Annotated in this window: 99 protein-coding genes and 4 pseudogenes (2 of these 103 running past the window's edge); 55 read left to right on the top strand and 48 right to left on the bottom strand. The window is 52.0% G+C overall.

The window, feature by feature from the left end:
• The 4 genes in view from GUC46_RS12050 to GUC46_RS12035 are tightly spaced (at most 37 nt apart) and all read left to right on the top strand, a layout consistent with a single transcriptional unit that may run on beyond the window.
• Window positions 1-1,744: the 3' portion of a fimbria/pilus outer membrane usher protein gene (locus GUC46_RS12050; RefSeq protein ID WP_160180221.1), read on the top strand. The gene continues 755 nt to the left of window position 1, outside the view; the window shows 1,744 of its 2,499 coding nt (coding positions 756-2,499); its start codon lies off the left edge, out of view; its stop codon occupies window positions 1,742-1,744.
• A gap of 37 nt (window positions 1,745-1,781) precedes the next feature.
• A complete protein-coding gene (locus GUC46_RS12045; RefSeq protein WP_123924703.1) occupies window positions 1,782-2,864 on the top strand; it encodes a fimbrial protein in 1,083 nt (360 codons plus the stop codon).
• Between the two features lie 7 nt (window positions 2,865-2,871).
• The gene (locus tag GUC46_RS12040) at window positions 2,872-3,594 is read left to right on the top strand and encodes an EAL domain-containing protein (RefSeq protein WP_057101501.1); all 723 of its coding nucleotides are present in this window, start codon (window positions 2,872-2,874) and stop codon (window positions 3,592-3,594) included.
• Window positions 3,595-3,612: 18 nt separating this feature from the next.
• Window positions 3,613-4,176, top strand: coding sequence for a hypothetical protein (locus GUC46_RS12035; RefSeq protein ID WP_088902261.1), 564 nt, complete (start codon window positions 3,613-3,615; stop codon window positions 4,174-4,176).
• A gap of 14 nt (window positions 4,177-4,190) precedes the next feature.
• Here GUC46_RS12035 and GUC46_RS12030 read toward each other — a convergent pair whose 3' ends face one another.
• Window positions 4,191-5,078 (bottom strand): AraC family transcriptional regulator, encoded by an 888-nt coding sequence (locus GUC46_RS12030; protein ID WP_003843648.1) that lies wholly within the window; start codon window positions 5,076-5,078, stop codon window positions 4,191-4,193.
• A gap of 322 nt (window positions 5,079-5,400) precedes the next feature.
• Here GUC46_RS12030 and GUC46_RS12025 point away from each other — a divergent pair, with 322 nt between their 5' ends.
• Entirely contained in the window at window positions 5,401-6,315 is a 915-nt protein-coding gene (locus GUC46_RS12025) for a bestrophin family protein (protein WP_016150234.1), read from the top strand.
• Here the strand turns inward: GUC46_RS12025 and GUC46_RS12020 are convergent.
• Both GUC46_RS12020 and tam read right to left on the bottom strand, forming a co-directional pair.
• Window positions 6,312-6,689 (bottom strand): GFA family protein, encoded by a 378-nt coding sequence (locus GUC46_RS12020; RefSeq protein WP_003836296.1) that lies wholly within the window; start codon window positions 6,687-6,689, stop codon window positions 6,312-6,314. The genes GUC46_RS12025 and GUC46_RS12020 overlap by 4 nt on opposite strands.
• A gap of 132 nt (window positions 6,690-6,821) precedes the next feature.
• Complete coding sequence (gene tam, locus GUC46_RS12015; RefSeq protein WP_003836295.1) at window positions 6,822-7,580, bottom strand: trans-aconitate 2-methyltransferase; 759 nt, start codon at window positions 7,578-7,580, stop codon at window positions 6,822-6,824.
• 110 nt (window positions 7,581-7,690) lie between these two features.
• On the opposite strand from tam, the gene GUC46_RS12010 reads away from it, so the two are divergent.
• A complete protein-coding gene (locus GUC46_RS12010; protein ID WP_130714992.1) occupies window positions 7,691-8,224 on the top strand; it encodes a GNAT family N-acetyltransferase in 534 nt (177 codons plus the stop codon).
• Window positions 8,225-8,494: 270 nt separating this feature from the next.
• On the opposite strand, the gene GUC46_RS12005 is transcribed toward GUC46_RS12010, so the two are convergent.
• From GUC46_RS12005 to GUC46_RS11975, 7 genes are read right to left on the bottom strand one after another with little or no spacing between them, the layout of a single operon-like run.
• Entirely contained in the window at window positions 8,495-8,965 is a 471-nt protein-coding gene (locus GUC46_RS12005; protein WP_226807659.1) for a hypothetical protein, read from the bottom strand.
• Window positions 8,952-9,716 carry a winged helix-turn-helix domain-containing protein gene (locus tag GUC46_RS12000; protein WP_046670675.1) on the bottom strand — a complete coding sequence of 255 codons (765 nt, stop codon included), beginning with the start codon at window positions 9,714-9,716 and terminating at the stop codon, window positions 8,952-8,954. The genes GUC46_RS12005 and GUC46_RS12000 overlap by 14 nt, the downstream gene beginning before the upstream one ends.
• Window positions 9,717-9,771: 55 nt before the next feature.
• Window positions 9,772-10,428: a molecular chaperone gene (locus GUC46_RS11995; RefSeq protein WP_160180219.1), complete on the bottom strand. Its 657-nt coding sequence runs from the start codon at window positions 10,426-10,428 to the stop codon at window positions 9,772-9,774.
• 7 nt (window positions 10,429-10,435) lie between these two features.
• Window positions 10,436-11,779, bottom strand: a complete 1,344-nt coding sequence (locus GUC46_RS11990; protein ID WP_160180218.1) for a fimbrial protein — start codon at window positions 11,777-11,779, stop codon at window positions 10,436-10,438.
• Window positions 11,776-14,253 (bottom strand): fimbria/pilus outer membrane usher protein, encoded by a 2,478-nt coding sequence (locus GUC46_RS11985; RefSeq protein WP_130714651.1) that lies wholly within the window; start codon window positions 14,251-14,253, stop codon window positions 11,776-11,778. Before GUC46_RS11985 ends, GUC46_RS11990 begins: the two co-directional genes overlap by 4 nt.
• Window positions 14,240-14,953 (bottom strand): molecular chaperone, encoded by a 714-nt coding sequence (locus GUC46_RS11980; protein ID WP_226807690.1) that lies wholly within the window; start codon window positions 14,951-14,953, stop codon window positions 14,240-14,242. The genes GUC46_RS11985 and GUC46_RS11980 overlap by 14 nt, the downstream gene beginning before the upstream one ends.
• Before the next feature lie 14 nt (window positions 14,954-14,967).
• Entirely contained in the window at window positions 14,968-15,522 is a 555-nt protein-coding gene (locus GUC46_RS11975) for a fimbrial protein (protein WP_044710750.1), read from the bottom strand.
• Window positions 15,523-16,525: 1,003 nt separating this feature from the next.
• Between GUC46_RS11975 and GUC46_RS11970 the strand changes: the two genes are divergently transcribed.
• From GUC46_RS11970 to GUC46_RS11950, 5 genes are all read left to right on the top strand, one after another.
• Window positions 16,526-21,856 (top strand): peroxidase family protein, encoded by a 5,331-nt coding sequence (locus tag GUC46_RS11970; RefSeq protein WP_058842653.1) that lies wholly within the window; start codon window positions 16,526-16,528, stop codon window positions 21,854-21,856.
• A gap of 10 nt (window positions 21,857-21,866) precedes the next feature.
• Window positions 21,867-23,606 (top strand): type I secretion system permease/ATPase, encoded by a 1,740-nt coding sequence (locus GUC46_RS11965; protein ID WP_044710752.1) that lies wholly within the window; start codon window positions 21,867-21,869, stop codon window positions 23,604-23,606.
• The gene (locus tag GUC46_RS11960; RefSeq protein WP_171820668.1) at window positions 23,606-24,934 is read left to right on the top strand and encodes an HlyD family type I secretion periplasmic adaptor subunit; all 1,329 of its coding nucleotides are present in this window, start codon (window positions 23,606-23,608) and stop codon (window positions 24,932-24,934) included. The genes GUC46_RS11965 and GUC46_RS11960 overlap by 1 nt, the downstream gene beginning before the upstream one ends.
• A gap of 134 nt (window positions 24,935-25,068) precedes the next feature.
• Window positions 25,069-25,356: a VF530 family DNA-binding protein gene (locus tag GUC46_RS11955; RefSeq protein WP_003019974.1), complete on the top strand. Its 288-nt coding sequence runs from the start codon at window positions 25,069-25,071 to the stop codon at window positions 25,354-25,356.
• Window positions 25,357-25,368: 12 nt separating this feature from the next.
• Window positions 25,369-26,736, top strand: coding sequence for a glycoside hydrolase family 10 protein (locus tag GUC46_RS11950; RefSeq protein ID WP_058842654.1), 1,368 nt, complete (start codon window positions 25,369-25,371; stop codon window positions 26,734-26,736).
• Here GUC46_RS11950 and GUC46_RS11945 read toward each other — a convergent pair.
• From GUC46_RS11945 to hdeB, 5 genes are all read right to left on the bottom strand, one after another.
• Window positions 26,733-27,251, bottom strand: a complete 519-nt coding sequence (locus GUC46_RS11945) for a hypothetical protein (protein ID WP_003836260.1) — start codon at window positions 27,249-27,251, stop codon at window positions 26,733-26,735. The two genes, GUC46_RS11950 and GUC46_RS11945, sit on opposite strands and share 4 nt — an antisense overlap.
• 54 nt (window positions 27,252-27,305) lie before the next feature.
• Window positions 27,306-28,577 (bottom strand): type II toxin-antitoxin system HipA family toxin, encoded by a 1,272-nt coding sequence (locus GUC46_RS11940; protein WP_044710759.1) that lies wholly within the window; start codon window positions 28,575-28,577, stop codon window positions 27,306-27,308.
• A complete protein-coding gene (locus GUC46_RS11935) occupies window positions 28,570-28,884 on the bottom strand; it encodes a helix-turn-helix domain-containing protein (RefSeq protein WP_044710761.1) in 315 nt (104 codons plus the stop codon). The genes GUC46_RS11940 and GUC46_RS11935 overlap by 8 nt, the downstream gene beginning before the upstream one ends.
• 176 nt (window positions 28,885-29,060) lie before the next feature.
• Window positions 29,061-31,007 (bottom strand): methyl-accepting chemotaxis protein, encoded by a 1,947-nt coding sequence (locus GUC46_RS11930; protein ID WP_044710762.1) that lies wholly within the window; start codon window positions 31,005-31,007, stop codon window positions 29,061-29,063.
• Between the two features lie 155 nt (window positions 31,008-31,162).
• Window positions 31,163-31,492, bottom strand: coding sequence for an acid-activated periplasmic chaperone HdeB (gene hdeB / locus GUC46_RS11925; protein WP_003019999.1), 330 nt, complete (start codon window positions 31,490-31,492; stop codon window positions 31,163-31,165).
• 401 nt (window positions 31,493-31,893) lie between these two features.
• On the opposite strand from hdeB, the gene GUC46_RS11920 reads away from it, so the two are divergent.
• From GUC46_RS11920 to GUC46_RS11890, 7 genes are read left to right on the top strand one after another with little or no spacing between them, the layout of a single operon-like run.
• Complete coding sequence (locus GUC46_RS11920; protein WP_003020002.1) at window positions 31,894-32,760, top strand: MurR/RpiR family transcriptional regulator; 867 nt, start codon at window positions 31,894-31,896, stop codon at window positions 32,758-32,760.
• A gap of 14 nt (window positions 32,761-32,774) precedes the next feature.
• Entirely contained in the window at window positions 32,775-33,362 is a 588-nt protein-coding gene (ddpX, locus tag GUC46_RS11915) for a D-alanyl-D-alanine dipeptidase (protein ID WP_044710765.1), read from the top strand.
• A 15-nt stretch (window positions 33,363-33,377) separates the two neighbouring features.
• Window positions 33,378-34,940: an ABC transporter substrate-binding protein gene (locus GUC46_RS11910; RefSeq protein ID WP_003843680.1), complete on the top strand. Its 1,563-nt coding sequence runs from the start codon at window positions 33,378-33,380 to the stop codon at window positions 34,938-34,940.
• Between the two features lie 44 nt (window positions 34,941-34,984).
• Window positions 34,985-36,007, top strand: coding sequence for an ABC transporter permease (locus GUC46_RS11905; protein WP_032935738.1), 1,023 nt, complete (start codon window positions 34,985-34,987; stop codon window positions 36,005-36,007).
• On the top strand, window positions 36,004-36,900 hold the full coding sequence (gene ddpC, locus GUC46_RS11900; RefSeq protein WP_003020010.1) for a D,D-dipeptide ABC transporter permease: 897 nt from the start codon (window positions 36,004-36,006) through the stop codon (window positions 36,898-36,900). Before GUC46_RS11905 ends, ddpC begins: the two co-directional genes overlap by 4 nt.
• Complete coding sequence (locus GUC46_RS11895; RefSeq protein WP_160180217.1) at window positions 36,897-37,883, top strand: ABC transporter ATP-binding protein; 987 nt, start codon at window positions 36,897-36,899, stop codon at window positions 37,881-37,883. Before ddpC ends, GUC46_RS11895 begins: the two co-directional genes overlap by 4 nt.
• A complete protein-coding gene (locus tag GUC46_RS11890) occupies window positions 37,876-38,811 on the top strand; it encodes an ABC transporter ATP-binding protein (protein WP_060854916.1) in 936 nt (311 codons plus the stop codon). Before GUC46_RS11895 ends, GUC46_RS11890 begins: the two co-directional genes overlap by 8 nt.
• 18 nt (window positions 38,812-38,829) lie before the next feature.
• On the opposite strand, the gene GUC46_RS11885 is transcribed toward GUC46_RS11890, so the two are convergent.
• Window positions 38,830-39,720, bottom strand: a complete 891-nt coding sequence (locus GUC46_RS11885; protein WP_115489509.1) for a LysR family transcriptional regulator — start codon at window positions 39,718-39,720, stop codon at window positions 38,830-38,832.
• A 142-nt stretch (window positions 39,721-39,862) separates the two neighbouring features.
• Between GUC46_RS11885 and GUC46_RS11880 the strand changes: the two genes are divergently transcribed.
• The 6 genes from GUC46_RS11880 to GUC46_RS11855 are packed head-to-tail and all read left to right on the top strand — an operon-like array spanning window position 39,863 to window position 45,572.
• Window positions 39,863-40,570 (top strand): CoA transferase subunit A, encoded by a 708-nt coding sequence (locus tag GUC46_RS11880; protein WP_003020020.1) that lies wholly within the window; start codon window positions 39,863-39,865, stop codon window positions 40,568-40,570.
• 2 nt (window positions 40,571-40,572) lie between these two features.
• Window positions 40,573-41,229, top strand: coding sequence for a CoA transferase subunit B (locus GUC46_RS11875; protein WP_003020022.1), 657 nt, complete (start codon window positions 40,573-40,575; stop codon window positions 41,227-41,229).
• A 10-nt stretch (window positions 41,230-41,239) separates the two neighbouring features.
• Entirely contained in the window at window positions 41,240-42,445 is a 1,206-nt protein-coding gene (locus GUC46_RS11870; RefSeq protein ID WP_003843686.1) for an acetyl-CoA C-acetyltransferase, read from the top strand.
• Window positions 42,435-43,358: a 3-hydroxyacyl-CoA dehydrogenase family protein gene (locus GUC46_RS11865; RefSeq protein ID WP_016150252.1), complete on the top strand. Its 924-nt coding sequence runs from the start codon at window positions 42,435-42,437 to the stop codon at window positions 43,356-43,358. The genes GUC46_RS11870 and GUC46_RS11865 overlap by 11 nt, the downstream gene beginning before the upstream one ends.
• A 37-nt stretch (window positions 43,359-43,395) precedes the next feature.
• A complete protein-coding gene (locus GUC46_RS11860) occupies window positions 43,396-44,790 on the top strand; it encodes a GntP family permease (RefSeq protein ID WP_196491835.1) in 1,395 nt (464 codons plus the stop codon).
• A gap of 11 nt (window positions 44,791-44,801) precedes the next feature.
• On the top strand, window positions 44,802-45,572 hold the full coding sequence (locus GUC46_RS11855; RefSeq protein ID WP_003843689.1) for a 3-hydroxybutyrate dehydrogenase: 771 nt from the start codon (window positions 44,802-44,804) through the stop codon (window positions 45,570-45,572).
• A gap of 47 nt (window positions 45,573-45,619) precedes the next feature.
• Here the strand turns inward: GUC46_RS11855 and osmC are convergent, their stop codons facing one another.
• Complete coding sequence (gene osmC, locus GUC46_RS11850) at window positions 45,620-46,051, bottom strand: peroxiredoxin OsmC (RefSeq protein WP_003020036.1); 432 nt, start codon at window positions 46,049-46,051, stop codon at window positions 45,620-45,622.
• Between the two features lie 227 nt (window positions 46,052-46,278).
• Between osmC and sra the strand changes: the two genes are divergently transcribed.
• The 3 genes from sra (at window position 46,279) to GUC46_RS11835 (ending at window position 50,320) form a co-directional block, all read left to right on the top strand.
• On the top strand, window positions 46,279-46,419 hold the full coding sequence (gene sra, locus GUC46_RS11845; RefSeq protein ID WP_003020039.1) for a stationary-phase-induced ribosome-associated protein: 141 nt from the start codon (window positions 46,279-46,281) through the stop codon (window positions 46,417-46,419).
• A 179-nt stretch (window positions 46,420-46,598) separates the two neighbouring features.
• On the top strand, window positions 46,599-48,296 hold the full coding sequence (maeA, locus tag GUC46_RS11840; RefSeq protein WP_003836239.1) for a malate dehydrogenase: 1,698 nt from the start codon (window positions 46,599-46,601) through the stop codon (window positions 48,294-48,296).
• A gap of 308 nt (window positions 48,297-48,604) precedes the next feature.
• On the top strand, window positions 48,605-50,320 hold the full coding sequence (locus tag GUC46_RS11835; RefSeq protein ID WP_160180216.1) for an ABC-F family ATP-binding cassette domain-containing protein: 1,716 nt from the start codon (window positions 48,605-48,607) through the stop codon (window positions 50,318-50,320).
• 81 nt (window positions 50,321-50,401) lie between these two features.
• Here GUC46_RS11835 and GUC46_RS11830 read toward each other — a convergent pair.
• The 4 genes and pseudogenes from GUC46_RS11830 to fdnG form a co-directional block, all read right to left on the bottom strand.
• Window positions 50,402-51,002: pseudogene (locus GUC46_RS11830) on the bottom strand (inorganic diphosphatase); the annotation flags it as partial.
• Between the two features lie 129 nt (window positions 51,003-51,131).
• Window positions 51,132-51,788: a formate dehydrogenase-N subunit gamma gene (gene fdnI, locus GUC46_RS11825; protein ID WP_003020054.1), complete on the bottom strand. Its 657-nt coding sequence runs from the start codon at window positions 51,786-51,788 to the stop codon at window positions 51,132-51,134.
• Window positions 51,781-52,665: a formate dehydrogenase N subunit beta gene (gene fdnH / locus GUC46_RS11820; RefSeq protein ID WP_003833024.1), complete on the bottom strand. Its 885-nt coding sequence runs from the start codon at window positions 52,663-52,665 to the stop codon at window positions 51,781-51,783. Before fdnH ends, fdnI begins: the two co-directional genes overlap by 8 nt.
• 13 nt (window positions 52,666-52,678) lie before the next feature.
• Window positions 52,679-55,726, bottom strand: a complete 3,048-nt coding sequence (fdnG, locus tag GUC46_RS11815; protein WP_096890184.1) for a formate dehydrogenase-N subunit alpha — start codon at window positions 55,724-55,726, stop codon at window positions 52,679-52,681.
• A 287-nt stretch (window positions 55,727-56,013) separates the two neighbouring features.
• Here fdnG and yddG point away from each other — a divergent pair, with 287 nt between their 5' ends.
• The 3 genes from yddG to GUC46_RS11800 all read left to right on the top strand — a co-directional run bounded on the left by yddG (window position 56,014) and on the right by GUC46_RS11800 (window position 58,962).
• Window positions 56,014-56,895: an aromatic amino acid efflux DMT transporter YddG gene (gene yddG, locus GUC46_RS11810; protein WP_160180215.1), complete on the top strand. Its 882-nt coding sequence runs from the start codon at window positions 56,014-56,016 to the stop codon at window positions 56,893-56,895.
• Window positions 56,896-57,355: 460 nt separating this feature from the next.
• The gene (ompD, locus tag GUC46_RS11805; RefSeq protein ID WP_160180214.1) at window positions 57,356-58,438 is read left to right on the top strand and encodes a porin OmpD; all 1,083 of its coding nucleotides are present in this window, start codon (window positions 57,356-57,358) and stop codon (window positions 58,436-58,438) included.
• 143 nt (window positions 58,439-58,581) lie between these two features.
• Window positions 58,582-58,962, top strand: coding sequence for a GFA family protein (locus GUC46_RS11800; protein ID WP_085951544.1), 381 nt, complete (start codon window positions 58,582-58,584; stop codon window positions 58,960-58,962).
• 3 nt (window positions 58,963-58,965) lie between these two features.
• On the opposite strand, the gene GUC46_RS11795 is transcribed toward GUC46_RS11800, so the two are convergent.
• Entirely contained in the window at window positions 58,966-60,450 is a 1,485-nt protein-coding gene (locus GUC46_RS11795) for an MFS transporter (RefSeq protein WP_003836218.1), read from the bottom strand.
• Between the two features lie 116 nt (window positions 60,451-60,566).
• Here GUC46_RS11795 and GUC46_RS11790 point away from each other — a divergent pair, with 116 nt between their 5' ends.
• The 7 genes from GUC46_RS11790 to GUC46_RS11760 all read left to right on the top strand — a co-directional run bounded on the left by GUC46_RS11790 (window position 60,567) and on the right by GUC46_RS11760 (window position 70,437).
• On the top strand, window positions 60,567-61,145 hold the full coding sequence (locus GUC46_RS11790) for a TetR family transcriptional regulator (RefSeq protein WP_003020094.1): 579 nt from the start codon (window positions 60,567-60,569) through the stop codon (window positions 61,143-61,145).
• Window positions 61,146-61,356: 211 nt separating this feature from the next.
• Entirely contained in the window at window positions 61,357-62,742 is a 1,386-nt protein-coding gene (locus tag GUC46_RS11785; protein WP_003020098.1) for a NarK family nitrate/nitrite MFS transporter, read from the top strand.
• A 49-nt stretch (window positions 62,743-62,791) separates the two neighbouring features.
• The gene (locus tag GUC46_RS11780) at window positions 62,792-66,532 is read left to right on the top strand and encodes a nitrate reductase subunit alpha (protein ID WP_096890187.1); all 3,741 of its coding nucleotides are present in this window, start codon (window positions 62,792-62,794) and stop codon (window positions 66,530-66,532) included.
• Window positions 66,529-68,073 carry a nitrate reductase subunit beta gene (gene narH, locus GUC46_RS11775; RefSeq protein WP_003020103.1) on the top strand — a complete coding sequence of 515 codons (1,545 nt, stop codon included), beginning with the start codon at window positions 66,529-66,531 and terminating at the stop codon, window positions 68,071-68,073. The genes GUC46_RS11780 and narH overlap by 4 nt, the downstream gene beginning before the upstream one ends.
• On the top strand, window positions 68,073-68,768 hold the full coding sequence (gene narW / locus GUC46_RS11770; RefSeq protein WP_003843701.1) for a nitrate reductase molybdenum cofactor assembly chaperone: 696 nt from the start codon (window positions 68,073-68,075) through the stop codon (window positions 68,766-68,768). The genes narH and narW overlap by 1 nt, the downstream gene beginning before the upstream one ends.
• Window positions 68,765-69,445, top strand: coding sequence for a respiratory nitrate reductase subunit gamma (gene narI / locus GUC46_RS11765; RefSeq protein WP_003020109.1), 681 nt, complete (start codon window positions 68,765-68,767; stop codon window positions 69,443-69,445). The genes narW and narI overlap by 4 nt, the downstream gene beginning before the upstream one ends.
• A 98-nt stretch (window positions 69,446-69,543) precedes the next feature.
• Window positions 69,544-70,437: a PhzF family isomerase gene (locus GUC46_RS11760; RefSeq protein ID WP_003836206.1), complete on the top strand. Its 894-nt coding sequence runs from the start codon at window positions 69,544-69,546 to the stop codon at window positions 70,435-70,437.
• Window positions 70,438-70,495: 58 nt separating this feature from the next.
• Here the strand turns inward: GUC46_RS11760 and nhoA are convergent, their stop codons facing one another.
• Window positions 70,496-71,341, bottom strand: a complete 846-nt coding sequence (nhoA, locus tag GUC46_RS11755) for an N-hydroxyarylamine O-acetyltransferase (RefSeq protein WP_160180213.1) — start codon at window positions 71,339-71,341, stop codon at window positions 70,496-70,498.
• 157 nt (window positions 71,342-71,498) lie between these two features.
• On the opposite strand from nhoA, the gene GUC46_RS11750 reads away from it, so the two are divergent.
• Window positions 71,499-72,071, top strand: coding sequence for a flavin reductase family protein (locus GUC46_RS11750; protein ID WP_003020117.1), 573 nt, complete (start codon window positions 71,499-71,501; stop codon window positions 72,069-72,071).
• 28 nt (window positions 72,072-72,099) lie between these two features.
• Here GUC46_RS11750 and pptA read toward each other — a convergent pair whose 3' ends face one another.
• Both pptA and GUC46_RS23925 read right to left on the bottom strand, forming a co-directional pair.
• Window positions 72,100-72,327: a tautomerase PptA gene (pptA, locus tag GUC46_RS11745; RefSeq protein ID WP_003020119.1), complete on the bottom strand. Its 228-nt coding sequence runs from the start codon at window positions 72,325-72,327 to the stop codon at window positions 72,100-72,102.
• Window positions 72,328-72,543: 216 nt separating this feature from the next.
• Window positions 72,544-72,627: pseudogene (locus GUC46_RS23925) on the bottom strand (hypothetical protein); the annotation flags it as partial.
• On the opposite strand from GUC46_RS23925, the pseudogene GUC46_RS11735 reads away from it, so the two are divergent.
• Window positions 72,626-72,748: pseudogene (locus GUC46_RS11735) on the top strand (glucarate transporter); the annotation flags it as partial. The pseudogenes GUC46_RS23925 and GUC46_RS11735 overlap by 2 nt on opposite strands.
• A gap of 69 nt (window positions 72,749-72,817) precedes the next feature.
• On the opposite strand, the gene GUC46_RS11730 reads toward GUC46_RS11735, so the two are convergent.
• Window positions 72,818-73,435, bottom strand: a complete 618-nt coding sequence (locus tag GUC46_RS11730) for a glutathione S-transferase family protein (RefSeq protein WP_130714644.1) — start codon at window positions 73,433-73,435, stop codon at window positions 72,818-72,820.
• A 112-nt stretch (window positions 73,436-73,547) separates the two neighbouring features.
• Between GUC46_RS11730 and GUC46_RS11725 the strand changes: the two genes are divergently transcribed.
• Both GUC46_RS11725 and GUC46_RS11720 read left to right on the top strand, forming a co-directional pair.
• Window positions 73,548-74,468 (top strand): LysR family transcriptional regulator, encoded by a 921-nt coding sequence (locus GUC46_RS11725; protein ID WP_160180211.1) that lies wholly within the window; start codon window positions 73,548-73,550, stop codon window positions 74,466-74,468.
• Window positions 74,469-74,566: 98 nt separating this feature from the next.
• A complete protein-coding gene (locus GUC46_RS11720) occupies window positions 74,567-75,556 on the top strand; it encodes a zinc-dependent alcohol dehydrogenase family protein (RefSeq protein ID WP_160180210.1) in 990 nt (329 codons plus the stop codon).
• 36 nt (window positions 75,557-75,592) lie between these two features.
• Here GUC46_RS11720 and GUC46_RS11715 read toward each other — a convergent pair whose 3' ends face one another.
• The 6 genes and pseudogenes from GUC46_RS11715 to GUC46_RS11685 form a co-directional block, all read right to left on the bottom strand.
• Window positions 75,593-76,366 (bottom strand): amino acid ABC transporter ATP-binding protein, encoded by a 774-nt coding sequence (locus GUC46_RS11715; RefSeq protein ID WP_003836184.1) that lies wholly within the window; start codon window positions 76,364-76,366, stop codon window positions 75,593-75,595.
• Window positions 76,350-77,276: an amino acid ABC transporter permease gene (locus tag GUC46_RS11710; protein WP_160180209.1), complete on the bottom strand. Its 927-nt coding sequence runs from the start codon at window positions 77,274-77,276 to the stop codon at window positions 76,350-76,352. Before GUC46_RS11710 ends, GUC46_RS11715 begins: the two co-directional genes overlap by 17 nt.
• A 9-nt stretch (window positions 77,277-77,285) precedes the next feature.
• Window positions 77,286-77,795, bottom strand: coding sequence for a GNAT family N-acetyltransferase (locus GUC46_RS11705; protein WP_003843710.1), 510 nt, complete (start codon window positions 77,793-77,795; stop codon window positions 77,286-77,288).
• Window positions 77,796-77,805: 10 nt separating this feature from the next.
• Window positions 77,806-80,064: pseudogene (locus GUC46_RS24060) on the bottom strand (NtaA/DmoA family FMN-dependent monooxygenase).
• Window positions 80,065-80,089: 25 nt separating this feature from the next.
• A complete protein-coding gene (locus GUC46_RS11690; protein ID WP_160180208.1) occupies window positions 80,090-81,211 on the bottom strand; it encodes an amidohydrolase in 1,122 nt (373 codons plus the stop codon).
• The gene (locus tag GUC46_RS11685) at window positions 81,211-82,209 is read right to left on the bottom strand and encodes an MsnO8 family LLM class oxidoreductase (RefSeq protein ID WP_136345652.1); all 999 of its coding nucleotides are present in this window, start codon (window positions 82,207-82,209) and stop codon (window positions 81,211-81,213) included. Before GUC46_RS11685 ends, GUC46_RS11690 begins: the two co-directional genes overlap by 1 nt.
• 507 nt (window positions 82,210-82,716) lie before the next feature.
• Between GUC46_RS11685 and GUC46_RS11680 the strand changes: the two genes are divergently transcribed.
• Together GUC46_RS11680 and ansP are read left to right on the top strand one after the other, a co-directional pair.
• Entirely contained in the window at window positions 82,717-84,258 is a 1,542-nt protein-coding gene (locus GUC46_RS11680; RefSeq protein WP_003843714.1) for a PAS domain-containing methyl-accepting chemotaxis protein, read from the top strand.
• 279 nt (window positions 84,259-84,537) lie between these two features.
• The gene (gene ansP / locus GUC46_RS11675; protein WP_003843715.1) at window positions 84,538-85,980 is read left to right on the top strand and encodes an L-asparagine permease; all 1,443 of its coding nucleotides are present in this window, start codon (window positions 84,538-84,540) and stop codon (window positions 85,978-85,980) included.
• Window positions 85,981-86,021: 41 nt separating this feature from the next.
• On the opposite strand, the gene GUC46_RS11670 is transcribed toward ansP, so the two are convergent.
• From GUC46_RS11670 to GUC46_RS11655, 4 genes are all read right to left on the bottom strand, one after another.
• Entirely contained in the window at window positions 86,022-86,243 is a 222-nt protein-coding gene (locus GUC46_RS11670) for a YgdI/YgdR family lipoprotein (protein ID WP_003020157.1), read from the bottom strand.
• Window positions 86,244-86,380: 137 nt separating this feature from the next.
• On the bottom strand, window positions 86,381-87,442 hold the full coding sequence (locus tag GUC46_RS11665) for a YncE family protein (RefSeq protein ID WP_160180207.1): 1,062 nt from the start codon (window positions 87,440-87,442) through the stop codon (window positions 86,381-86,383).
• 264 nt (window positions 87,443-87,706) lie between these two features.
• A complete protein-coding gene (locus GUC46_RS11660) occupies window positions 87,707-88,741 on the bottom strand; it encodes an NADP-dependent oxidoreductase (protein ID WP_160180206.1) in 1,035 nt (344 codons plus the stop codon).
• Window positions 88,742-88,799: 58 nt separating this feature from the next.
• The gene (locus GUC46_RS11655; protein WP_003020168.1) at window positions 88,800-89,375 is read right to left on the bottom strand and encodes an XRE family transcriptional regulator; all 576 of its coding nucleotides are present in this window, start codon (window positions 89,373-89,375) and stop codon (window positions 88,800-88,802) included.
• 37 nt (window positions 89,376-89,412) lie between these two features.
• Here GUC46_RS11655 and mddA point away from each other — a divergent pair, with 37 nt between their 5' ends.
• Together mddA and GUC46_RS11645 are read left to right on the top strand one after the other, a co-directional pair.
• A complete protein-coding gene (gene mddA, locus GUC46_RS11650; RefSeq protein WP_049000777.1) occupies window positions 89,413-89,931 on the top strand; it encodes an L-methionine sulfoximine/L-methionine sulfone acetyltransferase in 519 nt (172 codons plus the stop codon).
• Complete coding sequence (locus GUC46_RS11645) at window positions 89,928-90,377, top strand: DMT family transporter (RefSeq protein WP_130714636.1); 450 nt, start codon at window positions 89,928-89,930, stop codon at window positions 90,375-90,377. The genes mddA and GUC46_RS11645 overlap by 4 nt, the downstream gene beginning before the upstream one ends.
• A 60-nt stretch (window positions 90,378-90,437) precedes the next feature.
• On the opposite strand, the gene GUC46_RS11640 is transcribed toward GUC46_RS11645, so the two are convergent.
• Window positions 90,438-90,671, bottom strand: coding sequence for a YdcY family protein (locus GUC46_RS11640; protein WP_003020183.1), 234 nt, complete (start codon window positions 90,669-90,671; stop codon window positions 90,438-90,440).
• A gap of 17 nt (window positions 90,672-90,688) precedes the next feature.
• Window positions 90,689-92,287, bottom strand: a complete 1,599-nt coding sequence (locus tag GUC46_RS11635; protein ID WP_049000770.1) for an ABC transporter substrate-binding protein — start codon at window positions 92,285-92,287, stop codon at window positions 90,689-90,691.
• Window positions 92,288-92,569: 282 nt separating this feature from the next.
• Here GUC46_RS11635 and GUC46_RS11630 point away from each other — a divergent pair, with 282 nt between their 5' ends.
• From GUC46_RS11630 to GUC46_RS11620, 3 genes are read left to right on the top strand one after another with little or no spacing between them, the layout of a single operon-like run.
• On the top strand, window positions 92,570-93,877 hold the full coding sequence (locus tag GUC46_RS11630; RefSeq protein ID WP_044710808.1) for an SrfA family protein: 1,308 nt from the start codon (window positions 92,570-92,572) through the stop codon (window positions 93,875-93,877).
• A 4-nt stretch (window positions 93,878-93,881) separates the two neighbouring features.
• Window positions 93,882-96,863 (top strand): virulence factor SrfB, encoded by a 2,982-nt coding sequence (locus GUC46_RS11625; RefSeq protein WP_160180204.1) that lies wholly within the window; start codon window positions 93,882-93,884, stop codon window positions 96,861-96,863.
• The gene (locus GUC46_RS11620; RefSeq protein WP_130714635.1) at window positions 96,860-99,022 is read left to right on the top strand and encodes a virulence factor SrfC family protein; all 2,163 of its coding nucleotides are present in this window, start codon (window positions 96,860-96,862) and stop codon (window positions 99,020-99,022) included. The genes GUC46_RS11625 and GUC46_RS11620 overlap by 4 nt, the downstream gene beginning before the upstream one ends.
• A gap of 19 nt (window positions 99,023-99,041) precedes the next feature.
• On the opposite strand, the gene GUC46_RS11615 is transcribed toward GUC46_RS11620, so the two are convergent.
• Window positions 99,042-99,215, bottom strand: a complete 174-nt coding sequence (locus GUC46_RS11615; RefSeq protein WP_130714634.1) for a GhoT/OrtT family toxin — start codon at window positions 99,213-99,215, stop codon at window positions 99,042-99,044.
• A gap of 192 nt (window positions 99,216-99,407) precedes the next feature.
• Here GUC46_RS11615 and yncL point away from each other — a divergent pair, with 192 nt between their 5' ends.
• Window positions 99,408-99,503: a stress response membrane protein YncL gene (yncL, locus tag GUC46_RS11610; protein ID WP_071524268.1), complete on the top strand. Its 96-nt coding sequence runs from the start codon at window positions 99,408-99,410 to the stop codon at window positions 99,501-99,503.
• Window positions 99,504-99,623: 120 nt separating this feature from the next.
• Here the strand turns inward: yncL and GUC46_RS11605 are convergent, their stop codons facing one another.
• Entirely contained in the window at window positions 99,624-100,403 is a 780-nt protein-coding gene (locus GUC46_RS11605; protein ID WP_032939116.1) for a helix-turn-helix domain-containing protein, read from the bottom strand.
• Between the two features lie 101 nt (window positions 100,404-100,504).
• Here GUC46_RS11605 and GUC46_RS11600 point away from each other — a divergent pair, with 101 nt between their 5' ends.
• Complete coding sequence (locus GUC46_RS11600; protein WP_160180202.1) at window positions 100,505-101,632, top strand: multidrug effflux MFS transporter; 1,128 nt, start codon at window positions 100,505-100,507, stop codon at window positions 101,630-101,632.
• 193 nt (window positions 101,633-101,825) lie between these two features.
• Here the strand turns inward: GUC46_RS11600 and patD are convergent, their stop codons facing one another.
• The 6 genes from patD to GUC46_RS11570 all read right to left on the bottom strand — a co-directional run bounded on the left by patD (window position 101,826) and on the right by GUC46_RS11570 (window position 108,932).
• A complete protein-coding gene (patD, locus tag GUC46_RS11595; RefSeq protein WP_138828553.1) occupies window positions 101,826-103,253 on the bottom strand; it encodes an aminobutyraldehyde dehydrogenase in 1,428 nt (475 codons plus the stop codon).
• A gap of 21 nt (window positions 103,254-103,274) precedes the next feature.
• Window positions 103,275-104,081, bottom strand: coding sequence for an ABC transporter permease (locus GUC46_RS11590; RefSeq protein WP_003020204.1), 807 nt, complete (start codon window positions 104,079-104,081; stop codon window positions 103,275-103,277).
• A complete protein-coding gene (locus GUC46_RS11585; protein ID WP_003843727.1) occupies window positions 104,071-105,015 on the bottom strand; it encodes an ABC transporter permease in 945 nt (314 codons plus the stop codon). The genes GUC46_RS11590 and GUC46_RS11585 overlap by 11 nt, the downstream gene beginning before the upstream one ends.
• Window positions 105,016-106,032 carry an ABC transporter ATP-binding protein gene (locus GUC46_RS11580; protein ID WP_003020210.1) on the bottom strand — a complete coding sequence of 339 codons (1,017 nt, stop codon included), beginning with the start codon at window positions 106,030-106,032 and terminating at the stop codon, window positions 105,016-105,018.
• 16 nt (window positions 106,033-106,048) lie between these two features.
• Window positions 106,049-107,194 (bottom strand): putative ABC transporter substrate-binding protein YdcS, encoded by a 1,146-nt coding sequence (ydcS, locus tag GUC46_RS11575; protein WP_003020212.1) that lies wholly within the window; start codon window positions 107,192-107,194, stop codon window positions 106,049-106,051.
• A gap of 328 nt (window positions 107,195-107,522) precedes the next feature.
• On the bottom strand, window positions 107,523-108,932 hold the full coding sequence (locus GUC46_RS11570; protein ID WP_003836140.1) for a PLP-dependent aminotransferase family protein: 1,410 nt from the start codon (window positions 108,930-108,932) through the stop codon (window positions 107,523-107,525).
• A 408-nt stretch (window positions 108,933-109,340) separates the two neighbouring features.
• Between GUC46_RS11570 and GUC46_RS11565 the strand changes: the two genes are divergently transcribed.
• The 4 genes from GUC46_RS11565 (at window position 109,341) to GUC46_RS11550 (ending at window position 112,299) form a co-directional block, all read left to right on the top strand.
• Complete coding sequence (locus GUC46_RS11565) at window positions 109,341-110,744, top strand: cytochrome ubiquinol oxidase subunit I (protein ID WP_003020224.1); 1,404 nt, start codon at window positions 109,341-109,343, stop codon at window positions 110,742-110,744.
• Entirely contained in the window at window positions 110,744-111,754 is a 1,011-nt protein-coding gene (gene cydB / locus GUC46_RS11560; protein WP_003020227.1) for a cytochrome d ubiquinol oxidase subunit II, read from the top strand. The genes GUC46_RS11565 and cydB overlap by 1 nt, the downstream gene beginning before the upstream one ends.
• Complete coding sequence (locus tag GUC46_RS11555) at window positions 111,754-111,879, top strand: DUF2474 domain-containing protein (protein ID WP_003020230.1); 126 nt, start codon at window positions 111,754-111,756, stop codon at window positions 111,877-111,879. Before cydB ends, GUC46_RS11555 begins: the two co-directional genes overlap by 1 nt.
• 189 nt (window positions 111,880-112,068) lie before the next feature.
• Window positions 112,069-112,299, top strand: a complete 231-nt coding sequence (locus GUC46_RS11550; RefSeq protein ID WP_003020233.1) for a DUF2554 family protein — start codon at window positions 112,069-112,071, stop codon at window positions 112,297-112,299.
• Window positions 112,300-112,302: 3 nt separating this feature from the next.
• Here GUC46_RS11550 and GUC46_RS11545 read toward each other — a convergent pair whose 3' ends face one another.
• Both GUC46_RS11545 and GUC46_RS11540 read right to left on the bottom strand, forming a co-directional pair.
• Window positions 112,303-114,264 (bottom strand): U32 family peptidase, encoded by a 1,962-nt coding sequence (locus GUC46_RS11545; protein ID WP_130714630.1) that lies wholly within the window; start codon window positions 114,262-114,264, stop codon window positions 112,303-112,305.
• A gap of 79 nt (window positions 114,265-114,343) precedes the next feature.
• Window positions 114,344-114,880, bottom strand: coding sequence for a helix-turn-helix domain-containing protein (locus tag GUC46_RS11540; protein ID WP_060854898.1), 537 nt, complete (start codon window positions 114,878-114,880; stop codon window positions 114,344-114,346).
• Window positions 114,881-114,984: 104 nt separating this feature from the next.
• On the opposite strand from GUC46_RS11540, the gene GUC46_RS11535 reads away from it, so the two are divergent.
• Window positions 114,985-115,343: the 5' end (the start) of a benzoate/H(+) symporter BenE family transporter gene (locus tag GUC46_RS11535; protein ID WP_003020244.1), read on the top strand. 808 nt of this gene lie beyond the right edge of the window; only the first 359 of its 1,167 coding nucleotides appear in the window; it begins with the start codon at window positions 114,985-114,987; the stop codon falls past the right edge of the window.

Here is a 115,343-nt window from a genome sequence, read left to right as displayed (position 1 = left end):
CTCAGGACGTCTTTTTGATTCGTTGTCATATACCGGCGTCTCGCTATTCAGCGATGATCAAATGTTGCCTGAATCACAGCGCGGTTATGCACCTGAAATCCGCGGGATCGCCCGCAGCCATGCGCGCGTCACCGTACGGCAGAGCGGGAATGTGATTTATGAAACTACCGTTCCGGCAGGGGCTTTTGTTATTAACGATCTTTATCCTACCGGTTATGGTGGCGACCTCAGCGTGACCGTACGCGAAGCGGATGGTAGTGAAAGCACATTCCTTGTGCCTTACGCCTCGGTAGCAGATTTGTTGCGTCCTGGCGCATCGCGTTATGAAGCGGTGGCAGGGAAATACCGTCAGTCGAATGGGCGTGACGGTCAACCTTTTTATCAGGCGACCTGGCAGCAGGGTATTACTAACTTCTTGACGTTGTATGGTGGAACCCAATTTAGCGATGGCTATCAGGCGTATCAGGCCGGCAGCGCGGTATCGACCCCGCTGGGTGCCGTGGCGCTGGATGTGACCCAGGCTATGACCTCCACGAGCAGAGACAAACTGAGCGGGCAAAGTTATCGCATTACCTACAACAAACTCATTTCTGACACGCAGAGCAATATTGCGCTGGCCGCATATCGTTTCTCCACGCGTGATTATCTGGATTTTGCTCAGGCCATGGAGTACCAGAACTTGCAGAAAGGGGATGCGATTTATGCCGGGTTACTGTACCGGACCAAAAACCGATACAGCCTGACGTTAAGTCAGGGGTTGGCGGAAGGTTGGGGGACATTCTCTGCCACCGGGCTTTCGCAGAATTACTGGAATCGCAATGGGAACGACATGCAATACCAGTTTGGTTACTCAAACCGCTGGAAACGATTGAGTTATACCCTGACCGCTACGCGTAACCGTGCCCCAGAGGGAAACATGGAAACCAGTTGGCTGGTTTCCTTCAGTTTGCCGTTGGGTGAGGAGCGCCCTGTCACGTTTAGTAGTTCGGTTTCCCATGATAACGGTGGCTTGGCTGAGCAAGTTGCGCTGGCCGGAACTGGCGGAGATAAGCAGCAGATGAGCTGGGGCGTTTCGGGAACCCACAGTGAACAAAGTGGCAGTACCGGTAGCGTGAGCGGTCAGTACCTTTCACCATGGACATCCGTCAATGCGTCTGTAGGTGTAGGTCGGGATAACCATACCTTGTCTGGTGGGCTGTCAGGTTCGATGGTGGCGCATCCACACGGAGTAACCTTTACGCCTTATACCAGTGGCACCTGGGTGGTAGTGAATGCCCCAGGTGCTGCAGGTGCGGAAGTGCTGAGTTATCCGGGATTAAAATTGGACCGCTGGGGCAATGCCGTCATGCCTGCCTCAATGCCATATCAGCGAAATTCGGTCAGCCTCGATCCGAAAAATCTGTCTCACCAGGTTGAACTCGAAAATACCACTCAAAATGTGGTGCCGCGCTCAGGTGCTGTAGTGGTGGCGGAATTTGCCACGCATCAAGGCTATGCCCTACTGCTGACGCCAGCGCAACCAGAAGTAAGTTTATCCTTCGGCGCGACGGTAACGGATAGTCAGGGAAATACCGTCGGCATGGTAGGGCAAGGTGGAATGGTCTACGCCCGGGTAAATACAAAAACAGGCCAGCTGTTTGCCACCCATGATCTAACAGGCAAAGCCAGTACCTGCATTATGCCTTTCAGCGTGACGGATGAAGCGAAAGCGATGCAGCAGATAACCTATTCGTGCGGACGCTAAGGCAACAGCCGCTTTGATTTACGATCTTGGAGAATACATGTTCAGTTTGATTCGTTCCAAAATACATCTGCGGATAGTTCAGTTGCTCGTTGCGACGAGCGGGCTGTTATTTGCTGGCCATAGTCTTGCCGTCTGTTCGACTGGAAATCAGCAGTATACCGTTCAGGTTCCTCTCCAGGCTGCAACGTTTAGTGCCGGAGAGGATTTTCCAGTAGGGAGTAATATCCGCGTACAGCAGGTTCGTGGCTATACGGCTGTTCCTGTGACTTGTACTAATTCTGGCGCCTATTCGCGCATGAGTCTTTCAGGAGGCACGCTATACCCCGGTCAAAGCAACATCTATCAGACGGGGATTAATGGATTAGGGGTGCGTTTTCGTAACCCTTACGAGAATAAATATTATCCGTTTAATACTACCTGGATGGGTACTTACAGTCCTGATGGCTGGTTAGTGTTCACTATTGAGCTGGTCAAAATGGGGCCAATTACTGCCGGAACAGTGAATAGCGCACTTTTTCCGCAAGTGAGGATTGATGCTATAGATGCCGACAATAATCCAACTCGAGTGGCATGGCATACGATTACCGGCGGTTTTACGCTGCAAACGCCAACGTGTACGACGCCCAACTTTAATTGGGATCTGGGAACGACTAACACCACGCTCTTACGAAATCAGGGCGACGCCAGTGTGTGGGTGGATACGCCAGTGACTTTGACCGGGTGTTCTACATTCCTGGGTAATAACAGTAATGGAAGCTATACCCAGTACAATATTCAAGCCGGCTTTAATTCAGGGAGTGTGTCTCAGTCTGGCAGTATTGCGCCCAACAAACTTACCATGACGCTGACGCCGAACACCTCCGCTATTGATTCCGTAAATGGAATTGTCGCTCTGGATAATACGGCCACCGCATCAGGATTTGGCGTACAGGTCGCCTCGAAACAATCAGGAACGTACGTTGCGCAGAATCTCGCGGGCAGTATGGTTGTCACGCCGACGGTTGGAGACAGCAGTGGTTCAGTCCGTTTTCCGTTGGGGGCGCGTATCATCCGAACCAGCGATTCGGTGCAGGGCGGGTCGATCAAAACTAGCCTGACTTACACTATTAATTACCAGTAATCGCAGCATGATAAACAGCTATAAGCAACGTTATGTTTGTGAGCCGGTTTATACCATGGCGGGGCGTCTGGTTGCCATGGAAGTGCTGACATCGTTTACGACACCTGAAGGGAATGCGGTCTCATACAACGATGTGACCGATATTCTTACGCCAGAGTATAAATGGCTAAATTTTGTGCGCCAACTGTACGGTGTTAGCTGCTGGCAAAATTGGTTGGTTCGCCACCACATCGTTATCTCACTGAATGTGGATGCTGATACGGCTGTTTGGCTTCTTCGTGACAAGGCCGTACTTTCTATGATCGCTAAAATGCCGTTTATTCGTCTTGAGGTACATGAGCATTTCCCCACCTCAGACAAAGAAAAACGGGGATTACTGCATCATTTACGACCCCATGCCTCAATGTGGCTGGATGATGTTGGCTCCGGAAGCCATAACAATTTTGGTTTGCTGATCAGGGGATATTTTAGTGGGGCGAAGATTGATAAGTCTTTTTTCTGGCAACACCATGTCAGCGATAAGGCATGGCTGGGAAAGGTTATCCGCGATCTGACTCGTTTTGCAGGAAATGTCATTGTGGAGGGAGTAGAACACACCGGCCACACAATGGCTCTGATGACGACCCCGCATTGCTGGCTTCAGGGGCATCTGTTTCAGCGTACCGATATTGATCGCATTCCAGAAGTTCCATTATGGATTAACTCCGTCTTAACCACGCCATCAGGCTAATTTTCACAGGATAAAAAGGTGTATCTCGTCATTACTCAGGATCGTTTTTTATTTTATTCAATTTCCTGTATTTTGGGTCCGGATATGACAGAGCATATCCGTTGTGTAGAAGATATTTGTCTGCAACGTCATCGGCATGCTCATGTGATATTAGATACTTTTAAAAATAATGTCATTTATACGCCACTGGCCGAGCGGATTGCGCTGATTGAACCTGAACGCATGTATATTATGTCACCTTTTGGGATTAAAAAATGCTTTACTGGAATGAAGGTGAGGTTTATCCCACGAGCAATTCAGGTACAAGATTTAAGAGAATTGGTTGTTCATGGTAGGTTCTATGAATGGCAACCTAAAATATATTTAACCAGAAGACAACATCATATCATAACAATGACATTATTGCATAAGAGTCAGCGTGTGATTACGGATGACTTGAATATTTCCATAAAAACGCTCTTTAGCCACAAGTATAATATTATGTTATTGCTCAACCTTAAAAAATTTAGTGGGTTATTGAGCCATCCGTTTTCTCTATACCTGCGTTATGAACAGCATGACATGCACGGTATGGCAGAGTAGTTTTGCATTGATAACTAACGTGCTTTCCAAAAATCAGCGGGTGTGCTCGACGTGATTTTTCGAAAGGCTTTATTAAATCCGGATAATGACTCATAGCCTACGCGTGATGTTACTTCTTCAACTTTGTAGCCTCTGCGCAATAAGTTGATGGCGATGTTAATACGCAGTCGGGTTACCAGCTCATTAGGAGTATAACCGCATATATCATCTATCTTTCTGATAAAGGTTGAGCGACTCATATTTACTTTACCGGCCATCATATCAATTGACCAGTCGAGTGTAGGGTTATGCATAATCTGCAATAAAAGATCAGAGAAGGGGGCGTGTTGTGAAATATCCAACAGTTTTATATCGACAAGATGTTCATCAACAATTTGCTCAACAATGTAAACCAATAAAAGATCGGTGAGTCGTGCGAGAGCCAGTTCGCACCCTGACTGTGAGACTGAACACTCCAGCTGTAAAATAGCAACCAGTTGGCTTATTTTCTGGCTGGATGTATCATCTTTTTTGATTATCATGAATTCCGGCAGTAGAGCAAAAAGAATTTCACCCTGTATGGTTTTTGGGTGCAAAAAACCGCACAGAAGGGCGGTATCGCCATCTTTAGGTTCACTGATGGAATACATCGACTTTTTTGGAATATTCTCGGCATTCGCCTCGGGAGAAGAGACCAAATAAAATGGCATATTAAAGAAAAAGAATACAATATCACCTTCGGACAGGTTTACGACAGTGTTACGATCGGTGAAGCGAAGCCAGCATTGCCCTTCAAGCACCAAATGAAAACTGGGCATACCGGTTGGGTATGTTGAGGCTTTCCAGTCGTCGCAGTACCTACCGAGATGAAAAACGGAGGTAGCAACATGCGTCTGATTCGCGAGCCATTCTTTAATGTACATAATTTATTCTCTGATTTTTATGTAATTTATATCCCAATGAATGACTGTAATGACCACTAAGAAACTGAAGATACAATACCCGTCCGGTCATTCAATATAAAGTTAGCATACGTTATCTGTTTCTAATGTGAGGTATTTTCCGAATGGTAATGATAAATCTAATTTAGTTACAACATACAATAAGCACTTTCAAAAAACACCGTTCCGTAACTACGGAGTTGACTAAGTTTTTAGCAGGGAAGAAGCTGGTGTGGTCAGAAGCTTGCAACATTGATCACAATCAAGTTTAATGCGTTGGCTCCCAACCATTTCTAAGATAACCATGATCGTTAGACCTCAACAACACTGGATACGCCTGATATTTGTCTGGCATGGCTCCGTATTATCAAAAATCTTTACCCGGCTGCTTCTTAATTTCCTTCTTTCTATTGTGGTTATTATCATCCTGCCATGGTATACGATGCTGGGTATCAAATTTACCCTGGCACCGTTCAGCATTCTCGGCGTGGCGATAGCTATTTTTCTGGGGTTTCGCAATAACGCCTGCTATTCACGTTACGTTGAGGCCCGACACCTGTGGGGGCAGTTGATGATAACTTCCCGCTCATTACTGCGAGAGGTTAAAACCACCTTACCGGACGACGCTGATCTGAGGTATTTTGTTCATCTGCAAATCGCATTTGCCCACTGTTTACGCATGACTTTACGCCGACAGCCTCAGGCAGAGCCGTTAGCGAAGTACCTGAGCGAGAAAGATATGCAGACGGTATTTGCCTCACAATCACCGGCAAACCGCATCTTGTTGCTGATGGGCGAGTGGTTGGCCGTACGCAGACGTAATGGTCAACTGTCTGACATATTATTTCACAGTTTAAACAATAGGTTAAATGATATGTCTGCAGTACTGGCCGGTTGTGAGCGGATTGCTAATACCCCGGTGCCGTTTGCTTATACCTTGATCCTTCATCGTACTGTGTACCTGTTTTGTATCATGTTGCCATTTGCATTGGTGGTCGATCTGCACTACATGACACCGTTTATTTCAGTGCTTATTTCCTATACTTTTATTTCGCTCGACACGCTTGCAGAAGAGCTTGAAGATCCGTTTGGCACTGAGAACAACGATCTGCCGCTGGATGCGATTTGCAATGCAATCGAAATCGATTTGCTGCAAATGAATGATGAAACAAATGTGCCAGCAAAGCATATGCCGGATAAGCACTATCAACTCACTTAGCGACGTTCGTTTTGCCACCACGCGGGCTGCATATCGGAAAACGAATGAAACTCCGGTGCAAGGTCTTCATCGTTAGGATCGTCAAAAGCACCGGCTAAAAGCGCAATGACCGGGGCGTCATCGATGGCGCCCACGGAACTGCCGCACTGAGGGCAAAAGGCCCGACTGGTCGTTTCTGATGAGCGCCAGGTTTTCGGTTTTCCGGCTTTTCCCGTCCATTCTACATTTTCTGCATCAAACTCAATCCAGACGACGGTAGGGGCGCCCGTATGTTTCCGGCATATATCGCAGGAGCAGGTATGGGAATTATTAGGACTGCTGGCTGTGAAACGGATCGAGCCACACAGACACCCACCAATGTAGACTTTAGACATAACAACTCCCCGTCAGAAACATATTGCAAGACACTAGCAGAAGCCAGACATAGCCACTAGATCCTTATGATAAAAAGGCGAGGGTACGCATGGCTGATAGTTTATTCCTGTGATCTGCCAGATGATAAACGCTTAACTATTGCGTCTGGCAACAATAAATAATCGCGGAAATGCCAGTAAAATTTTGCCGTTCTCCTGCAACGGATATTGTTCCTGGAGCAGTTCATGGTAGCGCGCCAGGTAATGACGTTGCTCGCTTTCGCTCAAATCCTGCAACCAGGGGCGCAGGCCCGTCGAGCTTACCCAGTCGATAATTGCCTGATGCGAATCCATAATGTGATAATACGTTGTACGCCAGATATCTACATCACAACCCGCTTCGGTCAAAATATCATAGTAGGCGTGAACGCCAGGAAGCGGAGCACGGCCACGGTCTGGGTAATCTTGTTCATAAGCCACTTCGCGCATCAATACATGCGTTGGCTCCAGCCAGTTATCTGGCATTTGCACGGCCAGAACGCCATTGTGACTCAGTTGTGAGACCAGGTGCGGGAATAACTCATAGTGATCGGGTACCCACTGTAACGATGCATTGGCATAAAGCAGATCCACGGGGTGCTCTGCCTGAAACGTACTGATATCCGCTTCAATAAAATGGCATTTTGGTAATGTGTTGCGCGCTTCATTCAGCATCGCGGGTGAGGTATCAACCCCAGTTATTTGAGCTGAAGGCCAGCGCTGATGCAGTAATGCTGTACTGTTTCCCGGGCCACAGCCAAGATCGACAACTGAACGAACACTTTCTAACGCCACTCTGCTAAGTAATTCCGCTGCGGGTCTTGAACGTTCAGTTTTATATTGCAAATAAAGCGAAGGGTTCCAGTCGGCCATGTATGAATCTCCAGTATAAGAAGAAAAGGCGGAAAGGGGGTTCATTAGTCCTTGCCGATAAGCAGCTTCTTTTAGAAGATTATATGAAAATGAATGATAAGGGCAGATTTATGCTGGAAACATCGAGACTGATTCTCCGTCAGTGGAAAGCGAAAGACAGAGCGCCATTCGCCGCGTTAAATACCGATTCCGATGTGATGCGTTTTTTTCCGGCTCCATTGCTACGGACGGAAAGCGACAATCTTGCCGCAAGATTCCAGGAAGGCATTACAGAGCGCGGCTGGGGATTTTGGGCCGTTGAACTACAAGAAACACACCAGTTTGTGGGCTGCGTAGGTTTACATCCACAACCTGATAAGTTTCATTTTTCACCCTGTACTGAAATAGGCTGGCGTCTTGCGAAATCATTCTGGCATCAGGGGTTAGCATTGGAAGCTGCCGAAGCCTGCCTGACTTTTGCTTTCGAGGAACTGGCGTTAACTGAGGTGGTTTCTTTTACTTCGGTGCTGAACAAACCGTCTGAGAACCTGATGATACGCCTTGGCATGAGTAAAGCAGAAGAGTTTGTGCATCCCGCGTTGCCGCCAGATCATCGATTAGCACAACATGTTCTGTATCGTCTGATACGCAGCAGCGCCGTTTAACACTATGTTTCAGCTGCACAAGGACGACCAAAAAAAACTCAGGTTCTTTCTTACTCCATCTTAGTGCGCATAATGTATATTATGTTAAATTGAATTTGAACTGTATTAGGCTTCTAACCCCATGGACCTGTTCAGTCTTCGCCCCTTCTGATTTCTCTGTCGAATAACCAATCATGAAGGTCTGAGCAACAAAGTTCGCTCCTGCAGTTGAAATGCTTTGAGCACAAGCACTCTGGATGCAAACGCTATACAGAGTGCAATCTCAACGGTTTAACGCTGACAAAACACCGACGGCGAACGGCTGGTATAGAACTGCCATGTACTGCTATTGAGTCGCAATATGCTGAAATAAAATGGTTCTTTGGGTTTAAGGAAAAAATCTGGCAACGTTCTCGCTAACAATGGATGAATGTTAGTGCCACCGGAACTTGAAGCGACATTTCCGGATTCCATAAAGTAATCATCATCCTTGCGGGTAAAGGTAAACCAGACATTTTGATTTACCGCCAGCTTTTCACCGTTATTATCAGTGAGTTTTCCGCGTAAAATAGCCACCCCATTGCTGCCATTAAAAACGTATCTAACTGAAATATCACCACGAATATCTGGATACTCCATTACTAATTCTCCGGAGCAATCAAAATGTGACCGCTGCCAGTTTTGTAACGTCATCGTGACTGCAATTGTTAACGCTACTGCTAAGATGATGCCAACACACCATTTTATATTACGTCCCCACATGTCTGGACTCCGCGAAATAATAATGGGTCACACAATCATTATCCTGCCAGCGGCTAAATTGCTTTCGACAAGTTAATGCGGAGATCCGCGGGAAATTAGGATACAGCGTGAGATAAACCCAGGGATAACTTTGACAATCCAGCGTATTTGTTTTGATAAACTGCTGGTGCTGATCAAATTTAAGCACATCCTGATTGACGTACCAGTGGCATCCCTCCCCTACGCCTAAAGACACATAGCGACTGAGTTTGGGATCAAACTGTGCCTCCCAGGTCACTATTGCGGCTATAACGCAGCACACAACACCCGCCAGAATCCAGCACAGTGAGCGCATACGCAGTGATTTTGTCACTGTATTTACCGGCGTTACCGATGGCGTGACAGAGAGATCGCTAAGCGGTTCTTCAATCTTCTGTTCCAGCACTTCCAGTTGTGGCTCCAGGCGGATCCCGACTTTCGGTACGGTTACGATAAGTTCTTCATTCAGGCTAAGTTCTTTAAACGCGCGACGCAGCAAGGAAATATTCTGATAGAACGTATTATTGGTGACCTGCGCACCGTTAATATACCAGACATGCTCAAAGAAATAATCACGTTCAACAACCTGCCCCTGTTGTTGAATTAATAATAGTAAACAACGGGTTGCCGGATTGCTTAATGTTATACGTTTGGTCTCATCTGATTTCGCGTAGAGTACGTTCCGCTCTGGCCAGAATACAACGGTACTGTTAAGCAAAAACACGTGTGCCATTATGTTCCCTGAATATGGATTTTTGTCAATTTAGCTAGAGCGAGCACTGCCAGCGTTAATTTACGACAGTTGAAAATCCCCAACGATTTCCTTCATCGTTAATCACAGTAAAGTTTATCTTATTATTCAGCATTTCAGGAGGTGCTGACTTAAAAATTACCTGCCGGGAACGCGGTGAAACCACTATTCCAGTTATGGAATAGTCTCCTGAATCTACATTAGCCAGAGATATGTTCCAGGAACTCTGATTAACAGCGTAAATCCCCCCACTTTCATGGTGAAAACTTAGAAGATTGATGCTTTTTTCAGTCAACACGCCTATGTTTTTCGGTCTCCATAGGACTTTTAGCTGATTTCTTAACGTTAAGCGCACTTTTTCACCAGTTGGGCTATTTTTCAACTCCGCTGGAACCTGGTACACGTTGAGCCAGAATAACGACTCATAATCGTTGGCAAGCCCCGCCCCAGTCGTCATCACCTTTATCTCGCGTTGTTCACCGGGGAGAATTTTTAGCACCGGGGGAAGCACGATAAAAGGCGAGCTGGCCTGAGATGGCCCTTTCTCTGGCGTGCCGTCATCTACCCAACTTTGAACCACCACGGGATAATTACCGTCGTTGACTAACATCACCGAGCGTTGAGTCTCTCCGTGGTTGAAGATGACACGAGTAGTACTGATGTTAACCGCTGCCTGCACGCCAAATGCCAACATCCAGAGGCTACTGAATACGCAATAAAACTTGTACATGTGACTGGTAGCCCCCCGCCGTTAACGTATCTGCACCAAAACTTGCCAGACGAGCTTCGAAGCTTTCGCTGTAGTAATTGATGCCATCCTGGCTGCCATTTTGCTGCGTATTGCTGCCAATGACTGGTATCCAGCCGCCTTCGCTACCGCTGCCGACAGTTGATACCGCCATAAAATTCACCGGATTACCCGCACGGTAAACACGCACGCCAACGCCGCGAGCCCGCCCGGGAGCGCCATATTGCGTATCTAATAGCCAGGTTACGGTTTTACCAGTAATCAAATTAAAACCCCAGGCGCTGTTGACGCTGCTTTCCGGTGCAAGCAGCCCCATTGCGACATTGCTCTTCCCGGTCGCCACACCGGAAACCACCGTTGATTCGCAGGCAAATCCTATCTGGAAGGGCGCTGATGAATACTCCCCCTGCTTGAGCTGGGCCACGGAAATTGGCGGCAGATGCACAACGGGCGTAAAATCGGTAACCTGACACATTGCTGCACGTTTGACGAAGATCCCGTTATTGTACAGGCTAATCACTGACGGCCAGTCATTCGCCCAGCCAGCCCAGTTTCCTCCACGGTGTGGCTGACCTATCTTGATACCCCACGAAGTCGTACCGGGCCCACGAAAAACCACGTAAGCATTTGGATTCACATAACTATTGTAAGTAGCAGACTGCGCCTGGTTGGCGTAGTAGCGTGTATCCAGCGTTTTAATCAACTCGGCACTTATCGTCGAGAAGTTCTTGGCCTTAATCAGGAAGTTGCCATTGGTGTCAAGATCCAGGTTTTCCAGTGGGCGTTGCTGCCAGCTGTCGGTAAAGACGCTGCCTGTCGCATCGTGCGTCAAGCGTAATGCGACGTTTTTCATGATGGTCAGATACGCGCCAGGTACATCCGTTGCTTCATACCAGCCAGCCACGGTGTCATCGCCGTTAGTTGACCAGGCTTCATAGAGTTGCCCGGCTGTGTCCGGTGTACAACGGAAAAATACCTGCTCAGGATCGTAACCGCCGCCTTTATGGGCATAAGTGGTAAAAGGGATCCCGCCGCTGGAGGTCAGGATCGTCCCTGCCGGCTGAAAACTGCTATTACTGGTGATATCGACAGACTTACTCAATCCCGGCAATAGCCCGTTCCAGGCATCGTTGCCGCCGCCGGAGCGCCAGTCATTGGCAATGCCGTCCGTACTTGCACTAAGCCTGTGCGAGCCTTGTGCGCCACTACTTCCTGATTTATATGGATAAATAATGTATTCACAGGCGGCCTGTATCTGACAAGAAAACAGCGCCAGCACCAGAAAAAATAGTCTCATGAACGCCCTTTTGTTACGCAAGCTACCGTTAATGCAATTAACGGTTCTGAACGTTGTTGTTGGTTAAGTTTCCACGGCAACGAACAATCACTGCTTTCCAGCATCAATAGTCCCTCTTCGTCTTCAACGCGGGCATATACCTGGTTCGCCTGGGCAACCATCCCGACTACACGACCTCGACCGTCGGTCACTGCCGCTCCCATCGGTAACGTCACGTCACTCTTCACAGTGATGAGTAACGGATAGCCAGAGAGCGTTGCAAAACGCAGTTTTACTGCGGCCCCCGCCATTGGCGCAATGCGCCGTTGACTCTCCTGAAGCTCTGCGTTGGTGTTCATTCCGCTACCGTCGAGAGTCACGTTGTTAAAGCGATAAGGTGTCAATGAGGGGACCAGCGCATAACCCCCGCTGTTGACGGTTGCACCCTGTCCGCCCCCGACTCTGGCTCCCGCAGCGCCTGGCGCTTCCACCAGGGCAAATGTGTCGCCAACCCACGGGCCGGCAACAATGCCATGGCGATGTACAACAAGCGCCCCGCGTACCCCTGCAGACCATTGCTGATAGTTTTGTGACTGTGAAACGCTGCCGTTTAGCGTGCCGAAAGCCGTATTTTTTTGCAGTGAACCACCCCAGTCGGTCACGCTGTTTGACTCACCTTGCCCCTGTTGCCAGCCAGTGGACAGCGCGTAATTAAGGGTTTCATCCTGATCAAGCGCACCAGACAATGCCAACTGCGCATTGCGCCCAGCCTGTTGAGCCTGACTCGCCGACAGCGCCAGCGTATGCTCACGTTCACCTATACCCAAAGGCATTGAGAGGGTAAGCGTTGCCATGTTTTCTTTTTGCACTTGTGAACGGTCGCCGTTACGCCACCAGGTGTCCTGTCGGCTGAATGACATACCTAACGTCATTCGTCCAAAGGTGGTGTTATACCCAGCCTGCAACTGAGTGCTGCTGCCACGGTCACTGTAGTAATCCATCATTGATCCCGACAGCCATAGGTTTCCGTAGCTGCTCAACGTTTGGTTCACCGTAACGGTAAACTGGTTTTTTTGACGCAGCGTATCCGAGCGCCATTGCGCATTGCTTCCGCTGACGCTTCGCTCACCCAGAACGTCACCGTAGTCACGATACCCTTCTGTGGAATAGCGATAACCCGCCAGCGCGACGTGAGTTCCTATCGGAGTGAACGTTTTGCTCCAGTTGGTTTGCAGCCGCCAGCCACTCATGGTTTGAGAAGCAATCCGGGCCCGCGAACCGGTAACATCGACACCAAAAGCGCCCATCGACGTTGCCAGAACGCCTCCCATCAGGAGTGCCTGATAGTCGTCGCCGATCCGCAAAGCGCCATTAGCGGTCAGGAGATTCGTCATCCCCCGCTCAAGCGTGAAATCGGTAAACAGACCATCGGCCGCGCTGTAATCCCGGGTCTTACCTGCCACCAGACCGTAGCGCCAGACGCCGGGACGCAGTGATAAAGGTACGCTGGCATATGGCACGGTATAGCTACTCTTTTTGTTATCGGCGCCGGTGATTTCAACTTGTAAGTCACCGTCCCAGGCTGTATTCGGCAAATCATCAAGTACAAAAGGGCCTTGTGGTACGCTGGTTTCGTAAAGCGTTCGACCATTCTGCTTGACCACAACGCTTGAAGGTGTAGATGCCGTACCACGAATTTCTGGGGCGTAGCCGCGTCGCGACTGTGGCCACATTCGTTGATCGGTTTCCAGTTTGACACCTGTAAACGCCATACTGCCAAGCAGATTTCCCGAGGTGTAGCTTTCGCCTACCGTCAGTAAACTTTCCAGAGATGCGACAGGGTGTTGAAGCCAGGTTTGCAGCGCATCCCAGCGTTGGCTTTCTCGATCGCCATCGCGCCGCCAGTTGGCAGACGACTGTTGGCGAAATTGCCAACTCCCCATGTTGAAGCCGCTGCTCAGTCCCAGCCAACCATAATCACTTTGCTGACCGTTATTTTTATTGTGATAGGCGTGCAGATTGTAGTTACTGAACAACACGCTCTCGCCGCTTTGCCACTGCGACGGCGGTACATAATCCATGGGGGTACGTTTTAATGCCGCCTGAGGAACGCTGAGATTCAGACGCAATAAGCTCTGGTCAAAATCCCAGCGTCCACCGCTGATCCGAGCTTCAGGGGCGAAGCAATCCTGCGCTTGTTCCGACGCTGCTGTTACGCCCTGTTCATCCCAGAATTTCGCCGGAAGACAGGGTTCGGTACGCCCTGCTGTATTCTGGCGAAACAACACATCATCCCTCCCTACATACCGTCCATTGAGCCAGATATCCACGCTATAACGTCCCGCGACCACCGCATCCGGATCGTTGAGCATTGCCAGGCTTTTTTCGTAACCACTCCCAAGCAACAATGTTTCGTCAAAGGTGTAATTGCTGGCAAAAACAGGCATAGCTGCTGGCAAAAAAAACCACCACCAGCGTGGATTAGTTTCGGACATTGTCCTGTTTCTCCAATGCCACGCGCCCGTTTAATGAGGCTCCCTGATCGTTAATCCAGCGCATTTGCGCGTCGTTCAATTGCGAAATTTTTGCAGGCCACGACATTGTCGCCCACGGTGCGATTGTTTCGCTCTGAATGCGCTGTTTTTTTCCCGCACCGCTGACGTCAAGTGACGAGAGCGCAAGATAGAAACCACTGTTATTGCGTAAATGCAGCTTGCCATTCTGCAGCCAGATCCGGCTGGTGTTCGCCATCTCCAGCGGCGAACCCACCAGCCCTTTGGGTCTTACCAATACTTTTACGCGACTACGTACCAGCACCAGAAGCTGGTTATCGTTTTGCGCATCCTTATTTATGGGCGGGATCTGAATGAAGTTAAACCACCATAGCGATTCCCTGTCCTGTGCAACGGGTTTGCCGATGTAACGCAGCCGCACAGTTTGCCCCGCGTGGGCCGCCATCCGAAAGACCGGTGGAGTGGTGACAAAAGGAGCGGCCGCAGTTTGTGGTACGGATTGTGCATCGCCATCATCAAGCCAAACCTGAACGACACCAGGGACGTCGCCGCGATTAGTTAATTGCACACTGACTTCCCGGCTGTCTGCCGGATAGATTATCCGGTTGCCGGTCATCACTATGCTTGCCTGCACGCAGAAGCACATCATCATTCCAACTAAACCAATAGCCAATCCTTTCATCACGCAGATCTCGCTTACAAATAGGAAATGGCGTATTGCACAGTGCCGACAACTGTCCCGGCGGTTGCTCCACCGTTCGGGCTAAAATACTGCACGGCAAAGTCGTGCTCACCGGAGGTATTTCCGGCCGCAACGGTGATTCCTGCAACTGGAGTTCCAGTACGCAAATCAATCGGTGTAGTGCCCGCGCTATCGGTCAGCAGTTGTAATTCAACATTTTGCGCTGTACCCGTATTAGCCAGGTTTCCACGCTCGGTCATATTATTTGCAACGAAGACGGTTTTAATATCCAACGCATTAGAATCAACAGTACAACCAGTAACGCCGAGGGTGAATGTTGTCAGGCCTGCTGAAGATGCTGCTGCTGCGAGATCGCTTTTCGCAACCGACGGCAGTAATACTACCGGCCGTGCATTTACACCGTTAACCGTGACCTCGCAAGTTTGTTCGGTCACTTCGCCTTTAAAGGTGATGGTATTTGCTGAATCAGCATACGCGATCTGCGCAAACAATAACGCAAGGCCACCAGCTGCAAATATATAACTGGCATGAGGGATATTGGTTTTCATATTGTCTATCCTTAATTAATAGATACACTGGTATCGTAATAAAATAATGCAATAACCCTTCTCCGCTTAGCGTGGAGTATTTATTCAGGGATGCAGCGACATCAGTAATGTCTTATGGCACCGTAGGAGTAACCCTACGATGATTGTTAGTTTAAGAATAATCCCAAAAATTAAAACCTTTGTTTTCTCAAATCATATTAGGTCGGTCTTAAATAAGATCTAAATCTCGATGCTTTCTATGTAAATCATTGTTTATATTAAATTTTATCTACAGGCGTAATTTCCCTAAGAAAAATTTTCTTAACCCGAATTAAACACGATAAAGACCATATTCATCACAGGTTAATGCAGCCATAGCCAACCTTTTGACCGTTTAGTCTTAAAGTTAACCTTCGTTATTACCCGTGTTCGTACTGGTGTTAACATAACTTGCCCGGGTTAATTCAACCTGGCAAAGTAGCACATAATTTTAAGATGAGAGGAATGTTTAACCGAGATAACGTTATATTTTCCTCATAAATTGAAGCTTCAATGCAGTCTACCCAGCGTTGTCTTCGGTGTAAAAATAAATTGCCACCCCCCTAATGTAAAGAAATGAAAATACAATCTTATTCATAGAAAAGTATGAGTGAAGTCGGCAAAGGAAAAACCATAGTTATGATCATCACAGAAATGTAATGTGAGAAAAAAACAACACATCTAACCCTTACTACGCTCAAACTTGCGACGCAGCAGACCTTGAATATGCCTGATAATTCAAGAGAGCAAGTGTGTCTCTTGCACACAAATAGCAAACTTTTAAACCTGCGAACACATTATTTCGCGATATGAATATCCACGAAGATGACGCTAAATACGTCATTGATAATCTGAGCATTTTATTAAATGGAGTTGTACAAGCAATAACAATCAAGCACTAAATACGACTCATTCTCACATGTTTTTTATAAACATGAGAACGAATGATGATAGCTAATACAAGTAAAGATAGGGGTAATGACTTATGGCCTCACAATATGACTTTACTGTCACCCTGCACGATCTTGCTTTTATTCTTAAGCAGATCAAAATATCCGAAGCGGCAACTAACCCAGACGGGAGCGTTAATGCTGAAATGCTTCGGGAATTAGTCTCCAGCCCACTCTTGCCCTATGGACTTCGCACGGTAGATGGCTCATGGAATAACCTTTTACCAGGTCAGGAATTATACGGCTCTGCCGATCAGACAATGCCGAGATTAACCGCATTAAACTGGCAGGATGCGGATCAAATGACCAGTTATATCCAAATTGGTGGCACTGTTATTGATGCCGACCCACGAATAATTAGCAATTTAATTTCAGACCAGACGGCCTCAAACCCGGCCGCGCTGGAGGCTTTTAACGCATTAAAAGATGCGCCCGGCGGCGGGACTGTTACTGGGGATGGCAGCTTATCCATTCCCAATCAGTCTCCCGATATCGGTCTCTCCCCTGCTTTTAACGGCTGGATGACCTTCTTTGGCCAGTTTTTCGACCATGGTCTGGATCTGATTCCGAAAGGAGGCAACGGTATCGTTTTCATTCCGCTCCAGCCCGATGACCCTTTATATGTTGAAGGGTCGTCGACAAACTTTATGCTATTAACCCGGGCAACGGTGGATGAAAATCGAGAGACAGTAAACCTGACGACCCCCTTCATCGACCAAAACCAAACCTACACCTCCCATCCTTCACATCAAATTTTCATCCGCGAATACGTCATTATTGATGGGAAACCTGAGCCTACCGGGAATTTATTGGGTGGTGCGAACGGCGGACTGGCGACCTGGGCCGACGTTAAAAACCAGGCTGAAACCCTGCTTGGCATTAAACTTACCGATCAGGACGTGTTTAATGTTCCCCTGCTGGCAACGGATCGCTACGGTAATTTGATTTTAAGTGAAAACGGAAAGGTACAGATTGTTACCACCGGGGGGCTGGTTGAAGCCAACGGAGGCCTGTTACCCGCGGAGACGTTCCGCACCGGTCATGCGTTTCTGGATGACATCGCTCATACTGCCGCGCCAAAAGCTGGTCTGCTGGCAGATGATGACAACGCCATCGGCGGAGAAGGACCGCAACCGGCAGGAACCTATGATAACGAACTGCTCGATCGCCACTTTATCACCGGTGACGGGCGCGGGAACGAAAATATAGGTTTAACTGCGGTGCACGCCGTTTTTCACAGCGAGCATAACCGCCTGGTTGAGCAGTATAAAACCACTCTGCTGGAAACCGGCGATATCGACCTCATTAACCAGTGGTTGATGCCCAACCACCAAATCACGGAATTACCTGCCGATACCAATACTCTGGTATGGAACGGTGAGTACTTATTCCAGGCAGGCCGCTTCTCCACGGAAATGCAATATCAGCACCTCGTATTCGAGGAGTTTGCCCGTACCGTACAACCTGCCGTCGATCCGTTTGTCTTCTCCAACACGGCGGATATTAACCCGCTGATCTTTGCAGAGTTTGCGCATGTTGTTTACCGTTTTGGGCATTCAATGCTGACAGAAACCGTGGCGCGTACCGACATTGATATGCAAAGCGGTGATATTGACCTGATTTCAGCATTCCTGAATCCGGTAGCATTTAATCAAATCAACGGGGCCACCGTCACGGACGATCAGGCTATCGGCGCAATAGTGCGTGGTATGACGCGTCAGGTGGGTAACGAAATTGATGAATTTATTACCGATGCTCTGCGTAATAATCTCATCGGCCTGCCCCTCGATTTAGGCGCGCTTAATATAGCCCGTGGCCGTGACACCGCAATGCCGACGCTGAACCAGGCCCGCGAGCAGTTTTTTGCTTTAAGCGGCGATAGCCAACTAAAGCCTTATACCAGTTGGGCTGACTTCACTACCTACCTGAAAAATCCCGCTTCAATCATTAACTTTATGGCCGCCTATGGCCAGCACGAACTGATCCTTAACGCTACCAGCCTTGAAGGTAAGCGCGCAGCGGTTAACTTCCTGTTATTTGGTGATGCAAACAATTCCCCGCCTGCGGATGCGATGGATTTCTTTAACAGTACCGGAGCGTGGGCGACCAAAGAGACCGGTCTGAATATGGTCGATTTCTGGATTGGCGGGCTGGCTGAGCGCAAAAATGAATTTGGCGGCATGCTCGGCTCAACCTTCAACTTCGTCTTTGAAACACAAATGGAAATGCTTCAGGACGGTGATCGTTTCTACTATCTGAGCCGCGTTCAGGGGCTGAACTTACTCAATGAACTGGAGGCCAACTCGTTTTCCGCGCTGGTAATGCGTAACAGCGATCTTGGTGATGAGGGTTCCTCCCACCTGCCCGCTAATCTGTTCCAGACACCGGACCATATTTTTGAAGTGAACCGCGTGCTGCAAACGGAAATCGACCCGAAATGGGGTAATCCGCTGAAAGATCTGCTCTCGCCGTTGTTGGTGCGTCGCGACCCAGGGGCGGATGTTGACGGCGATAGTTTTGCCGATGGTGGGTATCTGAAATATACCGGCGATGGGCATGTGGTGCTTGGTGGGACGGCAGGCAACGATACGTTAATCGGCGGTAAAGGGATCGACAGCCTGTGGGGCGATGGCGGTGATGACCGACTGGACGGCGGTGACGAAGCAGATGTGGTCCATGGCGGTGACGGTGATGACATTATTACCGATACCGGAACGCCTGTTGGTGATGCGGACTTCCTGCATGGCGATGCCGGACATGACGTTATCTTTTCCGGTAACGGAAACGATTTGGTCTTTGGTGGCAGCGGCAGCGACTTCGTGGTGGTCGGCGAAGATGCGCAGGAGGTCTTCTCGGGTCAGGATAACGACTTTGCGCTTGGTGGCTCGGGTGGTGATTTCCTGATGGGCAACGAAGGCGATGACTGGCTGGAAGGCGGCGACGGGTTTGACACGCTGGCGGGTGACAACTCTGAGCTGTTCTTCAACAGTACCATTATCGGTCACGATGTCCTCAACGGTCAGGGTAACGACACCGACTACGATGGCGAAGCCGGTGACGACATCATGGTTCAGGGCGCGGGGATCCAGCGCAATAATGGCATGGCCGGTTTCGACTGGGCTATCCATAAAGGCGACCCAAATGGCGCTAACTCTGACCTTGGGATCCCTATTTTCGTCAACCAGCAGGAGTTTATTCTACGCGACCGTTTTGATCTTGTTGAAGGGCTGTCGGGCTGGAAACACGACGATATCCTGACCGGAACAGAACAGCCGATAGGTACTGCGCCTGTTCAGGGCGTTCCCCTCTCTAACAACCTGACCCAGGAAGGTGCGGACCGGATCAACGGTCTACAGGCTATTCTCGGCGTAGAGCGTTCTACAAATCCGGACGCGGTGCTACTGAACCCTGATGATGGTAGCGATATTTTACTCGGTGGTGGTGGTAGCGACCGCATCATGGGTAAAGCTGGTAACGATATCATTGATGGTGATGCGTGGCTCAACGTTCGTATTGCCGTTACGGGTATGCCGGGACTCACCAGCGCCGAAGGTATGGCCGAACTGAAATCGTACATGCTGGCCGGCACGCTGAAACCGAATCAACTGTCGATTGTACGCGAAATTCTGCATGAAGGTAACGGCACGGAAACTGACGTCGCGGTGTACCGTGATGTCAGCAGCAACTATGTCTTTACCCGTATGGCGGACGGTAGCCTGCGCGTCGATCACGCTACGCCGGATGCCGCGCTGAACCTGAATGATGGCATCGATCGTCTGTTGAACATCGAAAAACTGGAGTTTGGCGATGGGAAGCAGCTGTGGGTGACGGGGCAACAAGCGACGGGCGATCTGACCATCAGCAATCCTAATCCTTCGGTGGGTGACCTGCTGCGCGTCAACGTGGCGAACTTGCTGGATGGTAACGGGCTGGCGGCGGATGTGGCCATCACTATGACCTGGCAGGCATTCGTCAACGGCCAATGGCGAGATCAGGCAACAGGCGTTGAGTTCAGAGTGCCTGGCGCTATTCAGGGCGCACCGTTGCGTGTGGTCGCCAGTTTTAACGACCGCATGGGTGACGCTGAAACCCTGGTGTCGGCACAAACTCAGGCAATCCTCCCGCGCAATCAGGCCACGACCGGTGTGCCAGTAATTAACGACCTCACCCCAACTGAAAGCCTGACGCTGACAGCGGTGGTTTCAGGCATTTCTGACGCTGATGGTCTGAGCGGCGGTAATTTCACTTATCAATGGAGAATGAGTTCGCCAACCGGATTCGTCAACATTAACGGTGCGACATCCGCTACCTATACGCCGGGCCAGGCTATGGTCGGCAGAACGTTGCAGGTGGTCGTTACCGTCGTCGACGATGAAGGCAACCCCCCTGTTGTCCTGACGTCGACCACCACCCAGCCTGTAGGCGATCTGATTGTTGGTACCAACGGGGTTAACACCCTCGTCGGTACTGCCTGGAGCGATATCCTGCGCGGTGAAGGCGGTAATGACACCTTACTTGGCGGTGCAGGTGACGATCTGCTCATCGGCGGTGCTGGAAACGACAGCCTCTCTGGTCAGGCGGGACAAGATATTCTGCAAGGTGATGCCGGTAACGACACGCTTGATGGCGGGCTTGGTGCCGACAGTATGACCGGCGGCGCGGGCGATGATACCTACATCGTTGATGATTTCGGTGATGTGGTTATCGAAGGTGTGAATAGCGGTACGGACGTTGTCCGAACCAGCCTCAGCAGCTACGACCTCACCGATAACGTGGAAGAACTGGTATTTACCGGCAGCGGCAGTTTTATCGGTACCGGTAATGCCATTGCAAATACCATCACGGGCGGTTCTGGTAACGACTATCTGTTTGGTATGGGCGGTAACGACCAGTTGTTTGGTGGTATCGGGAATGACTTCCTCGATGGCGGAGATGGCGCTGATAACCTGCAAGGTGGTGTTGGCAACGATGTCATGATTGGCGGTGCGGGCGCGGATACCCTCTCCGGCGGTAGTGGGGACGATATTCTCAATGGTCAGGAAGGTAACGACATTCTGGACGGTGGTACCGGGAGCGACATCTTCGCCTTTGGGGCCAACTTTGGGCAGGACCGAATTACCGGTTTTGACAGTAACCCCAACGGCGGGCAGGACTTCCTTGATCTCGTCTTGTTAGGTATCAACGCGGGTAATTTTGCCAGCAGCGTGTCTATCACCGGAAACAATGGCAACACCATTGTGACTATCGGTACAGACACCATCACATTGGTGGGCGTCAATTCGACCACCGTGAATATTGGTGACTTTTATCTGGAAATGCCCACTACCCTTGCCAGCAACAATGGCAATAGTTCATTGATCGTATAAGGAGAAGACTATGTCGCGCCAGCATACGCCAACAGAACTGAATGATGCATTAAAGGGAACGAAACCCACTTTTCTGATGTTGCTGTTTTTTAGTTGTGTGATTAATATGCTTATGCTGGCGCCGGCAATTTATATGCTACAGGTTTACGATCGTGTGCTGGTCAGTAAAAATACCACCACGCTGTTAATGTTAACCTTATTGATTGTCGGCTTGTACATCGTTATTGCCATGATTGAATCTGCCCGCGCGCAGGTTATGGTCAGGCTTGGCAACAGGCTGGATATAAAGCTAAGTCAGCTGGTCTTTAACGCAGCCTTTAAAAGAAAGATGGTTACCGGTGATAACAACCCGGCGCAATCTTTAGCCGAACTGGATCAGATCCGTCAGTTTCTTTCCGGGAATAGTCTGTTCGCCTTACTGGATATTCCCTGGACGCCGATATATCTGTTCATCGCCTTTTTGGTCCATCCCCTGCTGGGATATCTTTCTCTCGGCGGAATAACGTTATTATTTATTCTGACGCTGGTATCTGAAATCTCTACCAAGCGCCCGATTCAGCAAGCGCACGCCTTAACCATTAACAATGCCAGTAAACTGAATAAACAGCTGCAAAACGCCGATGCCATTGAAGCGATGGGGATGCTTTCGACCCTGAAGTCCAACTGGCAGGAGCAACATAACAAAGTGCTGGCGCTACAAACACAGATTGCCGACAAAACGACCGGGTTAAGCAGTCTCAGCCGCTTTGTGCGGGTATTGCTGCAGTCGATTGCGCTGGGCGCCGGGGCTTTACTGGTGATCGGCGGCCATATTACCCCGGGCTTGATGATTGCCGCCTCGATCATTCTTGGCCGCGTCCTCAACCCGGTAGAACAAGTCATTGGCAGCTGGAAACAGTTCGTGCAGTTTCGTAGCGCGTGGCATCAGCTCTCAACCTTGCTGAAGGAGTATCCGGCGCCGAAAGAGGTACTGACCCTGCCGCGTCCGAATGGCAACATCAGCGTCGAAAGCGTCTTCGCTGCAGCCCCCGGCCAGCCTTCTCCGCTACTGCGTAATATCTCATTCCAGCTGGAGCAAGGTGAAGTGCTGGGAATTATCGGCCCTTCAGCCTCAGGAAAAACCTCGCTGGCAAAGGTTCTGGTTGGTGTCTGGAAACCGTTATCAGGGAAAGTCAGATTAGATGGCGCAGATATATGCCAGTGGGATAAAGCGCTGCTGGGCCCGTCTATTGGCTATCTGCCGCAGGATGTGGAACTGTTTGACGGTACCATCGCACAAAACATTGCCCGCTTCGCGCAGAATGACAGTGAGCTTATCGTCGCCGCCGCATTACTGGCAGGCGTTCATGAGATGATCCTGCGCTTGCCGCAAGGTTATGACACTCTGCTGGGCGCAGGTGGATACCAGCTCTCCGGTGGGCAGCGACAGCGCATCGGGCTGGCGCGCGCCGTGTATAACAATCCTGCGTTTATCGTGCTTGATGAACCGAATGCCAATCTTGACGACGCGGGCGAATTTGCACTCGTTAAAGCCATCAATGCTCTGCGTACCCAGGGACAAACCACAGTCATTATCTCACACCGCCCGACGCTGCTCGGCGTGGTCAATAAGGTTTTGCTGCTTAACGATGGCGTTATACAGGAGTTTGGTACCCGCGATCAGGTTTTTGCCCATTTGCGTCAGGCCAACGTACTGAAACCGGTGGCTACGCCTTCTCCATCCACGACTGAACAGCAACGTGAGGCTTGATGATGAAAAAGAACCCCCACAACACGGCCTCTGCTGGCGTAGATACCAATATCTGGTCGCCGATTATCCGGGGCGTGATCGTCATTGTGCTTGGTGTCGGTAGTTTTATCCTCTGGGCAGTGCAAGCTCCGTTAGATGCGGGCGTGGTCGCCGATGGTACGGTTACCGTATCGAGTAACCGCAAAACCATTCAGCATCTGAGCGGCGGTCGGGTAACCGATATCTTTATCAAAGAAGGCGACTTCGTGAAGAAAAATCAGGTCCTCGTCCGGTTGGATAAAATGCAGCTTGAAATGCGTTTCAGCGCGTTGAATGCCCAGTATATTTCTGCAAAAAGTATCGAAGATCGTCTGTTAGCAGAACGCGATGACCTGGATGTGATCCGCTTTAATACTACGCTGACGCAGCAATTCTCTGGCAATAAACGGCTATCAGAAGTCAGAAATCTGCAGGCTAAACTTTTCGATACTCGTCGCAAAACGATTCAGGATGAACTGTCGATGATTCAGGAGACGCTCGATGGTCTGGTTGGACAGACGGATAATCTCAATAAAATAAAAGGCTATCGCGACCACCAGTTTTCTCTGATTAACCGGGAGTTAGGGGCTATTCGGGCGCTGAGCGAAAAAAACTATTACCCCAAAGCACAATTACTGGTGCTGGAGCGCGAGGCAGCAGAAATATCTGGCAGCGTTTCAGAAGATATTCTTAACATTGCCAAACTGAAATCGCAGCAGAACGAATTAAAAATTAAAGCCTATCAGGTGCGTCATCAATATTTACGTGAAGTTGAGTCTGAACTGACGGAAAACCAAAAAGAAGTGGCAATACTGGAGGATGAATTGGTATCAACGCGTCATGAGCTGGATAACACCGAGATCCGCTCACCGATTAACGGTATTGTGCTGGATGTTAAAGTCAGTACCGTGGGCGGCGTCATTCAGCCTGGAGAACATTTGATGGATATCGTCGCCGCCGGACAACCGATGCAAATTGATGCCAAAATACCCGTACATGCCATTGATAAACTGGTCCCCGGTTTAACTGTTGATGTGCTGTTCCCTGCCCTTAACCATGCGCTGTTACCTTCGGTTCCGGCCCAGGTTCTGACTATCTCTGCGGACCGTTTAATTGATGAAGCCACTCAGCAGCCTTACTACCTTGCGGAAGTACAGGTTTCAGCAGAGGGCGCGCGTTTGCTGGGCGATTACAAAATTAAAGCGGGAATGCCCGCCAGCGTGACGATCAAGACCGGTGAACGAACCCTGATGAGCTACCTGTTTAAACCGTTGATTGCCCGTCTGGAACTGGCTTTTAAAGAGTATTGATCCATCCATTGCCGGTATGACGTACGGCTTGTCGCGCCATACCGCTTTCTGCCGTTGCTGGCAGCTTTGCTTTCTTGTAACCTTCTTCCCGTCTCACTACTGACAAAATCTGGAACCACTGAACTGGACTTCATATGAATGCTCATAATTCTAAAGACCCTTTACATGGCGTGACGCTAGAAATGCAGGTCAATGCCCTGGTTGAACGTTATGGTTGGGCTGAGCTGGCGCAACGCATTAATATCAACTGCTTTAAAAATGAACCGAGCGTTAAATCCAGTTTGAAGTTTCTGCGCCGTACGCCGTGGGCACGGGCAGAAGTAGAAGCACTGTACCTGGACTCTCTACATGACCAGGCCTCAAATAACACTCCCGAACCGGCCTTCGATCCCTGGGCTAACAGCCGCAATAAGAAGAAATAAGAGCAAAATCAGATGGCAGCATCCGGTTTCTTTTCAGGAAATTATCAGAAAAAACTGGCGAAGATTCTCGCCCGTTCTCGAGCCAGACTACCGCTGACCAACATGAAATGGTTTGCTGTACTTGTGGGCAGTATGTTGTTACTTGGCAGCTGTTCTTCACAACCGCCCAGCCCCAAAACCACTCCGCAACCTCCGGTGAGCAAACCTCAGCAGAGCAAGGAGCCAGTGCGTGGGATCTGGCTGGCGACGGTTTCACGTCTTGACTGGCCGCCGATCTCATCTGTAAACATCAGTTCACCTGCTGTACGCATCAGCCTGCAGCAAAAAGCGCTGACGGATAAGCTGGACAACCTGAAACGACTTGGTATTAACACCGTTTTTTTCCAGGTGAAACCTGATGCCACCGCGTTGTGGCAGTCTAAAATCTTGCCATGGTCAGATACCCTGACCGGTAGGATTGGTCAGGATCCGGGTTACGATCCGCTGCAGTTTATGCTCGATGAAGCGCATAAGCGCGGCATGAAAGTTCATGCCTGGCTTAACCCCTATCGCGTGTCTGTAAACACCAAACCTTCGACGGTCACTGAATTAAACAGCACGCTGTCACAAACACCGTCCAGCGTATACGTCCTGCATCGGGACTGGATCCGCACCGCGGGCGAGCGTTTTGTGTTAGACCCCGGTATTCCCGAAGTGCGTGACTGGATAACCAGCATCGTGGCGGAAGTGGTTGAGAATTACCCTGTTGACGGTGTGCAGTTTGATGATTACTTCTATACCGAGTCTCCCGGCTCTGCGCTCAATGACAGCCAGACGTTCAGAAGATACGGCCAGGGATTCGCTTCCAAAGCTGACTGGCGCCGAGATAACACGCAACGGCTGATTGCCCAGGTATCACGGACTATCAAGAAACTCAAGCCTGAGGTTGAATTCGGTGTCAGCCCTGCGGGCGTATGGCGCAACCGTTCGCACGATCCAGCGGGCTCCGACACGCGCGGTGCGGCAGCGTATGATGAGTCTTATGCCGACACCCGCCGTTGGGTGCAACAAGGCTTGCTGGATTACATCGCACCGCAACTCTACTGGCCTTTTGCCCGCGACGCAGCGCGCTACGATGTACTGGCAAAATGGTGGGCAGATGTAGTGAAATCAACCAACACTCGCCTCTACATTGGTGTAGCGCTGTATAAAGTCGGTGAACCATCGAGAAAAGAGCCAGACTGGACGGTCAAAGGCGGTGTGCCGGAACTGAAAAAGCAGCTCGATTTAAACGAGACCGAACCGTACATTAACGGCACGATCCTGTTTCGCGAAGATTACCTTAATCAACCGCAAACGCAGGAAGCTGTGACCTATATTCGCAATCGTTGGGGACGTTAATGGTTGTTCTGAGCGGGAAGCCTGAGCCAGACGCTCACGTAGCGGGTAAATTTCCCCACAAAAATTCCGGCGAACATGCCGCCAGTAATGATAGCCAGGGCGCTCATTGCGGGTTGACGTAAAACGTCGGGGGAAATGGCGTTAAGTACGCCAAGTACGTACTTAACGCCGAATGCCATCAGCATAAATGGCAATGCGGAATAATCTGCCGGACGGTGAATACTCCGTGGTGCGCTACTGCGGCTCAAACGACCGGGGTTAATTAATATGTAGCCAATGATTGCGCCGCTGAGGATACCTATCGCCCACTGAATATACGTAATGAGGGTCGGGTCGCGATAAGTGATTAAATCGTAGATATCCCAGACTAAAAAAATAGCGGGGATCAGCGCCAGCTTTTCCAGCGTGACAGTGGCAGGTGTTCTGGCTTTAATCCCTCGATACAGTAGAAAGGCAAACAGCAGATACACCCAAACTGGCGTGTTTTTCAGCATATTCACGACAAATTCAGCCATAACGTTGCCTCGCTCAGATTTAATTCTTCGCTAAGTGTAGCGGCTGTCTCTGGATCACAGGGACATTAACCTGCGGACATTTTCATTAATCTGTTTCTGTATCGTATTCAGCGTAGTTTGTGTTATCTGATCGGCGTATTTGTCTTTGGCTGTAACGCCTAGCGCTGTTGCATGGTGGCAGATCTTGTCGATTATAGCGTTCACATGCTCAGCTGATAGCTCAGCTTCCTGTATGCCAAGCTGCTGCAGGTGCTTTCTTTCGATATCCAGCGCTTCTCCCAGCACGTCCATTTGGTGATACCCGCCGGGTCCTTCGCACCAGGTCACGTCGTAAGCCGGAGCCAAAGTCCAGTTTCCTGCGGCTGACATTAAATAGGCAAAGTTTTTGGGATGGTCATCACGGTTGTTAAATGCCACGTTGAAAACCACGCGTTCGAACGCTTTCGCTTTTTCTCTGACATCATTGGTACAAATCTGTGTGGCGCGCAGAAAATCCCGGTAATCTAAAGCACCGGGTATCTGGTAATTTGCACCGGTAAATGCCGCCAGGCTCTGCATAGGAATACGGACCGACTGGTCACGGTCGAAACGGCGGGTAGCAAATGCCGCCTGCCCGTCAGGCAGATTAAAATACGCGGTATCAGGCGTAGTGATCCCACATTGCCGCAAACATTCAGCATATACCGCTTCGATGGCACATACCTCAGCATGCTCATGCCTGGCAGGAAATTTAATCAACCAGCTTTCGCTCCCCGGGAGAGGCGCAGTGGTGAACTTTGACGTGACACTGTCACGATAAAGTAACGCTTTTGGCCTGGCCCCTTGCGGTGAACCGCCCATCTGGAGCAGTTTTTGCAAGAATTCCCCGCCTTCGCCGCTCAGGACTTCCTGAACCTCAGATGCCAGTTGTTCGAGAGGAACATCCTCTTTTGAAAGTGTCTCGGCATCTGACTGAACGGGCCGGAACGTCATGGCGCCCATTGCGTTATTGCCGACCCAGGTTAATCTCTCCAGAGGTCCTATGCGCGCTGCGTTGAGTCCACGGCGTTTAAATAAACGATCCATCAACAGCATACCCCAACCATCAGGTAGCGAATCGTACACGGGTCCTGGTAATCCCAACTGATGAGCCGGGAAATCCCTGCGTAAACGAGGACCGTTCAGCGGTAACCTTAACCGGGACAGCTCCAGCCCCTTACGTATAGCGTCTTCACTGTATTCAAAGGCGATCAACGGGCGTCCGGTCAGGGCTGAGGAAGACACCAGTTTTCCCCACAACCATTTTTCACCCCAGCCTTCATAAAAGACATCGACTTGCTCAGGCATCAGTATTTTTCCTTTTCACCCGCTGGCGCGCCGCGCTCTTCTCGTAACGCAAAATATCATCCAGACTGTCGATCCTGGGTTTGAATAAGCCCTCCAGCGCGTCACCATAGCCTAACACCATCGCGACTTTGACCAGATTCTCAAATCCTACATTTTTACCGGCCTCCAGATTCGAAACGGTATTCACACCGACACCTGAACGCGCGGCAACATCTGCCTGCGTCATTTGCTGCGCGAGCCGTTCCTTACGCAATCTGTCGCAAAGTAGTTTGACGATATCGGCTGCTGTATTGAGCATTAAATCCATAATATTGGCTCTTATTGGAATAAAAACGACTTTACACCCAATATTATAGAGTTAAGCGGAGAATGATTCAAAGTTTTGTAAGACACAATAAAGAGGAGTTAAATCAATAAATCGTGCTTAAGCACCATTATACTGGAATTATCCGGGCACAAGATCTGTACCCGGATAGGATGTGGTTAACAGGCAACGGAAGGCTCAGGTAATCTGAAAGAAGAGACCAGCAATGCCAGCTGTTCCGCCTCCTCTTTCAGCGCCTGCGTCCGTGCTGCGGCATCATCAATTAACGAGGCATTCTGCTGAACGGTGCTGTCCATTTCGGTAACTGCGAGCGTAACTTCGGAAACACCTTTACGCTGTTCTTCACCCGCAACGCGTATTTCCCCCATCAACTGGCGTACCTGACGCACATTGCTGACCAGTTCTCCCAGACGTTCGCCGGCAGTGTGAATTTGCTGACTTCCGCTACCAACATGAGAAACGGATTCATCAATCAACGCTTTAATTTCCTGGGCGGCGGTGGCACTGCGCTGAGCCAGCGTGCGCACTTCGGAGGCCACGACGGCAAACCCTCTGCCAGCATCACCCGCTCTGGCGGCTTCAACCGCGGCATTCAGGGCGAGAATATTGGTCTGGAACGCAATGCTGTCGATGACTGCGACAATTTCCACCATTCTGCCGGATGAGGCGCTGACATTATCCATCGTAGAGATAACGCCTTGCATCACATCACCGCAACGGTTGGCCGTTTGCGCTGTGTTATCGGATAGCTCATCCGCCAACTGTGTATTACTGGCGTTTTGATGAACGGTCGCATTTAACTGCTCCATAGCCGCTGAACTCTCTTCCAGCGCAGCGGCCTGCTGCGTTACGCGAGATGAAAGCTCCATATTACTGTCAGCCAGGCTAACGGCGTTATTCGCCACCACTGTGCTACTGCTTCTGACGGTGATCAGGATGGCCGAGATTTTATCGACGAACAGGTTAAACGCCTCGGCGATAGCCGAAATCTCATCTTTGCCGCGAACATCCAGACGACGGGTAAGATCACCTTCTCCCTGCGCGATGTCATCAAGAGCCTGACGAGTATCATCGAGACGTGAGATTAGTCGACGAACCACCAGCCATGATCCCACCAGCAACAGCGTCATGATAGGGATCAATACCTCCAGAACGTCCTGCATCATCACTTTGGCAAGACCGACAATACGTGATTCTGGTGTCACAAGCCCTACGACCCAGCCGGTATCTGGCATCGGGAACAGCATGACCTGTGACGCTGTATTCAGGACGAGATCATTTTCCAGCGTTATGGTCTTCACCCCATCTGTCGGGCGCAAAGATTTCAGACCATTTTGCACCGGGATAAGCCACTGCGCGCTTTGCGCCAGATCGTTAATGGTTTTATGTTTGGCCAGGTCGGCCTGCGGGAAATAGAGAATTTGTCCCTGCTTGTCTACCACAAACGCGTAACCGCCAGTACTGTTGCCCTGCTGCTGCATGAAAGTTGCGACGTTATCCAGACGGATATCGGTGGTAGCGACACCGGCAAACTTGCCCGCCTGCTGATAAGGCACGCTGCATGTCACCATGTTGACGCCTGAACTGGCATCCTGGTAAACATCAGACCATAGGCAGTTGTTTTGTGATTGCCCTTTGGCGTGCTGATACCAGCTTTCATTGTGGTATCCGCTTGATCCTTCGACGTTATAATCGTTGGAATAGACAAGCTTCCCTTCGGCATTACGCGCCCAGAAAAAGCTTCTTTTCTCCACACCTGCGGTGAAGGCGTCTGGTTCTGGCCAGATGCCGCCGCCGGTAATAATCGAGTCTTTACCTTCACCAATCAGATGCGGAACGACGCTTTGATACAGAGATTCATCGTTAGGCAACACTTCAGCCAGTCGCGACAGGCTGACAGTCTCACCTTCAATTCGGGACAATACGGTACTCAACTGACGGGTTAAACCTTGCCCTGTTTCTTCGATCAGGGCGGTGTTGATTTCAACGACGCGCGGCTGACCACGCCAGAGCATAATCACCACGATAACAATAGTCGTTACTGCAAGCAGCAGAATGCCGCCGATGGTTAAACGCGTTGAAATACGAGTAGGATACCAGGCCATACAAACTCCTTCTGCAAAAGGCTAACTTTTATCCAGTATCGGCACAGGCGTTTATATCTTTATAAAGATTTCTTAAGTATTGCAAAAGAAAAAAGTGACAATGTCACAAATAACAAAACCCAGCACTTTGGCTGGGTTTTAATAACGGATTAATTTTATTTAGATAATTCTTTTTTGATTTCGTCTTTTATTTTACTTAATTCGCTCTGCGGATGTTTCTTACAAAGTTCAACGGTCAGAGGAACTGCAGTCGTAACGGTTTCGTTATAGTCTACGTAATCGCCACCTTTGAAGTCTTCGTCTTCATTGAGCACCCAGAAGGCCACCGGAGCCATAGTTTGTGGGTTCAAATCAATAAACTCCTGACAGTTCATGCCTTTCGGAGTCACTTCAGTTTTAGCGTTATCTGTTGCTGCATTGACGCTGACACTGGTTAACAGCGCTGCGACCAGAATACCTGCTGTAGAAAGGGAGAATTTATTCATTGTAGTACTCCATGTATAATATAAATAATATCTACACTTGCGCTTAACACCGTTAATGTAGCTCGTGAAAAATAATACCCTTATAGTCATAAGAATAAAGATTGGTGTTATTGATATGGCTGAAATTTATATTTTCAATTACTGATTCTTATGTCTTAGGGATAAATGTTGCCCACAATGTGATCGTTCCGACGAAATCAGCAGATTCATACCCCGCTTCCTCTGCCGTTGCACCAAAACTGAACTACGCTGCACAAATGTTGATCATTAGTTAACGAATTTGAGCTGAATTTTAACAAAAACAGCCAGCATGCTGCTGTTACTGACATGGCACGCGTCGTGCATTGTTAATTCGCTAACAGAGATACGGAATCTGACAGACAACTAACAGCGAGAAGGTAATGACAGCCAAACCAGAGTTATTTACCCGCATAGAGCAAACCTTTAGCCAGCTGACGCCCAGCGAAAAGCGCGTGGCTGGGTGGCTGTTAGCCCATGCTGTGCAGATCCCATTTGAAACCGCGGATGGCATCGCGAAAGCAACCGGAACCAGCGGCATTACCGTCGGACGTTATCTGCGTAAACTGGGCTTTCGTAACCTGGAGGATGCAAAAGCCAGTCTGCGTGAGCTGCCTGTAGTTCCGTATCAGCCCTGGGGAATGAATGAACGACTGGATTCCTGGCACCAGCAACAAAGCCTGCCAGATCGGGCACACCAGTCGCTGTTACTGGAAATCGACGCCATTACCCACGTCTACCAACTTGCTCAGGGTGAGACGTTTCTACGCATTGCACAGCAGTTGGCGCATGCGGAAGCCGTGTACATCCTCGGGATCCAGTCCACACGCGGGATCGCTAACGCCTTTTTTAGTCACCTGGAATATCTGCGACCTAAAGTCAGCTACTCCGAAGGCCTTTCCGGCAGTTGGGTAGAGTCGCTGAACTCGGGATTCAGCCAGCCTTACGTGGTTATTACCGATATGCGCGCCTACTCCGCTATTTCGCGACAATATTGCCGTGTCGCCACTGAACGCTGCATTCCGCTGGCGCTAATTACCGATGTGTGGTGCCCATGGGCCAGGGATTATTCCATTGATTTGCTTCAGGTAAAAACCGACACCGGACATTTCTGGGACTCACTGGCACCGGTGAGCTGTCTGTTCAACTTATTACTTTCTGCGGTGGTGGCGCAACTGGGTGACGCCCTCGCAGGACGCCTGCAAACTAATCGCCAGTTACAACAACAATTTGGTCAATTCGAACAATAAACAGGAAACGTGCTATGTCAGAACTCCCAGAACTGGTCGATCTGTCGGTGATATTTCCGTCGCTGCATATCGATCTTAAATACGCTACTGCCGACAACATTACCGGCGCACCTATCTACAGGGAAGCGCGTTGCCTGTTGCACACCGAGGCGGTAACCGCGCTGGCAAAAAGCATCAGCATTGCGCAACTGGCGGGCTTGTCGCTGGTGGTGTACGACGCGTATCGCCCCCAGCAGGCGCAGGCGATACTGTGGAATGCCTGTCCCGACCCGCAATATGTTGTCGATGTTGCCATTGGTTCCAATCACAGTCGGGGTACGGCAATTGACGTCACGTTGATGGACGATCGCGGCCATCTCCTTGATATGGGGGCCGGTTTTGATGAAATGCACGACCGTTCCCATGCCTGGCATCCGTCTGTTCCTCCGGCAGCGCAGCGTAACCGCCTGCTGCTCAATGCCATTATGTTTGGTGGTGGTTTTGTCGGTATTAACAGCGAATGGTGGCATTTTGAATTACCTGATGCCGCCCGTTACCCGCTGCTTGACGATCAAATGGATTGTTACACTGTCACGTCTATAACAACACAACATCCCCTTTAATTCTGGAGCCTGGTTATGAAGACTACACCTGCGTTAAACGCTTTTTTCCGCCCCGCTCTGATAGCCGTTGCGTTAGCGGTAGCCCTGCCCGCCGCGCAGGCTGCTGTTCCCAAAGATATGTTAGTGATTGGTAAAGCCGCCGATCCGCAGACGCTCGATCCCGCTGTGACCATAGATAACAATGACTGGACGGTCACCTATCCCTCTTACCAGCGGTTGGTTCAGTACAAAACAGATGGTGGTAAAGGTTCCACGGAAGTTGAAGGCGATTTAGCCAGCGGCTGGAAAGCCTCGGACGACCAGAAAGAGTGGACGTTTACCCTGAAAAACGATGCCAAATTCGCCGACGGAACACCGGTGACGGCTGATGCGGTAAAGCAATCCTTCGAACGTTTGCTCAAGATTGGTCAGGGACCTGCGGAGGCTTTCCCGAAAGATCTGAAGGTTGAGGCCATTGATAACACCACGGTGAAGTTTACCCTCAGCCAGCCGTTTGCTCCGTTTCTGTATACGCTGGCAAATGACGGTGCCTCAATCATTAACCCGGCCATCTTAAAAGAGCATGCCGCAGACGACGCCCGCGGATTCCTGGCGCAGAACACGGCAGGATCTGGTCCCTTCATGCTGAAGAGTTGGCAAAAGGGACAACAACTGGTGCTGGTGCCTAACCCGCATTATGCCGGTACAAAACCGACGTTTAAGCGCGTCTCAGTCAAAATCATTGGTGAAAGCGCCTCCCGTCGCCTGCAACTGTCCCGTGGCGATATCGACATTGCCGATGCGCTTCCTGTTGACCAGCTTGCTGCTTTAAAACAGGAAGGCAAAGTGAACGTGGCGGATTATCCCTCATTGCGCGTGACTTATCTGTATCTCAACAACAGTAAGGCCCCGCTCAATCAGGTGGATTTACGCCGCGCTATCTCGTGGGCCACCGATTATAAAGGCATGGTCAACGGGATCCTGAGCGGCAATGGAAAGCAAATGCGTGGCCCAATCCCCGAAGGCATGTGGGGTTTTGACGATAAGGCCATGCAGTACAGCTTCGATGAAGCCAAAGCCAAAGCAGCGTGGGACAAAGTTGCCACCAAACCTGAAAGCCTGAGCTTCCTGTACTCAGATAATGATCCAAACTGGGAACCTATCGCGCTTGCTACCCAGGCAAGCCTTGGCAAACTGGGCATTAAGGTGAAGCTGGAAAAACTGGCGAACGCCACCATGCGTGACCGCGTGGGCAAAGGCGATTATGACATTGCCATTGGCAACTGGAGTCCGGATTTTGCCGACCCGTACATGTTTATGAACTACTGGTTTGAGTCAGATAAGAAAGGCTTGCCGGGTAACCGTTCGTTCTATGAAAACAGTGAGGTCGATAAGCTGCTACGTAGCGCGCTGGCTACGACCGATCAGGTGGCCAGAACCAATGACTACCAGCAGGCGCAAACCATCGTGATTGATGAAGCGGCCTACGTCTATTTATTCCAGAAAAACTATCAGTTGGCGATGAACAAAGACGTCAAAGGATTTGTATTCAACCCCATGCTGGAACAGGTCTTCAATATCTCCACCATGAGTAAATAAGCCACGTTTACGCGGAGCCGCTCTGGCTCCGCAAGGGGAAGCTAATGACGTTCTGGAGTATTTTGCGCCAGCGATGCTGGGGACTTATTCTGGTGGTTATCGGTGTTTGCGTAATCACCTTTATTATTTCACATCTGATACCTGGCGACCCCGCACGGCTGTTGGCGGGCGACCGCGCCAGCGATGAAATTGTCGAAAATATTCGCCAACAGCTGGGGCTGAATCAACCGCTGTATGTCCAGTTTTTTCGCTATGTCAGCGACATTTTTCACGGCGATTTAGGCACCTCCATTCGCACCGGGCGTCCGGTACTGGATGAACTGCGCATTTTCTTCCCCGCTACCCTTGAGCTGGCTTTCTGCTCTTTGTTGCTGGCGCTGGTGATAGGTATCCCGCTGGGTATTTTATCTGCGGTCTGGCGTAACCGCTGGCTTGATCACCTTGTTCGGCTAATGGCAATTACCGGTATCTCCACGCCAGCATTCTGGCTGGGGCTGGGGGTTATCGTGCTGTTTTACGGTCATCTGCAAATTTTACCCGGCGGTGGACGTTTAGACGACTGGCTGGATCCACCTGCTCACGTCACCGGGTTCTACCTGATTGATGCACTGCTGGAAGGCAACGGCGAAGTCTTTTTCAATGCGCTTCAGCACCTGATTTTGCCGTCGCTGACACTGGCTTTTGTACATCTTGGGATCGTTGCCCGCCAGATTCGTTCCGCCATGCTGGAGCAACTGAGTGAAGATTACATTCGTACCGCCCGCGCCAGCGGGTTACCGGGCTGGTACATCGTGCTGTGCTATGCATTGCCTAACGCTCTCATCCCATCAATCACCGTCCTCGGCCTGGCGCTGGGCGATCTGCTCTACGGTGCGGTATTGACCGAAACGGTCTTTGCCTGGCCAGGCATGGGCGCTTGGGTGGTGACCTCAATTCAGGCACTCGACTTCCCGGCGGTAATGGGATTTGCCGTGGTGGTCTCGTTCGCCTATGTGCTGGTCAACCTGGTGGTGGATTTGCTCTATTTGTGGATAGATCCTCGAATTGGACGTGGAGGTGCTGAATGATGCTCACACAAGAAACGCCGACCGCCCCTCAGACAGCACGCCGCCGCACGGACTGGGCCAAACTGTTCTGGATGATGAAAAGTAGCCCGCTGACGCTGGTTGGCGGGGTCATCATCGTATTGATACTGCTGCTGATGGTGCTGTCGCCGTGGATAACGCCACACGATCCTAATGCCATCAATTTGAGTGCGCGCCTGCTGCCCCCGTCAGCCGCTCACTGGTTTGGTACCGATGAAGTTGGCCGCGATCTGTTCAGCCGCGTTCTGGTAGGAAGTCAGCAGTCGGTCGTTGCGGGTCTGGTGGTGGTGGGTATCGCCGGGGGATTGGGATCACTGCTGGGCTGCTTGTCGGGTGTCATGGGCGGGCGCGCCGACGCGATAATTATGCGGATGATGGACATTATGCTGTCCATTCCTTCGCTGGTGCTGACGATGGCGTTGGCCGCCGCGCTGGGCCCCAGCCTGTTTAACGCCATGCTGGCGATTGCCATCGTCCGTATCCCTTTCTATGTGCGCCTCGCCCGCGGTCAGACGTTAGTGGTGCGCCAGTTTAGCTATGTACAGGCTGCCCGGACCTACGGCGCTTCACGCTGGCATCTGATTAGCTGGCACATTTTACGCAATTCTCTGCCGCCACTCATTGTGCAGGCATCGCTGGATATCGGCAGTGCGATCCTGATGGCTGCCACGCTCGGGTTTATCGGTCTGGGTGCGCAGCAACCCAGCGCTGAGTGGGGCGCGATGGTCGCAATTGGCCGCAATTATGTGCTTGATCAGTGGTGGTATTGCGCTTTTCCCGGCGCGGCCATTCTGATTACCGCCGTGGGCTTCAATCTCTTTGGCGATGGTATTCGCGATCTGCTGGATCCGAAAGCCGGAGGAAAACAGTCATGACACAACCCGTACTGGAAATCGAAGACTTACATTTGAGTTTCCCCGGCTATAAAGCTGAGGTGCATGCACTGAACCATGTATCGTTACATATCAACCGCGGAGAAATCGTTGGTGTGGTGGGTGAATCCGGTTCCGGTAAGTCCGTGACCGCCATGCTCACCATGCGTCTGCTTCCGGAGGGAAGCTATCGTATTCACCAGGGACGCGTTTCACTGCTGGGTGAAGATGTGCTCAACGCCAGTGAGAAACAAATGCGCCAATGGCGCGGCGCACGCGTCGCGATGATCTTTCAGGAGCCCATGACGGCACTGAATCCGACCCGGCGTATCGGCCAGCAAATGGTGGAGGTAATCCGCCATCACCAGGCGTTAAGCCGCACGGATGCCCGTCATAAAGCCGTCGCTCTACTCGAAGAGATGCAAATCCCGGACGCGCCGGAGGTCATGAAACGATTTCCGTTTGAGCTTTCCGGCGGGATGCGCCAACGCGTGATGATTGCGCTGGCCTTTTCGTGCGAGCCAGAGCTTATTATTGCCGATGAACCGACCACCGCGCTGGACGTCACGGTGCAACTGCAGGTGCTGCGTTTGCTGAAGTTAAAAGCACGGGCCAGCGGAACAGCCGTGTTATTTATCAGTCATGATATGGCGGTGGTTTCACAGTTATGCGACCGGTTGTACGTCATGTATGCCGGGAGCGTGATTGAGAGTGGCCCGACGCAAACCGTTATTCAACGTCCGACGCATCCCTATTCCATCGGCTTGCTGAAATGCGCGCCGGAACACGGCGAACCACGCGCATTGTTACCTGCGATCCCCGGCACCGTACCGAACCTAACCTGCTTACCTGCCGGATGCGCATTTCGTGAGCGCTGCTTTGCCGCTGGTCCTCGTTGTGAAGAAACGCCTGCGTTAAGTAGTCAGGGAGGCGTAGATCAACAATCTGCCTGCTGGTATCCACAACTGGAGACAACACATGTCTGATTTTTTTCTGGCGCTGCAGGATGTTCATGTCAACTTTCCTGCGCGTAAAAACTGGCTTGGCAAGGTTACGGAACGGGTGCATGCGCTCAACGGTCTGGATTTACAGATTCGCCAGGGTGAAACGCTGGGGATTGTTGGCGAATCCGGTTGTGGAAAAAGTACGCTGGCGCAACTGCTGATGGGCATGCTGAAACCCAGCCAGGGAAGCTATTCTCGCCGTGGTGATAAACAGCATAACGGTATGCAAATGGTCTTTCAGGACCCTCTTTCATCGCTGGATCCTCGCTTACCGGTGTGGCGCACGATCACTGAGCCGGTATGGATCCAAAAACGAAGTCCGGAACGTGAGCGCCGCATGCTTGCTGAAGATTTAGCCCAACAGGTAGGCATCCGCCCGGAATATCTCGACCGTCTGCCGCATGCGTTTTCCGGTGGACAACGCCAGCGTATTGCCATCGCCCGGGCGCTATCGTCAGAGCCGGATGTTATCGTCCTCGATGAGCCCACTTCAGCACTGGATATCTCTGTGCAGGCGCAAATTCTCAATCTTCTGGTGTCACTTCAGGCGCGCAGAAATCTGACCTACGTATTGATATCGCATAACGTGTCGGTGGTCCGCCATATGAGCGACCGTGTGGCGGTGATGTACCTCGGGCAAATTGTTGAGCTGGGCGATGCTCAACACGTTCTCACTCACCCCGCCCATCCGTACACACGGTTATTGCTGGACTCTGTCCCTAAAACGGGCGCGCCACTGACGGAAGATTTGGTGTTACGTAAAACCGAGCTACCGGGAAACCGAACGTTGCCCCAGGGATGCTTTTTCCGTGACAGATGTCCATTGGCAACCCACGGTTGTGAGAAAAAACAGGCATTACTGAAAAGTGATACCGGATGTGACGTTCGCTGCTGGCGGGCGGTTACATGACCTGAGCCGTTGAGAAAGTCAGGTGCGATACGCCTTTTTCAGTGAATCCACCAGCACCTCGGAAGCAGTAGATAATTTATGATGTGCTGAACGCAAAACCCCGATCCGACGCTGGATCACCGGCGTATCCAGATCGATACAGGTTGCGCCTAACTCTGCCATTTGCGTGCGGCATAGTGCAGGTACGGCGCTACCGCCCAGACCGTTAGCCACCAGACGGCCAACGGTTACTAATTGATGGCTCTCCAGCGCTACTTCCAGCGTATGTCCGCTTTGCACCAGTTGTTCTTCCAGCATCAGCCGCACGGCTGACGGACGTTGCAAGGTGATGAAATCCAGCGTCAGCAGTTCGCGCCATGCAATACGATCCCTGTCTGCCAGCCGACAGGTTGGCGGCACAATCGCGATAAAACGATCCACGCCGAGCGGCGTGAAATGCAGATGTCCCGAATAGTCCGGCTCGAAGGCTATGCCCATCTCGACCCGCCCTTCACTGACCATTTCAATCACGTGTTCATTGATCACATCATGAACCGTTACGTTGATACCAGAATAAGAATCACGAAACGTTTTCAGTACCGATGGCAGGACGTTAGCGGCAAATGAGGGCATGGCGGCGATCGAGATTTTACCACGCTGCAGCGTAAAGCGTTGGCGCATGGCTTCTTCCGTATTCTCCCAGTCCGCCAGCAACTGTCGCCCCATATTCAGCAGCGTTTCTCCCTCCTGCGTCAGAGTCACTTTGCGGGTGGTTCTCAACAGCAACGCCCCGCCCAGCGAATCTTCCAGTCCTTTAATCGCCAGGCTTAATGCGGGTTGCGACATGTTCAGTCTTTCACTGGCATGAGCAAAATTCAGAGTGTGAGCTACCGCTAAAAACGCGCGTAACTGTTTGATGCTCATTCCCATTTCGCATTCCTTTAACTTATTGAATACCTTTAATTAACATTAAATTGATAAAAAAACCCAATGAGTGAGTCACAAATTTAAAATTAACAAATCATTTTTCACCCCCAATGATGTCGGCAAGGACAACTGGGGAGGCAAGTGTATGGCTGGACTGGATAAACGTGTTGCCACTTATCAAGAGGCGCTGGAAGGACTGACCGACAACATGACGCTGCTGGCGGGCGGTTTTGGTTTATGTGGGATCCCTGAAAACCTGATTACCGAAGTACGCCGTCGAGAAGTACAGGGACTTACCGTTGTATCAAACAACTGTGGCGTGGATGGCTTTGGCCTTGGCGTACTGCTGGAAACGCGCCAGGTGCGCAAAGTGGTCGCGTCCTATGTAGGGGAAAACGCCCTGTTTGAGAAGCAGGTGCTTAGCGGCGAACTGGAAGCCATCCTGACGCCACAGGGTACGCTGGCAGAGCAGTTGCGCGCGGGCGGCGCGGGGATCCCGGCATTTTTTACCGCGACTGGATATGGAACCCCCGTAGCGGAAGGGAAAGAGGTTCGCGAGTTTGCCGGACGCCCTTACATCCTTGAACAGGCGATAACCGGTGATTTTGCATTGGTTAAAGGCTGGAAAGCCGACTGGTACGGCAACGTCATCTATCGCCACACCGCACAGAACTTTAATCCGCTGATGGCTGCCGCCGGGCGCATTACCGTCGTGGAAGTCGAAGAGATTGTCCCTCCCGGAGAACTGGACCCTGCAGCGATTCACACTCCCGGAATTTTCGTTAACCGCATTATTCAGGGGCAGTTTGAAAAACGTATTGAACAACGCACCCTGCGCCAGAAAGGAGCCTGACCATGTTAACGCGTGAACAAATGGCGATGCGCGTCGCCCGCGAGCTGCGCGACGGTTATTACGTCAACCTTGGAATCGGCATTCCCACTCTGGTGGCAAATTATATCCCTGATGGCATGGACGTGATGCTGCAATCAGAGAACGGTTTGCTGGGTATGGGGCCGTTTCCCACAGAAGACGAAATTGATGCCGACATGATTAACGCCGGGAAACAGACCGTGACGGCGCGCAAAGGCGCGGCGATTTTCGACTCTGCGCAATCCTTCGCCATGATCCGCGGCGGCCACGTTGATCTGACGGTGCTCGGTGCGTTTGAAGTAGATGTTAACGGCAATATCGCCTCATGGATGATCCCCGGGAAAATGGTGAAAGGCATGGGCGGCGCGATGGACCTGGTTGCCGGAGCCGACAACATCATCGTGGTAATGACCCATGCTTCCAAAAGCGGTGAGTCCAAACTGCTTCCTGCCTGCACCCTGCCGTTGACCGGCGTGGCCTGCATCAAACGCGTGCTGACCGACCTGGCTCTGCTGGAAATTGCCGACGGGGCGTTCATTCTGCGTGAACGCGCCCCGGGTATCAGTGTGGATGAAATCGTCGCCAGAACCGCCGGCAAGCTGATCGTGCCCGAAACTGTCCCCGAAATGCAATTTAACTGAGGAGCTGACCATGCAGGATGTTGTAATTGTCGCGGCAACGCGCACCCCGATTGGCAGTTTTCATGGTGCGCTGGCACCACTTTCCGCCGTGGAGTTAGGTACAGCGGTTGTCCGTTCGCTGCTGGAAAAAACGGCTGTGGCGCCTGAACAAATTGATGAAGTGATTTTAGGTCAGGTGCTCACGACAGGCTGCGGCCAGAATCCGGCCAGACAAACGGCGTTACGCGCAGGACTGCCGTCAACCACACCGGCGTTAACTATTAATCTGGTGTGCGGTTCTGGCCTGAAGGCGGTGCATCAGGCGGTACAGGCAATTCGCTGTGGCGATGCGCAAATCGTGATTGCCGGAGGTCAGGAGAGCATGAGCAATGCGCCCTATTTTCTCGACGGCGCGCGGGCCGGCCTGCGGCTGGGTCATGCCAGTATGAAAGACAGCGTGGTGCATGACGGCCTGTGGGATGCGTTCAACGACTATCACATGGGTATTACTGCCGAAAATCTGGCGGATAAGTTCGTAATCAGTCGTGAGCAGCAGGACTTCTTTGCCCTGCGCTCCCAGCAAAAAGCCGCTGCCGCCATTGAAGCGGGTCGTTTTAGCGCGGAAATCACGCCGGTTAGCGTTCCACAAGGCAAAAAGCCGCCACGTGTGGTGGACCGTGACGAACAGCCTCGCCCGGATACTCAGGCCGACAAGCTGGCGCAACTTAAACCAGCATTTCGGCCAGGAAACGGCACGGTGACCGCCGGAAATGCATCATCCATCAATGATGGTGCCGCCGCGGTGATGTTGATGAGCGCCGGCAAAGCCGCAGAACTCAATTTGCCAGTGCTTGCCCGGGTAACAGGCTACGCGGTTTCTGGTGTCGATCCCGCCATTATGGGCCTTGGGCCGGTAGAAGCGTCACTCCAGTGCCTGAAGCGAGCGGGCTGGACGTTGAATGATGTCGATCTCATTGAGGCCAACGAAGCCTTTGCCGCACAAGCGCTGGCGGTTGGCGAATCCCTGAACTGGGACAGCGACCGGGTGAACGTAAATGGCGGCGCGATTGCGCTGGGCCATCCCATCGGTGCATCTGGTTGCCGAATCCTGGTGACACTGTTGCACGAAATGGCCCGCAGTAACGCGACCAAAGGGCTGGCTACGCTGTGCGTAGGCGGCGGTCAGGGCGTAGCGCTGGCGGTAGAGCGTTTGCAGGAGGTCTCTCATGCAAAGTAAGCCTGTCTGCGTTCTGGGGGCGGGGTTAATGGGGGTCGGTATTGCCACCCACTTCGCCCGTTATGGTCACGATATCTGGCTGTATGACACCGATAGCAGCCGAATTGCAGAAATTAGCGCCGTTGCCAGCGGTATTCTGGATGAGCTGATTACCGCCGAACAGTTTGCCGCAGACGAAAAAGAACAGGTTGTGAGTCGTCTGCACGGTACGACTTCGCTACCGGAGATTGCTGCGTGCGGGTTACTGATTGAAGCGATCCCGGAGCGGCTCGAGCTCAAGCACGCGTTGTATGCGCAACTGGAAGATCTGATCGCGCCTGAGGCCGTCATTGCCAGTAATACCAGCGGCCTGCCGCCGGATGCGCTGGCAGAAAAGCTCGTCCATCCTGAGCGGCTGCTCATCGCCCATTTCTGGCACCCGCCACATTTTATTCCGCTGGTCGAAATTGTCCCCGGCACCGCCACCAAAGCGGAATACCTGCGTGAGCTGCAACAGTTGCTGCTCTCGATGCAACTGGAAGCCGTCGTGCTCGATCGCGCCGCACCAGGGTTTGTCGGCAATCGACTGCAGTTTGCTTTGCTGCGTGAAGCGCTTCATATCGTTAAAAGCGGCATCGCCAGCGCAGAGGTGGTGGATCAGGTCATGCGCGCCTCGCTCGGACGTCGCTATGCGATGGTTGGCCCGCTGGAAGCGGCAGATATGACCGGACTCTCTACGGTGCAGGATATTTGTCGGCATCTGCTCCCGGAACTGGCAACCGGCAGCGAGATGATGTCGTTGGTCGCTGACAAGGTAGCCAACGGTGATACCGGTTTACGCAGCGGTCAGGGATTTTATCGCTGGGATGATTCGCGCAAGGAGTACATCCAGCAACGCAGAGAGCATCAACTGCGTTTTGCCCTGAAACCATAACGTCTCTTTCTGTACCCCAATATAATAATAAGGAGTCATGATGAGTGTATTAATCGCCCTGGCAGCGCTGGGCCTGCTGATGCTTGCAGCCTATCGCGGATACAGCGTCATTCTGTTTGCCCCCATCGCGGCATTAGGTGCTGTATTACTCACTGAACCCAGCGCCGTCGGCCCTGCTTTCACCGGCCTGTTTATGGAAAAAATGGTCGGTTTTGTGAAGCTTTACTTCCCGGTGTTCTTGCTGGGTGCAGTGTTTGGCAAGTTAATCGAGTTATCTGGATTTTCACGTTCCATTGTTGCCGCCGCTATCAACATCCTCGGTCGTCGTCACGCCATCCCGGTGATCGTGCTGGTGTGTGCGCTGTTAACCTACGGCGGGGTTTCGCTGTTCGTCGTGGCGTTTGCGGTGTATCCATTTGCGGCGGAGCTGTTCCGCCAGAGTAATATTCCTAAGCGCCTGATCCCGGCCACCGTTGCGCTGGGCGCATTCTCTTTCACGATGGACGCTCTGCCTGGCACGCCGCAGATCCAGAACATTATTCCGACCAGCTTCTTTGGGACTAACGCCTGGGCTGCGCCGTGGCTGGGGCTGATAGGCTCGCTGTTTATTATTTTCGTCGGTCTGGTTTATCTCGAACGTCAGCGTCGTAAAGCGCAGGCAAAGAATGAAGGCTATGGCACTGAACTGTTAAACGAGCCGGAAACGCCGGATAACATTAATCTGCCGAACCCGATCATCGCGATCTCTCCGCTGATCCTGGTTGGGGTATTTAACCTGCTGTTTACCCGCTGGATCCCACAGTGGTACGGCGCCACGCATCAACTTGAACTTCCGGGGCTTGCCAAACCGATTACCACCGAAGTCGGTAAAATCACCGCTATCTGGGCAGTGGAAGCGGCGCTGATTTCTGGGATCCTGCTGGTGGTGCTCTTCGGCTACCGCAACATTAAAGGTCGCCTGGCGGAAGGCAGCAGAACGGCGGTTGGCGGCGCGATCCTCGCGGCGATGAACACCGCGTCAGAGTACGGTTTTGGCGCAGTGATCGCCGCCCTGCCGGGCTTCCTCGTGCTGTCAAAAGCGCTGGCGGCTATTCCTGACCCGCTGCTCAATGAGGCTATCAGCATTACCACGCTTGCCGGGATCACCGGTTCGGCGTCTGGCGGGATGAGTATTGCCCTTGCCGCCATGTCTGACACTTTCATCGCTGCCGCACATGCCGCCAATATCCCACTTGAAGTCTTCCACCGCGTGGCATCTATGGCCAGCGGCGGTATGGACACCCTACCGCATAACGGCGCGGTCATTACCTTATTGGCTATCACCGGCCTTAGTCATCGTCAGGCGTATGGCGGAATTTTCGCTATTACCATCATTAAAAGTCTGGCCGTACTGTTTGTCATCGGCGTCTTCTACACCACCGGAATTGTTTAAGGAGAATCATCATGAACTTAACGGGAAAAACCGCCCTGGTTACCGGCTCGACCAGTGGTATCGGATTAGGTATCGCACAGGTGCTGGCGCAAGCTGGCGCCACCCTGATCCTCAACGGGTTTGGTGATGTTGATGCTGCCAAAGACGCTGTTGCGCAGTATGGCAAAACGCCAGGCTATCATGGCGCGGATCTGAGCGATGAAGCGCAAATTGCCGACATGATGCGCTATGCAGAGAGCGAATTCGGCGGTGTGGATATTCTTATCAATAACGCCGGGATCCAGCATGTTTCACCGATAGAAACCTTCCCGGTTGATAAATGGAACGCGATTATCGCGATTAACCTCTCCTCCGTTTTTCACACCACGCGTCTGGCGCTTCCCGGTATGCGCGCGCGAAACTGGGGGCGCATCATTAATATCGCTTCTGTTCACGGCCTGGTGGCTTCAAAAGAGAAATCTGCCTACGTAGCAGCGAAGCACGGTGTGGTGGGATTAACCAAGACCATCGCGCTGGAAACCGCGCAGACGGAAATCACCTGCAATGCGCTGTGTCCCGGCTGGGTGCTAACGCCGCTGGTCCAGCAGCAGATCGATAAGCGTATTGCCGAAGGCGCAGAGCCTGAGGCAGCCCGTGACGCCTTGCTGGCTGAAAAGCAGCCGTCGCGCGAATTCGTTACCCCAGAGCAGTTAGGGAATCTCGCGTTATTCTTATGTTCAGACGGTGCGGCGCAAGTGCGTGGCGTAGCGTGGAATATGGATGGCGGTTGGGTAGCGCAATAACATCATCAGGTGCCGGATAAGAACTGGTCACATCCGGCACGACTTTATTAAGACTTCAGTTTGTAATCCAGCGTTATTTCCGCTTTCAGAACCTGAGATACCGGGCATCCGGCTTTTGCTTTCTGGATGATGCCGTCAAACGTGGCGGCGTCTATCCCCGGCACGCTCACCTGGCTATGCAACGCGACTTTAGTGATCGCAAACCCGGCATCTACCTTATCCAGAGAAACATCGGCAGTGGTATCAATGGCATCTGGGGTAAACCCTGCTTCACCCAGCATCAGTGAAAGCGCCATCGAGAAGCAGGCTGCATGGGCCGCGCCAATCAACTCTTCAGGATTGGTACCTTTCTCACCTTCAAATCGTGTATTAAACCCATACGGTTGCTGATTCAACACGCCACTTTCGGTCGACACAGTGCCTTTGCCGCGCTTAATGTCGCCTTCCCAGTGTGCCTGACCTTTCTTATGGATAGTCATTACCGCTCTCCTGTGTTGTCGTCGGAGTTACTAGTATAGGACGCCCGGGGAAAAGTATGTTACATACGGGATAGTTCTCATTTGCCGCTTAAGCATTGACCTTTCAGATAAAATGACCGACCATCCAGAAAGCCGTTATGTTGAACATCGGCTTTATATCAGGTTGTATTTCGTCCGTTCTCATACGGGCTCGCCCTTGAAACCAGTAACAGGATTAAGGAGTTAGAATGAAATCGAACCGTCAGGCCCGTCATATTCTCGGACTGGACCACAAAATCTCAAATCAACGTAAAATCGTGACCGAAGGTGACAAAACCAACGTGGTCAACAATCCTACTGGAAGAAAGCGCCGCGCTGACGGCAAGTAGCCTTTCGCACGTCTGACTGAGTAACGAGATAAACACCATTGCAACCGCAGTGGTGTTTTTGCTTATAAAACCCCTTAACCCATTCACAATGCTTTATACTTCGCCCGTTTCCCTGGCGGACAGGCCACATACGATCATAAAGAGCGCCAGGGACGGTTATTCAAAAAAGAGTGAGTGACATGGAAAACGAAACTAAAAAACTGCGTTCCCTTTACATCCCTTACGCTGGCCCGGTACTGCTGGAATTCCCTTTACTGAATAAAGGGAGCGCCTTCAGTGTGGAAGAACGCCGTAACTTCAACCTGCTGGGGTTACTGCCGGAAGTCGTCGAAACGATTGAAGAACAGGCTGAACGCGCCTGGATCCAATATCAGGGCTTCAAAACCGAAATCGACAAACATATTTACCTGCGCAACATCCAGGACACCAACGAAACCCTGTTTTACCGACTGGTGCATAATCACCTGGATGAGATGATGCCAGTTATCTATACCCCAACGGTCGGCGCAGCCTGTGAGCGTTTCTCTGAGATTTATCGTCGTGCGCGCGGCGTGTTTATCTCTTATCAGAACCGCCACAATATGGACGATATCCTGCAAAACGTGCCTAACCACAATATCAAAGTCATCGTCGTAACCGACGGTGAACGTATTCTGGGCCTTGGTGACCAGGGGATCGGCGGGATGGGTATTCCGATCGGTAAGCTGTCGCTGTATACCGCGTGTGGTGGGATTAGTCCGGCCTACACCCTGCCGGTCGTTCTGGACGTCGGTACCAACAATCAGCAACTGCTGAACGATCCGCTGTATATGGGCTGGCGTAACCCGCGTATCACTGATGATGAATACTACGAATTTGTCGATGAATTTATCCAGGCTGTGAAGCATCGTTGGCCGGACGTACTGCTGCAGTTTGAAGATTTCGCCCAGAAAAACGCTATGCCACTGCTGACCCGTTATCGCGATGAAATTTGCTCATTTAACGACGATATTCAGGGCACCGCGGCGGTTACCGTCGGTACGCTGATTGCGGCTAGCCGCGCGGCCGGTAGCCAACTGAGCGAACAAAACATCGTCTTCCTCGGTGCGGGTTCCGCCGGATGCGGGATCGCCGAGCAGATCATTGCGCAAATCCAGCGAGAAGGTTTAAGCGAAGAAGCGGCGCGTCAACGCGTATTCATGGTCGATCGCTTCGGCCTGTTAACCGACAAAATGCCGAACCTGCTCTCCTTCCAGACCAAACTGGTGCAAAAACGCGAAAATCTGCAGCACTGGGATACACAAGAAGATGTCCTGTCGTTGCTCGATGTGGTCCGCAACGTTAAACCTGACATCCTGATCGGGGTTTCCGGACAGGTTGGTCTGTTTACCGAAGAGATCATCCGCGAAATGCACAAGCATTGTCCGCGTCCGATCGTCATGCCGCTGTCTAACCCGACTTCTCGTGTAGAAGCCACGCCGCAGGATATCATCGCCTGGACCGAAGGTAACGCGCTGGTTGCGACCGGTAGCCCGTTTGCACCGGTAGTGTGGAAAGAGAAAACTTACCCGATCGCCCAGTGTAACAACGCCTATATCTTCCCGGGTATTGGCCTTGGCGTGATTGCTTCTGGCGCGTCGCGCATCACTGATGAAATGCTGATGTCGGCCAGTGAAACGCTGGCACAGTATTCACCGCTGGTGCTCAACGGTGAAGGACTGGTGCTACCGGAACTGAAAGATATTCAGACGGTTTCTCGTGCCATTGCCTTTGCTGTCGGTAAAATGGCCCAGCAGCAAGGTGTGGCGGTGAAAACCTCCGCCGAAGCGCTGCAACAGGCTATTGACGATAATTTCTGGCAGGCGGAATATCGCGACTACCGTCGTACTTCTATCTGACGGTTTGCCCGGCGGCACATTGCTGCCGGGCGTGCAAAGTTTGCGCGAAAGTGTAATTTGCGATTACACTTTCGCTACCGATCAACACTCTGAAAAACAAAAGGAGGATACTTATGCTGTACTGTGAACGTTTTATCGTTTCACATGCTTTTGGCGATCGCCAGTGCTCAAGCGTTATCGGTATCGTGCTGCGATAACTTTGCTTGAGCGAAGCTAACTTCTAAATCCCCTTCTCTCGGGCTTACCGGGTTATCGTCAGCGATGTTTGACGAGGCGTTTTCACGCCTGTAACTCTAGAGTAAGCAACAATGAGCACATTACTAACCGCACAATCCTTACACGTTGATACGGCATTCGGCACGCTATTCGACGATCTTTCCTTTACCCTGAAAAAAGGCGACCGCATCGGGCTTATCGGTTACAACGGCTGCGGAAAAAGCACGTTGTTAAAACTGCTCGATGGCACGATTTCACCCACCAGTGGAGCAATCGCGCAAGCGAATCACTGCCATCTCGCGCGTGTAGAACAACATCTACCTGACGATATACTGCCTCTTACGCTGCAGGAAGCCGTTCTCGCTCAACTTCCTGAGCATGAGCGTGCGGCTCAACAATGGCGGGTTGAAGCGCTGCTTGCCGAAATGGGTTTCACGCCAGAGAATTTATCTCTGACAGCGCAAACGTTGAGCGGTGGCCAGCACACACGCTTGCTATTAGCGCGGGCGCTGATGCGTAATCCTGACCTGCTGCTGCTGGATGAACCGGGTAACCATCTGGATTTGCCAACATTACTGTGGCTGGAGCAGTTCTTACAGAACTGGTCTGGCAGTTTTGTGGTGGTTTCCCACGACACGCAGCTGCTGGACGCGGTGACTCACGGAACCTGGATCTTGCGCGATCGCACCCTGCATGCCTTCGATCTACCCTGTAGCGCGGCGCGTCAGGCGCTGGCAGAAAGAGATGTCAGCGATGCTCTGCGCCACAAGGCTGAGCAAAAAGAGATAGACCGGGTGACTGCCAGCGCCAAACGGCTGGCAACCTGGGGGCGGGTCTACGACAACGAAGATCTCTCCCGCAAGGCCAAGCAGATGGAAAAACAGGTACAGCGCCTGAAAGAGGTGCAAACAGAAGTGACGTCAGGAAGTCAGTGGACACTAACATTGCAGGGTGATGCCCTGCGTGCAGATCGTTTGCTGGAGATGACCAATCTGTCTGTAGTCCCTGCTCCCGGTGCAGATACACTGTTTTCCATTGCCGGTATCCGGTTAAAAAGCGGCGATCGCGTGGCGATTGTCGGGCGTAACGGTTGCGGGAAATCATCGCTATTAAGGCTTATCTGGCAACAGTTTCAGTCACAGCTGGCATCGCCTTCACTGGTGTTACACCCGCGCGTTACCCTGGGTTATTACGACCAGACGCTGCATCAGCTTGCCGATAACGATTCATTGTTTGACGCGCTGGAAGCGTTTGCCCCGCAGCCAGAGATTCGCAAGATGGCGTTGATTAGCGCGGGATTTCCGTGGGTTCGTCATGCGCAGCGAGTCAGCACGTTAAGCGGCGGTGAGCGCTCCCGGTTACTGTTTGTTGGGTTGACGCTTGCGCGCTACAGTCTGCTGATGCTCGATGAACCGACCAACCATCTGGATATGGAAGGCAAAGAGGCGCTGGCAGAAACGCTACAAAGCTATAACGGCGGCGTGTTGCTGGTCAGTCACGACCGGCAGCTTATCAGCCAAAGCTGCAACCGGTTCTGGTTAATCGACAATGGCGAACTCAGTGAATGGCACGATCTGGAGGCGGTCAATGCGCGTATTCGGGAAACGTCCGCGGAGATAACCGTTCCCAAAACGGTGGTCGAAGCGAAAGTTGAAATAAGCTGTGACAGCTATGGATTGCTGGAACAACTCCTCGATCTGGAACAGCGTCTGGCCGACGATCTCGCCCGCAAGCCGAAACATCAAAAACCGCTGTTACAGGCGCAATGGCGTAAAGAGATTGAGCGTCTGAACTCACAACTGAAGTAATCTTTATTGCCGGATGGCGCAAGCTTATCCGGCCTACACCAGCAAAATGCGCGTGTAGGCCTGCCATCCGGCATACCATTTATTGCTGCGGTTTTTTCTCTTTCCAGGCATCCCAGGCCTGTTTGATCTCTTGCTTTGCCGTAGCGGCGTCGTTGAAACCGTTTAATTCGACCTTCTTGCGCCCTTCCGGCAAATCTTTGTACACGCGGAAGAAAGATTCCAGACGTTGAACTTCAATCTTGGGCAGATCGCTCAATTCTTTGATGTTGTCATAAGTGGGGTCAATTTTACTGGCCGGCACGGCGACAATTTTGTCGTCCTTTTCACCGCCGTCGATCATCTTCAGGACGCCTATTGCGCGCAGCTTAATCAACGTCCCCGGGGCCAGCGGCGCACGAGTATAAAAGATAACATCCAGCGGGTCGCCGTCACCGGCTAAAGACTGGGTTAGTGAACCGTAGTTGGCGGGATAGGCAACCGGCATTGACTGGAAGCGATCGGCAACGATAAACCCGGTTTTGGCGTCGGTTTCATATTTAATCATTCCACCTGCCGGGATTTCGGTTACGGCATAAAACTCTTCCGGGTTATTCTCCGGCTGAGGAAATTCGAGGATGTTCTGCGCCTGAGCTGAAGCACAAAGAAACACGCTGATTGCGAGTAGTTTTTTCACCAGATGCATTGTCTTTTAACTCTTCTATTATTGGAAAGACAACACCTTACGTTCAGCATATGACAGAAACATGACGTTTTTTTGGCAAAAAAATGGCGCTACCGATGTAGCGCCATTGCGTAGAGGGAACATCAGGGATTAGTTAACCCCTTCCTCGCTCTCTTTTTTCGCTTCTTGTCTTTCAACTTCGCGATACCAACGTGGGTGATGTTTCTTCGCCCAGCGACGGCTCACCTTCCCTTCAACCATGCCTTTAATCGAACCTTTCACCCAGAATGCCATATACATATGGATGAGGATGGCGTGCATCAGGATAATCCCCGCCGCCGCATGGATCAGCAGGCTATAGCGCACGACCTGCATTGGGAAGAACTGTGCAAAGTATGGACGCCAGATAATAATACCGGTAATCAGCAGCACGAAAATCATGCTCATGATCGACCAGAACATCATTTTCTGCCCGGCGTTGTACTTGCCCACATCCGCCACTTTGTGTTCATTGCCTTTCAGCACTTCCACAATGTTTTTCAGCCACGGAATATCTTTTTTATCCGGGATGTTGTGGTGCACAAAGCGCACAAACATGAACATTAGCGCGACGAAGATCAGTATGCCGAAGAACGGGTGCAAAATGCGTCCCATCTGCGGCGTACCGAAGGTTTGCGTCAGCCATTGCAGAGTCGGGAAGAAGAACGAAATCCCAGACAGCGCCACCAGGAAGAAGCAGATCACCACCGTCCAGTGACAGGCGCGGTCGATAAACTTCGTGCGCACAATCATTTTCGACTTACTCATGATGATCCTCCTCGTCGTCGTCCACTTCCTTATTCGGACCGATACCAATGTAGTGGTAAATCAGCCCGGCGAAGGTGGCGATAAATCCGGCAGCGGCCAGCGGTTTCAGCGCCCCTTTCCACAGATTGATAGAGGTATCGATCTGCGGATCTTTCGGCAGGCCGTGATACAGCTCCGGCTGGTTGGCATGATGCAGAACGTACATAACGTGCGTACCACCCACACCTTCCGGGTTGTAGAGACCGGCGTGTTCGAAACCGCGTGCTTTCAGTTTTGCCACACGCTGTTCGCCCATTTCCAGCATTTCCTGCTTGGTGCCGAAATGTATTGCCCCGGTCGGACAGGTCTTCACGCAGGCAGGTTCCTGCCCGACGCTGACCCGGTCGACACACAGCGTACATTTATACACGCGGTTATCCTCTTTATTGAGGCGCGGAATATTAAATGGACACCCGGCAATACAGTAGCCGCAGCCAATACAGTGTTCTGACTGGAAATCGACAATCCCGTTGGCGTACTGGATGATTGCCCCGGCAGACGGGCATGCCTTCAGGCAGCCCGGATCTTCACAGTGCATACAGCCGTCTTTACGAATCAGCCATTCCAGCTTGCCGTTCTGTTCGGTTTCGGTAAACCGCATCACCGTCCAGGACTTGGCGCTGAGATCGGCGGGGTTGTCATACACCCCGACGCAGTGGCCAACTTCATCGCGGATATCGTTCCACTCTGAGCATGCCACCTGACAGGCCTTACAGCCTATACAGGTGGAAACGTCGATCAGCTTCGCGACCTCGGCTTTGTAATCACGGGCCTGAGGCGGCGGCGTGATGGAGTTTGTTGCGGACCGTTTGATGATGTCCTGCGTTTCCATAGACATATGTTCGCCTCCCTTACGCCTTCTCGATGTTAACTAAAAACGCTTTGTATTCCGGCGTTTGCGAGTTTGCATCACCGACATTCGGCGTCAGGGTGTTGGCGATAAAGCCTTTACGCGCGACTCCTTCAAAGCCCCAGTGGATTGGGATCCCAACCGTTTCAACCTGCTGACCGTTGACGTTCAGGGTACGCAGACGACGGGTCACCACGGCAACTGCGCGAATAAATCCACGTTTACTGCTAACTTTCACGTGATCGCCGTTGTTGATCCCTTTCGCTGCCGCCAGCGTTTCGCTGATTTCCACAAACTGCTCTGGCTGGGCAATCGCATTCAGCAATGCGTGCTTGGTCCAGGTATGGAAATGTTCGGTCAGACGATAGGTCGTCCCGACGTACGGGAAGTCCTGTTTCGTGCCCATACGGAGTTTATCCGCCTCGTACAGACGCGCTGCCGGGTTGGAGATCACATTCGGGTGCAGCGGGTTAGTACCCAGCGGCGTTTCCATCGGCTCGTAGTGTTCCGGGAACGGACCTTCCGCCATCTTATCGATAGCAAACAGACGCCCCAGCCCTTCCGGCTGCATGATAAATGGATTGGTGCCACTGCCCGGTGCCGCGGTATTGAAGTCCGGGATATCGTTACCCGTCCACTTCGTACCGTTCCACTGGATAAGCATGCGTTTTGGATCCCACGGTTTACCCTGTGGATCCGCCGAAGCGCGGTTATACAGCACGCGACGGTTCAGCGGCCATGCCCAGGCCCAGCCCAGCGTATTACCCAGACCTGACGGATCGGCGTTATCGCGATTGGCCATCTGGTTGCCCTGCTCGGTCCAGCTACCGGTATAAATCCAGCAGGATGATGACGTAGAACCATCATCGCGCAGCAACGCAAAGCTGTTGAGCAACTGACCTTTCTTCGCAACCAGTACACCGTTGGCATCATAGAGATCTTCCAGCGCATAGCCGTTGTTCTCTTTCGCCACTTCCTCTGAGTGCGGTTCGTCCGGCTGCTTATAGTTCCAGCTCATTTTCAGAACGGGTTCTACAGCTTTACCGCCTTCAGTGCGATACATGTCTCGCAGACGGTGGTAAATACCGGCCAGAATTTCGCCGTCGTTGCGGGCTTCGCCCGGTGCGTCCTGACCTTTCCAGTGCCACTGCAGCCAACGGCCGGAGTTGGCGATGGAGCCGTCCTCTTCCGCAAAGCAGGTAGAAGGCAAACGGAAGACTTCGGTCTGAATCGACGCAGGATCAACGTCGTTTGACTCGCCGTGGTTCTGCCAGAACGTTGAGGTTTCGGTCACCAGCGGATCGATAACCACCAGATACTTCAGTTTGCTGAGGCTCTGCACCACTTTGTTTTTGTCCGGGAAGGACGCAACAGGGTTAAAGCCCTGACAGATGTAGCCGGTGACTTTACCGCTATCCATCATGTTGAAGTATTTGATGACGTCGTAGGACTGATCCCACTTCGGCAGCCACTCAAAGCCCCAGTCGTTTTCTTTCTGTGCAGCATTGCCGTAGAAAGATTTCATCAAGCTGACGAAGAACTTCGGATAGTTGCCCCAGTAGTTAACCTGATCGGCCAATGTCGCTTTTGGCGTGTTCGCGGCCAGATAGGTTTGCAGATCTGTCTGTTTCTCTGACGGCAGCGTCAGGTAGCCCGGCAGGCTGGTAGAGAGCAGACCTAAATCGGTTAACCCCTGAATGTTGGAGTGACCGCGTAAGGCGTTGACACCGCCACCTGCCATCCCCATGTTGCCGAGCAGCAACTGGATCATCGCCATGGTGCGGATGTTCTGTGCCCCGACGGTATGCTGAGTCCAACCCAACGCATACAGGAACGTGGTGGTGCGATCGGCTGCGCTGGTGGAAGCCAGCACTTCGCAGACTTTCAGGAAGTCTTCTTTCGGCGTACCACAAATGTTTTCCACCACATCCGGCGTGTAGCGGGAAACGTGCTGTTTTAGCAGGTTCCAGACACAGCGAGGATGGCTTAACGTTTCATCGCGTTTCGCGTAGCCGTTTTCATCGAACTGGTAGTTCCAGGACGATTTATCATATTGGCGTTTGTTTGCGTCATAACCGCTGAACAGACCGTCTTCGAAAGCAAAGTCATCCCGCACCAGCAGGCTGGCGTTGGTGTAATGCTTAACGTATTCAGCGTTGATTTTGTTGTTTTCAATCAGGTACAGCAAGACGCCGGACAGGAACGTAATGTCCGTGCCGGAACGAATTGGCGCATAGATATCCGCCACCGAAGCTGTACGTGTAAAACGAGGGTCAACAACAATCAGCGTGGCATCATTGTTGTTTTTTGCTTCCATCGCCCAGCGGAATCCCACCGGATGTGCTTCAGCGGCGTTACCGCCCATCACCATCACGACGTTAGCGTTTTTAATATCAACCCAGTGGTTGGTCATCGCACCGCGACCAAATGTTGGAGCAAGACTTGCTACCGTTGGTCCGTGTCAGACGCGCGCCTGGTTGTCTACTGCCAGCATGCCGAGTGAGCGCACAAATTTTTGCGTCAGCATACCGGTTTCATTACTTGCCGCAGATGCACACAGCATCCCGGTTGAAAGCCAGCGGTTTACCGTTACGCCCTGCTCATTCTTCTCAATAAAGTTGGCGTCACGGTCAGTTTTCATCAGCTTCGCGATACGGGTGAATGCTTCATCCCAGCTGATACGCTGCCATTTGTCGGAACCAGGGGCGCGATATTCCGGGTAACGCAGACGGTTTTCACTGTGCACGTAATCCAGTAATCCAGCGCCCTTAGGACATAATGCCCCGCGGCTCACCGGATGATCCGGATCCCCTTCAATATGGTAAATCGACTCTTTGGCGTTTTTTGCTCCATCTCCCAGGCTATACATTAATAGCCCGCAACCTACGGAACAGTATGTGCAGGTGTTTCGGATCTCTTTGGCGCGTAACAGCTTATAGTTTCGCGCCTGAGCCAGTGCCATTTTGGGTGCAAAACCCAAAGCGGCCACTGTAGTTCCCGCCATACCGCCCGCGCAGATTTTAAAAAATTGTCTGCGGCTGACGTCCATTGCTTTCCTCTTTTTTGCAGGGGTTCGTACAGGAAATCTCTCAAATTGCGCCAGCGCGGCAGTCTGAAAGATGCCATGTACAACTTCGCGACGAAACTATCAGCTATATCCATATTTTTTTTGCGTCAAATCAATAACGAAACGGTTCCGCTACTAAATAGTGCACTTTGTTTAACTCTTGTACCCATAAGGGAGTATGGGAAAGGCAATTAATTAGCGCGCTACGGTATAAAAGTGCTATAAATTTCAGCTTAAATTTTTGCCAGTACCATGGACAGACAATCAGAATGACAAAACAAAAGGCAACGTTAATTGGGCTCATTGCCATCGTGCTCTGGAGCACGATGGTCGGACTCATGCGTGGGGTAAGTGAAGGACTGGGTCCTGCGGGCGGCGCAGCAATGATTTTTTCCTTAAGTGGTCTGTTGCTGATATTTACCGTCGGCTTTCCGAATATCAGAAAAATTCCTGTGCGTTATTTAATCGCTGGTAGCGTGCTTTTTGTTACCTATGAAATATGTTTAGCGCTGGCTCTCGGTTATGCGGCTACTCGTCACCAGGCTATTGAAGTCGGTATGGTCAATTATCTCTGGCCGAGTTTGACGATATTGTTTGCTATTTTATTTAATGGTCAAAAAACAACCTGGCTGGTAATCCCTGGATTAATTATCGCATTGACCGGGGTTTGTTGGGTCTTGGGTGGTGAAAACGGTCTTAACCTTGATGAAATTATCAGCAATGTTGCCAGCAGTCCGCTGAGCTATTTTCTCGCCTTTCTCGGCGCTTTTATCTGGGCAACGTATTGCACGGTGACCAATAAATATGCAAAAGGCTTTAACGGCATCACCGTGTTCGTTTTACTAACAGCCGCAAGTTTGTGGATTTACTATTTTATGACTCCGCAACCAGAAATGATTTTCAGCACTTCGGTGATTATTAAAATGTTCTCAGCGGCATTAACGTTAGGATTTGCCTATGCGGCGTGGAATATTGGCATTTTGCATGGCAACGTGACCATCATGGCCGTAGGATCCTATTTTACCCCTGTGCTCTCTTCTGCACTGGCTGCTGTGTTACTCAGTGCACCGCTTTCGCTATCTTTCTGGCAGGGCGCACTGATGGTCTGCGCGGGTTCGCTACTTTGTTGGCTGGCAACGCGCCGCGCCTGAAAAAAAGCCGGGTTTTATCACAAACAAATAAAACCCGGCTATACTTTAGACAAATTGATGAATAATAATTGTTCATTCCACTTGCGATTTATGTTTGCATTTGTTTAATTAAATGTTAAATATATGGTAATTAGTTAACGCACGAAAATATTATGCGGTTATCTATATCCCTTCATATGCATATATTACACATGCGAAACTAACGCTATTTAAATCATAGTGCTGACAATAGTCCCCTACGTAAATATACCCATTCAGATTTGTCACATATAAAGATTAATACAATCAATCATATTATGTAGATCTGGATCACACAACTTCAAATATTTCGCAATATTATGAAACTTATTATTGAACTTATACCACTGCGTCATTTAAAAATAGTTTGCCATTGACGAACCCCTTCGTTTAGCAATGGTTTAGGAAACACACCAAGAAAAAATTATAAGGATTATTTAGAATGAAACTTAAATTAGTTGCAGTGGCAGTGACTAGCCTGTTGGCGGCAGGTGCGGTAAACGCAGCTGAGGTATATAACAAAGACGCAAACAAACTGGATATCTACGGTAAAGTTCACGCTCAGCACTACTTCTCTGACGACACCAGCAGCGATGGCGACAAAACCTATGCGCGTCTGGGCTTCAAAGGCGAAACTCAGATCAATGACCAGTTGGTTGGTTTCGGTCAGTGGGAATATGAATTCAAAGGCAACCGTTCTGAATCCCAGGGCTCTGAAGCAGACAAAACTCGTCTGGCATTCGCTGGTCTGAAATTCGCTGAATACGGTTCTTTCGACTACGGTCGTAACTACGGCGTGGCCTACGACATCGGCGCATGGACCGACGTTCTGCCAGAGTTCGGTGGCGATACCTGGACCCAGACTGACGTATTCATGACTGGCCGTACTACTGGCGTTGCAACCTACCGTAACACCGACTTCTTCGGTCTGGTTGAAGGTCTGAACTTTGCTGCTCAGTACCAGGGCAAAAATGACCGTGACAACCTGAAAGAAGCTAACGGTGACGGCTTCGGTCTGTCTACCACTTATGAGTATGAAGGCTTTGGCGTAGGTGCTACCTATGCGAAATCTGACCGTACCGACAAACAGTCTGTCGGTAACGGCGGTTTCATGGCTTCCGGTAAAAACGCTGAAGTATGGGCCGCTGGTCTGAAATATGATGCGAACAACATCTACCTGGCAACCACCTACTCTGAAACCCGCAACATGACCACCTATGGTGGCTCCGGTGTTACTGGTATTGCAGATAAAGCACAGAACTTTGAAGTAGTTGCTCAGTACCAGTTCGACTTCGGTCTGCGTCCGTCCGTTGCTTACCTGAAATCCAAAGGTAAAGACATCAACGGTTACGGCGACCAGGATCTGGTTGAATACGTAGACCTGGGTGCTACTTACTACTTCAACAAAAACATGTCCACCTTCGTTGATTACAAAATCAACCTGCTGGATGACAATAACTTCACCAATGCAGCGAAAGTGTCAACTGACAACATCGTGGCTGTTGGTCTGAACTATCAGTTCTAATTTTGTTGTAGTCAGAATACAAAGCCAGTCCTTCAAGGGCTGGCTTTTTCTCTTGATGTAGACTCGGTCATAAGGAGTATGCCGTGCAGACATTCACTGGTCGTTGTCTTTGCGGACAGAGTCATTTTACCGTCGACGTCGAAATGCTGGATGTCTATGCCTGCCATTGTACGCTGTGTCAGAAATGGTCTGGCGGCATCGCCATGTATCTGGAAGCCAGCGCTCACCCGCTGATGTCACCAGAATCGGTAGAACCTTCGCACTTTCCTTCCTCAAATCGTGGTGAACGGTTCTTCTGTTCCGGCTGCGGATGCCCACTGTGGTTTACGTTGACGGACAGCGATCGCTACTTTATTCCGTGGACACTTCTGGAGCTTAATGAGGTAGATCGCCGCCGCCTGATATTAGCAGCAGAAATCTATACGGAAACACAGCCTGCGTTCTGGAGATTGACGGGGCAATACGCTCGACTGAGTGGGAAAGAAGTCGAAGAGATGGATTACCCCTGTCATTTAGCTCACTAGTTATTAACGTTGTACCTTTGCCAGACTGAACCACATTCCTATCGCTAATACGATAAGCATGCTGCCGGCGCTGCTTAAGGCCACGCTATGTGACCAGGTGAACGCTTCTCTGGCAGCCGTCAGCAATGCCTCACTCAGTGACGACGGGAGCGAGTGCGCCAGTTGTACCGCCTCCCCCATTGACGATGAGGCACGTTCCATTTCCTGCGGATTAAGTCCGGCTGGCGGCAGAATCGATGCAGAAAAGCTACGGCTCAACAGCAAACCAAAGATAGCGATCCCAAGTCCGGCTCCCAGTTCATAAGCCATTGTCTCGATGGCACCCGCGGCCGCGGCTTTTTCCGCAGGTGCTGCTGCCATGATAGCCGCTGTTGAAGCCAGAAGCGCACTGGCGGCGCTGAAGCCGAGCAAAGCCATCAAAATCCAGGCTTGTACCTGTTGGCTACTGAAATCCGTCATCGCAAGGCCGTAAAAGCTAACAGCGCTCAGCGCCATGCCCGCCGTTGCCACACAACGTAATCCCAGACGTGAAACCAACATACCGGCAATCGGTCCGCTGAAACCACTTGCCAGCATCACCGGCAGCATGAACAACCCTGCCTGATACGGTGTTAAGCCGTGGACAAACTGTAGCTCCTGAGCCATCAGTAACTCGAAACCCACCAGCGTTATCATCGCGGTCATCGCCATCACGACACCACTTAAAATGATGCGATGCGTGAACAACCGCATATCAATCATCGGGCGGGCTGCCGCAAGCTGGATGCGGACAAACTGCCACAACAGCAAAGCGCCGGTTAACAGCGTCAGAGCGATAGCAACGGTCGCCGTATGCCCTTTCAGCGCGGTTTTGGCGCTGTATACCAGCAGCAGAATGGCGACAATCAGCATTATCGCATGACCAAAATTTAACGATTGATCGCGACGTCCAGCCTGGCGCGGCACTAAGCGTGCGGTTAAGGCCATTACCACCAGGACAATCGGTACATTAATTAAGAATACTGATCCCCAGTAGAAGTGCTCCAGTAGCATCCCGCCAACCAGTGGGCCAAACGCCGCACCGCCGGAACCAACCGCGGCCCAGACGCCGAGCGCCATATTACGATGCCGTTGCTCAGCGAACGTGGCGCGAATCCCCGCAAGCGTTGCCGGCACAATCATCGCCGCGCCAATCGCCAACACGGCCCGGGTGACAATCAGCCAGCTGGCGCTATGAGCAAAAGCGGCCGCCAGTGATGCCAGACCAAACAAGCCTCCACCTAACAGCAGCAGGCGTTTAAAGCCGATGCGATCGCCCAGCGCGCCCATTGGCAATACCATACCGGCCATTACCAGGGAATAAATATCAATGATCCACAGCAGCTCGTTGCCACTGGCGCCCAGCGTCATACTCAGCGTGGGCGCGGCAACGTGCAGCACCGTTGCATCAATCGCAACAGGGATGTAGACCAGCACAATAATCACTAACGTTAACCACTGACGAAACATAAAACTCCCTTCAAAACTGAAACTGGACACACGTCCAGGTTCGGCGATCCTACGGAAATTTGAACGTATGTCCAACTTTTTGTTAGACTGCGTGCTAAACGGATATGGGAGGAACGATGAGCTATCTAAATCGGGATGAACGTCGGGAAGTGATTCTGCAGGCGGCAATGCGCGTCGCGCTTGAGGAAGGATTTACCGCCATGACGGTGCGGCGTATTGCCACGGAAGCTCAGGTGTCAACCGGCCAGGTGCATCATCACTTTACGTCTGCCGGCGAGTTAAAATCCCTCGCTTTTGTGCAACTGATCCGTACTCTTCTGGATGCCGAACTGGTCAGCGCAAACGCCAGCTTCCGTGAACGGCTGCATGCCATGCTGGGCAGCGAAGATGGCGGGTTCGAACCCTATATAAAACTATGGCGTGAAGCGCAGGTTCTGGCGGATAAAGATCCGGAAATCAAAAGCGCTTACCTGCTGACCATGCGGATGTGGCACGAAGAAACCGCCGCTATCATCTCTCAGGGACAGAAAGCCGGTGAGTTTTCTTCACGCCCGGATGCTGCCGATGTGGCCTGGCGTTTAATTGCGTTGGTATGCGGTCTGGATGGCATCTATGTATTAGGCATTGAGGAAATGGCCGATCCTGCATTCGAACGCCACCTGGATCGTATGATTACGTTAGAGTTAGTTAATTGATGTTATAGATGAATTAATAATACATCTTTTATATTTACAATTGGTAACACTTAAGCAACGTGTAATTCCCTCATCACGCCGCGTTATTGCGCTTTTTTATCTATTCTTTCAGTCAATATTCCCAAAACTTTTCAATAGTTTCTAAAAGAACTCGCGCGGCGCTGTATGCGTTTATTTCTTTTTCATGAACGGCATGTGCATGGAGAATAATATGTCAGCATCAAATGAGAAAAATAATCGTTATCTTTTAACTGACTGGAAACCCGAAAATCCTGCCTTTTGGGAAAACAAAGGTAAGCACATTGCCCGAAGAAACCTCTGGATATCAGTGAGTTGCTTGCTGCTTGCGTTTTGCGTCTGGATGTTGTTCAGCGCTGTTGCTGTCAATCTGAATAAAATTGGTTTTAATTTTACCACCGATCAACTGTTTTTATTAACGGCATTACCTTCTCTTTCTGGTGCAATATTGCGTGTTCCCTACTCCTTTATGGTACCTATATTTGGGGGGCGCCGTTGGACCATTTTTAGCACCGTCATTCTGGTTATTCCCTGCGTCTGGCTCGGTTTTGCCGTGCAAAATACCGCTACTCCGTTTGGCGTATTTATTATCATTGCGCTGATGTGTGGGTTTGCTGGCGCTAACTTTGCCTCCAGCATGGGCAATATCAGTTTTTTCTTCCCCAAAGCGAAGCAAGGCAGCGCACTAGGCATTAACGGTGGCCTCGGCAACCTCGGTGTCAGCGTGATGCAGTTGATCGCGCCGCTGGTGATCTTTCTCCCCATTTTTACCTTCCTGGGCGTGCAGGGCGTACCACAAGCTGACGGATCGTTACTGTCACTGGCCAATGCCGCATGGATTTGGGTGCCGCTACTGCTGATAGCGACCGTGGCAGCGGGCATAGGAATGAACGACATTGCCAGTTCGAAGGCCTCAATTGCCTCCCAGCTACCGGTCCTCAAGCGTTTTCATTTGTGGTTATTAAGTCTGCTGTATCTCGCCACCTTCGGTTCATTTATCGGTTTTTCAGCAGGCTTTGCCATGCTGGCGAAAACACAGTTCCCTGACGTGAATATTCTGCAACTGGCGTTCTTCGGGCCCTTTATCGGTGCGCTGGCGCGATCGGCGGGCGGTGTTATCTCTGACAAGTTTGGTGGTGTGCGGGTCACCTTAATTAACTTCATCTTTATGGCACTGTTCAGCGCCCTGCTGTTTCTCACTTTGCCCGGCTCGGGCGAAGGAAGCTTTATCGCGTTTTACCTGGTGTTTATGGGCTTGTTCCTGACCGCGGGTCTGGGCAGCGGTTCGACCTTCCAGATGATTGCGGTGATCTTTCGCAAAATCACCATTTACCGGGTGAAGCTGCACGGTGGTACTGAAGAACAGGCCCAGCGTGAGGCGGTAACCGATACCGCCGCCGCCCTGGGATTTATCTCCGCAATTGGTGCTGTCGGGGGCTTCTTTATCCCGAAAGCGTTTGGTTCATCGCTGGCGCTGACCGGATCTCCGGTAGGTGCCATGAAAATATTCCTTGTGTTCTACATCGTCTGCGTGCTGGTGACCTGGCTGGTTTACGGCCGTAAATCACAAAAAAAATAGTCATCTTTTGGCCTGTGTAGGCAACGTTATTCGAAGCAGGAGTTATGTCATGAGTAAACTGTTAGACCGCTTTCGCTACTTTAAACAAAAGGGCGATACGTTTGCCGAGGGGCATGGGCAAGTAATGCACACCAACCGGGACTGGGAAGACAGCTATCGTCAGCGCTGGCAGTTCGATAAAATTGTGCGTTCTACCCACGGCGTTAACTGTACCGGCTCATGCAGCTGGAAAATCTACGTCAAAAACGGGCTGGTAACCTGGGAAACTCAGCAAACCGACTACCCGCGTACCCGCCCTGACCTGCCAAATCATGAGCCCCGTGGCTGCCCACGCGGCGCAAGTTACTCGTGGTATCTCTACAGCGCTAACCGCCTGAAATATCCACTGGTGCGTAAACGCTTAATCGAATTGTGGCGCGACGCCCTGTCCCGCCAGCCCGATCCGGTGCTGGCCTGGGAATCCATTATGAACGACCCGCAAAAATGCCAGAGCTACAAGCAGGTACGTGGGCGCGGTGGGTTTATCCGTTCCAACTGGAAAGAACTTAATCAACTGATTGCTGCTGCCAACGTCTGGACGGTGAAAACCTACGGCCCGGATCGTGTGGCCGGATTCTCGCCCATCCCCGCAATGTCGATGGTCTCCTATGCCGCAGGTACGCGTTATCTCTCGCTACTGGGCGGAACCTGTCTGAGCTTCTATGACTGGTACTGCGACTTACCGCCAGCGTCACCGATGACCTGGGGCGAGCAGACCGACGTTCCTGAATCCGCCGACTGGTATAACTCCAGCTATATCATCGCCTGGGGCTCTAACGTGCCGCAGACCCGTACCCCGGACGCACACTTTTTTACTGAAGTACGCTACAAAGGCACCAAGACGATTGCCATTACGCCAGACTACTCGGAAGTCGCCAAACTGTGCGACCAGTGGCTGGCACCGAAACAAGGGACAGACAGCGCGCTGGCAATGGCGATGGGCCACGTCATCCTGAAAGAGTTCCATCTCGACAATCCCAGCGATTATTTCCTCAATTACTGTCGTCGCTATACCGATATGCCGATGCTGGTGCTGCTGGATGCCCGCGAAGATGGCAGCTACGTGCCTGGACGCATGATGCGCGCCTCAGACCTTGTTGATGGTCTCGGCGAAAGCAACAATCCAGAGTGGAAAACGGTGGCTTTCAACCGCGAAGGCGAACTGGTTGTCCCGAACGGATCTATCGGTTTTCGCTGGGGCGAGAAAGGCAAATGGAACCTGGAACCCCTGGCGGCTGGTGCTGAAACAGAGCTTTCCCTCTCGCTGCTTGGTCAGCATGATGGCGTGACCGGCGTAGCATTCCCCTATTTTGGCGGCAACGAAAACCCACATTTTCGCAGTGTAAAACAAGAACCGGTGCTGGTCCGTCAACTACCGGTAAAATATCTTACCCTCGCTGACGGTAGCCGTTGCCCGGTGGTGAGCGTCTATGATCTAGTGCTGGCGAATTACGGCCTCGACCGTGGTCTGGATGATGTTCATAGCGCACAAGATTACAGCGAAGTAAAAGCCTACACCCCGGCCTGGGGTGAGCAAATTACCGGCGTGCCACGCCGTCATATCGAACAAATCGCCCGTGAGTTTGCCGATACCGCGCACAAAACGCATGGCCGTTCGATGATCATCCTCGGAGCTGGCGTTAACCACTGGTATCACATGGACATGAACTACCGCGGGATGATTAACATCCTGGTGTTCTGTGGTTGCGTGGGACAAAGCGGCGGCGGCTGGGCGCACTATGTGGGTCAGGAGAAACTGCGTCCGCAAACCGGTTGGTTGCCGCTGGCCTTTGCGCTGGACTGGAACCGCCCACCGCGTCAGATGAACAGCACCTCGTTTTTCTACAACCACTCCAGTCAGTGGCGTTATGAAAAACTCACCGCGCAAGAACTCCTCTCTCCGCTGGCCGATGCGTCGAAGTTTAGCGGACATTTGATTGACTTTAACGTACGTGCTGAACGAATGGGCTGGCTGCCCTCTGCGCCGCAGCTTAACCTTAACCCATTGACCGTCAAAGCGAAGGCAGAACAAGCTGGGTTATCTCCTGCGCAATACACTGCCCAAGCGCTGAAGTCGGGTGATATTCGTTTTGCCTGCGAGCAGCCAGATAGCGGCAAAAACCACCCACGCAACCTCTTCGTCTGGCGCTCTAACCTGCTCGGTTCCTCAGGTAAAGGGCATGAATACATGCTCAAGTATTTACTGGGTACCGAAAGCGGGATCCAGGGGGAAGCGCTCGGTTCAAGTGAGGGTATTAAACCTGAAGAGGTTGAATGGCAGTCCGCGGCGATAGAGGGCAAGCTCGATCTGCTGGTCACGCTCGATTTCCGTATGTCCAGCACCTGTTTGTTCTCCGATATCGTTTTGCCAACCGCTACCTGGTATGAAAAAGACGATATGAACACCTCGGATATGCATCCGTTTATTCACCCGTTGTCCGCGGCGGTCGACCCGGCATGGGAATCGAAGAGTGACTGGGAAATTTATAAAGGCATCGCCAAAGTGTTCTCCGAGGTATGTGTCGGACACCTTGGACAAGAAACGGATGTGGTGTTGCAACCACTGCAACACGACTCTCCGGCAGAGCTGGCGCAGCCGTTTGACATTCTGGACTGGCGCAAAGGCGAATGCGATCTCCTCCCGGGGAAAACGGCACCGAATATCGCCGTTGTGGAACGTGACTACCCCGCCACCTACGAACGTTTTACTTCACTCGGTCCGCTCATGGACAAGCTTGGTAACGGTGGGAAAGGCATTGCGTGGAATACCCAGGCGGAAGTCGATTTCCTCGGCAAGCTGAACTACACCAAACGCGAAGGCCCGGCAAAAGGCCGACCGCTGATTGACACCGCGCTGGATGCCTCTGAGGTGATCCTCGCCCTGGCGCCAGAAACAAACGGTCAGGTAGCGGTGAAAGCCTGGGAAGCGCTGGGGGCGATGACCGGACGCGACCATACGCATCTGGCGTTGAATAAAGAAGACGAGAAGATCCGTTTTCGCGATATCCAGGCACAGCCACGCAAAATCATCTCCAGCCCTACCTGGTCCGGCCTTGAAAGCGAACATGTCTCCTATAACGCAGGCTATACCAACGTCCACGAGTTGATCCCATGGCGTACCCTGTCCGGTCGCCAACAGCTGTACCAGGATCACGCGTGGATGCGAGCGTTCGGTGAAAGCCTGGTGGCGTATCGTCCGCCTATCGATACTCGCAGCGTCAGTGAAATGCGCGAAGTTCCGCCTAACGGCTTCCCGGAAAAAGCCCTCAACTTCCTGACGCCGCACCAGAAATGGGGGATCCACTCTACCTACAGTGAAAACCTGCTGATGCTGACGCTTTCGCGCGGCGGCCCAATTGTCTGGATCAGCGAGACCGATGCCAAAGAGCTGGGCATTGAGGATAACGACTGGATTGAAGCCTTCAACGCCAACGGTGCGCTCACCGCGCGTGCAGTGGTGAGTCAACGCGTGCCGCCGGGAATGACCATGATGTATCACGCTCAGGAGCGAATCATGAATATCCCTGGCTCGGAAGTCACCGGGATGCGTGGCGGGATCCATAACTCGGTCACCCGCGTCTGCCCGAAACCCACGCATATGATTGGCGGCTATGCGCAACTGGCATACAGCTTCAATTATTACGGGACGGTCGGCTCTAACCGCGATGAGTTCATCATGATTAGAAAAATGAAAAACATTAACTGGCTGGATGATGAAGGTCGCGATCAGGTACAGGAGGCGAAAAAATGAAAATACGCTCACAGGTAGGCATGGTTCTTAATCTGGATAAGTGCATCGGCTGCCACACCTGCTCCGTCACCTGTAAAAACGTCTGGACCGGGCGTGAAGGGATGGAATATGCGTGGTTTAACAACGTCGAGACTAAACCGGGGATTGGTTATCCGAAAAACTGGGAAGATCAGGAAGAGTGGCAAGGCGGCTGGGTTCGCGATGTCAACGGCAAGATAAGACCGCGTCTGGGCGGTAAGATGGGCGTGATCACCAAAATTTTCGCCAACCCGGTGATCCCGCAAATCGATGATTACTATGAACCGTTTACCTACGATTATCAGCATCTGCATAGCGCGCCGGAGAGCAAGAATCAGCCCACCGCGCGTCCGCGTTCGCTGATAGATGGTAAACGGATGGACAAGATTATCTGGGGTCCAAACTGGGAAGAACTGCTTGGCGGCGAATTTTCAAAACGTGCCCGCGACCGTAACTTCGAGAAGATGCAAAAGGAGATGTACGGTCAGTTCGAAAACACCTTTATGATGTATTTACCGCGCCTGTGCGAGCACTGTCTGAATCCAAGCTGTGTCGCCACCTGCCCGAGCGGTGCTATCTATAAGCGTGAAGAAGACGGCATTGTGCTGATCGACCAGGACAAATGTCGCGGTTGGCGCTTGTGCATCAGCGGCTGTCCGTACAAAAAAATCTACTTTAACTGGAAGAGCGGTAAGTCAGAGAAGTGCATTTTCTGCTACCCGCGTATTGAGTCCGGCCAGCCGACGGTGTGTTCAGAAACCTGCGTTGGGCGTATCCGTTATCTCGGGGTATTGCTGTACGACGCCGACCGTATCGAGGAAGCAGCGAGCACCGAGCATGAAACCGATCTCTACGAGCGTCAGTGCGATGTGTTCCTCAACCCGAACGATCCGGCGGTGATTGAAGAGGCGCTAAAACAAGGTATTCCACACAACGTCATCGAAGCAGCCCAGCGCTCGCCGGTTTACAAAATGGCGATGGACTGGAAGCTGGCGCTACCGCTGCACCCGGAGTATCGCACCCTGCCGATGGTCTGGTATGTGCCGCCATTGTCACCGATTCAGTCGGTCGCCGACGCGGGCGGACTGCCGCACAATGGCAACATTTTGCCTGCGGTTGAGTCGCTGCGAATTCCGGTTCAGTACCTCGCCAATATGCTCAGTGCGGGTGATACCGGTCCGGTGCTGAGGGCGCTCAAACGGATGATGGCCATGCGCCACTATATGCGTGCGCAAACCGTAGAAGGCGTCACGGACACCCGCGCGATTGAGGAAGTGGGTCTGAGCGTTGAGCAGGTCGAGGAGATGTATCGTTATCTGGCCATCGCCAACTATGAAGACCGCTTTGTGATCCCGACCAGTCACCGCGAAATGGCGCGTGATGCCTTCCCGGAGAAAAACGGCTGCGGATTTACCTTCGGCGACGGTTGTCATGGTTCCGACACCAAATTCAACCTGTTCAACAGCAGCCGTATTGATGCCATCGACATCACCGAAGTGCGCGATAAAGCGGAGGGTGAATAATGCAAATCCTGAAGGTTATCGGCCTGCTGATGGAGTACCCCGACGAGCTGCTATGGGAGTGTAAAGACGACGCGCTGGCGCTTGTGGCCAGCGATGCCCCCATGCTTAGTGATTTTAGCCAGGAGCTGCTCAATGCGCCGTTACTGGATAAACAAGCCGAATGGTGCGAAATCTTTGACCGGGGTCGGGCCACCTCTCTGCTGCTGTTTGAGCATGTGCACGCCGAGTCCCGTGACCGGGGCCAGGCGATGGTTGATTTGTTGGCGCAGTATGAAAAGGTCGGGCTGCAGTTAAACTGTCGCGAACTGCCGGATCACCTGCCTTTATATCTTGAGTACTTAAGCGTGTTACCGGAAGCGGAAGCCAAAGAAGGACTGCAGAACGTCGCACCGATTCTGGCGTTGCTTGGCGGGCGCTTAAAACAGCGCGATACGCCGTGGTATCAACTGTTTGATGCCCTGTTGCAGCTTGCCGGAAGCCCTCTTTCGAGTGACAGTGTCACTAAGCAGGTTGGCACGGAAACGCGCGACGATACCCGACAGGCGCTGGATGCAGTCTGGGAAGAGGAACAGGTGAAGTTTATCGAAGATAATGCCACCGCCTGTGACAGTTCACCGTTACAAAACTATCAACGACGCTTTAGCCAGGACGTGGCACCTCAGTATGTCGACGTCAGCGCGGGAGGCCCGAAATGATACAGTACCTGAACGTCTTTTTTTACGATATCTATCCGTACCTGTGCGGTACGGTGTTTATCCTCGGCAGTTGGCTCCGCTACGACTACGGGCAATACACCTGGCGCGCGTCTTCCAGCCAGATGCTGGACAAACGCGGCATGGTGTTGTGGTCAAACCTGTTCCACATCGGTATTCTGGGGATCTTTTTCGGGCACCTGTTTGGCATGTTAACGCCGCACTGGATGTATGCCTGGTTCCTGCCGATTGCGGTAAAGCAGCAGATGGCGATGATTGCCGGCGGACTTTGTGGCGTGCTCACACTGGTGGGTGGCGCTGGCCTGCTGGTGCGCCGGTTGACTAACCCGCGCATTCGCGCAACCTCCTCGACCGCCGATATTCTGATCCTCTGCGTTCTGCTGATTCAATGTATTCTCGGTTTAACCACTATCCCGTTCTCTGCACAGCACCCTGACGGCAGTGAAATGCTAAAACTGGTCGGTTGGGCGCAGTCGGTGGTGACCTTCCAGGGCGGTGCGTCTGCGCATCTGGATGGCGTGGCGTGGATTTTCCGTGTGCATCTGGTTCTGGGGATGACCATTTTTCTGCTGTTCCCGTTCACCCGACTGGTCCACGTGTGGAGTGCGCCGTTTGAGTACTTTACCCGCCGTTATCAGATAGTGCGTTCGCGTCGCTAATTTCCTCTGCTGCCCGGTAGCGCTAGCGCTTACCGGGCCTGGATCGCTATCCCGCTTTTTGTACGTTATGATGCTTCTCCATCCCAGGGAGAACGCTAATGAAACCACAGGTTTATCACGTCGATGCCTTTACTTCAGTACCCTTTCGCGGCAATTCAGCGGGAGTGGTGTTGCATGCTGACGGATTGAGCGAAGCACAGATGCAACTTATTGCTCGCGAGCTGCGTCATTCGGAAACCGCATTCCTGCTGACCAGTGACGACAGCGATGTTCGCATTCGTTATTTCACGCCGACGGTCGAAGTTCCTATCTGTGGACACGCTACCGTCGCCGCACATTATGTGCGCGCCAAGGTGCTGGGTCTGGGCAACAGCACCGTCTGGCAAACCTCGCTCGCCGGTCGTCATCGGGTCGATATTGAAGCGAGTGACAATGACTATCGCATTAGCCTTGAACAAGGCGTACCTGGATTCGAAGCTCCGCTGGAAGGTGCTGTACGTGCCGCGATAATCGATGCACTGCACCTGAGCGAAGACGATATGCTGCCCGGATTACCCATTCAGGTAGCCACCACCGGACACTCTAAAGTAATGATTGCGCTGAAGCCTGAGGTGGACCTCGACGCCCTTTCCCCGGATTTGCCTGCCCTGACCGCTATCAGCCAGCAAATTGGCTGTAACGGTTTCTTCCCTTTTCAAATTCGCAAGGGCGAAAACGCCACCGATGGCCGCATGTTCTCGCCTGCTATTGGTATTGTGGAAGATCCGGTTACCGGCAATGCCAACGGTCCAATGGGCGCGTGGCTGGTTCAACATGGGTTGATGCCGCATGACGGGAAAACGCTACGTGTTCAGGGACATCAGGGCCGCGCGCTCGGGCGTGACGGTATTGTTGATGTGACGGTGGCTATCCGTGAAAACCTGCCGGAAAAAGTGACCATTACCGGTTCGGCAGTGATCCTGTTTCACGCCGAATGGGCGATAGATTTTTAATTGTTCCCGTAGGCCGGATAAGGCGATAACGCCGCATCCGGCATGACTTCCGATACCCCTATTTACCCGCCTCCGGATGCGTATCAAACGCCGCCATGACCGTCGCCAGCTCATCTTCGGTAAACCCATGCTTCACCTCATCCACGCCCAGTCCAAACTGTTCCTGCAGCAAGGCATACAGGCTGGCGACATCGGGTAGATTAATCTGCTCTACCGCACGACCATCCTGATAACGGGTGAAATGAAAATTGGTCAACGTCAGCTTACCGCCGTCCGGAAGATGACGACACATCAGCAAATGATGACGAAAATGCGATTGTGGCCAGTGCGCGGACCAGAAATTGCCCATCAGGTAATCGCTCTGGTGCTGCACGACCAGGTCAAAACGGTACATTGATTGCCAGTGATCGTGATGGCGGAACTGCAGGATCCAATCGTCCCCCTCCTGAACCAGACGATATTCGCCGTGTGGCGTTTGCTGCTCAATATCGGCCTGCAGACGAATCGGCGCCGTCAGCGTTTGTCCGCCGAAGCCAACGTCGGCGATCCACTGCTCTCCCTGTAATTCAACCAGCAACAGACGATGCGTGCGCGGCGGCAGACTTGACGGATTTGCCAGTACCACACGACCAAGAAGGCTGCGTACGTTAAAACCGATTTCGCGTAACGCGCGCTCAAACACTCCATTCTGTTCAAAGCAATAACCGCCACGACGCGCCGTCACCAGCTTCTCTTCCAGCGACAAATCGTCAAGCTGCATCTCTCTTGGCAGTAATACATCCAGGTTTTCAAACGGAATCGCGCCGTTGTGCAGTAAATGCAGCGCTTTTAAAGTTTCAATGTCGACGCTGGCCGAATCTGACCAGCCAATACGGGCAAAATAAGCGGTTAAAAAAGGCGTCATAGGGAGTTCCTGTTCGATTAATGCAGTACTTATAACGCATTTTTAATTTTACGCCGTCGATTTTGTGCGTTGTTCCTCCAGACGAGGCGACAAAATCGCTAATACCGTTAATATCTATATCTATTATGGTGTGTTATCTCTCAGCCCAGGAGCATCCATGAGCCATTTCCGTTCAATCGAATTAAAACATGCCAGTCGGCTGCTTAACCACGGCCCTACGATACTGATCACCAGCCGGGATGAGCATACCGAGCGGCGCAATGTGATGGCGGCGGCATGGTCAATGCCGGTGGAATTTGAACCGCCGCGGATTGCAATTGTTGTTGATAAGACCGCCTGGTCGCGTGAACTGATTGAGCGTAGCGGCAAGTTCGGTATTGTTATTCCGGGCGTGGCTGCTACCAACTGGACTTACGCGGTGGGCAGCGTTTCCGGTCGCGTGGAAGATAAATTTAACTGCTACGGTATTCCGGTGGTAAAAGGTCCGGTGCTGGGATTACCGTTAATAGAAGCGAAATGCCTGGCCTGGATGGAGTGTCGTCTGCTGCCTGCAACGGCAGCACAGGAAAAATATGACACCCTGTTTGGGGAAGTGGTCTCGGCTGCCGCTGATGAGCGAGCTTTCGTGGAAGGACGCTGGCAGTTTGATGATGATAAACTCAATACCCTGCATCATCTTGGTGCCGGAACGTTTGTCACCAGCGGGAAACGCATAACTGCGGCTGAATAATACGGGCGCAATAATCGCCCGTTCTCTTTCACATGCTGTAGCCGGGTTTTTTAATCAGCCTCGTCATCTGTGGCGCAATTTCCGCATCCCACACGCTCTGCCACGCCTCGGGCTCAATTTCATTCAGCGCCACGCTCACTGAACTCTCTTTGCTTTGTAAATGACGAATAATGACTTCGGTAATATCCGTCGCCAGTGCGGCCTTCTCTTCTTCGTTCAAATCGCGAGGAAAACATTTGATATCAACGTGCGGCATGACAGGTTCCTTATTGTTTTGGGATGCAGGTAACTTATGCGGACTCTCTTCAACCAGGTGAAATCCGACATCAATAATATCGTCTTCACGTGGAATTTGTTCGATACTATCGAGGCGACGCGTTGTCCAATGGCCCGTCGGTCGACGCTAACTGTGGTGATGTGCGTCAGCCGCAATACCATGACGACGATAACCTTTTTTCAGCAAATAGTCTGCCACCGCCTGCATCACTTTTTCCACGGTTTTCGGGCGCACCAGCTGCGGGCTATTTAGCGCCCTGCTCACCCTCATGGGTGACAATTCCCAGTCTTTTGATTACGCCATTCTGTACGTCGGTTCGATGGGGCTGATTGGCCTGATTTCTTATCTGTTTATCGTGAGTCCATTGGATCGTATTACGCTGACCCCTTCTGTCGCGTAATTTAACCTTATGGCGATAGTTTGCCCGCTGTTCCGGGATTTGCACTCCTGCGGAACAGCGTTTTTTTATTCAAATAATCTTATTGCTTTTCAGTACAGTACGTAGCCTCGGATGCTGACAAACTGCATCAGCGATAGCGCTAATATTCGGCGTGTTGTCCTGAAACCAGTCATGCCCTGGTCCCCAGGTGCGCATAACGGCAATATATACGTCCAGTAGTGTTAGCTGATCCCCGAATGCATACGGCTCGGCGTTTAGCTGATCGTTCAGCCACATATAGAGGGATTTACGGTACTCAATGCAGTTCTTTTTCAACTGCGCCGGGGCGTCCGGTACCCAGCGTTCTGGATAGTCGGCATAGGTAAACGTGGGATAGACATTTGCTACCAGCCATATCAACAGACGCTGAAACTGCTGGCGTTCGGCGTGTCCAACGGGTGGTGAAAGTTCAGGGCGACGATCGAGGATCATCAGCGCGATCGCCGCCGTTTCCGTCATCACACTGCCATTTTCCAGTACCAGCGTGGGCACCTGGCACAGCGGATTCAATTTTTTAAGTAGCTCCCGCTGAGGGCCGTCACTGTCAAAACCGTCGACATTAATAAAATGATAAGGGATCTCCGCCAGTGTGAGCATCACTTCACTGATGGCCGATCCCCAGCCCGGTACCCCATAGACTTTAATCATGCTGCAATCCCCAAAGTTAAAACCCTAAGTGTAGAGCAGCATTCGGCAACCTATGCAGACGTGATTATTACTTTCATAATAACAATGGTCGAATACCGGGGGAGAATAAGCAATGCGTTCCAGTATGTTTGAATATATGAACATTTTTGTACAGGTTGTTGAGCAAGGTGGATTTGCCAGAGCAGCAGACGTGTTACACCTGCACCGCCCTGCAGTGACCAAAGCTATCCAACATCTTGAAGACGATCTGGGAGCAAAGTTGCTTAACCGCACGACCCGTAAAGTGAGTCTGACAGAAGAAGGTGACGGTTTTTACCAACGCACAAAAATCCTGCTCAGTGACGTTGATGACATCATGGCTTCTTTCTCATCCACTCGCCCTCCGCGCGGAAAACTTAGAGTGAATGCCCCCCTGTCGCTGGCTCACTCGATATTAGTCCCGGCCCTGAACGATTTCCAGTCGCGCTACCCGGATATTGAGATTGTCCTCACCTCCACCGACCGCAGAATCGATCTGCTTGCCGAAGGTATCGACTGCATGATTCGCATTGGCGAGTTACAAGACTCTTCTCTGATTTCACGGCGGCTTGGTGAGGTAAAAATGGTGACATGCGCGTCCCCGAATTATTTGCAAAAACACGGCGTACCGCAGACGCCAGAGGATTTATCCCGACATCAGGCAATTAACTTTTTCAGTGAACGTCATCGTGAAGCACTGGAATGGTCTTTCGTCCGTGAGGGTGAAACCGTGTCGTTTATCCCTACAGGTCACATCAGCGTTGATAACTCCGACATCCTTTTGACAGGCTGTTTATCCGGACTCGGTATCATCCGCGGTGTGCACGCGGTACTGGCCCCCTGGATCCAGTCGGGTCAGCTCGTTGAGGTGCTGGCTGATTATGCCGGGGAATCAAAACCGGTTTCTGTGCTTTACCCCGACAGACGTCATCTTGCCCCCCGCGTTCGGGTGTTTATTGACTGGCTGTGTGCGCTTTTTACCGAGCAAAAATCGCGTCTACAGGGATTATTATAATCTGAGTAATAGTGAAGTTCCGCAACGGCGGTTTTTCACCCTCATCTGAGCCGTTAAATTGTGCAGACCCAATACAGAACAATTTACAGAGGTCTGCTATGTCTAAGGTCGTAGTTTTTAATCAAATTGGTGACGCTGACGTCCTGACAATCCAGGATATGCCAGTTTCGGCTCCGCGTGCGGATGAAGTTCAGATACGCGTACGCGCAATCGGCATTAACCGTGCGGAAATTATGTATCGTACCGGCCAGTATATTTACCAACCCAAATTCCCGGCACGTCTGGGCTATGAGGCTTCTGGCGTTGTTGAATCCGTGGGAGACAACGTGCGTGAGTTTGCGCCCGGCGATAGCGTCAGCGTCATCCCGGCTTTCAGCTTCCATGAGTATGGTATGTACGGTGAAGTCGTCAATGCTCCAGCCCATGCTGTCGTCAAACATCCTGAGAATCTTAGCTTCGAGGAAGCCGCGGCGAGCTGGATGATGTATGTGACCGCTTTCGGTGCGCTGGTTGAATATGCGGATATTAAGCCTGGTGATAACGTGCTGATCAATGCTGCTTCCAGCAGCGTCGGACTGGCGGCAATTCAGATTGCTAACATGCGGGGAGCAAAACCGATTGCGATGACGCGCACCAGTGAGAAACGTGCCCAGCTTCTGCAACTTGGCGCGGCAGAGGTTATCGCCAGCCAGGAGCAGGATCTGGTGGCGGAGATTAACCGGATTACTGACGGCAAAGGTACCCGCGTGGTCTTCGATCCGGTCGGTGGCCCTGGCGTGGCAAAAATTGCCCAGGTGATGCCTGCCGGCGGACTCTTTTTCCAGTATGGCTCTCTTGATGCGCGTGATTTGTCGATTCCGGTAATTGAGATACTCGGTCGTCATCTGACCTTCCGCGGCTATGAGATCTTCGAAATCACCACGAACCCGGAAAAACTTTCCCGGGCGAAACGGTTTATCTTTGAAGGACTGCAATCCGGTAAGCTCAAACCGCTGATTGATAAAACCTTTGCCTTTGATGATATCGTTGAAGCACATCAATACATGGAAGCCAACGGTCAGGTGGGCAAAATCGTCGTCACCCTGTAATCCTTGTGCGGCACAGTCTTGTGCCGCAAATTACCCTCAAAGCACTTTCGACAAAAACTGCTGGGTGCGCGTGTGGCGTGGATGATTCAACACCTGCTCGCTGCTGCCCTGCTCGACGATTTTGCCATCAACCATAAACACCACCTGATCCGCCACTTCCCTAGCGAAGCCAATCTCGTGCGTCACCACCACCAGCGTGGTTCCCGACTTCGCCAGCGCTTTGATGACATCCAGGACTTCTCCCACCAGCTCAGGATCCAGTGCAGATGTAGGCTCATCAAACAGCATGACGCGCGGATTTAGCGCCAGTGCACGGGCAATAGCGATACGCTGCTGCTGACCGCCAGATAAGTGACGCGACCAGGCATCGGCTTTATTGCGCAACCCTACCGCATCAAGCAGCGTTAATGCCCGCTCGGTGGCGGCTTTACGCGATGCCAGTCCGTGCGCAATGGGTGCTTCAATAAGGTTCTCCAGCACCGTTAAGTGCGGGAACAGATTAAAGTTCTGGAACACATAGCCGACGTTAACCCGCTGACGCAAAATTTCCGCCTCTTTCAGCTCATACAGCTTGTCTCCCTGCCGACGATAGCCAATGTAATCGCCATCGATTTGAATAAAACCCTCATCGACGCGTTCCAGATGGTTGATGGTACGCAGGAGTGTGGATTTCCCTGAACCGGACGGCCCGAGAATGACCGTAACCGTTCCGGGAGGGATCTCCAGCGACACATTATCCAATGCTTTGTGGCGACCAAAGTATTTGCTGACGCCGGTAATAGAAATATGACCTTCAGGCGAGTGGGACATGGACGGCCTCCTGCTGTGGACGTTGACGACTGCGTTTTTCTGCACGGCTCACCCGGACGGTGTTGATCGCTGAACGTCGTTCGCTGCGTGCCAGCGCACGTTCGACCAGATGCTGAATAAGCGACAGGATGCTGGTGATCACCAGATACCACACCGCACCCACCATCAGCAGCGGGATCACTTCCTGCGTGCGGTTGTAGATCATCTGGATGGTGTAGAACAGCTCCGGCATTGCCAGCACGTATACCATCGCCGTCCCTTTCGCCAGGCTGATGATTTCATTGAAGCCAGCAGGCAAAATGGTGCGCAGCGCCTGCGGCAGAATAATCCGCAGCGTACGTCGCCCTGCCGGTAAGCCCAGTGCTGCCGCTGCCTCGTACTGACCGTGATCGACCCCTAAAAATCCACCCCGAATAATCTCAGCGGTATAGGCGCTTTGTACCAGCGTCAGGCCAACCACCGCAGTGGAAAACTGACCGAGTACATTGATGGTCTCAAAACGTCCCCACTGAATGGGAGTGAACGGAATACCAATCGTCAGCGTGTCGTACAGATAGGAGAAGTTGTACAGAACGATTAGCACCACAATCAGCGGTAACGAACGAAACAGCCAGATGTACCCCCAGGCCAGACAGTTCAACAGCCAGGAAGATGAAAGCCGCGCCAGCGCCAGCAGACCGCCGATGAGAATACTCAACAGCGTCCCGATAAGTGTCAGTAACAGCGTTTGTCCAAGACCAGACAAAATCACCGGCTCGAAGAACCAGCGGGCAAACACGCTCCATTCCCAGCGCGGATTAAACGCCACAGACTGGAGAATCACCGCCAGGGCAAACAAAGCAATGACCGCGCCAACGGTGCGCATGGGGTAACGCGCCGGTACGACTTTAATGCTATCTGTCGTTTTCATCTTCTCTCCTCAGGCGATTCTGGCCTGACCGGCAATAGTCAGCAGTTTGGTAAAGCGCAGCCGTCCATCAAACGGTGGCTGGCTGTACTCTTCGGGATTGCGCGTCGTGTCAAATTGCGGATCGTAGCCCTGGCTTAAATAAAGTCTGACGGCTTCCGGCTGGCGAAATCCTGTGGTCAGATATATCCGGCTGTAGCCCGCGAGTAGCGCCCGACGTTCCAGTTCCTGCACTACACGCGCCGCAAGTCCCTGCTGACGCAGGCTGCTTTTTGTCCAGATACGCTTAATCTCGGCAGTGTCCTTGTCGTAAGGTTTGTAAGCCCCGGTGGCGATAATTTCGCCGCCACGCTCCAGGATCACAAAAAGTCCCTGCGGTGCCAGATACCATTCGGTCAGTTCCACTTCAGCGTCACGAGAAAAATAATCGCCATAGCGGGCAGCATACTCACCGAACAGACCGTTCAAAATGGGCTGTAGCTCGCTGGCTTCAGGTGAGACCACGCGAAATTGATCGCTCACGATGACCTCCTTAGTCGCCTAAACCGGCCGGGTTGATTTCAGATTGCGGAATGCGTTCCACCCCTTCTCCCCAGCGATTCAGCACCTTGTCATAATCGCCGTTGCCAATCACGCCGTTGAGGGCGGTTTGTACCGGCAGAACCAGACCGCTGTCCTTTTTCAGCGTCACAGCGATGTGTGCCGCTTTTGGCCAACCGCCATCAACACTACCCACCAATTGCGTTTTACCGTTGAGTGCAGCTTTCCATGCGCCGATTACATTAGGACCGAAGTAGGCATCGGCGCGGCCTGACTGTAGGGCCAGGGTTTGCGCGGCATCATCTTTGGTATACACCGGCGTAAACGGCTGTAACCCTTTCTTCACGTTCTCATCGTTCCAGGCCAGCAGGATGGCTTCCTGGTTCGTCCCTGAACCGACGATAATGCGCAGTCCAGCGATATCTTCCGCCTGCTCGATTTTCTTCAGCTTGCTACCGGTTTTGACATAAAAGCCAAGAGAGTCCTTCCGATACGTCGCGAAATCGAATTTTTCTTTGCGTGCTTTGGTGACGGTAATATTGCTGATCGCGGCATCGTATTTGCCGGAAGTGACGCCCAGCGGCCAGTCTTCCCATGACGTAGGTACGACGTTGAGTTCCAGCCCCAAACTGTCAGCCACCAGACGCGCGATGTCCGCCTCGCTGCCGATCAGCGTCTTATTGTCATCGGCAAAGACGGTCAGCGGCGGTTGACTGAGCCCGGCAATCGCCACGGTGAATTTGCCCGGTACGGCCAGGTGCAGATTTGCAGGCAATTGCGCAATCGCCTGCGGATTCTTTGCCGTATTGATCGGCGTTTTATTGGCTTCCAGACTTACGCCCGTGCCGTTAATCGTCACATCATTTGCCCAGACAGTCGCGCTGAAAGCCAGCGACAGCGCGAGGAATACTGATTTTTTCTGCATAGCGTTTTTCTCTTATTGTGCGAATTGATTTGCAGGTGTCGTTAATCCCAGGCTTGCGCGCAGGGTCGTACCAGGATATTCATGGCGGAACAGGCCCCGCGCCTGAAGCACAGGGACAACCTGTTCGACAAAACGCGGGAAGGTATCCGGCGTTCCGCCCTGGATAATAAAACCATCTGCGGCTTTCTCGTCGAACCACTGCTGCAGGCCGTCGGCGACCTGTTCCGGCGTGCCGCTGAAACGCGGACGTGGGCTGGCCGCTTCCAGAGCAACCTGACGGAGTGTTAAGCCACGCTCGCGCGCGTTGCGTTTGATCTCATCAGTCGTACTGCGAAAGCTGTTTTGTCCGAGAGAGCCAAGATCCGGGAACGGTGCGTCCAGCGGATATTGGGCAAAATCATGATGTTCAAAGTAGCGGCCAAGATAGTTCAGCGCGTCGGTAACGGAGACCAGCGCAGCGGTAGTCTGATACTGCTGCTCAACGTCCTCTTCGCTGTCGCCAACAATAACGCTGACGCCCTGGAATATATGCAGTTGATCGGGATGTCGTCCGGCATTTTCCAGCTGACTTTTTACATCCTGATAGAACGCCTTAGCCTCTGCCAGCGACTCCTGATGGGTAAAAATGGCATCAGCATGCTGCGCCGCTAATTTCTTGCCATCTGCTGAAGCTCCCGCCTGAAATATAATCGGACGACCTTGTGGCGTACGCCCAATATTTAACGGCCCGGCGACCTGAAAATAATCTCCATGATGGTTTAGCGTGTGCAGTTTATGCGGATTAAAAAATTCCCCGCTTGTTTTATTACGGGTAAAAGCATCGTCTTCCCAGGAATCCCACAGTCCTTTCACTACCTGTAAATATTCATCGGCAATACGATAACGCTGGGCATGCTCCGGATGCTGAGCGCGAGAATAGTTTTTTGCCGATCCTTCCAGAGGCGACGTAACCACGTTCCAGCCCGCACGCCCGTTGCTGAGATGGTCCAGGCTGGCGAACTGTCGTGCGGTCGTAAACGGCTCGCTGTATGATGTGGACACTGTGCCAACCAGTCCCAGATTCTGGGTGATGCTGGCCAAAGCGGATAATACTGTTAGCGGCTCAAAACGATTTAAAAAGTGCGGGATTGATTTTTCATTAATATACAGACCATCGGCGACAAAAATAAAATCCAGCTTCCCTTTTTCCGCAATAAGTGCCGTCTCTTTGACAAACTCAAAATTAATACTGGCATCGGCCTGAGCCGCCGGGTGGCGCCATGCGGACATATTTCCCGATGCGCCATGCAGAATAGTTCCGAGCCGTAGTTGCCGATTTTCAGCCATAATAACCCCTACCCAACAGGTAAACTTAAAGGTGTGCGAATGCCGTTTTTGCTAACTGCGCAAAGTAATGTGCGGCAGGTTCAATTAAACGTTCGTCTGGATTAAATCCCGGGTGATGTAATCCGTATTCACTGGCGCTGCCAATACTGACAAATGCGCCTGGCGTATTTTGCAGGTAGACGGCAAAATCCTCCCCGCCCATATGCAGGTCAGCATGGTGAGTTGTGTAGCCTGACTGTTTCGCCACCGTGGTGGCGATATCGGCCCAACGCGCATCGTTCACCAACGCGGTCGGCCCCGCATGCCAGATAAGGTCTATTTGTGCGCCAAAGGCATGGGCAAATCCGGCAGCGATGTCATTAACCCGTGCTTTAACCTGCTGCTGTACCTGAGTCCGGTGCGTTCTGAGCGTCCCTTCCAGCTCAACGGACTCTGGCAGTACGTTCCATGTATTTCCTCCCTGAATACGGGTCACGCTGAGTACCACCGAATCCAGCGTGTTAACGTCGCGACTGGCAACGCTTTGCAACACGGTTACCAACTGGCTGGCAAGCAGGATGGCATCTTTGCCTTCATGCGGACGCGCCGCATGTGCGCCCTTGCCATTTATGCGCAGCACGAAGCGATCGACATTGGCATAGAACGCACCGCCGCGTGTTGCAAATTCGCCCACCGGCAAACCGGGCTCATTGTGCATACCAAAAATAGCCGCTACGTTTTGCAGCGCACCGGCGCGGATCAACGTTTTTGCACCGCCGAAACTCTCTTCAGCTGGTTGAAACAAAATACGTACTCGCCCCGGTAAGGTTGTTTCCTGTTGTTTAAGCAGCAGTGCTGCACCAAGCATCACGCTGGTATGGACGTCATGCCCGCAGGCATGCATCACGCCCGGTGTGAGGGAACGAAACGGAACGTCGGCACTTTCTTCTATCGGTAGCGCATCGATATCCGCTCGTAGCGCGATGACATCTTCTCCCTTGCCGATTTCCGCGACCAGACCGGTTTTCAGCTCGAACGGCAGAATGTCGACATCCGCAGCGTGCAACCAGGCCTGAATGCGCCCGGTGGTTGCTTCCTCCTGCAGGGAAAGCTCCGGGTGCTGATGTAATTCACGACGCCAGTTGATAAGCGTTGAGCTGAGGGTCATCAGAGCACCTCCACGGCATTATGGACTTGTGCCAACAAACGCAGCGATGTCAGACGTGCGTGGCCCTCCGCCACTGGCGTGTCGATAATAAACTCATCAATACCAAATTGCGTATGCAGAGCATTCAGCTTTACCATCACCTCTTGAGCGGTGCCGTGTAACAACGCCAGTTCACGACGCGCGATTTTGCGTGGCGAACTACCCGCCTGTACGGCGAATGCCAGGGCTTGCTCTTCGCTGGCGACTGTAACGCGTTGACCATTTTCCAGCTCAACGCCCCAGATTTGCACGTTTTCCGCCAGTTGCGCAGCGGTATCGTGACTGTCAGCCACAATCACCTGAACGGCGACTATCGTCGGGCGGTCGCTGTGGGTCTGCCAGAAGGACAAAACCTCACGTAATAACGTTTTGTCACCGTTGAGGTGCGCAGCGAAGATAAAATTCCAGTCGGATTGCGCTGCTAACTGTGCGCTTTGCACACTGGCTCCGAGTACAAATCCTTCTGGCGGTATTGGTGGGATTGGCGTCGGGAATACCGTTTCCCCGCTTTCCGTTCCGTTCAGCGCCAGCCAGCCGTTAAGCTGAGAAAGCTGATCGGCAAAACTGCCTTTTTCTTCCTGATGCAGTCCATGCTGTAACGCCTGAGTCGACAACGGTAACCCGCCAGGGGCCTTCCCTACGCCGAGATCGACACGTCCAGGAGCCAGTGATGCCAGAAGATTGAAGTTTTCCGCCACTTTGTACGGGCTGTAATGTTGCAGCATCACGCCGCCGGAACCAACGCGGATACGCTGGGTTTGCCCGAGGATCCAGGCGATCACCAGCTCCGGCGATGGACTGGCCAGCTGTGGCGTATTATGGTGTTCCGCGATCCAGAAACGATGGTACCCCCACTCTTCCGCCAGTTGCGCCAGGCGCAACGTCCGGGAAAGCGCAGTCGCGGCAGTTTCACCTTCCCCGATGGGGCTTTTATCCAGAATACTCAGGCGATATGACATGTTACGAGCCTATGTTTGTTAACATGTCTTTATTATTAATTTATCAAATAGCCATACTGAAACATTTAATTCACATTTACTCAGCTAAAAAGTAGATAACAAACCCTGCAGCAGCCAGGGTTAAAATTTGGATCGCCCTGTACCGCTAAACTGAAAAACACCCGCAATTAATAGCCTACAAAATATAATAGGGTCGTTGATATCACGGTAATAACATCAAAATCTTTTCATGCTAGTTTTCTTTTTTCGAAATGGTTTTTTAGCGCAATTTACGTTAAGTCAGTTTAAACGACTTGTAACGTTATGCGCTTGTATTAATTGTTTCACTTTTATGACGCGGGATGAATGATTTACATGGAAATTTTTATTTTAAATACTTCCACAAAAATGATGATTAGTAGAGAATGCAACGTTTCTTATTAAAACGGTTTAAAACAGATTTCTAATATCCCCCGATTTCATTGCGGGGATTTTTGTATGGATTATACATAGCATCATGGGACCTCTATGAAAAGTAACATGCCCGTTACACAAATTGAGCACGCACTTAACGATAAAACGACGCTGCTTTCTACGACGGATAAAGAAAGTCATATTACCTACGCCAACTCCGCATTTATTGATGCCAGCGGATTTAACGAACAGCAATTAATGGGCGAACCGCATAATATTATTCGCCATCCTGATATGCCTCCCGCGGCGTTCGCCGATATGTGGTACACGCTACAGCAGGGAGACAGCTGGACGGGGATGGTTAAAAACCGTCGGCAGAATGGCGACCATTACTGGGTTCGCGCCAACGTTACACCGGTCTGGCACAATGAAAAGCTCACTGGCTACATTTCAGTGCGTACCGTTCCTTCGCGCGATGAAATAACTCAAAGCGAAAGTTTATATCAAAAAATTAATAGCCAGCAGTTTAAAGGGTTTCGACTTTTTAAAGGCATTATCATTCGCCGCGGCATATTGTCATGGGCATCAATGTTTAAATGGATGAGCATTAGCCAGCGCGTCAATTATTCTTTAGGGGTAATCGCCCTGCTCGCCGTGCTATTTCTTTTTGCTCCTGTTAATCCATTTATTCAGGCGGGAGGGTTGCTGTTCTTATTTCTGATGCTTGCTATTTACCTTAAGTATCAAATTTGTCAGCCAGTTAATACGCTACTGACGCAAATGAAGAAAGTGGTATCCGGGAGAAAACCTGATAACTGTCATTTAAATCGGGTGGATGAGATCGGAATGCTGATGCGTCTGGTTAATCAGTCCGGGCTTAATCTGAATTCACTGGTCGATGATGTCAGTACGCAAATATCCGGTATTCGCGCTATCAGTCAGCGAGTATCAAAAGAAGGTACGGCGCTGCATAAGCGTTCCGAAGAAACCTCCGCCGACCTGCAACAAACCGCTGCCGCCATTGAAGAAATTGGTAGCGCGGTACAGCAAACTGCTGAGACTGCGGCACATACTATGACCATGGCCGATAAAACCAGCGCCAATGCGGCAGAAGGCGGCGATATCATGAAACAAACTATCGCCATGATGCAGGCGATATCGCGTGACAACGGGCAAATCGTCGACATCATCGGCGTCATTGATAGTATCGCCTTTCAGACCAATATTCTGGCGCTCAATGCCGCGGTCGAGGCCGCGCGAGCCGGAGAGTCAGGACGCGGTTTCGCCGTTGTGGCGGCAGAGGTCCGTAATCTGGCACAGCACTCAGCGTCTGCAGCAAAAGAGATCAAACAGTTGATTGAGAAGAACGTCGCCAACGTGAATAGCGGCGTCAAAATGGTAGAACAAACGGAGACGCATCTTACCGGGATGATTGGCGATGTCCTGCAGATGTCGATGATGATCAAAGATATTAGTCTGGCGACACGTGAGCAAACCCTGGCGCTGGATCTGATTAACGATTCGATTTCACGCGTAGGCACCATGACACACAATAATGCCGAGATGGTAGAGCGTGTCACCGATGCTACCGCCGATCTGACTCAACGTTCATCGCGCTTACAGCAGGCCGTTCAGGTCTTTGGCGTATCAGCATAACCTTACGGCGCTTATCGGGTGAATGTCTCGATAAGCGCACTCCTCTCCAGGTATTTACGCCCTTCTCTTTTATTGGCTGAATCGAGGCCACACCGCGCCAGTGTAGGCTGTACAAAAATGCTGAATTCTTGTTATCGAGGCTTTGCGGAACCGAACAATTGAATGTAGGATGCTCGGCCGGCAGTTTTCCCCCGTAACACAATGAAGGGTAAGGCTGTTTTCGCCGCAGCAGGTGCGGCAAAAAGGATTTGTATTTTTGTCAGGTCAACAGGAAAAGTAATGAACACAAACAACACGCAAGCCGCGGAACAACATGCGGCGAAACGACGCTGGTTGAATGCCCACGAAGAGGGGTATCACAAAGCGATGGGAAATCGACAGGTACAGATGATCGCCATTGGCGGCGCAATTGGTACCGGGTTGTTTTTAGGGGCTGGCGCGCGCTTGCAGATGGCTGGTCCTGCTTTGGCGCTGGTTTATCTGGTGTGCGGTATTTTTTCGTTCTTTATACTGCGCGCGCTTGGCGAACTGGTTTTACATCGCCCTTCCAGCGGCAGCTTTGTCTCCTATGCCCGTGAATTTTTAGGTGAGAAAGCCGCCTATGTGGCTGGCTGGATGTACTTTATCAACTGGGCGATGACCGGCATTGTCGATATCACCGCGGTGGCGTTGTATATGCATTACTGGGGCGCATTTGGTGATGTACCGCAGTGGGTATTCGCCCTCGGCGCGCTGGCCATTGTCGGCACCATGAACATGATCGGCGTGAAGTGGTTCGCGGAGATGGAGTTTTGGTTTGCACTGGTCAAAGTGTTGGCGATTGTGATTTTCCTGGTGGTGGGTACCGTCTTTTTAGGCACTGGAAAACCATTGGATGGTAACGCCACGGGTTTTCACCTGATCACCGACAACGGTGGATTCTTCCCACATGGCCTGCTGCCAGCGCTGGTACTGGTTCAGGGGGTGGTTTTCGCGTTTGCCTCCATTGAACTGGTGGGCACCGCTGCTGGAGAATGCAAAGATCCACAAACCATGGTGCCGAAAGCGATCAATAGCGTTATCTGGCGTATTGGTCTGTTCTATGTGGGTTCTGTCGTGCTGCTGGTTCTGTTACTGCCGTGGAATGCCTATCAGGCAGGGCAAAGCCCGTTTGTTACCTTCTTCTCCAAACTGGGCGTGCCGTACATCGGCAGTATCATGAATATTGTGGTGCTCACCGCGGCACTTTCCAGCCTTAACTCTGGGCTGTACTGCACCGGACGTATTTTACGTTCCATGTCGATGGGCGGATCGGCGCCGAAATTCATGGCTAAAATGAGCCGCCAACAGGTACCCTGGGCTGGGATCCTCGCCACGCTGGTCGTCTATGTCGTCGGGGTATTTCTGAACTATCTGGTGCCGTCGCAGGTGTTTGAGATCGTGTTGAACTTCGCGTCGTTGGGCATTATTGCGTCGTGGGGCTTTATCATGGTCTGTCAGATGCGTCTGCGCCGGGCCATAAAAGAAGGTAAAACGGCAGACGTTAGCTTTAAACTGCCGGGCGCTCCGTTTACCTCGTGGCTAACCCTGGTGTTCCTGCTGAGCGTGCTGGTGTTGATGGCGTTTGACTATCCAAACGGCACCTACACTATCGCGTCATTACCGTTGATTGCCATCCTGCTGGTTGCAGGCTGGTTCGGCGTGCGTAAGCGCGTCGCGGAAATCCACCGCACCGCGCCGTAATGGCTGAAGGCCTGACAGGTTAACCCTTCAGGCCTTCTTTTTTAGTTCGCTTCAATCAACTGCGCTACATCGTTGCTGTTAATTTCCCGCGCGTTTCCATCCTGATCGGTATAGCTGGTCATTCCCGTATCTTTATCCAGTTTTGGCTTACCCTGGGTGGTAATGGTTTGTCCGCTTTTGGTCGTCATGACGTAATCGGTGGTGCATCCTGCCAGGGTAAACAGCATTACGCCTGCACAAAGACAGATAAATGGCTTTTTCATGGTATTCCCGTGTTATTCAGTTAGCCGTTGAGGGCGTAGTGTAAGTCCCTGAAGTGGGTCGGGCTACTGGCGGGGTGTAACGAGGCGTATCGTGGGGTTTAGAGAAATGACAGGAGGGGTTTCCCCCTCCTGATTTTTTACAGCGCAATACGAATAACATCGTCCGGCTGGGTAGCTTCCTGCTCGCGGGTAGATTTCTGTTTCACGCTGACGTACAGGATTTTACCATCGGCAGAGAGCGCCAGGCTATTCGGGAATGTTGGGGTCTCGAATGTTTTGACGACTTTATATCTTTTCGCGTCGATCACACTCACTTTACCGGCCTGGCGATGAGTCACGTAGGCTTCATTACGCGTCGGGTTGAACAGCACGGCAAGGGATTCCGGCGCGGCGACTTTTGCCAGTACGTTGTCGTTACGGGTGTCGATTACCAGCACTTCCGCCGCTTTAGAGTCGGTGACAAATGCACGGTTGCCCGCTGTGTCCAGGCTCAGGTTGATAAAGAAATGCTCTTTCCCATCATCCAGCAGTTTTTTGCGGCTGAGAATTTTGTTAGTGGTGGTATCGATGGTAATGAATTCACCGTCCGCATTGGCGGTGTACAGGCGCTTAGCCTTGCTGTCGACCGCCAGAGCGGTGCTCATTTTGCCGGTATTTTGAATGGTGTCCTTCAGTTTAATGGCATCACCGTCCACCACCCAAATCACGCTCTCTTTACCAATACCGCTAATGTATACCGTGTTAGTGGCGTCATCTGCGGCCAGCTCACGCGGCTGCAGCGGGCGAACATCTTCAGAACGCTTACGCGCATCCAGCACCAGACGTCCTTTCACCGCGCCCGTTTTAGCATCCATCGCCGTTACCGCGCTATTTACCGTGTTGCCGAACCACAGCGTTTGCGTGGCGTTATTGATGGTGGCACCAAACGGTTTGAGATCGTTATGAATCACCTGAGTCACTTCGAGGGTGACCGGGTCAAGGCGGTAAACCACCCCGCCGGTATCCAGTTTGCGGCTCTGTGAGGTCGCCAGCCACAGCGCGTTCTCTTGTTGGCTGTACGCCATTTCATAAGCGCCTTTACCGACGGCTTTGCGCAGCAGTTCTTCTGCAGCCTGCGTAGTAAAAGATGATGCAACGAGCAGTGAACCTAACAGTAAAGAACCACGCAGACGCGGTGAAAACAGATGACGTAAAGACATGACGACTCCCTTTGATAAATTCGTTTGTTACTGCTTCACATAGCTTCAATGAGCAAAATCATGGTTTTGCCTTTTTAAGAATGAGAATAGTAATCATTATTTATCTCAATGTGGAGTATTTATTTGCTTTCGGGTTGTAACCTTCTCATTTTCTCCATGAATAATCGCTTTTCATTCAGATAACGTCATTGGCATTTTACCAGACCTACATTTCTTACGAAGCAGGCCTGGTTACAGACATTCACCGTCTTCCACTCTTACGCATCAATCCTCAGCAAGACGAATAACTACCTTGCCGAAGTTTTTGCCGGTCAGCAGACCGATAAAGGTTTGTGGCGCATTTTCCAGGCCGTCGGTCACCTGCTCGCGGTAGTGGATTTTGTCCTCTTTAAGCCAGCGCCCCATCTCCCGCTGAAACTCCTGAATGCGGTGACCATAATCCTGACCAATGATAAAACCCTGCATCCGGATACGCTTTTTCAGCAGGGTTGCCATTAACAGCGGTAATCTGTCAGGTCCGGTCGGAAGCGACGTTGCGTTATAACCACTGACCAGGCCACAAAGCGGAATCCGCGCAGAAGTATTGAGCAATGGCAGAACGGCATCAAATACTTTTCCGCCGACGTTTTCATAATAAATATCAATTCCTTGTGGGCAGGCTTTTGCCAGTTGTTGCGCAAAATCTTGTGCGTGGTGATCGAGGCAAACATCAAAGCCCAGCACCTTTGTGGCATGTCGGCATTTCTCTGCCCCACCAGCCACACCTATTACCCGACAGCCTTTAAGCTTACCGATCTGTCCAACCGTTGCGCCAACCGGCCCGGTTGCGGCGGCTACCACCAGCGTTTCTCCCGCTTTCGGCTGACCGATATCCAGCAGGCCCATATAAGCGGTAAACCCCGGCATACCCATAACACCCAGCGCCCAGGAGGGATGTTCGGGATGAGCGCCAAGCTTCACCAGTCCGTTACCGTCGGAGATGTCATAGTCCTGCCAACCGCTGTAGCTCAATACCCATTCGCCTGGCTGGTAGTCCGGATGGCGGGATGACACCACGCGACTTACGGTACCACCCACCATAACACCACCAATCTCTACTGGTGGTGAGTAAGATGGCTCATCGCTCATGCGGCCACGCATGTAGGGATCGAGGGAAAGATAAACAGTGCGCAGCAAAACCTGGCCTTCGCCCGGGGATGCCACCTCATCTTCTTCAAGACGGAAGTTCTCTGGGACTGGCGCGCCATGTGGACGGGAAGCCAGTACCCAGCGACGGTTACGATTAGTCTGTTGACCCATGATGTGCTCCTCTGCTTTTGGCATGAATCCATCAATAGTAGCAGTCTGCGCCTGCTATTTAGCTGACGACATGGTTTAACCGCACAACCAGGTAAACGCAGGGTTTCGCGGTTTCATTGATAAACCGACAGTCATTCGGCGGGCCAAGTTCCAGGCAATCACCTGCCTGCATTTCATGGCGTATGTCCCCTTCCACAAAAACTAATTCCCCCTGCTGTAACCAGATAAGTTGTCTGGCCTGCACATAGGAAGAAGCTGGCATCGGGATATCACTTCCAGCGGGTAATTCAATCTGCACCAGATCGATAGGTAGATCGCTGCGCGGTGAAACATGGCGGCGCAGATAGTGGCTTTGCGGGTCGTGCCAGACGGGCTGGTCAGCGAAGCGCAGCAGCTTGCCCTCCTGCATTTCAGCCCGCGCAATCAGGGTAGACATGCTGATGCCAAACGCACCGGAAAGTCTACCCAGCAGCGTCGCCGTTGGACTACTCTCGCCGCGTTCTATTTTATGGATCATGGCCCGTGACACGCCCGCTCTCTCGGCAAGTTCCGTGAGCGACCAACCGCGAGATTCCCGCTCAATGCGAATTCTTGCACTGATCCGTTGATTTATGCTGTCTTCAATAGTATTCATATTGTAATACTATAGTGAACAAGCCCTGAGGTTCAACATGTCAATTCGATTTGCCAGCAAAGAAGACTGCGCCGCCATTGCAGAAATCTACAACCATGCGGTACTGCATACGGCGGCTATCTGGAATGATCAAACGGTCGATGCCGAAAACCGTATTTCCTGGTATGAATCCCGACAATTGATGGGGTATCCGGTACTGGTGAGTGAAGAGAATGGCGTGGTTACGGGATACGCCTCCTTTGGCGACTGGCGTAACTTTGATGGCTTCCGTCATACCGTTGAACATTCGGTGTATGTCCATCCAGAACATCAGGGAAAAGGACTCGGACGAGCACTACTCAGCAGACTGATAGACGAAGCCCGCGAATGCGGCAAGCATGTCATGGTGGCAGGTATTGAGTCTCAGAATCAGGCATCACTGCATCTGCACAGCTTGCTGGGCTTTAAAACCACCGCGCAAATGCCACAGGTTGGAACCAAATTTGGGCGGTGGCTGGATCTGACTTTCATGCAGTTGCAGTTAGACGATCGCCGCGAACCGGATGCCCTTAGATGAACCAGACGCTGACCCTCTCCTTTCTGATTGCCGCTGGTATTGGTCTGGTGGTGCAAAATACCTTGATGGTACGCATCACGCAGACGTCCTCGACGATCCTTATCGCCATGTTACTTAACTCGCTGGTTGGGATCGTGCTGTTTGTCAGCATATTGTGGTTTAAGCAAGGTTTAGCAGGGTTTGGTGAATTGGTTTCCAGCATACGCTGGTGGACACTCATCCCAGGCTTGTTGGGATCGTTCTTTGTTTTCGCCAGCATTAGTGGATATCAAAATGTAGGCGCTGCCACGACGATTGCGGTGCTGGTTGCCAGCCAGCTTATCGGAGGACTGATACTGGATATTCTGCGCAGTCACGGCGTGCCGCTACGGGCGCTAGTGGGCCCAATCTGTGGCGCGGTAATGTTGGTGTTCGGGGCATGGCTGGTGGCGAGACGTTCGTTTTAATTGCGCTTATCCGACCTACAGAACGCGCCTGTAGGCCGGATAAGATCCGGCGAGGAAATATCAAAGAATAGTGCCGCCTTTGGTCAACTGTTCGCGACGGGCTTCCATATCTTCTTTATGCTGACGGCCATGATGGGCGATAGCCGTACGCAAACGCTGTTGCTGGGTATAGCGGTCTTCCCGGCTCAACGCGACATCATCGCTGAGCTCAATCAGCAATTCATTCATATGCGTAATGACGCTCTCCTCAATGGCGGCATCAACACGTGCGCTGACCTCATCCAGATGCGACATAACCTCTCCTTAACTCATTAATTTAATTTTGCTTTTGAAAAATCACTGCCCATCAGGCTAACGCTGTATCCGCTGACGTTGCTACGCGTAGCGTAGAACGTTTTACCGTTTGCCAGGGCTATCCAAGGAGCCTGCTGGTAGAAAATCTCTTGTGACTGCTGGTAAAGCGCGGCGCGCTCTTCCGGTTTGCTCACCAGTTTCGCCTTTTCAACCAGCGAATTATACTCTTTATCGCACCAGCGCGCGGCGTTAGATCCGGTTTTTATGCTGTCGCAGCCCAGCAGCACATCCGCGAAGTTATCCGGATCGCCGTTGTCTGACATCCAGCCAAACAACGCGGTGTCATGCTCACCTTTACGCATTCCGGAGAGATATTCACCCCACTCATACGATACAATTTTCGCCTTCACGCCCACCTTTGCCCAGTCGCTCTGGATCATCTCGGCAATCCGTCGGGAGTTCGGGTTGTATGGGCGCTGGACCGGCATTGACCACAACGTCGCTTCAAAGCCATTTTCCAGCCCTGCCTGCTTCAGAAGGTCTTTCGCTTTTTGCGGGTCGTAAGCGTAATCCTGCAGATCTTTATTGAACCCCAGCATATTCGGCGGAATCGGTGATTTTGCCACCGTACCAGACCCTAAAAAGACAGCGTTAATAATGGCCTTTTTGTCCGTTGCGTAGTTCAAAGCCTGACGCACCAGTACGTTATCAAACGGTTTTTTCTCGGTATTAAACGCCAGATATCCAACGTTCAGCGCGTCAACCGAATGCAGCGTCAAATCTTTATTCTTTTTAATCTCGTCAAACTGTACGGGCGCAGGTGCTGGGATTATCTGGCATTCATTGGTTTGCAGTTTTGCCAGCCGCGTCTGGACGTTTGGCGTGATTGAGAAGATCAGGTGTTTCGTTGGAACGGCGCCATCCCAGTAGTTAGGGTTGGCAAGATAGCGGATTTGCGAGTCCTGCTTGTACTGCTGCAGCACGTAAGGCCCGGTGCCAATAGGCCAGTTGTCGACGTTTTCCGGTGTACCTTTTTTCAGCATCGCGTCGGCATATTCCGCAGAGAGAATCGAGGCAAAATCCATTCCCCAGTCGGCAAGAAACGCAGCGTTAGGTTCATTCAGGACAAACTGAACGTGATAATCATCGAGCTTCTTAACTTCTTTAATCAGTTTATCCAGACCGACATCGTTAAAGTATTCATAGCTTCCCTGAGAAACCTTGTGATACGGATGATCGGCATCCTTCTGCCGTAATACCGAGAAAATCACGTCGTCAGCGTTGAAGTCGCGGGTCGGTTTAAAGAATTTATTACTGTTGAATTTCACGCCTTGACGCAGGGTAAAGGTGTAAGTCTTACCGTCGGGAGAAATCGTCCAGTCCGTTGCCAGAGATGGTACCGGGGTATTCTTTACCGGATCAAAGTTGATGAGTCGGTTGTAGAGCACTTGTGAACTGGCCACAAATGAGGGACCGGAACTGGCAATTTGCGGGTTAAATGACTCCGGCGATGCTTCAGAACAATAGATGATGGTGTCAGTATTGGCCGCGAACGCAACGCCTGACGGTATGACGGTGCTGATAGCCAGCGCGAGTAACGTTTTCCTTGCAATCATGGTTATAAGCCTTCTTATTTTATTATTAACCGAGATATCAGAGCATAGCTGACAAAAACTGACCAATAACAAATCACTATCAGGTTATTCTAATCCGGTGTATTTCGCTGAATAATTCATCACCCTAAGCGAATTAATTTCCCTTAAGTCTTTTTCAAAACGTCAAGATTTTTCCCGGCACTCTATGCCATGAAAATTAGCCCCTTTTTGCCTCTCTTTCTCCGTTTGCTCGTTTTTATAAAACGTAAAGTAGATACGTGAAGAAGTCTAAGGGGTAACAACGTGGCAAAAACTCTCTTGCGCAGCGGCAATTTGGATGACTATCAGGCCGTGGGCGGCGGTGGCCAGGCCGTTTTTGATTCAGCATTGCAAATTCGTGAAACGCTTCGTCTGCGTAAACAGCAGGCGATGGTGGATTGTTTGGCGATCCCACAAATTAACGACAACGGCGATCGGGTTGACTGGTATTCCCCGATAGAAGGGAAAGCCGTGGCGTGGAAAGCCGCTGATGAAGAAGCACGTTTTCGTGCACTGCGCTATCTGGGAAGCACGCTGGAAAATGCGGCGGCTCTGAGCCGTAAAAGCCTGCAGTCGGGAAAAACCTCCCTACAGCTGTTTGGCTCTCTGCTCGAAAAAGCCATCCAGTTTCCCGGTGAAAACCACGTGTTTCTGGTTGATGGCAAACCCGTTATTACGTTCTGGGGCTTCGTCAATCTGAATGAAAATCCCCGCGACGATGTGCTCGATTGCCTGCGACTTGCCGATATTCCTCCTGTCGTTACCGTAGCAGAGCCGGAACAGGAAGAAGAAATCCCCCCGGAAATCACCTTCGCCGAGGCTGATGCGCCTTTATTGACGCCAGTCGTCGAGCTGGCTAAACCGGCTGAACCTGAGCCACAGCCACCGGTTATAGTTAACGAACCGGAGGTTACACCGCCGCTGGCACAAGAGAAACCTGCGCGCCGCCTGCCGCTGTGGAGCCTGCCCGTTGCCGCAGTCATCATTGCCGCCATCGTTGGGCCGCTGCTGTGGAAGCAACAGACCACCCAGCCCGTACCCGCAGCCGCCGCTGTTGAAGTCGCAAAGATTGATATGGCACCGCTGCCAGCACTGGCATCTGCTCTGCCTTTGCATCGTGCTGAAGTGACTCCAGTTGCGAAGAAAGAGAAACCTGTAGAAGGACCGGTGGTGATCGCCGCGATTCCAAAAGATGCGCTGGTGATGGATGCCAATCAGATGAAGGCAGGAACGACGCGTTTCCTCAATGGTAACTGGCGCGTCCTGGTCGATGTTAAAGATCCGGTGAGCGGCAAAGCGCCGTCGCTGCGCTATCAGATCCAGGCCAATAAAGGCACTGCTCGTGTGGTTCATGGTGACAATATTGTTTGTCGTGCCGAGATTTTCTCCGGTTTGCACCAGTCGGGTGAATTAATGATTAAGAGTCGCGGCAATGCCCGTTGTACAGACGGGTCACGTTATCCGATGCCTGAAATTACCTGCAAAGCGGGAACCAACGACGTCGCCGCCTGTACCGCGCGTTATGACGATCACGCGGAAATCCCTCTGACAATCAAAAAGATAGGTGCCTGATTCTATGTTGGTGAATCTGTGTGATTACAAGCAGAGCGTGACGCTCATCGCCAATAGCGGTGTTCAATTTCTGGATTTTGGCCTGACGCCGCAGGAATCTGCGCACCATGGCCGCTTTGTGCGCAAAACGGCAAACGGTCCCCTGCTACGGCTGGATTTCGATCTGGCAACGGGTCGCTATACCTTGCCTGGCAGCACTGGCGGTCAGCCCGAAGTGGTGAAGCCGGAAAGTACCCAGACGCTGCATTATTCGCTGGATGTCCTCGACGGTGTCTGGCTGCCGCTGCCGTTTCTGCGCTTTAACCCACCGCGCACGTTTGTTGAAGGCCCGGATAACTGGGCGCGCGTGCAGGTACGAAAACTGGCGCAACCCGACAGCGCGGGCAACACCCACCGCGTTACCGTGGCGCTGGATAGCCAGCTCACTGAAAATGCCCCTGCAGCGTTAACGCCTAATGAAAACGACCTGCTCAACGGGACACGATTCGCGCTGGCCTGGCATGACAATGAAATTGCTGATTTCCTTGACCAGACCTGGATTGACGGCTGGTTGCGCGAATCTTTTATGCACCATGTCACCCAACATGAGAATCGCTCAGAACAAGAGATCCAGCTGGCGCTGCGTAACTTTGAATACCAGGCGCACTGGCTGAATGTGCTGACTCTGTTAGGCGAGCAGCTTTCTGTCCCGGAAGTGAAACTGGTTACGCATACCCTTAGCACACCCGCTATTCCCGTCGATCTTATTTTAGATATCGGTAATACCCATACCTGTGGCGTCCTGATTGAAGATCACGGGGATGCCAATGACGGGCTGCGTCAGACCGCTGAATTGCAGGTCCGTTCGTTAAGCGAGCCGCAGTTCCTCAACGATCCGCTGTTCACCAGCCGGCTGGAGTTTTCCGAAGCGCGCTTTGGTAAGCAGCATTTTTCCGTTGAGAGCGGACGTGATGACGCCTTTATCTGGCCGTCGATTGTGCGTGTGGGTGATGAAGCCCGTAAGCTGGCGATGCAGCGTATGGGCACCGAGGGCAATAGTGGGATCTCCAGCCCGCGCCGTTATCTGTGGGATGAAACGCCGGTGTTACATGACTGGCGCTTTAGCCAGATGAATGGCAAAACCCAGCGCGAGCCGCTGGCTACCGCCTTCCCGCTGATGAACCTGATGAACGATGACGGGCAACCGCTGTTCAGCCTGCCGCAGGACGATCGTCTGCCGGTATTCTCACCGCAATACAGCCGCAGCACGCTGATGACGCATATGTTATGCGAAATACTGGCCCAAGCGCTGGGGCAAATTAACAGCGTAGCGACGCGGTTGCGCCTCGGATTCCCGGCATCTCCTCGTCAGTTACGGACGCTGATCCTGACCCTACCGTCGGCGATGCCCAAACAGGAGCGCGAGATTTTCCGCCTGCGCATGTTTGAAGCTATTGCCCTGGTCTGGAAAGCAATGGGCTGGCACCCGCAGGATGAAGACTTCACTACCCGTAAACAGCAGGAAAAGAGTGTGGTTCCCGTACCTGGAATTCAGATGGAATGGGATGAAGCCAGCTGCGGGCAACTGGTGTGGCTGTATAACGAGGCTATCTCTCACTACGATGGCCACACCGAATCATTCTTTAACGCCCTTGCCCGCCCGGACCGTTTGCCGGAACCCGGTGAGACTAAAGGTCGGGCGCTGCGCGTGGCATCGATCGACATTGGCGGCGGGACAACGGATATGGCCGTCGTCCATTATCAGCTTGATGACGGCGTCGGCGCGAACGTTAAAATTACCCCGCATTTGCTGTTCCGTGAGGGTTTTAAGGTGGCAGGCGATGACATGCTTCTGGACGTGATTCAGCGTTGCGTGTTGCCTGCGCTGCAAACCCGCTTACAACAAGCTGGCGTGACCGATGCCGCTGCATTGCTGGCCACGCTGTTTGGCGATTCCGGTCGTATCGATACCCAGGCGATTTTGCGTCAACAAACGGCATTGCAGCTCTTTATGCCACTCGGTCATGCGGTACTCAGTGCCTGGGAACAAAGCGATATTAACGATCCGGTCGCTGGTCTGCATGCCACATTCGGAGAACTCCTGAGCCAACGACCAACGCGCAACGTGATGAACTACATCCAGCAGGCTATCGACCATGCGTTGCCAGCAGGTTCGCCAGCATTTGATGTTCTGAGCGTGCCGTTGCAGGTACAGTTCAGGCAGTTACAAGAAGCTCTGTTAGCGGGGCAATTTACCCTGACTTCCCCGCTGCACGCGGTTTGTGAGGCTATTTCACATTATCGCTGCGATATTTTATTAGTGACCGGCAGGCCCGCCTGTTTACCGGGCGTACAGGCGTTGATCCGCCATCTGCAACCTGTTCCGGTTAACCGTATGATCTGGATGGATAACTACCGCGTGCATGAGTGGTATCCGTTCAGCCAACAAGGGCGGATTGGTAATCCCAAATCCACCGCGGCAGTCGGCGCCATGCTGTGCAGCCTGGCGCTGGATTTGCGTTTGCCGCGTTTTAACTTTAAAGCTGCCGATATCGGCGCTTACTCGACCGTACGTTATCTTGGCGTACTGGATAACACGGTCAATACCCTGCGCGATGAGAACATCTGGTATCACGATATTGATCTGGATAAACCCGGTGCGAAGCTGGATGCCCGGTTGCACTTCCCGTTACGTGGCAACGTGACGTTAGGATTTCGGCAACTGGCAAACAGCCGCTGGCCTGCCACGCCGCTGTATACGCTCAGCATAAATTCCGCCGAACTGGCAAAAAACATCGCCGGAGATGGCGTGTTGAATGTACGGCTGCAGCTACGCGGCGGCAGCAAAGAAAGTGGCCCAGAATTCTTCGTCCTGAGCGATGCCTGGTTACAGGATGGCACCCCCGTTGCCGCCAATGCCTTAACGTTAAAACTGAATACGCTGGCAGACCGTCGCCATAGCGGAAGCCATTACTGGATCGATAGCGGGAGCGTGTACCTGAAATGAGTAAGATGTTTAATACCGCGCAGGCCGCCATCGAGTGGGTGGTAGATACCCGTCAACGTGCGGCTCGTCTTGATGATGAAGCGGATGCCCTGCTGGCACAGCTTACGCTAGCCGCAGTGAGTGAATCTGCGCTGGAGACAACCTTTTCATCGCAAGGATGTATAGGGTTATACGGACATTCACAATCGGCAAAAGCACATCTGCTTGCGGCATTGTGCAGCAATGCCACTGGCAAAGTGAATATTGTTACCCCGGATCGCAGCTTTGATTATTTCTCGCATATTAATCCTGGCCATGCGCCAACCAATATGGCGATCCGCTTTACGCGCGATGAAAATCCGCATGATAGCGAATGGCCGTTGCGTCTGCGGTTACTCAGTGAAGCGGAACTGGTACAGCTATTTATCGCCCAGTTCAGCGCGCTCCCGGATAACCGGCAGGTCGAGAAATCGATTATTGAGGCGCGCCTGGAAAAATGGCAAACGCTGCGTCAGCGTCACCCTGTGCCGGGCATTACCGCACATGATGTTGCGGCAATCGGTCGTTTCTGGCGCTCCTGCGTACCGGCAAACCAGCAGCAAATTGACGATGCGCTATGGCACCAGTTTGCCACGTTGCTGCCCGCACTGGATCTGACTACCCGGGCAAACGCTTGGGCACTACTGTGGGGAGAACAACCAGAGCTGACGCAGCAGTGGCTGACGCTGGCGCACACGTTGCAACAAACCGGACACGCGCAAGAATTAGCGGCCCCGCTGAGTCTGCTGGTTGATCATTTTGGTTTACCTGCCGAAAGTTTCCTGACCCAGGTGGCATTGACCGGCAATAATGAGGCGCAAAGCGATGTGGTGGTTCATCCGATTGAAAATCATCAGTTGCTCAATGCAGTTAGCCTTTCTTTGTCGTCACTGGCGCTGCTCACGCGCGAACTGGTCCTGACGGTTGAAGACGCAGTGCTGGAGAATGTCGATCTGCTCGATATTCCCCTCGCCCCGGATACTCATCCGCATCCACTGTGGCAGGCAAAATTAGGCTGGATGCTGGAACATTATCGCCAGCACCTGCAACCGGATGTGCTCTTAATCTGCAACGCTGTCTCTACCCGCGCCCAGACGCCCGCCATCACCCGCAAGCTATTGCGCTGGGTTAACGATACTCAACCCGTCCACGACGCCGCATTGCCAGGCGTGGTCTGGGCCATTACCCCGCAGGATGCGCGTTTTAGTACCCAGCAAAATCTTGACGAATCCGTGCAGCAATTAATGGGTAAACCCGGACTGCACTGGGGCACGCTGCAGGCGCTGGATAAACACAGCTTACAACGCCTCGTCGAATGGTTGACTCAGGCAACCTCACCACAGCAGCGCCAGGCCAGGCTGACCTCCCTGCGTGAACAGCACCAGCAGCGCGTACGCGAAACCCTAATAGGCTGGATTAATCCCGTTGAGACCGAATCGGCAAGCAATGAGTCAGTGATCCGCCAGCTACAGGCTCAGGCGGCAAAGCATGGCGAACTGCTGGATGGTTTGCTCCCGCCGATGCGCATTTTTGAGTCGCTGCTGCGTATTCAGCAACCGCGCGAGGAGCAGGTAAGTGGTTTATTTAATGAAGAGATTGACCTGTTTGCCGAGGTGCGTGACACAATGCACTCACCGGAAAGCCAGGAGACCGGATATCAGGCACACAAAATGTGGATTAACCACGTGCGCCAGTGGTGTCGCGATGAAAATAATGCCCGCCGTTTACGACTCGATCCCCGTACGTTAAGGCAGGTTGCTGACATCCTCGTCACCACCAGCTATCGCCTGGAGATGCCGCAACGCTTACAGCGCATTATGCAGCGCGAAAACGTCTGTGCCGCGCAGCTATACGCCGATATCGGTGATTTTATTACTTGGCTTGGATTTGCCGACGTTGCAGAGGAGCAGCGCCCTGCCAGCAGGATCCAGAAAGGATCGGCTATTTTTAGCGCGCCGAAGCAACAGCCGATGTTACGCCTGACGAAGCTGGATGAACAACCTTCGCACGGCGCAAGCCGCTACGTATACGACTGGCTGGTCGCTTTGTATACCCGTGCGAATGAGAACGTGGGGTATCAGCATCCACAGGATGTCAGCGAAGTCGACAAAAAGCGATTGGATGCCCTGCTTTCCGCCTGAAGCTGCGTTTACGCCGTCATCAGAAGAGAGAGAACATTAACGCGACGGGAAAACTCATCGGCCAGGTCGCACCGACTAATACCGCGCTGAGAAAGCGAATTCGCTTTTTATCGCGGGAAAGAAACCAGGTGATGATTGCCGTGATAACGGCAATCACCGCATAAAAAACCAACATTTTTTGGTACAGAGACATGTAAGGCATCCGGGCCGAAAGGTGAAATCGCGCGCAATATGCTCTTTTTCATGACCCACATCAAGTTTTATTAATTAATTTAAGAAAAGTGGCTGTAAAACAACCCATTTTCATTATGTTCAGAATTCGTACTATTGCGGATAGTTATAACCCGTACTATACCCATATGGGTTAAAACGAAAGGTGGCACAAATGAATGTTTCCAGTAAAACGGTGGTGCTGATAAATATATTTGCTGCTGTAGGACTTTTCAGTCTGATTTCCGCAAGGTTCGGCTGGTTTGCTTGATGTGGTTCTTGTTTGATTAATTGCAGCGTCCGTTGGCAGAGAGGGACTTCTCTCTGCCATTAGTAAACTATTTTCCCATTCTCGCACTGCCGGGTAAATTATCCTTAGTATGTAATACCCCTAATCCTTCTGCGGCATTATATTGCCCGAATAACGGCCTGGTGTTGTGCCGGTATGCTGATGGAAGAAAGCAATAAAAGCACTGTCGCTGACAAACTCCAGATATTGCGCGACCTGGCTGATATGGCATCCGTCAGCCAACATCTCCATGGCTTTTAACAGCCTAAATTGCTGCCGCCAGTCCTGATAATTCATCCCGGTATCCCTGATAAATATTCGACCTATTGTCCTTTCGCATGCCCCAACCTGTCGGGACAATTGATTCAGTCGTGGTGGCAGTTCGCCCATGCGTAATCCTTCAAGCCACACGTTAAGCCGCGGATCTGAGGGATACTGCAATGTCCAGTTTTCACTGTGGGCGGCACGCATTTCCTCACAAAATACGGTGATGAGACTGGTCTGCTGCGCGGCAGGCATCTCCCATGACCAGAAAGACATACGTTCTATCACCTCAAAAAAGAGAGGGTTAACGTCGACTATCTGCAGCGGTAAATCAGATAACGGCAACGTGGTTGAGAAGTACAAAGAACGATAAGCCATCACGCCGCGCATTATGGCGCGATGTACCGTACCGGCTGGGATCCAGACCGCACGACGTGGCGGTAGCAGACACAACGCCTGTTCCAGCTCAATCGTAATGCTTCCCGCTGCCGAATAAAGTAGCTGATGACGAAGATGGCTGTGCCGTCCTGAATCGTGTACGCCCATCTCGGAAGCAATCCCGATTACCGGTTTATCAAAGCTGTCCGCATCAAAAGCATCATCTGGGGCAATTTTCATCTTCTGTCCGATATCTGACATTTATAGTCCTGATAATGGTAATGCGACATTTTCCTTTCAGCAATAATGCCCACCTGTTTTCTGTTTCTCTGGATATTGCTATGAACACATTTCATCGATCGCCGCTGTGGCTTCTCACACTCCTGATTATGTTTCCACAACTGGTGGAAACCATTTACAGCCCGGCATTGCCAGGTATTGCGACGTCTTATCACGTCAGCAGTGAGCGCGCGGCTCAAACACTCTCCGTTTATTTTGTTGCCTTCGCCGTCGGCGTGGCGATGTGGGGATGGCTGAGCGACTGCATCGGGCGACGCCGGGCAATGATGGCTGGACTCCTGTGCTACGCCACGGGTTCCCTCATGGCCGTTGTTGCCACTGATTTCAGCGTTCTGCTGCTGGCACGGATGGTCTCGGCCATTGGAGCTGCTGCCGGATCTGTAGTGGTACAGACCATGCTAAGGGACAGCTATGAATCAACTGCGCTATCCCGCGTCTTTTCTGTGATGGGTGCCGCGTTGGCATTGAGTCCGGTTTTCGGTCTGCTAAGCGGAGGATGGTTGGTCAGTTTGTATGGTCATACCGGGGTATTTATTGCCCTTGTGCTGCTGGCGCTGCTACTGCTGATGCTGACCGTGACCATGCTGCCAGAAACCCGGCCCGAACATACGCTCAGACCAAGGCTTGCTGCGCTACTCTCCCGCATGGCGCGTGACTATGAGCTGTGGAAAAACGCCATACTGGTTGCTCTACTGAACACCATGCTGTTTAGCTATTACAGCCTGGCGCCGTTTCTTTTTGGGCAATTGGGATGGAGCTCCAGAGCCTTTGGCTTGACGGGGTTGCTACTTGCGTTTGCTTCTCTGTCGGGTAGCCTGCTGAACCAAAGACTGTTAACGACAGGTCTGACGCCGGAACAACTGGTACGTTATGCCTGTGCGCTGGCAGCGTTGTCAGGTCTCGTAGCGTGGTGCTTACAGCACTCTGCGTGGATCCTGATTCCGGTGTTCGGCGTGGTGATTGCCTATGGTATCGCCATTCCCAATGTGCTGAGTCAGGCGCTGCGTCATTATCGTGAACAGGCCGGAGCCGCGGGGGCATTGTTTGGATTAAGCTATTACCTGTTGCTGGGAATGATGCTGGGATTTGCAGGCATGGTGCAACAACTGGGGCTAGTTCTGAGCGTCTGTGCCCTACTCGCCTGGCTTTGCAGCCTGGGCCGCAGATAAACCCGATGGCGCTCCTGAAAGCACAAAGCCCCGGCAATATGCTGGGGCTTTATTTTATCAATTAGCCTGACCTCGCGGATATTTCCAACTTACCGCCGTCCGATGGCGACGAGGCCAGTGGCGCGAATAGTATAGACACACGTTTGCCGATATTTAGCTATCCGTGCCCCATTTACCGCTCGCGCTTAAAAGATTACTCATGCTTGATCATGACATGGCGAACAATCGTGTAATCTTCCAACCCATAAACCGACATATCCTTGCCATACCCAGACTGTTTTTGCCCACCGTGCGGCATCTCGCTAACCAGCGTGAAATGGGTATTGACCCAAGTGCAACCATATTGCAGGCGAGCGCTAAAGCGATGCGCACGCCCAACATCCCGGGTCCAGACGGAAGATGCCAGTCCGTATTTCGAATCATTTGCCCACGCCAGCACCTGGTCTTCATCATCAAATACGGTCACGCTGACCACCGGGCCGAAAACTTCCCGCTGCACGATGGCATCTTCTTGCTTCGCCCCGGCCAGCAGCGTTGGGGCAAAGTAGTAGCCTGCGCCATCCACTTTCTTGCCGCCGGTGATAACTTTGATATGCCCCAGGGCTTTGGCCTCATCGACAGCTTTAGTCACGCGATCAAGATGTGCCTGCGAACTTACCGGTCCCAGTTCCGTCGATTCGTCGTTCGGCGCACCAATTTTCAGGCTGGCAACCGCGGCGCCGAGTTTCTCAACCAACGCGTCATAAATGCCTTTTTGGGCATAGATTCGACAAGCGGCGGTACAGTCTTGCCCGGCATTGTAATAACCAAAGGTCCGCACGCCGCTCACTACCGCATCCAGATCGGCATCATCAAAAATGATCACCGGAGCTTTGCCGCCCAGTTCCATATGTGTGCGCTTAATTGACGGCGCGGTGTGCTGAATAATGTGTTCACCGGTTGCAATGGAGCCAGTCAGAGAAACCATGCGGACTTTTTCATGGCCGGTCAGCGGATCGCCCACCGTTTTACCGCGACCAAACAGGACGTTGATAACGCCAGCCGGGTAAATATCTTTGGCAAATTCGGCCAATTTAAGCGCCGTCAGCGGGGTAATTTCTGATGGTTTAATCACCACACAGTTTCCCGCAGCCAACGCTGGACCCAGCTTCCACGCCGCCATCATCAGCGGATAGTTCCACGGTGCAATAGAGGCCACCACGCCGAGCGGATCACGGCGAATCATTGACGTATGCCCTTCCAGATACTCTCCGGCCGCTTGTCCTTGCAGAGTTCGAGCAGCCCCGGCAAAGAAGCGGAAAACGTCGACAATAGCTGGAATTTCATCGTTGAGGACACAGTGCAGTGGCTTACCGCAGTTAAGTGATTCCAGCTCAGCGAAGGTTTGCGCGTTATCGGCAATAGCGTCCGCCAGTTTCAGCAGCAGTTCAGAGCGCACTTTCGGCGTGGTTTGCCCCCAGGTGGCAAACGCGGTGTCTGCCGCACGTACCGCGGCATCAACCTGCATGGCTGACGCCTCAGCAATCTCCAGAATGAGTTCACCAGTGGCAGGGTTATAGACTGGCTGCTTTTCACCTTCACCGTTGACCAGCTCGCCATTAATCAGTAATTGATGTTGCATAGCAATTTCCCATATCGTCGTTTATTTACCGTTTCCGGCGAGAGTGTCGCCTTCACGCGTTAGCCACCAGGCCCCTAAAATTGGCAGTGTTGTCACCAGCATTACCAGCAATGCCACAACGTTGGTGACCGGCACATCCCGTGGACGGCCCAATTGATTAAGCAGCCACAGAGGAAGTGTTCTTTCATGTCCGGCGGTGAACGTTGTCACGATGATTTCATCAAACGACAAGGCAAACGCCAGCATCCCGCCCGCCAGTAGTGCCGATGCCAGATTGGGCAGCACGACGTAACGAAAGGTTTGCCAGCCGTTGGCGCCAAGATCCATAGACGCTTCAACCAGACTCCATGAGGTACGGCGAAAACGCGCCACAACGTTGTTAAACACCACCACCACGCAAAACGTCGCATGGCCCACTACGATCGTGAGAAAACCCGGTTCCAGGTTGATGGTTTTAAACGCCGTCAACAGCGCAAGGCCGGTAATAATGCCCGGCAGCGCGATCGGCAACAGTAGCAACAGCGATATTGCACTTTTGCCAAAAAAGTCCCTACGCCACAGCGCGGCCGCGGCCAGCGTCCCCAGAACAAGGGCAATAGCGGTCGACAACGCAGCGATCTTAAGTGACAACGTCACAGACTCCAGGATATCGCTACGCTGCGCCGCAACGCTAAACCACTTCAGCGTTAATCCCTGCGGTGGAAAACTAAAAGCAGCCTCCTCAGTATTAAAAGCATAGGTGGCGATGATGAGGATGGGAAAGTGCAGGAAAATAACCCCGCCCCATGCCGCCAGTTTGAGTAACCAGGGCGCGCGTTCAGAGTGCATCGAAAGCTCCCAGACGCTTCACGAACGCCAGATACAGTGCGATTAACACAATCGGCACCAGAGTAAATGCCGCCGCCATCGGCATATTGCCGATCGCCCCTTGTTGCGAATACACCATGTTGCCGATGAAATAGCCTGGTGGTCCCACCAACTGTGGCACGATAAAGTCGCCCAACGTCAGAGAGAAGGTAAAGATAGATCCCGCAGCGATACCGGGTATTGCCAGCGGAAGGACCACATAGCGGAAGGTTTGACGCGGACGCGCGCCCAAATCAGCGGAGGCCTGTAACAGTGACGGCGGAAGTCTCTCCAGCGCGGCCTGTACCGGCAGGATCATAAACGGCAGCCAGATGTAGACGAACACAAGAAAGCGCCCTAAACCTGAAGTCGACAACGTATTGCCGCCTACCGCAGGCAGCGTCAGGAACGAAAGCAGTAACGGCTCCAGCCCAAGATGGGTTAAAAACCACTGCGCCACACCGTCTTTAGCTAACAGCAGCGTCCACGCATAGGCTTTAACGATGTAGCTGGCCCACATTGGCAACATTACGGCAATGTAAAAAAAGGCTTTCATTTTGCCGCTGGTATAGCGCGCCATATACCACGCCATCGGAAACGCCAGAATCGCGCTGGCAATGGTGACCGCCACCGCCATCGTCAGGGTACGCAAAATGATGTCGTAGTTAGCAGGATTAAACAGCGCCTGCAAATTCGCCAGCGTCAGGTCCGGCGTGACCGACATAGTGAAATCGTCGAAGGTATAAAAACCTTGCCACAACAGCGTCAGTAATGAGCCGAAGTAGACAATGCCAAACCACATCAGTGGTCCAAGGAGCAGCAAAAACAGCCCCATCCCCGGATTACGCCAGAAGTAACCTGAGATCCGGTTCAGGCTTGTCGACTGTGGAGGCGAATGTAAGACGTTCATAGCCATTCACCTCTCCTCAACCAGCGGTACCATCACGTCGCGGGACCACGATGCCATCACCTGCTGACCCGGCGACAACGTTGACGGTAGCATTTCTCCCGTCAGGTTCGCCTGGCTAACCAGCAGTTTTTCCCCTCCGGCAAGTTTCAGCTCAAACCGCGTCGCCGCCCCCTGATACTGCACCGCCTGAATAACACCCCGGGCCTGGACTTCTCCTCCGGCATCATTCAAGCGAATGTGTTCGGGACGTAGGGAGAACATCCCCTGTAGCCCACAAACGTTCGCCGACATCGTCGCATCAAAGACATTTGACGTTCCGACGAAACTTGCCACAAACGGCGTCCGCGGACGCATGTACAGTTCACGCGGAGAATCCACCTGTTCGATGCGACCGTTATTAAACACCGCCACCCGATCGGACATCGACAGGGCTTCACCCTGATCGTGGGTGACAAAGATGAAGGTGATGCCAAGGGATTGCTGTAATTTTTTCAGCTCCAGTTGCATCTGCTCACGCAGTTTGAGATCCAATGCCCCGAGCGGTTCATCCAACAGCAGGACGCGCGGTTCATTGACCAGCGCCCGGGCAATAGCCACACGCTGACGTTGCCCACCGGAAAGCTGCGACGGTTTACGTTCATAAACAAAACCGAGTGCGACCTTATCCAGTGCTTCACGTGCTTTCGCGTGGCGTTGTTTTTTATCAATGCCTTTAACCATCAGCCCATAGGCGACGTTGTCGAGGATCGACATGTGCGGGAATAACGCGTAATCCTGAAATACCGTATTGACGTCCCGTTCCCAGGGCGGTAATTCGCTGGCCTGTTTACCAAAAATAGTGATCGCGCCGCCTGACAGTTGCTCAAACCCGGCAATCAGGCGCAGACAGGTGGTCTTGCCGGAGCCGGATGGCCCCAGCATAGAGAAAAACTCACCGTCGTTAATCGCAATACTCACCCCATCCACTGCACGAACATCCCCATACAAACGCGAGACGTTATGAAACTCCACTGCGTACGTCATAAAACCCCCAGCGGAATTAACGACCACCCATAATGGCGATGTAATCCTGCGTCCAGCGACTGTAAGGAACGAATTTTCCACCTTCGGCAATTGGCGTTTTCCAGAAGGCAATTTTGTCAAAATAGCTATAGCCGTTGGTTTCACAGCCTTTTTCACCCAGTAACGGGCTGGCTTTACAACCTTCAGGCACCACTGGCAGAGAACCAAACCAGGCGGCTACGTCGCCCTGTACTTTCGGGGTTAATGACCAGTTCATCCATTTGTAAGCGCAAACCGGGTGTTTCGCTTCACTGTGCAGCATGGTGGTATCAGCCCATCCGGTAACCCCCTCTTTTGGGAAGACCGTGGCAATTGGCTGACCTTCGCCTTTCAAGGCGTTAGCCTGATAAGGCCAGGCGCTTGACGCCACTACGCCTTCGTTTTTGAAATCGCTCATTTGCACGGTGGTATCGTGCCAATAGCGATGGATCAACGCGTGCTGATCGCTCAGGACTTTGATCACCGCCTGATACTGTTTTTCAGTGAGCTGATAGGGGTCGGTAATACCCAACTGCGGCTGGGTGGCTTTAACGAATAATGCGGCGTCGGCAATATAGATCGGGCCATCGTAAGCCTGAACGCGACCTTTATTGCTTTTCCCGTCAGGCAGATTTTGTTCAACGAATACCACGTTCCAGCTGTCCGGCGGCGTTGGGAAGGTTTTGGTGTTATACATCAGCAGGTTTGGTCCCCACTGGTATGGCGTACCGTAAACTTTACCGCCAACGTTAAACCACTCCCCTTTTACTACTCGCGGATCAAGGGTTTTCCAGTTAGGGATCAGCGCAGTATTAATCGGCTGAACGCGTTTTCCCATTATCAGGCGCAGTGAGGCATCACCAGAAGCGGTTACCAGGTCGTAACCGCCTTTAGCCATCAGGCTGACCATCTCATCAGAGGTGGCCGCCGTTTTTACATTGACCGCACAGCCGGTATCTTTCTCAAACTGCGAGACCCAGTCATATTGTTTATCGGTTTGCCCACGTTCGATATAACCCGGCCAGGCAATAATATCCAGGCGGCCTTCCGGTTTATCTAATGATGTGGGGGGTTCGGCTGCCTGCGCAGTCATCAGCGTCATGCTGAAGGCACACAGGCTACTGAGGGCAAGTTGCTTGCTCATAACGTCTTACTCCTGTCGAAAAAATATTGAGCGGCAGCCTTGCCGTAAATATATGTCCTTTTCTAAAAATAGTCGGGGTGTTGTAAGCGTTCCTGCTGGTGCAAGGAAATTTAATCAGGTTGTGAGCTAACGCTCATTACGCTACAGACTCTGACCTTGGGGGTAATCTTCTGGAGTATAGACAAGGAGTTAGACGCAGAGGTGGCAATAGTATTAACTATTGATATTTTGTATGGCCGCACCTGATATAAATAATACCGTGGTTCAGCATTCACTATTTCGAAAATAAGAATGCGCTATTCATTTATATTGAATAGCGCGTTATGGTTTATTTCATCATTTCACGAATTAATTTGCCAAGCTGTTTTACGGCCAGCTCTTCGCGCTCTCCCCAGTGCCATGCAGTATTAAAACGAAAAAAACGTGTCCAGCTTCCCGAGGTCGAGAACATTTTCCCCGGCGCAATGCTGATGTGGTGTGCCAGCGCATGGGTACTGAGCACACCAGCATCAAGCGGTTCCGGCAGCTCCAGCCACAGAAAATAACCGCTGTCGTTGTGGTGAATTTTGACTTCCGCCGGAAGATGACGCAGCAGCGTTTGCCAGGCCTGTTGTTTACGTTCCGCCAACTGCCGACGCAAGCGTCGCAAATGCGCGTCATAGCGCCGGGTTGAAAGATAATCAACAAGTGCAAGCTGCATGGGCGAACTGGTAGATAAAGTACTCATTAGCTGGAGTCGCTGAATACGCCGGGCATGTTTCCCTGCTGCCACCCAGCCAATACGAAATCCTGGCACCAGACACTTCGAGAAAGACGAACAATGCAGAACGCTGTCGGCGCGATCCCAGGCTTTGGCAGGTAGCGGTTTTTCGCGGCCAAAGTACAGCTCGCTGTAAACATCATCTTCAATCAGCATTACGTGGTATTTTTCCAACAAGGCAACCAGACGCGCCTTTTTCTCTGCGCTGAGCGTAAAACCCAGCGGATTTTGGCTGTTGGTCATTAACCAGCAGGCTTTTACCGGGTACTCCTGCAACGCCTGCTCCAACGCGGCAAGATCGATCCCCTCGTTAACGTCGGTGGCTACCGACAGCGCCTTCAGACGTAATCGCTCCAGGGCCTGCAACGCTCCGTAAAAACAGGGGTTTTCGACAATCACCCAGTCACCCGGTTCAGTGACAGCTTGCAGGCTCAGGTTGAGGGCTTCCAGCGCGCCGGTGGTGATGACGATTTCGTCCGGCGAAATGGTCATCCCCTGTTGAGCATAGCGACGGGCAATGGCATGACGCAGCTCAGCATTCCCCGGCGGCAGGTTTTCAATCACACTCATGGCGGTGGCGGTTTTACTCACCTGCGCCAACGAGCGGTTCAACTGTTGAAGTGGAAACAAACGCGGGTCGGGGAATGCTGAGGCAAAGGGCATCACTGACGCATCCCGGCTGGCCTGCAACATATCAAAAATATAGGTATTGATATCCACCGCTTCGTCGCGCATGACCTGTACCTGCGGCGCTGCCAGTTCACGTTCGGGGCGCGCGGCGACATAATAACCAGACTGCGGCCGGGCGATAATCCGCCCCTGGCTTTCCAGCAACTGGTATGCGTGTCCGACGGTCATAAAACTCATTCCGCTGCTGACCACTTGCTCACGCAAGGAAGGCAAGCGATCGCCTGGCTGCCATACGCCAGACGCAATTTGATCGCGAATTTGCTCTGCCAGTCGCTGGTACTTTTTCATTTTTGATCCTGATTACCGGTGTCGGTGACAATCACTGTGTATATCAGTTTACATAATCAGGGTGTTTTTTATAACTGTTATAGTTAACAGTTTTACAACATCGTTAACGCCAGCTCTTTGCCTGGTGATTTTTGATTCAAGGAAGGCATTCAGCAGAAGAACCTTTATACACACAAAGTAAACATTTATGATTACCTTTTAATTACCTTGCTATTAATATTGCAGAAGTACTAACGTGGGGAGGACGCTATTTAATTACAGGAATCCAGCTTCCAGATTTCATATCAGCGTGTACAACCTATAACAGCACTGCAACTGTTATGGTTAAAAAGAACTGTTCTGTTTCTGCCCCGCATTGCTTCTCAGGCTTAGAATTGCGCCAAATCAATTTTGCCTGCGGAGTTAAGCATGTTCGGTCTTGACGCGTTTCACCTGGCGAGGATCCAGTTCGCGTTTACGGTATCCTTTCACATCATCTTTCCGGCCATTACCATCGGCCTCGCCAGTTATCTGGCAGTACTTGAGGGGTTATGGCTAAAGACGAAAAATCCCACCTGGCGTTCGCTATACCATTTCTGGTCGAAAATATTCGCCGTAAACTTTGGTATGGGTGTAGTTTCCGGGCTGGTGATGGCTTATCAGTTCGGTACCAACTGGAGTGGTTTTTCCGAGTTCGCCGGTAGCATCACCGGACCGCTGCTGACCTATGAGGTGTTAACCGCCTTCTTCCTTGAAGCTGGTTTTCTCGGGGTAATGCTGTTTGGCTGGAACCGGGTTGGCCCAGGGCTTCACTTCTTTGCCACCTGCATGGTCGCACTGGGTACCATTATTTCAACCTTCTGGATCCTCGCCTCTAACAGCTGGATGCAGACACCGCAAGGCTATGAAATAGTTAACGGCCAGGTCGTTCCCGTTGACTGGTTCGCCGTTATTTTCAATCCTTCATTCCCTTATCGTTTACTGCATATGTCCGTTGCCGCTTTCCTCAGCAGCGCGTTGTTTGTTGCAGCGTCAGGTGCATGGCATTTATTGCGCGGGAATAACACCCCGGCTATTCGCGCAATGTTCTCAATGGCGCTATGGATGACGTTAATCGTCGCCCCGCTGCAGGCTTTGATTGGCGATATGCACGGTTTGAATACGCTGAAGCATCAGCCGGCAAAAATTGCTGCGATTGAAGGGCACTGGGAAAATCCGCCCGGCGAACCAACCCCGCTACTACTCTTTGGCTGGCCGGATATGGAGCAGGAACGCACCCGCTATGGGCTGGAAATTCCTGCCCTGGGTAGTCTGATCCTGACCCATAGCCTGGACAAACAGGTCCCGGCACTAAAAGAGTTTCCTAAAGAAGACAGGCCTAACTCAACGATGGTGTTCTGGTCGTTTCGCATAATGGCCGGGCTAGGCATGCTGATGATCCTGCTGGGCGCTTTTGCCCTGTGGCTGCGCTATAAGCAGCGTTTATACACCTCGCGCCCTTTCCTGCGCTTTGCCTTGTGGATGGGCCCCTCAGGTCTGATTGCCATCCTTGCCGGTTGGGTGACCACTGAAGTTGGCCGTCAACCGTGGGTGGTTTACGGTCTGCAACGTACGGCGGATGCGGTTTCCGCACATGGTGATTTACATATGAGCATCAGCCTGCTGTCCTTCTTTGTGGTGTACAGCTCAGTGTTTGGTGTGGGTTACAGCTACATGATACGCCTGATCCGCAAGGGGCCACATGAAGATGACCCAACAATTCCGCCAACCGGCACGCCTGCCCGGCCGCTTTCGGCTGCCGTCCTTGATTCTCAACCGGAGGCTCATCGCTAATGGGTATCGATTTATCAGTTATCTGGTTTGTGATTATCGTGTTCGCCACGCTGATGTATATCGTGATGGACGGTTTTGATCTCGGGATTGGCATTTTATTCCCCGCGATTCAGGACGCTGATGACCGCGATGTGATGGTTAACAGCGTCGCTCCCGTATGGGATGGGAATGAAACCTGGCTGGTGTTGGGCGGGGCCGGGTTATTTGGCGCGTTCCCGCTGGCCTATGCGGTGATTGTCGATGCGCTGACGATCCCGTTGACCCTGATGCTAATCGGCCTGATTTTTCGCGGCGTCGCGTTTGAGTTTCGCTTCAAGGCCACGCCGGCGCATCGACCATTCTGGGATAAAGCCTTTCTCAGCGGTTCAATCCTGGCGACATTCACCCAGGGCGTGGTGGTGGGTGCCGTACTCAACGGATTTTCCGTTACCGGACGCAGCTACAGCGGCGGTCCTTTCGACTGGTTGACCCCGTTCACGTTGTTCTGCGGCGTTGGCCTGGTTGTAGCCTATGCCCTGCTGGGTGCGACATGGCTGGTGATGAAAAGTGAAAATCCGTTGCAGGATAAAATGCGTCGCGTGGCCAAAAAACTGCTGCTGGCAATGTTGATTGTGATTGCCATTATCAGCCTGTGGACACCACTGGCGCATAGCGCGATTGCCGAGCGTTGGTTTAGTCTGCCCAACCTATGGTTCCTGATGCCGGTTCCGCTGCTGGTTGCGCTTATCAGCATCTGGCTGTGGCGTTCGCTGGGGCAACATAACTGCCATACGCTGCCTTTTGTATTGACACTGGGGCTGATTTTCCTCGGGTTTAGCGGGCTGGGGATCAGTATCTGGCCACACATCATTCCGCCGTCCATTACGCTCTGGCAAGCGGCGGCTCCGGCGCAAAGTCAGGGCTTTATGTTGGTTGGCGCACTGCTGATTATCCCGATAATCCTGGTGTACACCTTCTGGAGCTACTACGTTTTCCGCGGCAAAGTTCAACATGGTGAGGGGTATCATTGATGCAACAAACAATCTGGAAACGCCTGATGTGGCTGGTGATCCTCTGGGGCGGCAGCGTGCTGGCCCTCGCCGCTGTTGGCATGTTCTTTCGTCTCCTGATGACGGCCGCCGGATTTAAGTCCTGAATCTCTCCCTGATAACACCCGGGCAGCGCTGCACTGCCCGGGTGTTACAAATCCCAACATCGACTAAACAAAAATGTAAAAAACATCAAAATGACAAAACAGAGATTGTCATTATCCCGATTAAAATATTGAATAGTCACCAGGCGAAATTATCGCCAATTCCGCAGCTAACGTACCAGAGGGTGCATGATGTTTAAGAAAGGGTTAACAGTGTTATTGCTGGCCAGCGCGCTTTTTTCCGGTCAACTTTTCGCTACTAATCAGGGACATGAATATCTTCAGGTGCAGGATGCCGATCATTTACTACGACACACGGCCGACAGCGATGAGCTGCGAGTGACGGCGGAAGAATCCGCCGCCGATCTTCGTGAACACCATCACTGGCAAAAATCACGCAAACCCGATACGCATCTGAGCTAACGATTAACCTTTACGCTTCGGCAGTGTCTTCATTAGTTCTTCCGGACTGACCGAAGCCACAACGCTACCCGGCAACGGCATCTTCAGAATGTGATGTTTCATCTTGCCGATCACGTGCATTTCGCACGGTCGGCAATCAAATTTCAGCGTCAGGACTTCATCGCCGTTAACCAGTTGCATTGGTGTCGCTTTCCAGCTCTTGATATTCCCTTTCGCCTGTTTCGGACACAGGTTAAAGGCGAAGCGCAGGCAATGTTTGGTGATCATCACCGGTACTTCGCCCTTTTCTTCATGCGCTTCATAGGCTGCATCAATCAACTGAACGCCATAACGGTGATAAAACTCACGCGCTTTTTGGTTGTAGACGTTAGCCAGGAAACTCAAGTGCGTTTGCGGATAAACCGGCGCTGGCTGGGATACTGGTTTGCGGCTACCGCGCTTATAGCTTTGCAGGCGCGCTGTATCCAGCATATCAACGGCTTCACGTCGTAACTGATTTAGTTGACCGTTTGGCACGAACAGCGCGCCCGGCAGATTCACCTGAATATTGCGGGCGTAGTACATCGTCTGCCCAAGTTTTGCCAGTCCGTCCTGTAGGTTACTCAACGCTTTTTCCGCATTGTTCGCTTCCTCAAACTGGCCATCCAGCGTATGGGTGATGCTCACGCCCTCTTCACTGGTGAGCGTCAGAATCAACTGCTCCTGCCAGCCGCCGAGCTCAATATCAATCGCAACACGGCGTTCACTGGAGGTTTTGGTTAACGCTTGCTGCCAGTTATGATCGAGGTTGCGATTCAGCGGATGATTCGGACGCACTTTGTGCAGATCGGCAGGCATTTCATTCGGCCATACCCGATAACGATTGTTCCCCGTTTTTTCCACGGTGTTGGCGCGGAATCCAACAACCTCACGTTTGATTAACACGTTCAGGCCATCCCCGTTAGCCAGCGGTTCTGTCACCTCAACATCGAGATGATCTTTCGCCACCTTCAGGACTTCGCCGACCGGCAAACCGATAAACTTTGGTGAGTCGAATGCGCCGATATCCCCTTTACGGGCATTCACAAAATAATCGGTGCTGCCGCGATGGAAGGTTTTCTCCGTGGATGGGGTAAAGAAATGTTCGGTACGTCCCGCTGATGAACGGGCCAGGTCGCCGCGCTCTTCAATGATGGCATCGAGCATCTGGCGATAATGCGCGGTAATATTCTTGACATAACTCATGTCCTTATAGCGCCCTTCAATTTTGAAGGAACGCACACCTGCGTCAATCAATGCGCCGAGGTTGGCGGTCTGATCGTTGTCTTTCATCGACAGCAGGTGTTTTTCATAGGACACCACGCGTCCCTGATCGTCTTTCAGGGTATACGGCAGACGGCAAGCCTGGGAACAGTCGCCACGGTTAGCACTGCGTCCGGTTTGCGCATGTGAAATATAACACTGACCTGAATAGGCAACGCACAGCGCGCCGTGAATGAAAAACTCAATGGTCGCATCGGTAGCCTGATGGATGGCGTTAATTTGCTCAAGGCTCAGTTCGCGCGCAAGGACAATCTGGGTGAATCCGACATCAGCAAGAAATTTCGCCTTCTCAACGCTACGAATATCACATTGGGTGCTGGCATGCAGTTCAATCGGGGGAATATCCAGTTCCAGGATCCCCATATCCTGTACGATCAGAGCATCAACACCGGTCTGATACAAATCGGTAATTAACCGCTGCGCGGGTTCCAGTTCATCATCGTGCAAGATAGTATTTAGCGTCACAAAGATTTTAGCCCCATAGCGATGGGCGAAAGGCACCAGTTCGGCGATATCTTTCAGGCTATTACTGGCGTTATGACGCGCGCCAAAACCCGGTCCACCAATGTAAACGGCGTCTGCGCCGTGCAAAATGGCTTCGCGCGCAATGGCGGTATCCCGAGCCGGGCTTAACAATTCAAGGTGATGAGGCTGCTGGCGCATACAGTTGTTACCATCCACAAGCGGTAAAAATGGCGGCTATTGTAGTCACAAGCGCAGCTTTTCGGAATAGTTTTCCCGATTAACTGCGCGGGTAATGGATCAGCGAATGAAAGTGCACCGTTTGTTCGCTGCTGTTACGGTAACTGTGTGCCATATCTCCGGCGAAACGGACACCCTCACCAGATTTAAGGGGGCGCCACTGCCCCTCAATACACATATCCAGCAGACCATTAATCACCACCACGTGCTCTATTACGCCGGTCTCATGCGGAGTAGATTCACTGAGCGCGCCGGGCGCCAATAGTATCGAAAAATGATCGAAGCACAGTTGAGGATCCCACGGGAACAACGGCGTGACGACCATTGCCTGCTGCTGGGGATCGAATGTTAGCGTGCCGTCTGACTCTGGTGGTGAAATAAACGTTGAAAACGGGACGTTCAGCCCAGTGGCAATTTTCCACAATGTCGCCACCGTTGGACTGGATTCATTACGTTCAATCTGCCCCAGCATCGCTTTTGAGACGCCAGTTTCCTCCGCCAGACGCGAAAGGCTCCATTCCCGCTGGTGACGTAATGTCCTGAGCGTTGTGGCCAGATAGTGGGTTAAGTTGTCCATTTTCTCCTTCGTCGCTCTCCATACTCGGGGCTACAGTTTAGCACTTGTACGCTATAACGCACAGTGCTACAGTGATTGACCGTTATAACGCACACGGAGTGAATATGCGTGCATTCTCCATCCCCCTGCCCACTGTATTATCGGGTTTTGTGGCGGTCCTGGTTGGCTATGCCAGTTCGGCGGCCATTATCTGGCAAGCGGCACTCGCCGCAGGTGCGACTACCGGGCAAATTGCAGGCTGGATGACCGCTCTGGGGTTAGCAATGGGGGTCAGTACGCTGGTGCTGACATTGTGGTATCGCGCTCCTGTACTTACCGCATGGTCAACGCCCGGTGCCGCGTTGCTGGTGACGGGCCTGCACGGGGTATCTATTCAGGATGCCATCGGCGTTTTTATCGTGGCTAACGCGCTGATTGTGCTGTGCGGCGTAACCGGACTATTTGCCCGCCTGATGAAAATCAT

This window comes from Citrobacter sp. LUTT5 (assembly GCF_009905315.1).
Classification (GTDB): Bacteria; Pseudomonadota; Gammaproteobacteria; order Enterobacterales; family Enterobacteriaceae; genus Citrobacter; species Citrobacter freundii.
The sequence above is the reverse complement of the archived record's forward strand: the minus strand, read 5'-3'. Positions and strand labels throughout refer to the sequence as shown.

Excerpts from the sequence above, each read along its gene's own strand:
- GUC46_RS11750 (WP_003020117.1), top strand. The coding sequence starts at position 71,499 with ATGAGCCATTTCCGTTCAATCGAATTAAAACATGCCAGTCGGCTGCTT.
- GUC46_RS11920 (WP_003020002.1), top strand. The coding sequence starts at position 31,894 with ATGACAGCCAAACCAGAGTTATTTACCCGCATAGAGCAAACCTTTAGC.
- GUC46_RS11930 (WP_044710762.1), bottom strand. The coding sequence starts at position 31,007 with ATGGCCTGGTATCCTACTCGTATTTCAACGCGTTTAACCATCGGCGGC.
- GUC46_RS11585 (WP_003843727.1), bottom strand. The coding sequence starts at position 105,015 with ATGGCTATGAACGTCTTACATTCGCCTCCACAGTCGACAAGCCTGAAC.
- GUC46_RS11680 (WP_003843714.1), top strand. The coding sequence starts at position 82,717 with ATGAAAAGTAACATGCCCGTTACACAAATTGAGCACGCACTTAACGAT.
- GUC46_RS12010 (WP_130714992.1), top strand. The coding sequence starts at position 7,691 with ATGCTGGAAACATCGAGACTGATTCTCCGTCAGTGGAAAGCGAAAGAC.
- GUC46_RS11965 (WP_044710752.1), top strand. The coding sequence starts at position 21,867 with ATGTCGCGCCAGCATACGCCAACAGAACTGAATGATGCATTAAAGGGA.
- GUC46_RS11785 (WP_003020098.1), top strand. The coding sequence starts at position 61,357 with ATGTCAGCATCAAATGAGAAAAATAATCGTTATCTTTTAACTGACTGG.
- GUC46_RS11885 (WP_115489509.1), bottom strand. The coding sequence starts at position 39,720 with ATGGGAATGAGCATCAAACAGTTACGCGCGTTTTTAGCGGTAGCTCAC.
- GUC46_RS12000 (WP_046670675.1), bottom strand. The coding sequence starts at position 9,716 with ATGGCACACGTGTTTTTGCTTAACAGTACCGTTGTATTCTGGCCAGAG.
- GUC46_RS11690 (WP_160180208.1), bottom strand. The coding sequence starts at position 81,211 with ATGACCCTCAGCTCAACGCTTATCAACTGGCGTCGTGAATTACATCAG.
- GUC46_RS11665 (WP_160180207.1), bottom strand. The coding sequence starts at position 87,442 with ATGTCTTTACGTCATCTGTTTTCACCGCGTCTGCGTGGTTCTTTACTG.
- GUC46_RS11980 (WP_226807690.1), bottom strand. The coding sequence starts at position 14,953 with ATGAAAGGATTGGCTATTGGTTTAGTTGGAATGATGATGTGCTTCTGC.
- GUC46_RS11905 (WP_032935738.1), top strand. The coding sequence starts at position 34,985 with ATGACGTTCTGGAGTATTTTGCGCCAGCGATGCTGGGGACTTATTCTG.
- narH (WP_003020103.1), top strand. The coding sequence starts at position 66,529 with ATGAAAATACGCTCACAGGTAGGCATGGTTCTTAATCTGGATAAGTGC.
- GUC46_RS11865 (WP_016150252.1), top strand. The coding sequence starts at position 42,435 with ATGCAAAGTAAGCCTGTCTGCGTTCTGGGGGCGGGGTTAATGGGGGTC.
- ompD (WP_160180214.1), top strand. The coding sequence starts at position 57,356 with ATGAAACTTAAATTAGTTGCAGTGGCAGTGACTAGCCTGTTGGCGGCA.
- GUC46_RS11895 (WP_160180217.1), top strand. The coding sequence starts at position 36,897 with ATGACACAACCCGTACTGGAAATCGAAGACTTACATTTGAGTTTCCCC.
- patD (WP_138828553.1), bottom strand. The coding sequence starts at position 103,253 with ATGCAACATCAATTACTGATTAATGGCGAGCTGGTCAACGGTGAAGGT.
- nhoA (WP_160180213.1), bottom strand. The coding sequence starts at position 71,341 with ATGACGCCTTTTTTAACCGCTTATTTTGCCCGTATTGGCTGGTCAGAT.
- ydcS (WP_003020212.1), bottom strand. The coding sequence starts at position 107,194 with ATGAGCAAGCAACTTGCCCTCAGTAGCCTGTGTGCCTTCAGCATGACG.
- GUC46_RS11800 (WP_085951544.1), top strand. The coding sequence starts at position 58,582 with ATGCTGGATGTCTATGCCTGCCATTGTACGCTGTGTCAGAAATGGTCT.
- GUC46_RS11860 (WP_196491835.1), top strand. The coding sequence starts at position 43,396 with ATGATGAGTGTATTAATCGCCCTGGCAGCGCTGGGCCTGCTGATGCTT.
- GUC46_RS11940 (WP_044710759.1), bottom strand. The coding sequence starts at position 28,577 with ATGCCTGAGCAAGTCGATGTCTTTTATGAAGGCTGGGGTGAAAAATGG.
- GUC46_RS11910 (WP_003843680.1), top strand. The coding sequence starts at position 33,378 with ATGAAGACTACACCTGCGTTAAACGCTTTTTTCCGCCCCGCTCTGATA.
- GUC46_RS11720 (WP_160180210.1), top strand. The coding sequence starts at position 74,567 with ATGTCTAAGGTCGTAGTTTTTAATCAAATTGGTGACGCTGACGTCCTG.
- GUC46_RS11605 (WP_032939116.1), bottom strand. The coding sequence starts at position 100,403 with ATGAAAATTGCCCCAGATGATGCTTTTGATGCGGACAGCTTTGATAAA.
- GUC46_RS11580 (WP_003020210.1), bottom strand. The coding sequence starts at position 106,032 with ATGACGTACGCAGTGGAGTTTCATAACGTCTCGCGTTTGTATGGGGAT.
- osmC (WP_003020036.1), bottom strand. The coding sequence starts at position 46,051 with ATGACTATCCATAAGAAAGGTCAGGCACACTGGGAAGGCGACATTAAG.
- GUC46_RS12030 (WP_003843648.1), bottom strand. The coding sequence starts at position 5,078 with ATGTACATTAAAGAATGGCTCGCGAATCAGACGCATGTTGCTACCTCC.
- GUC46_RS12025 (WP_016150234.1), top strand. The coding sequence starts at position 5,401 with ATGATCGTTAGACCTCAACAACACTGGATACGCCTGATATTTGTCTGG.
- GUC46_RS11715 (WP_003836184.1), bottom strand. The coding sequence starts at position 76,366 with ATGTCCCACTCGCCTGAAGGTCATATTTCTATTACCGGCGTCAGCAAA.
- GUC46_RS11935 (WP_044710761.1), bottom strand. The coding sequence starts at position 28,884 with ATGGATTTAATGCTCAATACAGCAGCCGATATCGTCAAACTACTTTGC.
- GUC46_RS11640 (WP_003020183.1), bottom strand. The coding sequence starts at position 90,671 with ATGTCGCATCTGGATGAGGTCAGCGCACGTGTTGATGCCGCCATTGAG.
- GUC46_RS11590 (WP_003020204.1), bottom strand. The coding sequence starts at position 104,081 with ATGCACTCTGAACGCGCGCCCTGGTTACTCAAACTGGCGGCATGGGGC.
- hdeB (WP_003019999.1), bottom strand. The coding sequence starts at position 31,492 with ATGAATAAATTCTCCCTTTCTACAGCAGGTATTCTGGTCGCAGCGCTG.
- GUC46_RS11725 (WP_160180211.1), top strand. The coding sequence starts at position 73,548 with ATGCGTTCCAGTATGTTTGAATATATGAACATTTTTGTACAGGTTGTT.
- GUC46_RS11540 (WP_060854898.1), bottom strand. The coding sequence starts at position 114,880 with ATGGACAACTTAACCCACTATCTGGCCACAACGCTCAGGACATTACGT.
- GUC46_RS11660 (WP_160180206.1), bottom strand. The coding sequence starts at position 88,741 with ATGGGTCAACAGACTAATCGTAACCGTCGCTGGGTACTGGCTTCCCGT.
- pptA (WP_003020119.1), bottom strand. The coding sequence starts at position 72,327 with ATGCCGCACGTTGATATCAAATGTTTTCCTCGCGATTTGAACGAAGAA.
- GUC46_RS11945 (WP_003836260.1), bottom strand. The coding sequence starts at position 27,251 with ATGGCTGAATTTGTCGTGAATATGCTGAAAAACACGCCAGTTTGGGTG.
- yddG (WP_160180215.1), top strand. The coding sequence starts at position 56,014 with ATGACAAAACAAAAGGCAACGTTAATTGGGCTCATTGCCATCGTGCTC.
- GUC46_RS11655 (WP_003020168.1), bottom strand. The coding sequence starts at position 89,375 with ATGAATACTATTGAAGACAGCATAAATCAACGGATCAGTGCAAGAATT.
- GUC46_RS11975 (WP_044710750.1), bottom strand. The coding sequence starts at position 15,522 with ATGAAAACCAATATCCCTCATGCCAGTTATATATTTGCAGCTGGTGGC.
- GUC46_RS11600 (WP_160180202.1), top strand. The coding sequence starts at position 100,505 with ATGAACACATTTCATCGATCGCCGCTGTGGCTTCTCACACTCCTGATT.
- narI (WP_003020109.1), top strand. The coding sequence starts at position 68,765 with ATGATACAGTACCTGAACGTCTTTTTTTACGATATCTATCCGTACCTG.
- GUC46_RS11570 (WP_003836140.1), bottom strand. The coding sequence starts at position 108,932 with ATGAAAAAGTACCAGCGACTGGCAGAGCAAATTCGCGATCAAATTGCG.
- mddA (WP_049000777.1), top strand. The coding sequence starts at position 89,413 with ATGTCAATTCGATTTGCCAGCAAAGAAGACTGCGCCGCCATTGCAGAA.
- GUC46_RS11950 (WP_058842654.1), top strand. The coding sequence starts at position 25,369 with ATGGCAGCATCCGGTTTCTTTTCAGGAAATTATCAGAAAAAACTGGCG.
- GUC46_RS11960 (WP_171820668.1), top strand. The coding sequence starts at position 23,606 with ATGATGAAAAAGAACCCCCACAACACGGCCTCTGCTGGCGTAGATACC.
- GUC46_RS11685 (WP_136345652.1), bottom strand. The coding sequence starts at position 82,209 with ATGTCATATCGCCTGAGTATTCTGGATAAAAGCCCCATCGGGGAAGGT.
- tam (WP_003836295.1), bottom strand. The coding sequence starts at position 7,580 with ATGGCCGACTGGAACCCTTCGCTTTATTTGCAATATAAAACTGAACGT.
- fdnI (WP_003020054.1), bottom strand. The coding sequence starts at position 51,788 with ATGAGTAAGTCGAAAATGATTGTGCGCACGAAGTTTATCGACCGCGCC.
- GUC46_RS11565 (WP_003020224.1), top strand. The coding sequence starts at position 109,341 with ATGTTCGGTCTTGACGCGTTTCACCTGGCGAGGATCCAGTTCGCGTTT.
- GUC46_RS11780 (WP_096890187.1), top strand. The coding sequence starts at position 62,792 with ATGAGTAAACTGTTAGACCGCTTTCGCTACTTTAAACAAAAGGGCGAT.
- GUC46_RS11875 (WP_003020022.1), top strand. The coding sequence starts at position 40,573 with ATGTTAACGCGTGAACAAATGGCGATGCGCGTCGCCCGCGAGCTGCGC.
- GUC46_RS11550 (WP_003020233.1), top strand. The coding sequence starts at position 112,069 with ATGTTTAAGAAAGGGTTAACAGTGTTATTGCTGGCCAGCGCGCTTTTT.
- maeA (WP_003836239.1), top strand. The coding sequence starts at position 46,599 with ATGGAAAACGAAACTAAAAAACTGCGTTCCCTTTACATCCCTTACGCT.
- GUC46_RS11760 (WP_003836206.1), top strand. The coding sequence starts at position 69,544 with ATGAAACCACAGGTTTATCACGTCGATGCCTTTACTTCAGTACCCTTT.
- ddpC (WP_003020010.1), top strand. The coding sequence starts at position 36,004 with ATGATGCTCACACAAGAAACGCCGACCGCCCCTCAGACAGCACGCCGC.
- GUC46_RS11615 (WP_130714634.1), bottom strand. The coding sequence starts at position 99,215 with ATGTCTCTGTACCAAAAAATGTTGGTTTTTTATGCGGTGATTGCCGTT.
- GUC46_RS11890 (WP_060854916.1), top strand. The coding sequence starts at position 37,876 with ATGTCTGATTTTTTTCTGGCGCTGCAGGATGTTCATGTCAACTTTCCT.
- GUC46_RS11710 (WP_160180209.1), bottom strand. The coding sequence starts at position 77,276 with ATGAAAACGACAGATAGCATTAAAGTCGTACCGGCGCGTTACCCCATG.
- GUC46_RS11730 (WP_130714644.1), bottom strand. The coding sequence starts at position 73,435 with ATGATTAAAGTCTATGGGGTACCGGGCTGGGGATCGGCCATCAGTGAA.
- ddpX (WP_044710765.1), top strand. The coding sequence starts at position 32,775 with ATGTCAGAACTCCCAGAACTGGTCGATCTGTCGGTGATATTTCCGTCG.
- narW (WP_003843701.1), top strand. The coding sequence starts at position 68,073 with ATGCAAATCCTGAAGGTTATCGGCCTGCTGATGGAGTACCCCGACGAG.
- GUC46_RS11625 (WP_160180204.1), top strand. The coding sequence starts at position 93,882 with ATGTTGGTGAATCTGTGTGATTACAAGCAGAGCGTGACGCTCATCGCC.
- GUC46_RS11955 (WP_003019974.1), top strand. The coding sequence starts at position 25,069 with ATGAATGCTCATAATTCTAAAGACCCTTTACATGGCGTGACGCTAGAA.
- GUC46_RS11795 (WP_003836218.1), bottom strand. The coding sequence starts at position 60,450 with ATGTTTCGTCAGTGGTTAACGTTAGTGATTATTGTGCTGGTCTACATC.
- GUC46_RS12005 (WP_226807659.1), bottom strand. The coding sequence starts at position 8,965 with ATGTGGGGACGTAATATAAAATGGTGTGTTGGCATCATCTTAGCAGTA.
- fdnH (WP_003833024.1), bottom strand. The coding sequence starts at position 52,665 with ATGTCTATGGAAACGCAGGACATCATCAAACGGTCCGCAACAAACTCC.
- ansP (WP_003843715.1), top strand. The coding sequence starts at position 84,538 with ATGAACACAAACAACACGCAAGCCGCGGAACAACATGCGGCGAAACGA.
- cydB (WP_003020227.1), top strand. The coding sequence starts at position 110,744 with ATGGGTATCGATTTATCAGTTATCTGGTTTGTGATTATCGTGTTCGCC.
- GUC46_RS12045 (WP_123924703.1), top strand. The coding sequence starts at position 1,782 with ATGTTCAGTTTGATTCGTTCCAAAATACATCTGCGGATAGTTCAGTTG.
- GUC46_RS11855 (WP_003843689.1), top strand. The coding sequence starts at position 44,802 with ATGAACTTAACGGGAAAAACCGCCCTGGTTACCGGCTCGACCAGTGGT.
- GUC46_RS11670 (WP_003020157.1), bottom strand. The coding sequence starts at position 86,243 with ATGAAAAAGCCATTTATCTGTCTTTGTGCAGGCGTAATGCTGTTTACC.
- GUC46_RS11970 (WP_058842653.1), top strand. The coding sequence starts at position 16,526 with ATGGCCTCACAATATGACTTTACTGTCACCCTGCACGATCTTGCTTTT.
- GUC46_RS11790 (WP_003020094.1), top strand. The coding sequence starts at position 60,567 with ATGAGCTATCTAAATCGGGATGAACGTCGGGAAGTGATTCTGCAGGCG.
- GUC46_RS11985 (WP_130714651.1), bottom strand. The coding sequence starts at position 14,253 with ATGTCCGAAACTAATCCACGCTGGTGGTGGTTTTTTTTGCCAGCAGCT.
- GUC46_RS12020 (WP_003836296.1), bottom strand. The coding sequence starts at position 6,689 with ATGTCTAAAGTCTACATTGGTGGGTGTCTGTGTGGCTCGATCCGTTTC.
- yncL (WP_071524268.1), top strand. The coding sequence starts at position 99,408 with ATGAATGTTTCCAGTAAAACGGTGGTGCTGATAAATATATTTGCTGCT.
- GUC46_RS11835 (WP_160180216.1), top strand. The coding sequence starts at position 48,605 with ATGAGCACATTACTAACCGCACAATCCTTACACGTTGATACGGCATTC.
- GUC46_RS11545 (WP_130714630.1), bottom strand. The coding sequence starts at position 114,264 with ATGCGCCAGCAGCCTCATCACCTTGAATTGTTAAGCCCGGCTCGGGAT.
- GUC46_RS11870 (WP_003843686.1), top strand. The coding sequence starts at position 41,240 with ATGCAGGATGTTGTAATTGTCGCGGCAACGCGCACCCCGATTGGCAGT.
- GUC46_RS11645 (WP_130714636.1), top strand. The coding sequence starts at position 89,928 with ATGAACCAGACGCTGACCCTCTCCTTTCTGATTGCCGCTGGTATTGGT.
- GUC46_RS12040 (WP_057101501.1), top strand. The coding sequence starts at position 2,872 with ATGATAAACAGCTATAAGCAACGTTATGTTTGTGAGCCGGTTTATACC.
- GUC46_RS11990 (WP_160180218.1), bottom strand. The coding sequence starts at position 11,779 with ATGAGACTATTTTTTCTGGTGCTGGCGCTGTTTTCTTGTCAGATACAG.
- GUC46_RS11555 (WP_003020230.1), top strand. The coding sequence starts at position 111,754 with ATGCAACAAACAATCTGGAAACGCCTGATGTGGCTGGTGATCCTCTGG.
- GUC46_RS11635 (WP_049000770.1), bottom strand. The coding sequence starts at position 92,287 with ATGATTGCAAGGAAAACGTTACTCGCGCTGGCTATCAGCACCGTCATA.
- GUC46_RS11880 (WP_003020020.1), top strand. The coding sequence starts at position 39,863 with ATGGCTGGACTGGATAAACGTGTTGCCACTTATCAAGAGGCGCTGGAA.
- GUC46_RS11995 (WP_160180219.1), bottom strand. The coding sequence starts at position 10,428 with ATGTTGGCATTTGGCGTGCAGGCAGCGGTTAACATCAGTACTACTCGT.
- sra (WP_003020039.1), top strand. The coding sequence starts at position 46,279 with ATGAAATCGAACCGTCAGGCCCGTCATATTCTCGGACTGGACCACAAA.
- GUC46_RS11620 (WP_130714635.1), top strand. The coding sequence starts at position 96,860 with ATGAGTAAGATGTTTAATACCGCGCAGGCCGCCATCGAGTGGGTGGTA.